Origin of the sequence: Noviherbaspirillum massiliense JC206, assembly GCF_000312045.1 — a bacterium.
Classification (GTDB): Bacteria; Pseudomonadota; Gammaproteobacteria; order Burkholderiales; family Burkholderiaceae_D; genus Noviherbaspirillum; species Noviherbaspirillum massiliense.
Genome location: NZ_HE978635.1, coordinates 34,756 through 126,341 on the forward strand (window position 1 = coordinate 34,756; position 91,586 = coordinate 126,341).

General features: G+C 60.6%; 81 protein-coding genes. 37 read left to right on the top strand and 44 right to left on the bottom strand.

Annotation, left to right across the window (positions count from 1 at the left end; genetic code table 11):
• The 3 genes from HGHM_RS23405 to HGHM_RS15645 form a co-directional block, all read right to left on the bottom strand.
• Positions 1 to 433, bottom strand: a 433-nt coding sequence (locus HGHM_RS23405; protein ID WP_161603788.1) for an RHS repeat protein, incomplete at its 3' end; no start/stop codon positions are given.
• A gap of 590 nt (positions 434 to 1,023) precedes the next feature.
• Positions 1,024 to 2,340 (bottom strand): RHS repeat domain-containing protein, encoded by a 1,317-nt coding sequence (locus tag HGHM_RS15640; RefSeq protein WP_148415691.1) that lies wholly within the window; start codon positions 2,338 to 2,340, stop codon positions 1,024 to 1,026.
• Positions 2,341 to 2,753: 413 nt separating this feature from the next.
• Positions 2,754 to 3,788: an XdhC family protein gene (locus tag HGHM_RS15645; RefSeq protein WP_019142492.1), complete on the bottom strand. Its 1,035-nt coding sequence runs from the start codon at positions 3,786 to 3,788 to the stop codon at positions 2,754 to 2,756.
• A gap of 274 nt (positions 3,789 to 4,062) precedes the next feature.
• On the opposite strand from HGHM_RS15645, the gene HGHM_RS15650 reads away from it, so the two are divergent.
• The 9 genes from HGHM_RS15650 to hmpA all read left to right on the top strand — a co-directional run bounded on the left by HGHM_RS15650 (position 4,063) and on the right by hmpA (position 14,171).
• A complete protein-coding gene (locus tag HGHM_RS15650; RefSeq protein WP_019142493.1) occupies positions 4,063 to 4,539 on the top strand; it encodes a (2Fe-2S)-binding protein in 477 nt (158 codons plus the stop codon).
• Position 4,540: 1 nt separating this feature from the next.
• Positions 4,541 to 6,940, top strand: coding sequence for a xanthine dehydrogenase family protein molybdopterin-binding subunit (locus HGHM_RS15655; RefSeq protein ID WP_019142494.1), 2,400 nt, complete (start codon positions 4,541 to 4,543; stop codon positions 6,938 to 6,940).
• A 13-nt stretch (positions 6,941 to 6,953) separates the two neighbouring features.
• Complete coding sequence (locus tag HGHM_RS15660) at positions 6,954 to 7,751, top strand: FAD binding domain-containing protein (protein ID WP_019142495.1); 798 nt, start codon at positions 6,954 to 6,956, stop codon at positions 7,749 to 7,751.
• Positions 7,752 to 7,857: 106 nt separating this feature from the next.
• Entirely contained in the window at positions 7,858 to 8,781 is a 924-nt protein-coding gene (locus HGHM_RS15665) for an AAA family ATPase (RefSeq protein WP_026076091.1), read from the top strand.
• Entirely contained in the window at positions 8,778 to 10,019 is a 1,242-nt protein-coding gene (locus HGHM_RS15670; protein WP_019142497.1) for a vWA domain-containing protein, read from the top strand. The genes HGHM_RS15665 and HGHM_RS15670 overlap by 4 nt, the downstream gene beginning before the upstream one ends.
• 1 nt (position 10,020) lies before the next feature.
• Positions 10,021 to 10,500 carry a CoxG family protein gene (locus HGHM_RS15675; protein WP_019142498.1) on the top strand — a complete coding sequence of 160 codons (480 nt, stop codon included), beginning with the start codon at positions 10,021 to 10,023 and terminating at the stop codon, positions 10,498 to 10,500.
• Between the two features lie 157 nt (positions 10,501 to 10,657).
• Entirely contained in the window at positions 10,658 to 10,996 is a 339-nt protein-coding gene (locus HGHM_RS21530; RefSeq protein WP_019142499.1) for a hypothetical protein, read from the top strand.
• 86 nt (positions 10,997 to 11,082) lie between these two features.
• Positions 11,083 to 12,840, top strand: a complete 1,758-nt coding sequence (locus HGHM_RS15685; RefSeq protein ID WP_019142500.1) for a histidine kinase famiy protein — start codon at positions 11,083 to 11,085, stop codon at positions 12,838 to 12,840.
• A 116-nt stretch (positions 12,841 to 12,956) separates the two neighbouring features.
• Complete coding sequence (gene hmpA / locus HGHM_RS15690) at positions 12,957 to 14,171, top strand: NO-inducible flavohemoprotein (protein ID WP_019142501.1); 1,215 nt, start codon at positions 12,957 to 12,959, stop codon at positions 14,169 to 14,171.
• A 96-nt stretch (positions 14,172 to 14,267) separates the two neighbouring features.
• Here the strand turns inward: hmpA and HGHM_RS15695 are convergent, their stop codons facing one another.
• The gene (locus HGHM_RS15695) at positions 14,268 to 14,741 is read right to left on the bottom strand and encodes a hypothetical protein (protein WP_148415695.1); all 474 of its coding nucleotides are present in this window, start codon (positions 14,739 to 14,741) and stop codon (positions 14,268 to 14,270) included.
• Between the two features lie 32 nt (positions 14,742 to 14,773).
• Entirely contained in the window at positions 14,774 to 15,970 is a 1,197-nt protein-coding gene (locus tag HGHM_RS15700) for a CaiB/BaiF CoA transferase family protein (RefSeq protein WP_019142503.1), read from the bottom strand.
• Between the two features lie 379 nt (positions 15,971 to 16,349).
• Between HGHM_RS15700 and HGHM_RS15705 the strand changes: the two genes are divergently transcribed.
• Positions 16,350 to 17,327: a tripartite tricarboxylate transporter substrate binding protein BugD gene (locus HGHM_RS15705; protein ID WP_019142504.1), complete on the top strand. Its 978-nt coding sequence runs from the start codon at positions 16,350 to 16,352 to the stop codon at positions 17,325 to 17,327.
• A 131-nt stretch (positions 17,328 to 17,458) separates the two neighbouring features.
• Here HGHM_RS15705 and HGHM_RS15710 read toward each other — a convergent pair whose 3' ends face one another.
• Both HGHM_RS15710 and HGHM_RS15715 read right to left on the bottom strand, forming a co-directional pair.
• Positions 17,459 to 17,665, bottom strand: coding sequence for a DUF6494 family protein (locus tag HGHM_RS15710; RefSeq protein WP_019142505.1), 207 nt, complete (start codon positions 17,663 to 17,665; stop codon positions 17,459 to 17,461).
• Positions 17,665 to 18,180: a hypothetical protein gene (locus HGHM_RS15715; RefSeq protein WP_019142506.1), complete on the bottom strand. Its 516-nt coding sequence runs from the start codon at positions 18,178 to 18,180 to the stop codon at positions 17,665 to 17,667. Before HGHM_RS15715 ends, HGHM_RS15710 begins: the two co-directional genes overlap by 1 nt.
• 93 nt (positions 18,181 to 18,273) lie before the next feature.
• On the opposite strand from HGHM_RS15715, the gene HGHM_RS15720 reads away from it, so the two are divergent.
• Together HGHM_RS15720 and HGHM_RS15725 are read left to right on the top strand one after the other, a co-directional pair.
• Positions 18,274 to 19,545, top strand: a complete 1,272-nt coding sequence (locus HGHM_RS15720) for an SDR family oxidoreductase (RefSeq protein WP_281004505.1) — start codon at positions 18,274 to 18,276, stop codon at positions 19,543 to 19,545.
• Positions 19,545 to 20,009 carry a DUF2269 family protein gene (locus tag HGHM_RS15725; RefSeq protein WP_019142508.1) on the top strand — a complete coding sequence of 155 codons (465 nt, stop codon included), beginning with the start codon at positions 19,545 to 19,547 and terminating at the stop codon, positions 20,007 to 20,009. The genes HGHM_RS15720 and HGHM_RS15725 overlap by 1 nt, the downstream gene beginning before the upstream one ends.
• Before the next feature lie 37 nt (positions 20,010 to 20,046).
• On the opposite strand, the gene HGHM_RS15730 is transcribed toward HGHM_RS15725, so the two are convergent.
• Positions 20,047 to 20,931, bottom strand: a complete 885-nt coding sequence (locus HGHM_RS15730) for an alpha/beta hydrolase (protein WP_019142509.1) — start codon at positions 20,929 to 20,931, stop codon at positions 20,047 to 20,049.
• Positions 20,932 to 21,205: 274 nt separating this feature from the next.
• On the opposite strand from HGHM_RS15730, the gene HGHM_RS21535 reads away from it, so the two are divergent.
• Together HGHM_RS21535 and HGHM_RS15745 are read left to right on the top strand one after the other, a co-directional pair.
• A complete protein-coding gene (locus HGHM_RS21535; protein ID WP_019142511.1) occupies positions 21,206 to 23,347 on the top strand; it encodes an HDOD domain-containing protein in 2,142 nt (713 codons plus the stop codon).
• A 40-nt stretch (positions 23,348 to 23,387) separates the two neighbouring features.
• On the top strand, positions 23,388 to 25,574 hold the full coding sequence (locus HGHM_RS15745; protein ID WP_051155351.1) for an EAL domain-containing response regulator: 2,187 nt from the start codon (positions 23,388 to 23,390) through the stop codon (positions 25,572 to 25,574).
• A gap of 53 nt (positions 25,575 to 25,627) precedes the next feature.
• On the opposite strand, the gene HGHM_RS21540 is transcribed toward HGHM_RS15745, so the two are convergent.
• A complete protein-coding gene (locus HGHM_RS21540) occupies positions 25,628 to 26,161 on the bottom strand; it encodes a regulatory protein RecX (protein ID WP_019142513.1) in 534 nt (177 codons plus the stop codon).
• Positions 26,162 to 26,306: 145 nt separating this feature from the next.
• Positions 26,307 to 26,738: a DNA-binding transcriptional response regulator gene (locus tag HGHM_RS15755; protein WP_019142514.1), complete on the bottom strand. Its 432-nt coding sequence runs from the start codon at positions 26,736 to 26,738 to the stop codon at positions 26,307 to 26,309.
• Between the two features lie 231 nt (positions 26,739 to 26,969).
• Between HGHM_RS15755 and HGHM_RS15760 the strand changes: the two genes are divergently transcribed.
• Complete coding sequence (locus tag HGHM_RS15760) at positions 26,970 to 27,575, top strand: outer membrane protein assembly factor BamE (RefSeq protein WP_218918054.1); 606 nt, start codon at positions 26,970 to 26,972, stop codon at positions 27,573 to 27,575.
• 572 nt (positions 27,576 to 28,147) lie between these two features.
• Here HGHM_RS15760 and HGHM_RS15770 read toward each other — a convergent pair.
• Positions 28,148 to 28,972 carry a hypothetical protein gene (locus HGHM_RS15770; protein WP_019142517.1) on the bottom strand — a complete coding sequence of 275 codons (825 nt, stop codon included), beginning with the start codon at positions 28,970 to 28,972 and terminating at the stop codon, positions 28,148 to 28,150.
• A gap of 533 nt (positions 28,973 to 29,505) precedes the next feature.
• Here HGHM_RS15770 and folE point away from each other — a divergent pair.
• From folE to HGHM_RS21545, 4 genes are all read left to right on the top strand, one after another.
• Positions 29,506 to 30,138, top strand: a complete 633-nt coding sequence (folE, locus tag HGHM_RS15775) for a GTP cyclohydrolase I FolE (RefSeq protein WP_019142518.1) — start codon at positions 29,506 to 29,508, stop codon at positions 30,136 to 30,138.
• A 167-nt stretch (positions 30,139 to 30,305) separates the two neighbouring features.
• Positions 30,306 to 31,520 (top strand): MFS transporter, encoded by a 1,215-nt coding sequence (locus tag HGHM_RS15780; protein ID WP_051155341.1) that lies wholly within the window; start codon positions 30,306 to 30,308, stop codon positions 31,518 to 31,520.
• A gap of 57 nt (positions 31,521 to 31,577) precedes the next feature.
• Positions 31,578 to 32,561: an acrylyl-CoA reductase (NADPH) gene (gene acuI / locus HGHM_RS15785; protein WP_019142520.1), complete on the top strand. Its 984-nt coding sequence runs from the start codon at positions 31,578 to 31,580 to the stop codon at positions 32,559 to 32,561.
• Positions 32,562 to 32,922: 361 nt separating this feature from the next.
• Positions 32,923 to 33,324, top strand: coding sequence for a response regulator (locus HGHM_RS21545; RefSeq protein WP_161603789.1), 402 nt, complete (start codon positions 32,923 to 32,925; stop codon positions 33,322 to 33,324).
• Positions 33,325 to 33,491: 167 nt separating this feature from the next.
• Here the strand turns inward: HGHM_RS21545 and HGHM_RS21550 are convergent, their stop codons facing one another.
• The 8 genes from HGHM_RS21550 to araD form a co-directional block, all read right to left on the bottom strand.
• Positions 33,492 to 34,538 carry a tyrosine-type recombinase/integrase gene (locus HGHM_RS21550; protein ID WP_019142522.1) on the bottom strand — a complete coding sequence of 349 codons (1,047 nt, stop codon included), beginning with the start codon at positions 34,536 to 34,538 and terminating at the stop codon, positions 33,492 to 33,494.
• Between the two features lie 370 nt (positions 34,539 to 34,908).
• Complete coding sequence (locus HGHM_RS15800) at positions 34,909 to 35,622, bottom strand: TerC family protein (RefSeq protein ID WP_019142523.1); 714 nt, start codon at positions 35,620 to 35,622, stop codon at positions 34,909 to 34,911.
• A 139-nt stretch (positions 35,623 to 35,761) separates the two neighbouring features.
• The gene (locus HGHM_RS15805) at positions 35,762 to 37,258 is read right to left on the bottom strand and encodes a tripartite tricarboxylate transporter permease (protein ID WP_019142524.1); all 1,497 of its coding nucleotides are present in this window, start codon (positions 37,256 to 37,258) and stop codon (positions 35,762 to 35,764) included.
• A 12-nt stretch (positions 37,259 to 37,270) separates the two neighbouring features.
• The gene (locus HGHM_RS15810) at positions 37,271 to 37,732 is read right to left on the bottom strand and encodes a tripartite tricarboxylate transporter TctB family protein (RefSeq protein ID WP_019142525.1); all 462 of its coding nucleotides are present in this window, start codon (positions 37,730 to 37,732) and stop codon (positions 37,271 to 37,273) included.
• Between the two features lie 351 nt (positions 37,733 to 38,083).
• The gene (locus HGHM_RS15815; RefSeq protein ID WP_019142526.1) at positions 38,084 to 39,064 is read right to left on the bottom strand and encodes a Bug family tripartite tricarboxylate transporter substrate binding protein; all 981 of its coding nucleotides are present in this window, start codon (positions 39,062 to 39,064) and stop codon (positions 38,084 to 38,086) included.
• A 67-nt stretch (positions 39,065 to 39,131) separates the two neighbouring features.
• Complete coding sequence (locus tag HGHM_RS15820) at positions 39,132 to 40,568, bottom strand: aldehyde dehydrogenase family protein (RefSeq protein WP_019142527.1); 1,437 nt, start codon at positions 40,566 to 40,568, stop codon at positions 39,132 to 39,134.
• A gap of 36 nt (positions 40,569 to 40,604) precedes the next feature.
• The gene (locus tag HGHM_RS15825) at positions 40,605 to 41,324 is read right to left on the bottom strand and encodes a ribonuclease activity regulator RraA (protein ID WP_019142528.1); all 720 of its coding nucleotides are present in this window, start codon (positions 41,322 to 41,324) and stop codon (positions 40,605 to 40,607) included.
• A 14-nt stretch (positions 41,325 to 41,338) separates the two neighbouring features.
• Positions 41,339 to 43,078 carry an L-arabinonate dehydratase gene (gene araD, locus HGHM_RS15830; protein WP_019142529.1) on the bottom strand — a complete coding sequence of 580 codons (1,740 nt, stop codon included), beginning with the start codon at positions 43,076 to 43,078 and terminating at the stop codon, positions 41,339 to 41,341.
• A 179-nt stretch (positions 43,079 to 43,257) separates the two neighbouring features.
• Between araD and HGHM_RS15835 the strand changes: the two genes are divergently transcribed.
• Entirely contained in the window at positions 43,258 to 43,956 is a 699-nt protein-coding gene (locus tag HGHM_RS15835) for a GntR family transcriptional regulator (RefSeq protein WP_019142530.1), read from the top strand.
• Positions 43,957 to 43,980: 24 nt separating this feature from the next.
• Here HGHM_RS15835 and HGHM_RS15840 read toward each other — a convergent pair whose 3' ends face one another.
• The 5 genes from HGHM_RS15840 to HGHM_RS15860 all read right to left on the bottom strand — a co-directional run bounded on the left by HGHM_RS15840 (position 43,981) and on the right by HGHM_RS15860 (position 49,219).
• A complete protein-coding gene (locus tag HGHM_RS15840; RefSeq protein ID WP_019142531.1) occupies positions 43,981 to 44,184 on the bottom strand; it encodes a hypothetical protein in 204 nt (67 codons plus the stop codon).
• A gap of 222 nt (positions 44,185 to 44,406) precedes the next feature.
• A complete protein-coding gene (locus HGHM_RS15845; RefSeq protein WP_019142532.1) occupies positions 44,407 to 45,495 on the bottom strand; it encodes a BMP family ABC transporter substrate-binding protein in 1,089 nt (362 codons plus the stop codon).
• Positions 45,496 to 45,709: 214 nt separating this feature from the next.
• Positions 45,710 to 46,624, bottom strand: a complete 915-nt coding sequence (locus HGHM_RS15850) for an ABC transporter permease (RefSeq protein WP_026076095.1) — start codon at positions 46,622 to 46,624, stop codon at positions 45,710 to 45,712.
• Between the two features lie 11 nt (positions 46,625 to 46,635).
• The gene (locus tag HGHM_RS15855) at positions 46,636 to 47,697 is read right to left on the bottom strand and encodes an ABC transporter permease (RefSeq protein ID WP_019142534.1); all 1,062 of its coding nucleotides are present in this window, start codon (positions 47,695 to 47,697) and stop codon (positions 46,636 to 46,638) included.
• A complete protein-coding gene (locus HGHM_RS15860; RefSeq protein ID WP_019142535.1) occupies positions 47,690 to 49,219 on the bottom strand; it encodes an ABC transporter ATP-binding protein in 1,530 nt (509 codons plus the stop codon). The genes HGHM_RS15855 and HGHM_RS15860 overlap by 8 nt, the downstream gene beginning before the upstream one ends.
• A gap of 456 nt (positions 49,220 to 49,675) precedes the next feature.
• On the opposite strand from HGHM_RS15860, the gene xdhA reads away from it, so the two are divergent.
• From xdhA to HGHM_RS15895, 6 genes are all read left to right on the top strand, one after another.
• On the top strand, positions 49,676 to 51,145 hold the full coding sequence (gene xdhA, locus HGHM_RS15870) for a xanthine dehydrogenase small subunit (RefSeq protein WP_019142537.1): 1,470 nt from the start codon (positions 49,676 to 49,678) through the stop codon (positions 51,143 to 51,145).
• 15 nt (positions 51,146 to 51,160) lie between these two features.
• The gene (gene xdhB, locus HGHM_RS15875) at positions 51,161 to 53,503 is read left to right on the top strand and encodes a xanthine dehydrogenase molybdopterin binding subunit (RefSeq protein ID WP_019142538.1); all 2,343 of its coding nucleotides are present in this window, start codon (positions 51,161 to 51,163) and stop codon (positions 53,501 to 53,503) included.
• Positions 53,504 to 53,524: 21 nt separating this feature from the next.
• A complete protein-coding gene (xdhC, locus tag HGHM_RS21555; RefSeq protein ID WP_019142539.1) occupies positions 53,525 to 54,574 on the top strand; it encodes a xanthine dehydrogenase accessory protein XdhC in 1,050 nt (349 codons plus the stop codon).
• Between the two features lie 60 nt (positions 54,575 to 54,634).
• Entirely contained in the window at positions 54,635 to 55,975 is a 1,341-nt protein-coding gene (gene guaD / locus HGHM_RS15885; protein WP_019142540.1) for a guanine deaminase, read from the top strand.
• Between the two features lie 136 nt (positions 55,976 to 56,111).
• Positions 56,112 to 57,227 carry a porin gene (locus tag HGHM_RS15890; protein WP_019142541.1) on the top strand — a complete coding sequence of 372 codons (1,116 nt, stop codon included), beginning with the start codon at positions 56,112 to 56,114 and terminating at the stop codon, positions 57,225 to 57,227.
• Between the two features lie 327 nt (positions 57,228 to 57,554).
• Complete coding sequence (locus tag HGHM_RS15895) at positions 57,555 to 58,703, top strand: mechanosensitive ion channel family protein (RefSeq protein WP_019142542.1); 1,149 nt, start codon at positions 57,555 to 57,557, stop codon at positions 58,701 to 58,703.
• 21 nt (positions 58,704 to 58,724) lie between these two features.
• On the opposite strand, the gene HGHM_RS15900 is transcribed toward HGHM_RS15895, so the two are convergent.
• The 3 genes from HGHM_RS15900 to HGHM_RS15910 all read right to left on the bottom strand — a co-directional run bounded on the left by HGHM_RS15900 (position 58,725) and on the right by HGHM_RS15910 (position 60,230).
• Positions 58,725 to 59,027 carry a 2Fe-2S iron-sulfur cluster-binding protein gene (locus tag HGHM_RS15900; protein WP_019142543.1) on the bottom strand — a complete coding sequence of 101 codons (303 nt, stop codon included), beginning with the start codon at positions 59,025 to 59,027 and terminating at the stop codon, positions 58,725 to 58,727.
• A gap of 8 nt (positions 59,028 to 59,035) precedes the next feature.
• On the bottom strand, positions 59,036 to 59,425 hold the full coding sequence (locus HGHM_RS22370; RefSeq protein ID WP_019142544.1) for a hypothetical protein: 390 nt from the start codon (positions 59,423 to 59,425) through the stop codon (positions 59,036 to 59,038).
• Positions 59,426 to 59,486: 61 nt separating this feature from the next.
• A complete protein-coding gene (locus tag HGHM_RS15910; protein ID WP_019142545.1) occupies positions 59,487 to 60,230 on the bottom strand; it encodes an NYN domain-containing protein in 744 nt (247 codons plus the stop codon).
• A gap of 234 nt (positions 60,231 to 60,464) precedes the next feature.
• On the opposite strand from HGHM_RS15910, the gene HGHM_RS15915 reads away from it, so the two are divergent.
• Positions 60,465 to 60,749, top strand: coding sequence for an HU family DNA-binding protein (locus HGHM_RS15915; protein ID WP_019142546.1), 285 nt, complete (start codon positions 60,465 to 60,467; stop codon positions 60,747 to 60,749).
• Positions 60,750 to 61,038: 289 nt separating this feature from the next.
• On the opposite strand, the gene HGHM_RS15925 is transcribed toward HGHM_RS15915, so the two are convergent.
• On the bottom strand, positions 61,039 to 61,542 hold the full coding sequence (locus HGHM_RS15925) for a hypothetical protein (protein WP_148415697.1): 504 nt from the start codon (positions 61,540 to 61,542) through the stop codon (positions 61,039 to 61,041).
• 459 nt (positions 61,543 to 62,001) lie between these two features.
• Between HGHM_RS15925 and HGHM_RS15930 the strand changes: the two genes are divergently transcribed.
• Positions 62,002 to 63,288, top strand: coding sequence for an O-acetylhomoserine aminocarboxypropyltransferase/cysteine synthase family protein (locus HGHM_RS15930; RefSeq protein ID WP_019142549.1), 1,287 nt, complete (start codon positions 62,002 to 62,004; stop codon positions 63,286 to 63,288).
• 141 nt (positions 63,289 to 63,429) lie between these two features.
• The gene (locus HGHM_RS15935) at positions 63,430 to 64,323 is read left to right on the top strand and encodes a DMT family transporter (RefSeq protein WP_019142550.1); all 894 of its coding nucleotides are present in this window, start codon (positions 63,430 to 63,432) and stop codon (positions 64,321 to 64,323) included.
• Positions 64,324 to 64,356: 33 nt separating this feature from the next.
• On the opposite strand, the gene HGHM_RS15940 is transcribed toward HGHM_RS15935, so the two are convergent.
• Entirely contained in the window at positions 64,357 to 64,704 is a 348-nt protein-coding gene (locus tag HGHM_RS15940) for a hypothetical protein (protein ID WP_019142551.1), read from the bottom strand.
• Between the two features lie 45 nt (positions 64,705 to 64,749).
• On the bottom strand, positions 64,750 to 65,250 hold the full coding sequence (gene msrB, locus HGHM_RS15945; RefSeq protein WP_019142552.1) for a peptide-methionine (R)-S-oxide reductase MsrB: 501 nt from the start codon (positions 65,248 to 65,250) through the stop codon (positions 64,750 to 64,752).
• Positions 65,251 to 65,428: 178 nt separating this feature from the next.
• On the opposite strand from msrB, the gene HGHM_RS15950 reads away from it, so the two are divergent.
• Positions 65,429 to 67,882: an AI-2E family transporter gene (locus tag HGHM_RS15950; RefSeq protein WP_019142553.1), complete on the top strand. Its 2,454-nt coding sequence runs from the start codon at positions 65,429 to 65,431 to the stop codon at positions 67,880 to 67,882.
• Between the two features lie 107 nt (positions 67,883 to 67,989).
• On the opposite strand, the gene HGHM_RS15955 is transcribed toward HGHM_RS15950, so the two are convergent.
• From HGHM_RS15955 to HGHM_RS15980, 6 genes are all read right to left on the bottom strand, one after another.
• Entirely contained in the window at positions 67,990 to 68,844 is an 855-nt protein-coding gene (locus tag HGHM_RS15955; RefSeq protein WP_019142554.1) for a carbohydrate ABC transporter permease, read from the bottom strand.
• A 1-nt stretch (position 68,845) separates the two neighbouring features.
• Positions 68,846 to 69,781 carry a carbohydrate ABC transporter permease gene (locus HGHM_RS15960; RefSeq protein ID WP_026076099.1) on the bottom strand — a complete coding sequence of 312 codons (936 nt, stop codon included), beginning with the start codon at positions 69,779 to 69,781 and terminating at the stop codon, positions 68,846 to 68,848.
• 2 nt (positions 69,782 to 69,783) lie between these two features.
• A complete protein-coding gene (locus HGHM_RS15965; protein WP_019142556.1) occupies positions 69,784 to 70,809 on the bottom strand; it encodes an ABC transporter ATP-binding protein in 1,026 nt (341 codons plus the stop codon).
• Between the two features lie 31 nt (positions 70,810 to 70,840).
• The gene (locus tag HGHM_RS15970) at positions 70,841 to 72,223 is read right to left on the bottom strand and encodes an ABC transporter substrate-binding protein (RefSeq protein WP_019142557.1); all 1,383 of its coding nucleotides are present in this window, start codon (positions 72,221 to 72,223) and stop codon (positions 70,841 to 70,843) included.
• A gap of 379 nt (positions 72,224 to 72,602) precedes the next feature.
• Positions 72,603 to 73,877, bottom strand: coding sequence for a toll/interleukin-1 receptor domain-containing protein (locus tag HGHM_RS22375; protein WP_019142558.1), 1,275 nt, complete (start codon positions 73,875 to 73,877; stop codon positions 72,603 to 72,605).
• Positions 73,878 to 74,250: 373 nt separating this feature from the next.
• Complete coding sequence (locus HGHM_RS15980) at positions 74,251 to 74,859, bottom strand: 3-keto-disaccharide hydrolase (RefSeq protein WP_019142559.1); 609 nt, start codon at positions 74,857 to 74,859, stop codon at positions 74,251 to 74,253.
• A gap of 369 nt (positions 74,860 to 75,228) precedes the next feature.
• Between HGHM_RS15980 and HGHM_RS15990 the strand changes: the two genes are divergently transcribed.
• Positions 75,229 to 76,167 (top strand): LysR substrate-binding domain-containing protein, encoded by a 939-nt coding sequence (locus HGHM_RS15990; protein WP_019142561.1) that lies wholly within the window; start codon positions 75,229 to 75,231, stop codon positions 76,165 to 76,167.
• Positions 76,168 to 76,306: 139 nt separating this feature from the next.
• On the opposite strand, the gene HGHM_RS15995 is transcribed toward HGHM_RS15990, so the two are convergent.
• Positions 76,307 to 76,630 (bottom strand): hypothetical protein, encoded by a 324-nt coding sequence (locus HGHM_RS15995; protein WP_019142562.1) that lies wholly within the window; start codon positions 76,628 to 76,630, stop codon positions 76,307 to 76,309.
• Between the two features lie 333 nt (positions 76,631 to 76,963).
• Between HGHM_RS15995 and HGHM_RS21570 the strand changes: the two genes are divergently transcribed.
• The gene (locus HGHM_RS21570; protein WP_019142563.1) at positions 76,964 to 78,223 is read left to right on the top strand and encodes a phage integrase family protein; all 1,260 of its coding nucleotides are present in this window, start codon (positions 76,964 to 76,966) and stop codon (positions 78,221 to 78,223) included.
• Between the two features lie 889 nt (positions 78,224 to 79,112).
• On the opposite strand, the gene HGHM_RS16005 is transcribed toward HGHM_RS21570, so the two are convergent.
• Positions 79,113 to 80,090, bottom strand: coding sequence for a ParB/RepB/Spo0J family partition protein (locus HGHM_RS16005; protein WP_019142564.1), 978 nt, complete (start codon positions 80,088 to 80,090; stop codon positions 79,113 to 79,115).
• Position 80,091: 1 nt separating this feature from the next.
• A complete protein-coding gene (locus HGHM_RS16010) occupies positions 80,092 to 81,279 on the bottom strand; it encodes an AAA family ATPase (RefSeq protein ID WP_019142565.1) in 1,188 nt (395 codons plus the stop codon).
• Between the two features lie 588 nt (positions 81,280 to 81,867).
• On the opposite strand from HGHM_RS16010, the gene HGHM_RS22380 reads away from it, so the two are divergent.
• Positions 81,868 to 83,286 carry a replication initiation protein gene (locus HGHM_RS22380; RefSeq protein WP_081583591.1) on the top strand — a complete coding sequence of 473 codons (1,419 nt, stop codon included), beginning with the start codon at positions 81,868 to 81,870 and terminating at the stop codon, positions 83,284 to 83,286.
• 87 nt (positions 83,287 to 83,373) lie between these two features.
• Here the strand turns inward: HGHM_RS22380 and HGHM_RS16020 are convergent, their stop codons facing one another.
• Positions 83,374 to 83,931 (bottom strand): HU family DNA-binding protein, encoded by a 558-nt coding sequence (locus tag HGHM_RS16020; protein ID WP_019142567.1) that lies wholly within the window; start codon positions 83,929 to 83,931, stop codon positions 83,374 to 83,376.
• 153 nt (positions 83,932 to 84,084) lie between these two features.
• Between HGHM_RS16020 and HGHM_RS16025 the strand changes: the two genes are divergently transcribed.
• Positions 84,085 to 85,128 (top strand): glycosyltransferase family 9 protein, encoded by a 1,044-nt coding sequence (locus tag HGHM_RS16025; RefSeq protein WP_019142568.1) that lies wholly within the window; start codon positions 84,085 to 84,087, stop codon positions 85,126 to 85,128.
• Here the strand turns inward: HGHM_RS16025 and HGHM_RS16030 are convergent.
• From HGHM_RS16030 to HGHM_RS23760, 3 genes are read right to left on the bottom strand one after another with little or no spacing between them, the layout of a single operon-like run.
• Positions 85,111 to 86,208 carry a glycosyltransferase family 9 protein gene (locus HGHM_RS16030; RefSeq protein WP_019142569.1) on the bottom strand — a complete coding sequence of 366 codons (1,098 nt, stop codon included), beginning with the start codon at positions 86,206 to 86,208 and terminating at the stop codon, positions 85,111 to 85,113. The two genes, HGHM_RS16025 and HGHM_RS16030, sit on opposite strands and share 18 nt — an antisense overlap.
• Before the next feature lie 24 nt (positions 86,209 to 86,232).
• Complete coding sequence (locus tag HGHM_RS23755; protein ID WP_051155342.1) at positions 86,233 to 87,096, bottom strand: glycosyltransferase family 2 protein; 864 nt, start codon at positions 87,094 to 87,096, stop codon at positions 86,233 to 86,235.
• A complete protein-coding gene (locus HGHM_RS23760; protein WP_026076103.1) occupies positions 87,093 to 87,731 on the bottom strand; it encodes a DUF4254 domain-containing protein in 639 nt (212 codons plus the stop codon). The genes HGHM_RS23755 and HGHM_RS23760 overlap by 4 nt, the downstream gene beginning before the upstream one ends.
• Positions 87,732 to 87,983: 252 nt before the next feature.
• Between HGHM_RS23760 and HGHM_RS16045 the strand changes: the two genes are divergently transcribed.
• Entirely contained in the window at positions 87,984 to 88,178 is a 195-nt protein-coding gene (locus HGHM_RS16045; RefSeq protein ID WP_051155352.1) for a DUF2795 domain-containing protein, read from the top strand.
• 105 nt (positions 88,179 to 88,283) lie between these two features.
• Here HGHM_RS16045 and HGHM_RS16050 read toward each other — a convergent pair whose 3' ends face one another.
• Positions 88,284 to 88,526 carry a hypothetical protein gene (locus HGHM_RS16050; RefSeq protein ID WP_019142571.1) on the bottom strand — a complete coding sequence of 81 codons (243 nt, stop codon included), beginning with the start codon at positions 88,524 to 88,526 and terminating at the stop codon, positions 88,284 to 88,286.
• Positions 88,527 to 88,688: 162 nt separating this feature from the next.
• Between HGHM_RS16050 and HGHM_RS16055 the strand changes: the two genes are divergently transcribed.
• The gene (locus HGHM_RS16055; RefSeq protein WP_034349272.1) at positions 88,689 to 90,515 is read left to right on the top strand and encodes a two-component system response regulator; all 1,827 of its coding nucleotides are present in this window, start codon (positions 88,689 to 88,691) and stop codon (positions 90,513 to 90,515) included.
• 65 nt (positions 90,516 to 90,580) lie between these two features.
• The coding region (locus tag HGHM_RS21585; protein ID WP_034349207.1) for a HAMP domain-containing protein at positions 90,581 to 91,586 on the top strand (1,006 nt) is incomplete at its 3' end.

A 91,586-nucleotide genomic window follows, 5' to 3' on the forward strand; every position in this document is an offset into this window, starting at 1 on the left:
GGTTGTTCAGCCCGAGGATATTGCCGACATTGTCGTAGCGGTAGGCCAGGTTTTGCAGCGTGCGGCCCTGCCCGCTGGCTTCCAGGCTGTTCAACCGGCGGTTTTGCGGGTGGTAGGTGTACTGGGTGCGGATGCCGTTGCCATACGCCATGTACGCGCGCTGCTCGAACTTGTCGTATTCCAGGCGCGTCAGGTACGTGAACAGCTGGCCCTGTTTCTGGCCCTGGGCAAACTGCACGTTGCCGCCGGCGTCATACGCAAAGCTCAAGACTTCCCCATCCGGGTAGACCAGGCGCTGCAAGCGGCCAAAGGTGTCGAACAGGTAATCGGTGGTCCAGACTTCCGGGCTGTTGGGGCTGTTGCCCTGGGTCTTGGAGGCGACGATGTAGTCGACCGCTTCATTGAAGACGCCAGCTTGGCCGAAGCCAATCAAATTGTTAAAGAACGGAGCGGATGGCAGGCGATGAAACTATGCCGCGTTTGATCCTATATGTTTGCCTTGGACGAAAGGTAAGACCTGGCCCTGATATTCCGAATAAATGTTAATCGTGGTTTGTCCCCTATTAGCCTTTGGACGGGACAGACAACTTTAAAAAAACCTGGGTGGCCATCCCTTACCAAAGATCAGGATTGGTACAACAGTAATCAGTACCAAGATAGAGGAAACGGAAGAAGTAATTATTTCTAACTTAAATGGAACACTAACCCCTTTCTTTATCATCACGAATGAAAAAATTAATATGGCGATCCAGAGCAGCAGAATTAATCTAGAAGACAGAACGATTAATCCTGACGCCTTTTTATAGGCGTCGTAATACTGCTTAACTTTATTAGGGTCGTTATACGTATTCTTTTTTTCAAATATTAGTTCTTTATCGTGTCCCTTCACGAAAAAGATGACTTTATCGATAGAAAAAGCTACCGGAATACTTATATAGAAAAACACGATAGCAACAATATAAAAGTTCCTTATATTCATATTCATTACTTCCATGTTCAGTCGTACTACATTAAAGGAACGGCTTAAGGAGCTGGCATATCTGATGGTTTAACGTCGTACCCCATGTTTCTCATTCCATAGTTCCACCTATCTGCTGGCTTACTAATGTCCCCCTTGAAAGGAGGGAGTCCCATTAAAGAACCTGGAACGCTGTAGATAGGGCTGGACTGTTTTGCTGAAGATTCAATAAAGCCGAAGAACCCTCCTTTTTTAGCTGCCTCATAAAGAGGTTGTACCAAATGCTGCTCTTGCGAAAGGGTTTTCGCGTCCCACTTAAATGCATCGTCACCTTTTAAGGTTGGTCCGTTATATAGAGCTCTGAGCTTTGGGAGAGCATCTTCAAAGATAGATCGGTTTCCGTCATTAGCAAAATTACGAATGTTAGAGCTAAAGTCACCTATTGTTTGTGCCATTACATCAACGCCGCGAGCAACATTAGACGCCGCACCAGGCCACTTCGTCTCAAATCCCTTTTGATCCGTAGCGCTTTGGAACCATGCGTAAAAATCTTGGCGTTGCCCAATAGTAGAGTATTCCTTTGCACCGTTTGCTTGTTGTAAGTTATAAGCGTTTGCGGATTTCCATGTATCCATGTTGAAAATCCGATGATATGGATGCCAGTCCCCGGGGCCTAAATCTTTACCAACTGATAGTTCAGCATTTCCATCTGGATCAATGAATTTCAACGGATTGTGACTCGTGTATGTGTACAGTGCTAATCGAGTGGACTTAAATGTTCCTCCATTTCTCTTTCCGTCTAAATATGCAGCCAATATCGGATCCGGGCTCTGCCACACGCTGGTCCTTGGGTCGTAATACCGCGCCCCGAAGTAATACAGCCCCGTCTCTTCATCCAGTTCCTTGCCGGTAAACAGGTACGGCGTGCGCTGGGTATTGCTGCTTTCCTGCACCCAGGTTTCGCCAAACGGGAAGTATTCCAGGTGTTCATACGGCCGCCCGCTCACATCGGTCACATAGCTCGATGAACCGAGATGGTCGGGATGGTAGAAGTACAGGAAGTTGTCCTGGTTGGTGGCCGTGCCGGCGCCCGGGGTCGCCGGTGCCGGGTTGGCATAGTGCGGGTTCTTTTCCAGGTTGCGCGCGCGCTGCGCCGCCACCGCACTGCGCTGCTGGATGCCCATGGCATTCAGGATGCCCGAGGCGCGCTGGGCCGGCGCCGGCAAGCGGCTGCTGGTGCCGTTGTTGCCCGTGCCACTGGGCTCCGTGCCGCCATTGAGCGCTTTCACCCCCGGCACCAGGGCCGTGGCTATTCTTGTCGTGCCAATGAACACGTGCTTGGATGCCACTTCGCGGTTCCTGACCGTGAACCACTGGTTCACGTACACGGTCTCGCCTTGCGGCCCGCGCTTGATCACCCGCTCACCCTGGTCGTCGTAGACATAGCTCTTTTCATGGCCATTGTCGAAGAGTGACTGGATGCGGTTTTCATCATCCCAGATGATGGTGCGGCGGGTGCCATTCCTGTCATGGTCCCAGCCGGTCTGGTTGCCATTGGCATCGTAGCGGCAGGCGAGCTTATCAAAGGTATGCCGAACCAGGCCCGCGGTTCATGAATTACAGGTGCTTGCCTGCCTCTACTGATTGACACTGGAATCCGAGAGTTGGGATGCCGAGCAAGTTAGCGCTCAGTGGATGGCCGAAAAGAGGACAAAAAGAGAACTGCGATCATTTTGTGTGATGGCTTAGGAAGAATGAAACGCGATGCTTAATCCCGGGAGAAAATGCGTCGAATCTACGCCGTGTTCTGATCCACTCCGCACACCGCCGCCGTTGGCGTCGCCTGCGCCGCATCCTTGGCCGCCTGCACCCGCACCGCCTCAGGCAAGACAACGCCGTTCTTCACGGCGGTCAGTTCGGCCAGGATGGAGATGGCGATTTCCGCCGGCGTCTTGCTGCCGATGTACAAGCCGATCGGGCCGTGCAGGCGCGCGATCTGTTCTTCGGTCAGGTCGAATTCCTTCAGGCGTTCGCGCCGCTTGGCATTGTTGGCGCGCGAGCCGATGGCGCCGACGTAGAAGGCCTCGGACTTCAGGGCTTCCATCAGCGCGAGGTCGTCCAGCTTGGGGTCGTGCGTGAGCGCCACCACCGCGCTGCGCCTGTCGAGACGCATTTCCAGCACGAGGTCGTCCGGCATGGCATGCACCAGGTCGGCGCCCTCCACCTGCCAGCCCTGGCGATATTCCTCGCGCGGATCACAGACGGTGACGTGGTAATCCATGCCCAGCGCGATCTGGGCGAGGAAACGCGACAATTGCCCGGCGCCGATGATCAGGAGCCGCCAGCGCGGCCCGTGTATCGTGGTCAATGCCGAGGCCGATACCTGCAGGCTCATGCCGCAGTTTGCGGGCCCCAGGCTCACTTCTCCCGAAAACAGGTCGAGCCGGCGCGCCACCAGTTCGCGCCGGGCCAGCCGCTGCAGCAGCTCCGCGATGCGGCTGCGTTCCGACAAAGGCTCAATCGCGAGCTGGATGGTTCCGCCGCAGGGCAGGCCGAAGCGGTGCGCTTCATCCGCGGTGATCCCGTAGGTCACGATTTCCGGGCTGGCGCGCGTGATGCCTTCGCTGCGCACGCGGGCGACCAGGTCATCCTCGATGCAGCCGCCGGACACCGAACCGACCACCTGCCCGTCTTCGCCGATCGCGAGCATCGCGCCTTCCGGCCGCGGGCTGGAACCCCAGGTCTTGATCACGGTGACCAGTTCGCATTTGCGTCCGTCATCCAGCCAGTTCGCGCATGTCTTCAGCACTTCGAGGTCGATCGTGTCCATGTTTGCCTCTTCCTGGTCAGGTACCCGGCAGGCGCGCCGCGATTGCGCGTGCAGCTCACAGATGTTTCTTCACGGCTTCAATCGTGTTGCCGCGCCACGAACCGGTGCAACTGACAGTAGCGTTCTTGCCGATAACGGCATTTGAGTTTGCACAAACAGTTTTCTACGTATGGCGGTACGGTTGCCCTTAGAACTCATTTAATTATCGCGATCACATCCCGCGCCGAAGCCCCATTCGGATTAATACGCAGCAAGCCCACAAGAGGAGACAGAAATGGCCGTCAACCTATCCCTGACCGTCAACGGCAGGCCAGTGCGCGCGGATGTGGATCCGCGTACCCTGCTCGTGCAGTTCATCCGCGACAACCTGCAACTGACCGGCACGCATGTCGGCTGCGACACCAGCCAGTGCGGCGCGTGCACCGTGATCGTCAACGGCAATGCCGTGAAATCCTGCTCCGCCCTGGCCGCGCAATTCCAGGGGGCGCAAATCACCACCATCGAAGGCATCAGCGGCCCGAATGGCGAACTGCATCCGATGCAGGCGGCGTTCAAGGAATGCCACGGCCTGCAATGCGGCTTTTGCACGCCGGGCATGGTGATGAATGCCATCGATGTGGCGCAGCACTATGCGGCACCGGACGAGGCGGTGATCCGCGATCAGCTCGACGGCAACATGTGCCGCTGCACCGGTTACCACAACATCGTGAAAGCGGTGCAGGCAGGCGCCGCCGGCATGAGAGGAGCCTGACATGAATGCACCCGTTGTTGACGCCGGCACCGGCATCGGTGCTTCCGTGCGCCGCAAGGAAGATTACCGCTTCACTACCGGCAGCGGCAAATATACCGACGATGTGCAGATGGTCGGCCAGACCTATGCCTGTTTCCTGCGCTCGCCGCATGCCCATGCGGCGATCAGAAGCATCGACAAGGAGCAGGCGTTGCAGGCGCCGGGCGTGGTGGCCGTGCTGACCGGCGAAGACCTGGCGGCCGACAAGGTCGGCGGCCTGCCCTGCGGCTGGCTGATCACCGACGTCAACGGCCAGCCGATGAAGGAGCCGCCGCATCCGGCGCTGGCGCAGGGCAAGGTGCGCTATGTGGGCGACCCGGTGGCAGTGGTGATTGCCGACAGCTACCTGCAGGCCCGGGACGCAGCCGAGCTGATCGACGTGGATTATGAAGTGCTGCCGGCGGTGGTCGATGGACGTGCAGCGCTGCAGCCGGGCGCGCCGGCACTGCATGAGCTCGCACCCGACAACAAGTGCTACACCTGGTCGATTGGCGACAAGGCGGCTGTGGATGAAGCATTCCGCCGAGCCCATCATGTGACAAAGCTCGACATCCACAACAACCGGCTGGTGCCGAATGCGATCGAGCCGCGCGCCGCGCTCGGCCATTACAACCGCGCCGACGACAGCTATACCCTGTACGTGGCGAACCAGAACCCGCATGTGGAGCGCCTGCTGCTGACCGCCTTCGTGCTCGGCCTGCCGGAACACAAGGTGCGCGTGATTGCGCCGGACGTCGGCGGCGGCTTCGGCTCGAAAATTTTCCTGTACGGAGAAGAAGTGGTCGTGACCTGGGCTTCGAAGAAAGTCAACCGCCCGGTCAAGTGGACGGCCGACCGCTCCGAAGCCTTCCTCGCCGATGCGCACGGGCGCGACCACGCAACGCAAGCCGAACTGGCGCTCGACCAGGACGGCAAGTTCCTGGCGATGCGGGTGCATACCGTGGCCAACCTCGGCGCCTATCTCTCGACCTTCGCGCCATCGATCCCGACCATCCTCTACGCCACGCTGCTGGCAGGCCAGTACACCACACCGGCGATTTACTGCGAAGTGGATGGGGTGTTCACCAATACCACGCCGGTCGATGCCTATCGCGGCGCGGGGCGCCCGGAGGCAGCCTATGTGGTCGAGCGGCTGGTATCGGCCGCGGCGCGCGAGATGAACATCGACCAGGCGGACATCCGCCGCCGCAACTTCATTACCGAATTCCCGTACCAGACCCCGGTGGCGCTCCAATACGATACCGGCGACTTCCATGCCTGCCTCGACGGCGCAATGGAACTGGCCGATGTGGCCGGCTTCCCGGCCCGGCGCGCGGAAGCGGAACGGCGCGGCAAGCTGCGCGGCCTCGGCTATTCCACCTATATCGAAGCCTGCGGGCTGGCGCCGTCCAACATCGCGGGCGCGCTCGGCGCGCGTGCCGGCCTGTACGAGGTGGGCGAGATCCGGGTGCATCCGACCGGCAGCGTGACGGTGTTCACCGGCTCGCACAGCCACGGCCAGGGGCATGAAACCACATTCGCGCAAATCGTCGCCACGCGCCTCGGCGTGCCCTTCGAGCAGGTCGACATCGTGCACGGCGATACCGGCCGCGTTCCCTTCGGCATGGGCACCTATGGTTCACGCTCGCTGGCGGTCGGCGGCTCGGCCATCATGAAGGCGCTGGACAAGATCGAGGCCAAGGGCAAGAAGATCGCGGCGCACCTGCTGGAAGCGGCGGACAGCGACATCGAGTTCAAGGATGGCCAGTTCACCGTCGCCGGCACCGACCGCAGCGTGCCGTTCGCGCAGGTGGCGTTCTCCGCCTATGTGCCGCACAACTATCCGCTCGACAAGCTGGAGCCCGGGCTGAACGAGACCGCCTTCTACGACCCGACCAATTTCACTTATCCGGGCGGCGCGCATATCTGCGAAGTGGAAGTCGACCCCGAGACCGGCGCAGTCCAGATCGTCGGCATGACGGCGGTGGACGACTTCGGCAAGATCGTCAATCCCATGATCGTCGAAGGCCAGGTGCATGGCGGGCTCGCGCAAGGCATCGGCCAGGCGCTGGTGGAAAACTGCGTGTACGACCCGGAAAGCGGGCAGCTGCTGTCCGGCAGCTACATGGATTACGCCATGCCGCGCGCCGGCGACCTGCCGAGCTTCAAGGTCGGCAATCGCGTCACGCCCTGCACCCACAATCCGCTCGGCGCCAAGGGTTGCGGGGAGGCCGGCGCGATCGGCTCGCCGCCCGCAGTCATCAATGCCGTCATCGATGCGCTCGCGCCGCTTGGCGTGACCGATATCGACATGCCGGCGACGCCGGAACGGGTCTGGCGCGCCATCCAGTCCGCGCGGCCAGCCGCACAACAAGCTGCATGAGGAGGAGATCAGCATGTATGCATTCCAACTGCACCAGCCGAAGAGTCTGAGCGAAGTCGCCGCCCTGCTCGCCGATCCGGATGCGCAACCGCTCGCCGGCGGCCAGAGCCTGGTGGCTGCAATGAAGCTGCGCCTCGCTTCGCCCGGCAGCCTAGTCGATCTCGGCGGCATTCCGGAGCTGCGCGGCATCCGCCGCGAAGGCGATGCGATCCTAATCGGTGCCATGACCCGGCATGCCGAAGTGGCCGCGTCCGAGGAAGTGCGGCAGGCGATTCCTGCCCTGGCTTACCTCGCGGGCGACATCGGCGACCGTCAGGTGCGCAACATGGGCACCATTGGCGGCTCGCTCGCCAACAATGATCCGGCGGCCTGCTACCCCGCCGCAGTGCTGGCACTGGGCGCCACGATCCGGACCAGCAGCCGGGAGATCGCGGCCGACGATTTCTTCCTGGGCATGTATGAAACCGCGCTGACGCATGATGAAATCATCTCCGCCGTCAGCTTCCCGATTCCGCGCAGGGCGGCTTACATGAAATTCATCAATCCGGCCTCCCGGTTTGCCCTGGTCGGCGTGTTCGTCAGTCAGGACACGGCCGGTGCGGTACGGGTGGCGGTAACGGGCTGCGCCGGCTGCGCTTTCCGCGCTACCGAACTGGAACAGGCGCTGTCCGCGGACTTTTCGCCGGAAGCGGCAAAGTCGGTCAGGATTGCTCCCGGTGGACTGAACTCCGACCTCCACGCCAGCGCGGAATATCGCGCCCATCTGATTCCCGTGCTGGCTGGTCGTGCGGTGGCGAGGGCGCTGGAGTAGAGCGTGGACCTCCTTCCCCTGCAAGGGGAAGGAGAGAATGACCTTCTTCAATTCCCACAGGCGATACCGAGAGCACCTCGTATCCATACCTATCCAGCCCAACCCCATGCCTGTCACTCCGCTCCCCTCTTCCGTCGATGAAGTCATGCAACTCCTGTCGGCGCAAGACTATGTCGGCGAGCGGCATCTGGCTACCACGCTTTACCTCGCGATGACCATGGGCCGGCCGCTGTTCCTCGAAGGCGAGGCTGGCGTGGGCAAGACCGAAATCGCCAAGGTGCTGGCGAGCGGCCTGAAGCGCAGATTGGTGCGCCTGCAATGCTATGAAGGACTGGATATCGCGAGCGCGGTGTACGAATGGAATTACCCGCGCCAGATGATCGAGATCCGGCTGGCGGAAGCGGCGGGGCAGGCATCGAAAGATGTGCTGGCAAACGACATCTTCAGCGAGCGCTTCCTGGTCCGGCGGCCCCTGCTGCAGGCACTGGAAGCTTCGGAGAACGGGCCGCCGGTCCTGCTGATCGACGAGCTCGATCGCACCGATGAACCCTTCGAAGCCTACCTGCTGGAAGTGCTCGCGGAATACCAGGTGAGCATTCCGGAAATCGGCACCATCAAGGCGGAAGAGCCGCCACTGGTCGTCATCACGTCCAATCGCACGCGGGAAATCCATGATGCGGTCAAGCGCCGCTGCTTCTACCACTGGGTCGATTACCCGGACAAGGCGCGCGAGTTCGAGATCATCCGGCGCAAGGCGCCCCAAGCCGCGGAGACCTTGAGCCGCGAAGTCGTCGCCTTCATTGCCAAGCTGCGGCAGATGGAACTGTACAAGGCGCCGGGGGTGGCCGAGTCGATCGACTGGGCGGCGGCGCTGGCCGCGCTCGACCGGGTCAGCCTCGACCCGGAAGCAGTCGGCGCCACGCTCGGCATCGTGCTGAAATATCAGGACGACATCGGCAAGTTCGACAGCGCGACGGTCGCGCAACTGGTGGAGCAGGCGCGCAGCGATGCTTCCGGCTTCCAATCATGAGCGCCGCCACAAGTCCCGACACCATGAAGCTGGCGGAAAATGTCATGCATTTCGCCCGCGTGCTGCGGCGTGCCGGCCTGCCGATCGGCCCGGCGAAAGTGGTGGATGCGCTGCAAGCCCTGCAGGCGGTGGGCGTGGAAAGGCGCGACGATTTCTATTTCGCACTCTCTGCCGTGCTGGTCAACCGGCATGAACACCAGGCCGTGTTCGACCAGGCCTTCCGGCTGTTCTGGCGCGAGCCGTATCACATCGACACCCAGCTGGAAGAGTTGCTGCGCCTGCTGCGCGGGGTGCGCCGGCCTGCCCGCAGCGAGGCTGCGCTCGCCCAGCGCGTCGCCCATGCCCTGCTGCCGAACGCGCCCGCGCCACGTCCGCGCGAGGATCTGCCGCCCGACCTCAGCATCGATGCGACGCTCACCGTGTCCTCGCGCGAATTGCTGCAGAAAAAGGACTTCGCCACAATGACGCCGCAGGAACTGGCGGACGCCCGGCGCATGATCGCCCGCATGCGCCTGCCGCTGCCCGAGCTGCCGAGCCGCCGCTCGCTGCCGCGCGCGCACGGCGGACAGGTCGACTTGCGCAACACCATGAAGCAGATGATGCGGGAAGCCGGCGGCATCGTCGAACTGCGCCGCAAGGCGCCGCGCCGGCGTCCTCCGGCCCTGGTGATCCTGTGCGACATCTCGGGCTCGATGGACAGCTACACCCGCATGCTGCTGCACTTTGCCCATGCGATCACCAATGACCGCGACCGCGTGCACACCTTCCTGTTCGGCACCCGGCTCTCCAACATCACCCGCGCCTTGCGCGACCGCGACGTGGACCTGGCGCTCGATGCAGTATCGCGCCAGGTGGCGGACTGGTCCGGCGGCACCCGCATCGGCGCCTGCCTGCATGCGTTCAACCAGCGCTGGGCGCGCCGGCTGATGGGCCAGGGCGCCGTGGTGCTGCTGATCAGCGACGGGCTCGACAGCGATGCCGCCGCAGGGCTGGGAAAGGAAATGGAGCAGCTGAAGCTCGCCAGCCGCCGGCTGATCTGGCTCAATCCGCTCTTGCGCTATGCCCGGTTCGAGGCGAAGCCGGCAGGAATCCGCGCCATGCTGCCGCATGTCGATCTGTTCCTACCGGTGCACAACCTTGCCAGCCTGAGCCAGCTGGGCGAGGCGCTGCGGGAATGGGACGCGCGGCGCGCGAATGACAGACGATTATTATCACCACCCCAATCATCAGGAGAATGACATGGACATGTCGGGTTCGCATTTCATCCCCGCGCCCCAGGAGCGGGTATGGGCTGCCCTCAACGATCCGGAATTGCTCAAAGCCTGCATCACGGGCTGCGAACAGTTTGAAGCGGACGGTGAACATTCCTACAAGCTTCTGATGGCGGTGAAGATCGGTCCGGTGCGCGCCCGGTTTACCGGCAAGATGGACCTGTGCGACCTGAACCCGCCGAATGCGTATGCGCTCGGTTTTGAAGGCCAGGGCGGCGTCGCCGGCTTTGCCAAGGGCAAGTCGGATGTAACCCTATCCCCCGAAGGTGAAGGCACCCGTCTGGCTTATACCGCACGCGCGCAGATTGGCGGCAAGCTCGCGCAAATCGGTTCCCGGCTGGTTGACGGCGCGGCAAGGAAAATGGCTGATGATTTCTTTGCCGCGTTTGTCCAAAAACTCGGCGGTACGACAGAACAGGCCGGCATGTCGGCAACTGCGCCACAATAGCCGATTCTCGCTCACATCCAGGCACCTGGACCTGCCTGACAGCACGATGCGGGCGTGCTTCCGGCGACGAACTTTCCCTGCCTGTGCGCGGACTGGAACATTTGTTCGGGAATGCAATCGAATTGTCGGTGTTTCCCAGTTTCCACAGGCGTGCACAATGAATACCAGCGGCCATGATCCGGCTTACAACTCAGATGCCTCCAGGCAGGCGGCTCCAGAAAATCGCGAATTCAATCTCGAGCGCATACATCGCCTCGTTCATGACCTGGAGCAAGAACTGGCGCACACGGATATTCCCCAGGCTGACGATCTGAGGAGGGAAATCAATACGCTCAAGCAGATGCTGGAGGGCCCCGATGAACAGGACCCGAGAGTGCGGCAAAGGCTGCACGGCGTACACAACACGCTGCAGGATGTGACCGCAACTGTGGAGGGAGAAGTATTGAGGGACAGTCCGTATATCGCCGAGCTGGGACGAATACTGGGGCTGGTGTAGAACTCGCCCACGGTCGAGAACTGGCTGGCGAGCCGCCTGTATTGCTTGCCGCCCACGCCGCCCCACACCAAGGCTGGACGAACCTCATGACAATTGGCAGCAACAAGCAGGAAAACGAACAAAAACCTCTGGATGAACAAGGCGGCGGACAAAGCGCTGGCGCACCGGCGGCCGGCGAGCTGGAAGGCAGCAGCTATTCGCCCCTTGGCAATCCCGGAGTCCGGCACTGGCAGTCCAGCTATATTTCCGAGCCCGGACTGGATGAACGGGACAATGTGTTTTTCGCGGCAGTGCAGATGACGCGCATGCCGATGGCAGTGACCGATCCGAATCAGCCGGACAATCCGATCGTGTTTGTCAATCGCGCTTTCCTCGATCTGACGGAGTATGCGGAAGAACAGGTTCTTGGTCGCAATTGCCGCTTTCTGCAAGGGAAAGACACCGATCGCCAAACCGTGGATGAAGTCCGCCATGCACTACAGGAACAGCGTGCCGTCGCAGTCGACATCCTGAACTACAAGGCGAGCGGCAAGCCCTTCTGGAATGCGCTGTTCATCGGCCCGGTGTTCGACAAGGACGGCCAGCTCCTGTACTACTTTTCGTCGCAACTGGACATCACCAGCCGGCGCGTGTCGGAACAGGCCTATCTGCAGGCGCAGAAAATGGAAGCGATCGGCCAGCTGACGGCAGGCGTGGCGCACGACTTCAACAACCTGCTGCAGGTGATCGCCGGCAACCATGAACTGGCCCTCGGCATGCTGGGGAAAAATGAACAGATCGCGAATGTCATCGCCCGGGCGCAGCAGGCGACCAGCAGGGCATCAAAGCTTACCCAGCAATTGCTGACCTTCGCCCGCAAACAGCGGCTGGAGCCGAAACGCGTCAACCTGAATACGCTGATCGTCGAATTCAGCGAGATGCTGGTACGCACGCTGGGCGACAAGGTGGATTTGCACCTGGACCTGAAGCCGGGCGTGCCCTCGTGCATTCTCGATCCTATCCATCTTGAGATGGCTCTGCTGAATGTGCTGATCAATGCGCGCGACGCCATGCCGCATGGCGGCAAGGTGACAGTTGGGACATCGATTCTCAGCGACAAGGACCGCGTCGAATCGCATCATCTGCCGCCCGGCATCTATGTCGTCATGTGCGTCATCGACGAAGGGGAAGGCATGACGCCCGAGGTATTGCGGCGGGCCACCGAACCCTTCTTTACCACCAAGGGACCGGGGACGGGCTTGGGGCTGGCGATGGTCCACGGCTTTGTCAGCCAATCGCACGGTCACCTTGAAATCGACAGCGCGCCGGGCAAGGGAACCACGATCCGGATGATTTTCCCGGTGGCCGAACCCTCGGTGCAGCAAGCACATCCCGCACCCTCTGCCGGTTTGCCCGAAGCCACCCCTGCCCTGAACTGGAGTGCGGAAGCCATCCTGGGCCGCAAGACCATTCTCGTCGTCGACGACAGCCAGGATGTGCGCGAACTGACGGAAGGCTTTCTGCAGTCGCAAGGCTATCGCGTCATCACCGCGCAGAGCGGCGAGGATGCCTTGCGCATGCTGGACCGTTACGGCGATATCGACCTGCTGTTTACCGATGTCATCATGCCTGGCGGGATGAATGGATTGCAGCTGGCCGAACATGTACGGACGCGACAACCGGCTATTCCGGTACTGCTTGCCACCGGATACATGGAAGAATTGCAGAGCCGGGGCCAGCAGGGTTCCCAGTTCAATATCCTGGCCAAGCCGTTCAGGCTGGCGGAACTCGCGGACAAGGTGCGAAAGGCACTGGAAAAGCCGCGCGAGCAGCATTCGGCCGAAGCTTTCAGGCATGAAGGCTGACAATGATCGTCACGGAGTCCGCCACGGGTCGAACCTGCGCCTGTCCTTAGCGTCAAAACCTGTTTCGCGTTCCTGATCCGGCAATCAATCCTGCCGGATTGAAAGAAGGAAATCCAATGCTCACCCAGAAAACCAAGGACACGGTCAAAGCGACCGCGCCCGTCCTTGCCCAGCACGGCTACGACATCATCAAGCATTTTTATCGCAACCTGCTGAGTACCCATCCGGAGTTGAAGAATGTCTTCAACATGCGCCACCAGGAGCGCGGCGAACAGCAGCAGGCACTGGCCCGCGCGGTATATGCCTATGCCGCCAACATCGAGGATCCGCAATCGCTCGAAGCCGTGCTGAAAAACATCGCGAACAAGCATGTCAGCCTCGATGTGCGGCCGGACCAGTATCCGATCGTCGGCGAACATCTGCTGGCGGCAATCAAGGCAGTGCTGGGAGATGCCGCGACCGACGACATCATTTCGGCCTGGGCACAGGCCTATGGCAACCTGGCCGACATCCTGATGGGAATGGAAAGCGAATTACGGGAGGACGCCAGCGACAGGCCGGGCGGATGGGTGAGCTGGCGTGATTTTGTGGTGCGCGCCAAGCAGCCCGAGAGCGATGTCATCACCTCTTTCGTGCTTGAACCGGCGGATGGCAAGCCGGTGATGGATTTCGAACCGGGCCAATACATCAGCGTCGCCGTGCAAGTGCCGCGTCTGGGCCTGCAGCAGATCCGCCAGTACAGCCTGTCGGATGCGCCGAACGGCCGCACCTACCGGATCTCGGTCAAGCGCGAGGGCGGGACCGATCCGGCACAGGCGGGCTATGTATCGACTCTTCTGCATGACCAGGTCCAGCCGGGCGATACCATCAAGGTCGCAGCGCCGCACGGCACGTTCTACGTCGACGTCAATGCACGCACGCCGGTGGTGCTCATCAGCGGCGGTGTCGGACTCACGCCGATGATCAGCATGCTGAAGCGCATACTGCAGTCGCCGGGGCGGGACGTGGTATTCGTCCATGGCGCGCGCAACAGCGCAGTCCATGCCATGAAAGACCGCCTGCGCCAGGCGGCGCAGCAGCATCCGCATTTCAAGACGATCATTTTCTACAGTGAGCCCTTGCCTGGTGATCAGGAAGGCAAGGACTACGACTACCCGGGCCTGGTGGATATCGACCGCATCGCAAACCAGATACTGATTCCCGATGCCGATTACTACATCTGCGGCCCGCTTCCCTTCATGCGCATGCAGCATGATGCCTTGCTCGGCAAGGGAATCAGGGAAGCGAAAATCCACTACGAAGTCTTCGGCCCCGACCTGTTCGCCGAGTGATCGGCCTCCGCGGCTTCATTACCGCCCCGGGCAGGGGAGCATCGGGGTCGAGCGATCAGCAGTCCGCAAGCCCTTGCGCGGGCTTGCTCCGACCCTTCAGTGCGCCTGTGGCGGTTCGGCCCGCCTGCATGCCTCGACCTTGCTGGCTGGCTGGTGGGCCGAGTGGATCGCAAGCGAATTGCGTGACATGGCGGTGACATGCTTCGCATCGGTGGCGGCGGCCAGATAGCCGACGTAGGCGACATTCGGCGAGCGCCCCGGCAGCAGCAGCCAGTAATCGAAGCCGCGCTCGAGCGCGACTTTCCGCAAGGCGCAATACAGGAATTGCGAATAGCCAGGATCGCTGGTTTTGCCGAGGTCGGTTATCTTGTAATCCTTCTCCGACAGCTTGACCAGCGACACCTGGCGGATGGTCTTGCCATCGTCCAGTCCGAGCTGCGTCGAGTCGATATGGATGGCGGGCGGTCCCACCTCCTGCACGATCTGTTCCTGCACGTCGCCCTCGGCGGCGAAAGCAGCTGCGATGCCAAGCACCCAGGCCGACAGGACAAGCGCGGTCTTCTTCAACATGTATCCTCCCTTGGTTGTTGTCATGCAGCGGTTCAGGCAATGATGCCCTTTGCTTTCAATGCAGCGATCTGGTCTGCCGTGAGGCCGGCATCCTTCAGCACCTGCTCGGTGTGTTCGCCGAGCACCGGGGCACGGAAGCGGATCGCGCCCGGATTTTCCGACAGCTTGGGCATGATGCCCGGGACGTCCACTTCCAGTCCGTCGGCGCTGCGCACTTTTTCGATCACGCCGCGCGCGCGGTAATGCTCGTCTTCGGCGATGTCCTTGGCGGAATAGATGCGGCCGGAAGGAACGGCCGCTTTCCTCAGCTGCTCCAGCGCCGTGCCGCTGTCGAGCGCGCCGCTCCAGGCGCCGATGGCGGCGTCGAGTTCCTCGGCCCGCCGTGCACGGCCGTCGTTCTGCGCCAGCGTCGGATCTTCCGCAAGGTCGGCGCGGCCGATGAGCTGCATCAGGCGCTTGAAGATGGAGTCGCCATTGCCGGCGATCAGGATGTATTCGCCATCGCCGCAGCGGTAGGCATTCGAAGGCGCGATGCCCGGCAGCGCGCCACCCGCCGGTTTGCGGATCGTGCCGAATGCGGAATATTCCGGCAGCAGGCTTTCTGTCAGGTTGAATACCGATTCATACAGCGCCACGTCGATCATCTGCCCGGTGCCGCCGCGCGCGTCGCGCTGGTAAAGCGCCAGCAGCACGCCCAGCGCCCCGTGCAGCCCCGCGATGGTGTCGCCGAGGGAGACGCCCGCGCGCACCGGCACCCGGCCCGGCTCGCCCGTGATGTAGCGCAGGCCGGCCATGGCTTCACCGATGGCGGCAAAGCCGGGCTCGTCGCGCCTCGGGCCATCCTGGCCGTACCCGGAGACGCGCAGCATGATCAGGCGCGGGTTCGCCGCATGCAGCTGCTCCCAGCCCAGGCCCCATTTTTCGAGCGTGCCGGGCCGGAAATTCTCGATTATCACATCGGCGGTTTCGGCCAGCCGCCGCACCAGCTGCTGCCCTTCTTGCTGGCGCAGGTCGATGCAGACGGATTGCTTGTTGCGCGACTGCGCCTGCCACCAGACCGAGGTGCCCTTGTGCAGCTGGCGCCATTTGCGCAGCGGGTCGCCGTCGCCCGGGGTTTCGACCTTGATGATTTCGGCCCCGAAGTCTGCCAATGTTTTCGAGGCGAAGGGGCCGGCGATGAGTTGACCGAGTTCGAGGACCCGGATACCGGAGAGAATCTGCTTGTTCATGACTGGTCTGGACTGGATGGGATGGCGAATCCGGCGGCTGTTCGATGGCGTCCCAGGGCAATGCGCCGCATACGTCCGCCACCCGCGGGTAGCCTGGGAGCCGCCATTTAATCACAACTGGCAATGGAAGAGGGCCGGGCAGCTCGCCGCCGCGGCCTGCGGGCGGGCTCACCAGCCTGGCCTTGCCTGCGGCAAAAACAGGCTGGCTGCGCGGGGAAAGTATCCCTCGCCCGGCGTATGGGGTATATTCGGTACGCTGCACGAGGGGAAGCCTTCTGTGCCTGCCATAAAAAGCGGTGAATCAGCCGCACCGCAGGCGGCTTTCCAAGGGGTTATTTGCTTCAAATCCTGCTTAAACCTGAACAAAGGAGCGAGACACATGAAACCGAAGTTTTTGTACTCCCTGGCCGCGATCGCACTGGCCGCAAGCACGACCGCCTATGCGCAGTCTGCCTATCCGACCAAGACCATCACCATGATCGTGCCGTTCTCGGCAGGCGGACCAACCGATACCGTCGCCCGCCTGATCGCGCAGTCGATGGGCAAGACCCTCAATCAGCAAGTGATCGTCGAAAACGCCGTGGGCGCAGGCGGCACCATCGGCGCCGGGCGCGCGGCAAGAGCGGAACCGGATGGCTATACCCTGCTGCTGCACCATATCGGCCAGTCCACCGCCCCTACCCTGTACCGCAAGCTGACCTTCAATCCGGTTACCGATTTCGAGCCGGTCGGACTGGTGACTGACGTGCCGATGACGCTGGTGGCGCGCAAGGATTTTCCGGCGAAGGACATGAAGGAGCTGATCACCTATCTCAAGACCCACAAGGACAAGGTCACCTATGCCAATGCCGGCGTCGGATCGGCCTCGCACCTGTGCGGCATGCTGTTCATGAGCGCGATCGAAACCGAACTCACCACGGTGCCCTACAAGGGGACCGGCCCGGCGATGAATGACTTGCTGGGCGGCCAGGTGGACACGATGTGCGACCAGACGACCAACACCACCAGCCAGATCAAGAGCGGCAAGATCAAGGTCTATGCCGTCACAACCCCGAATCGCGTTCCTTCCCTGTCGAATGTGCCGACCACGAGCGAAGCCGGCCTGCCGAACTTCCAGGTCGCGGTCTGGCACGGCCTGTACGCGCCCAAGGGCACGCCGAAACCGGTCATCGACAAGCTGGCCAATGCCTTGCAGGTTGCGTTGAAGGATCAGACCGTCAAGCAGCGCTTCGCGGAACTGGGTACCGAGCCGGTGCCGGCCGACCGCGCCACCCCGGAAGCCCTGCGGTCCCACCTCAAGGCCGAGGTCGACAAATGGGCGCCGATCATCAAGAAGGCAGGCGTATACGCCGACTGAGCGCCGGCTGAAGCTGTCCATCGCTTGCGCGGGAACATGGCGGGGAAATTCCCCGCCATGTTCATTTCCGGGCCCAGTTCGCCTTCCACGCGCGCCATGATGGGCATGATGGACAGCGGGCGGGCAAGCGACTATTCCAGCTGGATTTCCCCGTCGATACTGAACTTGAGCTTCAGTGCCGCGATTTCCACGGTCGCTGTCGCTGGAAAGCTTTCATTGCCGGTGATTTCGCCGCGCACAAGCGCCTGCGCGACGGCCTGTTCGATTTCCCTCTGAGAACGGACTCCGACCGTCTTCAGGAATTTGCGAATGCTGAGGTTGAAGGTTTCTTCATTCATTACGGCCTCCCGGCAGGAATGCAGTGTCTTCTCGGTGATTCCATGCGGCTTTCCTCCGATGCCACCATCCCGCGCAGCGCCAGCCCGAGCCCGAACGCGGCATAAACCACAAACAGCGACCGACGCGGCAGCCTTTGCTCGAACCCCGGCCGCAGCCGCCGCGGTGTCAGGGTGTAATCGACGAAGCAAGCGAGTCCGGCAATGGCAGTGCCGCCGGCGAACGCGGGGACAAGCGATTTTTGTTCCGCATGTTCGCCCAGCCATTTTTCATAGATTACTGCCCAAAAGGTGGACGAAGCATGATGGATCGCATATCCGAGCGCGGTATAGCGCATGCTCGGGCCGTCGCGCTGCGTCGCCCGCCTACCCCAGAACCAGTGGCTGATGGCATTCGTGGGCCCGTAAGGCGTTCCATCTTCCTGTTCCCCGTAAGCACTAAGCGCTGCCGTGGACAGGACGCTTGCCACGCTGCCACTCACTGCGCCATCACGCAAGGCTTGCCGCCAGCTTTTCATGCACGCTCCCTTGGGAATGAACTTGCCGCTTCTGCAATCATCATAGTTGTGACGAATCAAGGCCGGGCAGGTTCCCGCGAAGGAGGCAAATTGGTGGTGTTGCTGACAGGAGCGAGCGGATTCATCGGGCGCCGGCTCGCCGATGCCCTCGCCATGGCCCAGCACAAGGTGGTATGCGCCGTGCGCGATCCATCCAGGATGACGGACCAGCGTTTCCGTTGCGTGGCGGCGGATTACACCCGCGACTTCAGCGCGGAAGACTGGCTGCCGCGCCTGGCCGGAATCGATGTCGTCATCAATGCAGTCGGCATCATCCGCGAACACGGCTCCCAGACCTTCGATGCGATTCACAGCCGCGCGCCGCGCGCCCTGTTTGCCGCCTGTGCCGCCGCCCAGGTAAAGCAGGTGATCCAGATTTCCGCGCTGGGCGCGGACGCGCAGGCACAGAGCCGCTACCACCTCAGCAAGAAGGAAGCCGATGATTTCCTGGCCAGCCTGCCGCTCGCATCCGCCATCGTCCAGCCTTCCATCGTGTACGGACCGGGCGGCACCAGCGCGCAGCTGTTCACCACGCTTGCAAGCCTGCCGCTGATTGGCCTGCCCGGGCGCGGACTGCAGCAGATCCAGCCGGTGCATGTGGATGATGTGGTGGCAGCGATTCTCGCGCTGCTGGGCCGGCCGGTCGGCCGCGGCATCCGCATCCCGGTCGTCGGCCCGCAAGCCTTGGCGCTGCGCGCGCTTCTTGCAAGCTTGCGCCAGGCGATGGGCCTGGGCCAGGCGCATTTCCTGCCGTTGCCGATGCCTTTGATGCAGCTTGCCGCAGCAGTAGGCAAGGTACTGCCCGGCAGCCTGCTCGATGCAGACACGCTGCAAATGCTCGGGCGCGGCAACACTGCGGATGCGGCGCCAACGCGCACGCTGCTCGGGCGTGAACCTCGCGCGGCAACGGAATTCATTCCGAAGGCGCAAGCGCAGACGGTGCGGACGCAGGCCCTGCTCAATTGGCTGCTGCCGATGCTGCGTATCAGCATTGCCCTGGTCTGGATCGTGACGGGGATCGTATCGCTCGGCCTGTATCCGGTGGCCGACAGTTATGCGCTGCTGGCGCGCGTCGGCATTCACGGCGCACTGGCAACGGTCATGCTGTACGGCGCGGCCCTGCTCGACCTCGGCTTTGGCCTGGGCATCCTGCTGCTGCGCCGGCGGCGCTGGCTGTGGCTGGCGCAGATGGCGCTGATCCTGTTTTATACGGCAATCATCAGCTGGAAGCTGCCCGAGTTCTGGCTGCACCCCTACGGTCCCTTGCTCAAGAACCTGCCGATGCTTGCCGCAATCTGGCTCCTGCTCGAACTGGAGAAGCGCTGATGGATTACCTGACCGTGAAATGGCTGCACATCCTGTCCTCGACCTTCCTGTTCGGGACCGGCATCGGCTCCGCCTTCTATATGCTGTTTGCCAGCCTCAGCCGCGACGTGCGCGCGATTGCCGTCGTCGTGCGCTATGTGGTGCTGGCCGACTGGCTGTTTACGACCACCACCATCATCATCCAGCCGCTGACCGGGTTTTACCTGATCCATCTGGCCGGCTTTCCCCTGACGAGCAAGTGGATTGTCTGGTCGATCGCGCTGTATTTCCTTGCCGGCGCCTGCTGGCTGCCGGTGGTCTGGCTGCAGATCCGGATGCGCCGTCTCGCGCGCGAAGCGGCGGAGAAGGATGTCCCTCTCCCCGCTGTCTACTGGCGCTATCTGCGGATCTGGGTGATCCTGGGCATCCCCGCCTTCTTTTCCCTGGTAGTGGTGTTTTACCTGATGGTGGCCAAGCCGGCGTGAAGGCACGCCACCGACTTGGCCGCACGTGGCCGGCGGCTCAGGCTTGCGCCACGCAGGCCGAAGCCGCGAGCACCGGCGCTGCCGCCATCTGGAAGAAGCGGCTGCGCAGGAAAGCGGCGATCCGCTTCTGGGTTTCCGGAAGATACGGAATGTTGTAGTGATCCGAATCGGGGACGATTTCATCCTGCGCGAGCGTGGCAAGCTTCGATACCAGCTGGTCGGTATGCAGGTGCGGCACCACATCATCGGTCTGGGCGCGCAGCACCAGTACCGGCGCCGCCACCTTTTCCGCGTACTTGACCGACTCGAAGCGGTGTTTCAGCAAAAGCGATACCGGCAAGGGCTTGAAGTGGCGCTTGGCGATCGCGAGGATGGAATCGTAGGGAGTGATCAGCGCCAGCGCAGCCACCGGCCGGTGCGCCGCAAGCTGGACTGCCACGCCCGAACCCAGGCTGCGGCCGACCACTGCGATCCGGGCAGCGTCCACTTGCTGGTGCGCGGCCAGCCAGTCGAACAGCATCTGGCCGTCTTCGATCATCTGGCGCTCTCCCGGCACCCCGTGGGAATCCCCGTAGCCGCGGTAATTCATCACGAGCACTGTCATTCCGGGAAACATAGTGCCTGCATCGCGCGCTACCCAGGACACCTCTTCCGAGCGGCCGCCGAAATAAATGACGGCGGGGTGCCGGCCGAGCCCGACCGGCGACAGCAGCCACCCGGAAAGACGGGTGCCGTCGGTGCTGCGCAAGACCACCGGCCGGGTCCGATGGCCGCTGCTGCGCGGACGGTCGACTTCCTTGACGCGGATCGGATTGAACACAAGCTGCTGCTGCCTTGAAGCAATGGTGGCCATCAGGCCGATCCAGACTGTACCGGCCAAGCCGGCAAAGCCGGAAAGCATGAGTTTGGTTTTGGGTTCCATGGTGCCGAGTGCTGGTGAGAGAAGAGAGAAGGGCTGGAACAAGCATATCTCTGTGGTAATAAAGGCCATTGCGGTTCCGCAATCAACTTTCTTCTCCTTTCCCCGGGGATACAATGTTATGATGCTAAAATTGCAATTGTGAAAGTAGCATCTACAGGGAGGGGCTATTTCTGCAGTGGATCAGCAATAAGTGAAGGCAGTCAGTGCTGGCTGAGCCTTGCCGAAGGCGCCAGCCATTTCCTTTTCCAATCCATGTGCTGCAGCGGCTTGAGCCATGCACCAGTCCGACGCCGACATCTACCAACGCTTGTCTGCCGCGCACTTGCCGACGCTGCCGCAAGTGCTCGCCAGGCTGGTCAGCCATTGCGAGGCAGATGCCATCGATCGGACAGGCTTGGCTGAGCTGATCGCCATGGATCCCGCGATGACGGCAAAGGTCCTGGCAGCCGCCAGCGCCATCCCGGCATTTCACCGCCCCGGCCTCCCCGCCAGCCTTCGCCATGCCCTCACTGTCCTCGATCCCGGCCTGGTCAAAACCCTGATCGTTGCCGAGTCGGTGCGCCATGCCTTCGACCTGCATCCGCCGGCAGATGCCGCCAGCCTGCTACGCTTCTGGAAGGATTCCTTGCTTGCCGCGCATGCCGCGCGGATGCTGGCGGAGAGGATCGGCTATGGGCACGGGGAGGAATCCTATCTTGCGGGGCTGCTGCACGAGATCGGGCACCTCGCGCTCTCTTGCGTCACGCCTGCAGGAATGCCGAAGGTTTCCCCGGGAAGCAGCGAGGGCCCGGCGGACCTTCACGCGCGAATTTCGCAGGCCGGAGCGGCACTGATCCGGCGCTGGAACGGTGATCCATTCCTCGCCGACAGCGTGCTGTACCGGCTGGGACCCGCCGCCCGCCTGGAGCATGCCCACCCCCTGATCCGCATCGTGTTCGCGGCACGCCTGCTCGCCAATGGAGCGAGCCATGCTGCTTCGGGGCTGGATGGCGCCGCTGCTCTGCTTGGCATGGACGTGCAGGAACTGGCAGGCCTGCAGGAGCAAGCGAGCGAGGAGGTCGGCAGAGCAGCCGCCAGCCTCGGGATCGATCTCGCTACCACTGACGGCAAGGCCCCGGCTAAGGCTTCCCGACCGCCCGGCATGGGCCCGGATGCGGCCAGGGAAAAATTATCAGCGCATGTGCGCAGCCTCGCCCTGTTCTCCGAAACAGGCCGCTGTTTTGCGAAGCAGCGTGATCGCAAATCCTTGCTCGACATGGTTTCGCGCTCAGCGCGCATCCTGTTCGATTTCCGGGATGACGCGGTTCTCATGCTGGATCACGGCAAGCATGTTCTCTCCGTTCTCCCGGGAAGCGGCCGGCACCAGCGCCTGGCGGAGCTGTGCGTGCCGCTCATCAGTGCCGGCCCGCTTGCCGAGGCGGCAACGGAACGGCGCGTCACCTTCATGCTCCACGATGGAAGCACGCTCGGCATACACGAAGAGCAGTTGCTGCGCATTTTTGGCAGTGAATGCCTGGTGTGCCTGCCGCTCGTGGCACAGGATCGCTGCCTCGGCGTCTTCGTGGGCGTGGCGGAATCATGGCAGCTGGAGGCACTGCGGGCGTCGGACCGGCTGCTTCACGCCTTCGGCCTGCAAGCCGCAGCCGCCCTCGATGCGCTATTGAGCGAGCGCTCCGAAACCGAGCGCCAGGCTGCATTCGCCGCCGGGGAATTCAGGAACGTGGCGCAGCGCGTGGCTCATGAAGTCAACAATCCGCTCGCCATCATCCGGAATTATCTGAGCGTGCTCGACCGCAAGCTGATCAAGCAGGAACCGGTAAACACCGACATATCCATCCTGATCGAGGAAATCGACCGGGTCGGACAAATCATGAATGGATTGACCCGGCTGCAGACGCCGGCGCCGGGCAGTGCCGCGGAAATCAACCGTGTCATCCATGACGTGGTACGCCTGTTCCGGGATATGGAATATGCGCCGCCATCCGTGCAGATCGCAGTCCGCACGCCGGACGAGCCGTTCATGCTCGACTGCGATCCGAATCTCGTCAAGCAAATCCTGGTGAACCTGGTCAAGAACGCGGTCGAGGCCATGCCGAACGGCGGCGAGATCAAGATCCAGAACAACGGCTTCGTCAACCAGGATGGCGCGCTGTATGTCGGTCTGTGGATCAGGGATACGGGGCCCGGCATCCCGAAAGACATGATGGCAAATCTGTTTACGCAGGTGCGCAGCACCAAAGGCAACGGCCACAGGGGGCTGGGCTTGAGCATCGTGCATGGCCTCGTCCAGGACATGCAGGGCAGGATTACCTGCCACAGCAACAAGAAAGGGACGGCGTTCGAGATCCTGCTGCCCGTCTCCGGTCTCGCCGGGCCGGCAGCAAACCCCGGGCCAAACAACGGGCATTACGTCTGAGGTGATGATGAAGCTGATAACTTCCTACGATTCGACTGCCATGCACATGGCCTTGAACAGCCTGGGCCTGATGCCAGGCATGGACCAGGGAGCCGTGCCGCGTTTGCTGCTGGTTGATGACGAGCCGCGGCTGCTCTCCAGCCTGCATGACCTGCTCAAGGATTCGGGCTATCAGCTCGTGACCGCCACCTGCGGCAGCGAAGCAGTCGCGCAGCTCATGAAACAACGCTTTGACCTGATCCTGCTGGATCTGAGACTGCCCGACCTCAGCGGACACGAGATCATGGATTTCATCAATGCGAAAGGCATCGATGCGAGCGTCATCGTGCTGAGCGGCGACACCGACATCGATGCCGCGATCGGCGCCCTCCGGCGTGGGGCCTACGGCTATCTGCGCAAGCCTTATCCGCACGAAGAATTGCTCAAGACGGTCGACAATGCGCTTCAGAAACGCCAGCTGGAAGCCGAGAATCGCCAGATTTCCTGGCGTCTGGCCTGCTCGGAAAAGCTTTACCGCTATCTGGTGGACAGCTCGCCCGACATCATCTACACCCTGAACCCTGAAGGGCAGTTCACCTTCGTCAATGACCGTGTCCAGCAGCTGCTCGGCGTTCCGCGCGAAGAACTGATCGGCAAGCATTACTCTTCCCTGGTCCACGAGGAAGACCTGGAGCGTGCCCATTACGTTTTCATGGAGCGCCGCGTCGGCGACCGCGCGTCACGCAATGTGGAGCTGCGCCTGAAGTGCGTCCGCCATGGCCGCGTGGAACGCGCCTTCGAACATACTCTGATGACGGTGTCCTTCAATTCGATGGGCATGTATTCCGCCGAGAAGAGCAGCGGGAGCAAGCAGTTTTTCGGGACTTATGGCGTTGCGCGCGACATCACCGAGCGCAAGCGTGCCGAAGAACAAATCTCCTACCAGGCCTATCACGACATCCTCACCGGATTGCCGAATCGCGTGCTGTTCCGGGACCGCCTCGAGCAGGCACTGATCCAGGCCAAGCGGGATGCGACCGAGCTGGCGGTCATGTTTGTCGACCTCGACCGGTTCAAGCTGGTCAACGATACCCTGGGCCATGTCAAGGGCGATTCGCTGCTCCAGCAGGTGACGGCGCGCCTGAAGGCGAGCCTGCGGCGGGGCGATACCCTGGCACGGATCGGCGGCGACGAATTCACGGTGCTCCTGCCCGAACTGAGGGACAGGCGCGATGCCGGCGTGATCGCCGACAAATTCCTCAAGTGCCTGGACCAGCCCTTCTATCTTGATGGCCATGAATTGCATGTATCGGCGAGCATCGGCATTGCCGTGTATCCGGATGACGGCAACGCCATAGACGACCTGATCCGGCATGCCGACATTGCCATGTACCAGGTCAAGGCGATCGGCAAGAACGGCTACAGCTTTTACGACAATTCGATGCTGGATGCGTCGGGTCAGAAAATCATTCTGGAAAACAGCCTGCGCCGGGCGCTGGAGCAGCATGAGCTCGAAATGTATTACCAGCCGCTGGTGGATGTGAAGACCGGCAGGATCATCGGCGCCGAAGGGCTGATGCGCTGGAACCATCCGGATCGCGGCTTGCTGGCGGCGGGAGAGTTTCTTCCCTTTGCGGAGGAAAACGGATTGATGATTCCGATCACCGACTGGATGATAGGCGCATTGTGCCGCGACGGCAGGGAATGGAACGCGGTGAGCGACCGGGCGATCCGCCTTTCGCTGAACATTTCTCCACAATATCTGGATCGCGGCAATTTCAGCAAGAAGCTCCAGGAATCGCTGGCCACCTATGGCCTGTCACCGACGCAGATCGAAGTCGAAATCACCGAGAACATCTGCATCCGCAAGCCGCAATACGCCATCGAGCAGCTCAACAGATTGTGCGACCTGGGAGTCAGCGTGGCGATCGACGATTTCGGCACCGGCTATTCATCCCTGTCCTACCTGCATCGCTTTCCGATCCACACGATCAAGATCGACCAGTCCTTTGTCCGGGAAATCGTGAGCGATAACGGCCATTATCCCGTGGTGCTGGCCATCATCTCGATCGCACGAGGCCTTGGGCTCAACCTCGTGGCCGAGGGCGTGGAGACGCAAGTCCAGGCCCGCTACCTGGAACGGGCGGGCTGCACCACGATGCAGGGATATTATTTCCACAGCCCGCTGACCCGAAGCGAATTCATTCGGGCCCTGAAGGCGCAATCCCCCGTTCTGGCGGCACGCTGACTGACCAACCTGCTTGTCTTGGAGGAAGTCGGGTTCGCCATCCCGCCGCAAGGTCAATCCTCAAGGGACGACTGCAATTCTGCGAGCGCCGCCCGAATCGCGCTGCCGGAAAAACCCCGGCTGGAGAGATGACGGTAGATCTTCTGCCTGAGTTCGGGTGTCAGACCAGCGGCAGCCGCCATCTTTTTGAATTTTTCCACTGAGTGCCTGGCGCGGTCTTCTTCCGGGTCCAACGTCGCAATCTGTTCGCGCGCCACTTTTTCGCTGACGCCCTTGCTGCGCAGGACAAGTTCGATCTTCCGGTTGCCAGCGCGTGACTGACGCGCCCTTGCCTTGCTCTCGGCATACCTCTCATCCGACTGGTAGCCGCGCTCGGTAACAAATGCCATCGCGGCGTCGGCTTCTTCGGCACTGTAGCCGCGCTGGATCAGTTTGGCACGCAAATTGACAGCACTGTACTCGTAGCGGCTCAACAGGAACATGGCATATTGCGGGCTGCTCATCTTCGGCTTCTGCCTGGGCTCGCCGGGACGTTTGCGTTGCCTGGTCTTGTCGGAGGTTCGGGTGTATTCGATGGATTTCGTCATGGGAAAAGCGCATCCTCGGCAATGCTTTCGGACTCGCTTTCCGCATTATCCGGCATGAAGCTGATTGGCGCATCCCTCACCGCAGCGGTCGGGCTGGTTCTCCCCGGCGCGGCCAGCCAATCTCTAGCGGGATCCGGCCTTGGATTCAGATATCCAAGGGCTGGCCAGCCGCCATTTGTTCGATAAGCTGGCGCATTTTTTTGAGTCCCTCGGCTTCGCCGGTTTCCATGTTCAGGCGGTAAAGATCGACGAATCCCGCGGCGCCCAATGCCATGCTCGCGATCTTTACTCCTTCGTAGAGAGTCCGGTCCAGTGCGCCCCCCACCGCTCGCACACACAAGAAAGGAATATCCCGCGTCTGCAGCGTCGATTTCGCGTAGCGGAGCAGATCGAACATGCGGCAGCCGTCAAAATGCGCGCCGCACACGATGACGTCGAATCGGCTACTGTCGAGCAAGGACTGGGCCTCGTTCAACGACGTGGTGAACGTCATGTCAAAGCTGCCCGGCACTACTTGCGATATGGGCTGGATGTACTCCGGCATCAGTGCCACCAGCACTTTGGTCGTGGCTTGCATTTAACCCTGTCTCCCACGGGCACGGCCCCGCTGTGCTTTGTTGTTTAACGAATGTCAAACTTTAAAAGAGTTTGTTAATTTGCAACTTTGACTTAGATCAAAAATTCGTAATTGAACAAAACTGGCAGGACGCCAATTCGGTGCTTAGTAAGGCAGCCTTGCCCTTTTGCTTATTCAAAAAGAAAGTTTTCGTATTTCCCGTCTGTATAATTCCTGTCGGAAATGCTTTTATTGCATTATTCCCGCCACTCTAATCTGACAGGAGTCCCTATGCTCGTTCGTTTTGCAATGTGCGGCGCTTTGCTCGCTGCATCGATTTCTGCCTCATGGGCGCAATCCCTGCCGCAAGGCTATCTGTGCTGCAACATGCGTACGGATGGCAGCTGGATCAGCGATGCGAACTATGCCGAAAACGGGAAGCGTGTCATTGCAGTTGGTACGCCTGTCAAGGCAACGGGATACGGGCGGTACCGGGTTTATGTGGAAATTGGTGGCGGCAAGCAAGCCATTGGCAACGATTACAGCCGCGATCTGCAATTGGAAGCTTTCGCGAAACGCTATATCGTGGAGGCGGATCCCAAGGCCAAACTGGCAACTTACCCGGCGAGAATCCGCAACGCCATCACGAGTGCCCGTCTCGTCCCGGGCATGACCCGTGAGCAGGTCTTGATGGCGGTGGGTTATCCCATGAGCAGTGAAAATCCCAACCTTGATGCCAAAATCTGGCGCTACTGGCTGACCAGCTTTGCCGAGTTTCAGGTCGTTTTTGACGGTAACGGACGGGTGAAGGAAATCACTACCGATCCACAGACGCGCAATCTGGTAGTGATGGATTAAGCGGTTCCGGGCAGGCAAACGGCCGTGTTGCCGCATTCGGGCAACACGGCCGTTCTTATTTGTAGGTTTATCGTCAGGACCAGAAGTGTGCAGCAAACTTCAGGTCAAGATATCAGTCCACTGCGGGGTTGTGCCAAACATGCTCGCAGGCAAGGCACACCATGCTCGGCACGCTTACGTCATTGTGCACGGATGTCCATTCGTCCTGTTTCCTGCGATCCTGCAGCTGCCTCCTGTCCCGCAAATAGGGGGTGGCATTGGCTGCATTCTTGCGCCGATCGGTCTGTCCGGATCGTTCATCAAGCGGTTGAATGTGGACAGATTCCACTCCCTGGAATTTGCCGCACTCCGGACACTGCTGGTTCGTCTCGACTAATGGCATCAGCATTTTAGGTCTCTTCCACGCATCGCACGGGACTCGGGTTTAACACGCAAAGCGGCATTTTGTTGCCGCATTGACAAGAGAATATGCCGTCCGGATACAGATGTCTAGGTCTTAGGCTTCCAATGACAAGAATTCGTCCTGGACAGCCTGCAATTGGGGCAGCCTGCGAACTTCAGCCATTCCGCAGTCAGGTCCCCAGAACGCTTTTTGCAGTATCGATGATCTTCTGGGTATGGGGGGGCTTCAAGGCCGCGCCGAGCGCTTTTTCTACTGCGCCATATAAGGACTCGAGTTCCGGACGCGAGCTGCAGCCGACCAATTGCTGCTTGAGAATATAACTCTGGAAGCCGACATGTTCATCGAGCGCGCTCGCCAGATGAGCGCGTGCGCCCAAAAGCTTGAGATCCACTCCCGAGGCAGATGTTGCGCTCCTTTGCCCGCCTGCCTGATTCGGCATCGAAGCAGGTTTTACGGCTGAAGCGGGCTTGTTGTCCTCTTTCGGCTTCGCCGCTGCGGTTCCGCCGGAATCGGCACTGGGCATTTTCCCGTCTTGCGACAGCACCGGTAGCTCTGGCACGGGTGCCGGACTGGTTGGCTCAGGCGTGGCAACCTTCCTCGATGGCGTTGGGGTTTCTGCCGGCTGCCTGGACTGCGGTGCCCGGACCGGCGCTGCTTCCTGCACAGGCCAGGACGCATGCTCGAGCACAGGCTCGACCGATGGTTCCGATTCCAACGTTGGCAAGGCCTCCCGCGAGGCAACCGGGGCAGGCGCCGCGGCTGGAGCTTGAACAGGCTCCTCCGCGGGAATGGCGATCAAACCTTTTTCGAAGAGCGTTTCCAGCGCCCCGGCGTGCGCTCCGGCTGCATCCATCACACGCCTGAGTTCGCCAACGGTTTTTAACCCATCCACCAGAAGCAGGGCAGTTCGCATTCGTGGAGAGAGGCCCAAAGTGCGCGTCTTCATCTCCGCCAGGCCTTCGCTGGTTTTTACCGGAATGTCGTCATCTTTCATTCATCCTCCCTTTTGCCATACAGGCAACCGGATCATCCAATACATGCGTCAAGCCGCCAATTTGCCTTCACAGCCGAGTAACTGACAAATGCAGCGATGCAGCCGCCCCGGCCTGGTGCACCAAACAGACGCGGCACGGCCACGCCATGTCGTCCCTCGCGCCAACAACGCCGCTGATAAAAATCCTTCCGGATTGACGCCCCGGTTAAAGACTAATTCCCGGGCGTCGCACGAAGTCCGGAACGATTCTGGCTGTCCAAGCGAGTCGCGAATTCCCGAACCTGCCGGCGCAATATTAGCAAAGATCGCTTCCTTTCCGGCATCGGCAATCATCATCCTCCGACTATCGCAGGCCGAATCGGGCGCCGGGGTTCGGAGCTGGAAAGTTAAAGGCGCAAGCGCCATGCGTTGCCCGCCCCGACTCGGTTCACGAAGCGGAATGCGATCCGTCGGATATCCTTCGGCGTCTGCCCAGCGAGCAGAGCATTGCGGTGTTCGGTATCATTCGTGTTTCAACGATCCAAATAATCATCATGAGCGCAATCAACCCCAAATCGAGTTCCGCTGCCGAGGCGGACCGTCCCTCGCGCGAGGAAGCGGAAGAAGCTGTCCGGACATTGATACGATGGGCCGGCGACGATCCGGCCAGGGAAGGCTTGCTCGATACGCCTTCCAGAGTGGTCCGGTCGTACGAAGAATTCTTTTCCGGTTATCAAGAAGATCCGGCGCAAATTCTGGCCCGCACCTTTTCCGAGGTCGAGGGCTACGATGAAATGATCGTGCTCACCGATATCCGCTTCGAGAGCCATTGCGAACACCATATGGTGCCGATTATCGGCAAGGCACATATTGCTTACATGCCGGAGCGCCGTGTCGTCGGCATTTCCAAGCTGGCCCGGCTGGTCGAAGTCTATGCCAAGCGTCTGCAAATCCAGGAAAAGATGACCGCGCAAATTGCGGATACGCTCAATGACATCCTGCAACCGAACGGCGTTGCAGTGGTGATCGAAGCCTCGCACCAATGCATGACGACCCGCGGCGTGCACAAGCCCGGGGTGGCCATGGTCACGAGCCGCATGCTGGGAACATTCCGGGAAAATCTCTCGACCCGGCAAGAATTCCTGGCGATGATTGGCCGGCCGCACAACGGCAATGCCCTGACCTGAAGGCCTTGAATGCAAACTGCGGGCACCGCCGGTCCTGCAGTTTGTGACCTGATGCTGATGCAGGCCGATCACGCTTGCATCGGACCTGACCGCATCGACAGACAGCTGTGTTTGGCAATGGCCCTAGGCAGCACAGCTGATCTGCCGACACTTTCCGAAACCTGTCAATGCAAGCGAACGAATCCGCACCCGCGCTTTCACCCATCCCCGTCGTCGCAGTTCCATTACTTTCCCTGGCTGCATTTGGAAGCGGCGTGTCGCTACGGGTTACCGATCCACTGCTGCCGCACTTCGCGTCCGAATTCCATGTGTCGCTCGGGGATGCGTCCAATGTGATCACGTTCTTCGCGATTGCGTATGGACTGTCGCAACTGTTCTTTGGTCCGGTCGGCGACCGCTACGGTAAATACTTTGTCGTTGCCTGCGCCAGCATTGCCTGCGCCATCACTGCGGGATTATGTGCCGTGGCGCTGACTTTCCCCCTCCTGCTGCTTGCGCGCCTGCTGGCGGGTGCGACTGCTGCGGCAATCATTCCCCTCTCGATGGCATGGATCGGAGACGTCGTGCCCTATCATGAACGCCAACCGGTGCTGGCGCGATTTCTGATCGGGCAGATCCTTGGTCTTTCAACGGGTGTGTTGTGCGGGGGACTGGCAGCGGACCGGCTCAGCTGGCGCGTCCCGTTTTTCGGGGTCGCACTGGCTTTCCTGTTGATCGGCATCGCGCTGTTGACATTGAACCGCCGGCTTCCGGAGTACGCAAGAAAATTACACAAGGCAAAAGGCTCGGCTGTGCGCCGCATGACCGGGGAGTTTCGGCAGGTGCTCGCCCGCCCGTGGGCGCGGATTGTCTTGCTGACCGTATTCCTCGAAGGCGCATTTCTTTACGGTTCCTTCGCATTCATTGCCTCCCACGTACATCGCACGTTTGGCATGTCCTTGAGCGGCGCGGGCGCGTTGGTGATGCTGTTCGGATTCGGCGGACTGCTGTTCGCGATCGCGTCCGCGAAGCTGGTGCGTCGGCTGGGCGAGACCGGCCTTGCACTTTGGGGAGGATGTTTTGTTTCCGCTTCCCTGCTCGCGATCGGGCTCGCGCCTGCCTGGTGGTGGGCAGTACCCGGCTGCTTCATCGCGGGCCTCGGGTTTTACATGCTCCATAACACCTTGCAAATCAATGCCACCCAGATGGCGCCGGAACGGCGTGGCGCAGCGGTGTCCGGATTTGCATCCTGCTTCTTCCTCGGCCAATCTGTAGGCGTAGCATGCGCAGGCAGGATGGTCGAGCATGTCGGCACTTCGGGCGTATTGGCTATCGGTGCGGCGGGGGTGTTCCTGGTGGCGTTAAACTTCAGTTATCGGTTGAAGTCGAAGCTGCCGGACTAGGCATTTCCTCTGGTTCCCTTGTGTGCATATCCAGTCTTACCGTGAAAGGTGTCGGACATGTTCAAAGCAATCTTGATCGAGAATGAGCAGCGCAACTCGCCGCCGCAGGTCGTAGAACTTGACGAATCCCGGTTGCCGGAAGGGGACGTGAGCGTGGCCGTGGAATATTCCACGCTGAACTACAAGGATGCCTTGGCCATTACCGGCAAGGCGCCCATCGTCCGCCATTACCCGATGATCCCGGGCATTGATCTGGCTGGCGTAGTGCGCGAGAGTTCGGTGCCGGAGTTCAAGGCAGGCGATGCCGTGTTGGTCAACGGCTGGGGACTTGGGGAGCTGCATTGGGGCGGCTTGACGCAGGCGGCGCGTCTGAAGGCGCAGTGGCTGCAAAAGATACCGGCGCCGCTCACTGCCCGTCAGGCGATGGCAATCGGCACGGCGGGGTACACGGCGATGCTCTGCGTGCTCGCGCTCGAAGCCGACGGCGTCACGCCCGGCAACGGCCCAGTTCTCGTCACTGGCGCCTCGGGCGGCGTAGGCAGTTTTGCCGTCGCTTTGCTCGGCCGGCTTGGATATGAAGTGATCGCATCGACCGGGAGACCGGAAGAGGCTGACTATCTGAAAGCCTTGGGGGCGAGCGAGATCTGCGACCGGGCGCAGTTTTCCAGTCCGGGCAAGCCTCTTGCGAAAGAGCGCTTTGCCGCTGCCATCGATTGCATCGGAAGCCATACCCTGGCAAATGTCTGCGCCTCCTTGCGCTATGGCGGCACGGTGGCCGCGTGCGGCATGGCGCAAGGGCTCGATTTCCCCGCGTCAGTCGCGCCGTTCATTCTTCGCGGTATTACTCTGCGCGGCGTAGATAGCGTTTACTGTCCGATGGACATCAGGAAGCAGGCGTGGTCACGTCTGGCAGAGCTGGTTTTGCCGGCAACCATTGATGCGGTGCTGCACGAAATCGGACTGAATGAGGCGATTGGCCGAGCTCCGGAAGTGCTCGCCGGGAAAATTCGTGGCCGTCTGCTCGTCAATGTAAACCGATAGATTGCGCTTCGCGATTCCGAGTTTCGCCGGTTTCGCAGCAGCGCGGCTGCTTTTTGCCGGGCCGCGCTTCCGCATGGCATTGGTACCTTTCCGCGTTTCGCAGATAATGAGAAGATTTCCTGTGGGAATTGAGCGAAATCAACTTTGAGGCCCTTTCGCAGCTTAATTTGTTGCATACTAGCTAAAAACCCGGAAAATACCCATGTGCAATATTTCTGTTGCACCAAGCTTTCCTTCCCACCCCATTCAGCGGTAGCGCGACATATCCTCGTCGGAGCCACTGCTTCGGATGACTCTAGCATCGACGGCAATGAATTCTCTTTCCCCGCCGGAATGCTATTGCTTTTGATAGATGTTTTTGATGCAAAACCCTTCGCTCAAGATTCTCGTCGTAGAAGACAATGCTCGCTTTCGTGATCTCCTGTGCGAAATGCTCTCCATCCTCGGTCATGCCGCTATTGCTGCAGGGAGTGCCGAGGATTGCCTGGAGCTGATGCGATCGCAGCATATCGATGTGCTGCTTGCCGATATCAATCTGCCGGGCATGTCGGGCATCGAGCTCGCGGGCATTGCCGTCAAGGCGATTCCGGGAATCCGTATCATCTTTGCGTCCGGCTATGGCTATCTGGTCGCCGACAAAACCGATTTCGATTTCATTCTGCTGCCCAAGCCTTACGGCCTCAGCCAGTTGAAAGAGGCTCTCGAACAGATATCAACGAGGCAACCGGAAGCCTCCGGGTCACAGCAAGATAGTTCGAAATGAGGCACGAGCCTACGGCGCTTCTGTCCCAGCCGATCCTGGCGTATTCACACCCGCACTAATAGAGTGTATTTTTACCGGTCACTCGCAACCTTTGTTGGGCCGCCCGTTCGCTGCGCGAGGGATCATATTCGCAGGCGAGCCGCAATTTCCAGATTGCCGATGCAGCTTCAGTCGATCTCGATCGGCACACCGACAATCCGTCGGTAGCGTGCCATTCCGCTTACATCCAGAAGCCCCAGCCACTTGGCCACCTCGTCATCCGGTCGGCCTTCCGCAAGATGCCGCAGTGCGAAGGTGTGACGAAGCCTGAACAAGCCTCCCGCAGCACTTGGGATACCGGCGTTTTCGAGTACGGCTTTGCACGCTTCGAAACAGCGACTATGCGACCAGGCTCGTCCTGCCGCCGTGGACGGGAATACGAAATCCCCTTGGATATGCTGGCGTTGGCGTATCGTCAGCCATGCCGCCAACTGTCTCGCCGCCCATTCCGATAAGGGCGTTTCGCGTGCGGGACCATTGCCATTCGCGGGCAAGGAAAGCTTCCAGCCTTGATCCGATTCGGGATTCACCCTCAGCACGCCTGCCAGTGTCAGCGCCCGCACATCACCGGGAGCCAGGCCGCCTCCGAGCATCACCGCCACTGCCGCCCGGTCACGCACCTCCTTCCAATGCATGCCTGCGTTCGCACCGTCCACTGCACTCGATGCCGTTACATGCTCTATGATCTGGCGCACTTCGGCGTCAGACAGATAGTCGGGCAAGGGATCCTTGTGTGCCGCTTCGGCATACCGGTACTCGGGGCGCTGCAGCAAATCATATGCAGCTCGATTCGCCCTGATGCCCTGCTTGCCTGCTTCAAATCGCGTGATGCGATCAATCAGGGTCAAGAACCGTCTCACATAGCGGGCAGACAGTTCCTTCCCCCTGGCAGCGCCCCACGTTCGTCGTGGATTGTCGGCTTCACTGCGACTTGCCAGAAAGTCTTCGAGATCGCCCACCCGGATCTCGGCCAAGTGCAAACCTCGCTCCGCGCAATACATCGCGAATGCGTTCCACATTTCCTGGTAGACGGCAACGGTTTTCTGGGTCAAGCCACGCTCGCTCCGATTTTTCGACCGGGAAGACGCGCGGTGCTCCACCCAGCTGGTGAAGGTGAGAGAAAATTTTTCCTCCAGCACGCCGCGCTCCATGGGCTCAAGCGGTTCATAAGCCATTCTTCAAATCTCCTTCAATCAGCCCGTTTCGGCGAAACCCCGGACTTGCCTTAAGGACGTCCCACCTAAAATCGAACTATCGGCACACACTTAACTATTAAGAGCAAGAGCCAGCAAGATGCCACGCCGGCTGTGCCGATAGTTCGAATTATTGGGAAAGAAAATTTGAGCTTTCGCTCAGAGATATCGGTGCAGCGTGGTACTAAGAAACCGCACGAAAATCGCAGTCGATCCGGGCTGGCTTGGGCTTTATAGTCAGAACGGACCCGCATGCAGCAAATTTCTTACTGGCTTTCCTGCGCCACGACAGCCCATTGTGGAAGGTTTGCAGGCCCTTCCACAATGGGAGCAGATTTGCTCTGGCTTGTTCTCAGCGAGAGGCGCGGGCCCGTCGCTTCGTAATCCAAAAACCGACGACGACCAGCAAAGCCGCACTCACCAGCCCGGGAATGCTCATCTGGACAGATGCGCCCGGAACGACGAAATCATGGTGCGGCAACGCGGCATGCGCCCAAGGTTCAATCGCCGCATCGGTAATCATCATGTCTCCGGCAAGATAGCCGAGCAATGCAGCACCGAGCACGATGATGACCGGGAAGCGCTCGAGCAGCTTGAGGATGAGGGTGCTGCCGAAAATGATCAGCGGAATACTGATGGCCAGTCCCAGCACGAGCAGAACGATGCTGCCTTTGGCGGCCGCCGCCACGCCCAGCACATTGTCCAGGCTCATCACCAGGTCCGCGATCAAAATGGTTTTGACAGCAGCTCCCAGGGTAGCGTGGCTCTGCACATTGTCTTCCTCTTCTTCGTCGGTCATGAGCTGGACGCCGATATAGAACAGCAACACGGCACCGACGATTTTCAGATAAGGCAAGGCCAGCAATTTCAAGGCGAAGAGCGTGAGCACGATGCGCATGACAATTGCGGCTGTGCTGCCGTAAATGATTGCCTTCTTCTGTTGCGCCGGCGGCAGCGAGCGGGCAGCGAGTGCGATCACGACCGCGTTATCGCCAGACAGCAGGATGTTCACAACAATGATGTTGCCGAGAGCAGCCCAGAAAATGGGGGAGGAAAAAAAGTCCATGAATTTTCGCTGAGACAGTGTGTTGCTGGAGAATCGCGTGAACGGAAAAAGACAGCAGACGCGCGCCCGGAGGTCTAATCAGCTGCTGCCGCGCGCGGCATGTGGAAGATCCGCATGCCGCGCTTTTCCAACGCAGCCTTTATTCTACGAATGCTTCGTCCCGTTTTTTGCGCAGGGATGGCAACAGAACTACAGCCAATGCGATAACCGAGATGGCCAGCATGGTCGCGCTGATCGGGCGCTGCAGGAAAATCATCGGATCACTGCGCGACAGCAGGAGAGCACGACGCAGATACTCTTCCATCATCGGCCCGATAATGAAGCCCAGCAGCATCGGCGCGGGCTCGCATCCGAGCTTGGCGCAGATATAACCGAATACGCCGAAGGCAGCCATCAGGAACACGTCGAATTCTGTGTTGGACAGGCTGAACACACCGATGGCACAGAACACCAGGATTCCCGGGTACAGGAAGTGGTAAGGCACCATGATCATGCGCACCCACATGCCGATCAGCGGCAGGTTCAGCACGACCAGGAAGAAATTACCGATCCACATCGATGCGATGATGCCCCAGAACAGCGCTGGCTGTTCCGTCATCACCGCCGGTCCCGGCTGGATGCCCTGGATGATCATCGCACCAATCATCAGCGCCATGACAGGGTTGGACGGAATGCCCAGCGTCAGCATCGGGATGAAGGATGTCTGGGCGCCGGCATTATTGGCCGATTCGGGCGCAGCCACGCCTTCGATCGCGCCTTTCCCGAACTCCGCGGAATTCTTCGATACCTTCTTCTCGAGCGAATAGGCGGCGAATGAAGACAGCATGGCACCACCGCCCGGCAGAATGCCGAGCGCCGAACCCAGGACGGTGCCGCGCAAGACCGGCGCCACCATGCGCTTGAAGTCATCCTTGCTAGGCCATAGGCGTCCGACCTTCGCCAGCACCGAGCGGCTTTCTTCCTGCTCGAGGTTGGAAATGATCTCACCCAGGCCGAACATGCCCATGGCGACGACGACGAAATTGATGCCATCGGCCAGTTCCGGCAGGTCGAAGGTATAGCGTGGCGTGCCCGAGTTGACGTCGGTGCCGATCAATCCGAGCAGGAGGCCGACGATGATCATGCCGATGGCGCGCAGCAGCGAGCCATGTGCCAGCACCACCGAAGCGACCAGGCCGAGGACCATCAAGGAAAAGTATTCCGCCGGACCGAAGCGCAGCGCGATGTCCGCCAACGGCGGCGCAAACAGTGCAAGGATCACCGTTGCCACGCAACCTGCAAAGAAGGATCCGAGAGCGGCGGTCGCCAGTGCGACGCCCGCGCGGCCATTACGCGCCATCTTGTAGCCGTCGATGGCGGTGACCACAGATGATGATTCGCCCGGCAGGTTGACCAGGATGGCAGTGGTCGAGCCACCGTATTGCGCGCCATAGTAAATACCCGACAACATGATCAGCGAGGACACCGGCGGCAGCGTGAAGGTCGCCGGCAGGAGCATCGCGATGGTGGCCGTCGGTCCGAGACCGGGCAAAACCCCGATGGCGGTGCCGAGAAACACGCCAATCAGGCAGTACAACATATTGGTCAGGTTCAGTGCCGTATCGAACCCGACCGCGAGGTTACTTAAGATTTCCATTGACCTTCCCCTTTAGAAACCGAACCAGGAGCCGAACATCGGCATCGGCAAGCTCAGTCCCTTGACGAACACCAGCACGCTGAATACCGCCATGAATACCGCAACCGCCAGGAAGGGCAGCACCTTGAACCTGCTGCTTGCAAAGCCGCTCACCATGACGAGCACGATCACGGACAGGAACAGGCCGGCCCCACGCAAGAGAAAGCCGAACAGGACGACCGACAGCGTCACCAGGGCGATGTTCTTGAAGACCAGTTTTTCCACCGGCTCGCCCTGCAATACAAAGGAACGGATGACGGATACTGCGCCGATGATCCCGAGCAGGCCGCCGAGGATTGTCGGGAAATAGGCCGGGCCCATGCGAGCCGCCGAACCCATTGAATAGTCGCGACCGACGAAAATCGCGACCAGGGCGAAAGCAATGAAGATGACCCCCGACCAGAAGTCCTTCGGATTACGTATGAATGCAGGCACGTTAATCTCCTAAGTTGCTGCTTTGTTCAGATGATGTCTTCGCCGTGCCTTGCCGGCATCCGACTGCTGCTGCAGCCAAGGGCTGGAAAAGCAGCCGCGCGAATTTATTGTGGGGTGGAGATAGTACAACGTATTGTTGCAACTGAGCAATGCCAAGGCAAATGACTTTCATTTTCCCACTGAGCCGCCTCGTCAAGACAGACGGCGGCAACGGGACTGGAGGTGGCTCAAGGCAGGTGCCGGCTGCGGGCAGTGTTGCAGAGGCCTCGCCCGCGGCATGTTTTGCGGCTCTCCCCTGCATCGCTTCTGGATGCGGCGATTGCCGCATCCAGAGAGGCACCGGCCTGTCCGTCAGTCGAGCGTGATATTGCCCTTTTCGATGACGGACCTCCAGCGCGCCAATTCCTGTGCCTGGAATTTCGCGAACTGCTCCGGCGTATTGGCGACGATCTCGAACCCCTCGCCCTGGAGGCGGTTCTTGATTTGCGGATCCTGCAGTGCATGTACGGTCGCGTCAAACAGCTTCTTCTTGATATCCGCCGGCAAGCCCTTGGGCGCGGCCACGCCCTGCCAGGAATAGACATCCACGCCGCTTACGCCGGCTTCGGCCAGGGTGGGAACCTGGGGCAGCACTTCCGCGCGCTTGTCACCGGTAATCGCCAGCGCCTTCAGCTTGCCAGCCTTGATATGGCTGAGCACCGCATTGATGTTCTGGAATGAGACATCGGCGTGACCGCCAATCAGGTCCGTGATGGCGGGCGCGCCCCCTTTGTACGGGACATGCAATCCGCTGGTTCCGGATTTTTGCCAGAACAATGCCGCGGTCAGATGATCGGAACTGCCCGAGCCGGAAGATGCGAAGGAAACCTTGTCGGGATTTTTCTTGAGATAAGCGATCAGTTCAGCGACGTTATTGGCCGGGAACTGCGGATTGGCGACCAGCACGTTGGGGGCGCGTACGGCGACCGTCAGCAAGTCGAAATCCTTTGAAGGATCATAGGCCAGCTTCTTTTGCAGGACGGGATTGACGGAATAGACGCCGATGGATGCCACCATGAAGGTATAGCCATCCGGAGCCGCATTCTTGACAAAGCCGGCGCCGATCGCGCCGGTTGCGCCGGCACGGTTTTCGACCACGATCGGCTGACCGAGCTGCTCCTGCATCTTGGGAGCGAGCGCGCGCGTGAGGGCATCGGTCGATCCGCCCGGCGGGAAGGGGACAACGGCGGTAATCGGTTTCGACGGCCACTTGTCCTGGCCGACGGCGGGCAGGGCGATCGCTGCAAGGGAAAGGGCCGCAGCCAGGATGGCAGTTCTGCGATGCATGGTCATGATGTCTTCTCCATATCGTTTAAAGAAAGGGATGCGGTTCTCCGACCGCTTCTACAGATATTTTTTGTCAGGCAAAGGTATAGGCGGTCTTTACCTGCGTATAGAATTCCGCCGCATACCTGCCCTGCTCGCGCGGCCCGTAGCTTGAGCCTTTGCGGCCGCCAAAGGGCACGTGGTAATCGACGCCGGCCGTGGGCAGGTTGACCATCACCATGCCGGCTTCCGCATTGCGCTTGAAATGGCTCGCATATTTCAGGCTGGTGGTTGCGATGCCGGACGCCAGGCCGAACGGTGTGTCGTTGGCGGCAAGCAGGGCTTCTTCATAATTCCTGACCCGCATGACGGCGACCACCGGGCCAAAGATTTCTTCACGATAGATGCGCATGTCACGGCCGACGTCGGTAAACAAGGCCGGCGCGAGATAGAAACCGGGGTTGTCGCGTTTGAGGATTTCGCCGCCGGCTGCCAGAATCGCGCCTTCCGCCTTGCCGATTTCAATGTAGGAAAGGTCTTGCTCGAACTGGTTCTTGTCGACCACCGGGCCGATCTGCGTGCCCGGCTTGAGCGCGTCGTCGATCACCAGCGTCTTCATGCGCTCCGTCATCGCACGAACGAATTTGTCGTGGATGCCCTCGGTCACAATGACGCGCGATGAGGCTGTGCAGCGCTGACCGGTGGAAAAGAAGCCACTGTTGATTGCGCATTCGACTGCGACATTGATGTCCGCATCATCCAGCACGACGAAGGGATTCTTGCCGCCCATCTCGAGTTGAAACTTTTTCATGCTGCCGATGCAGGCTGCCGCCACCTTGCGTCCTGTCGCCACGGAGCCGGTGAAGGTGACCGCTGCAACATCCGGGTGCTCAAGGATGGTTTGTCCGACTTCCCCGCCCCGGCCGTTGACCAGGTTGAATACGCCGGCAGGCACACCGGCGCGGACAATGATTTCCGACAGAGCATGGGCCATGGCCGGCACCAGGTCGGCCGGCTTGAACACCACGCAATTGCCATAGGCGAGTGCCGGCGCAATTTTCCATGCCGGAATCGCGATCGGAAAATTCCAGGGCGTGATGATGCCGATCACGCCCATCGGTTCGCGCGTGATTTCGATATCGATGTTGGGGCGCACGGATGGCAGCTTTTCCCCGGCAAGCCGCACGCACTCCGCGGCGAAGAAGAGGAAGATTTGCGCCGCACGCACTGTTTCGCCTATTCCTTCGGCCAGCGTCTTGCCTTCTTCGCGCGACAGCAGGCGTCCGAGCTCGTCCTTGCGCGCGAGAATTTCGTCGCCGATGCGCTTCAGGATGTCATGCCGCTCCTGTACCGAGGAGCGCGACCATGCGGGAAATGCCGCCTTGGCCGCCTGGATGGCACGTTCGGTGTCGGCCTTGCTGGCACGAGGGAAGCGGCCAATGACGTCATTGGTGTTCGACGGATTGATATCGTCCGCCGCGTCGGTCGCGTCGACCCACTCGCCGGCAATATAGTTTTTCGGGTTGCTCATCGCACTACTCCATGTCCTTGGGATGATAGTCGGGCCTCAGCGGCCCTTCTCCTTGCGCCATGCCGCGAAGTCGACGCGAGTCTGCTCGTCGGTCGGCGGATACAGGCCGAGGATGGAACGGCCCTTCAGCACTTCTTCGGTGACGAAATCTTCGAACGCCGTCATCTCCACCGCTTCATCTGCGATTTCATCTGCAATATGCGCCGGGATCACGATCACGCCCTCGCCGTCGCCGACGACGACATCGCCCGGAAACACCGGCACGTCGCCGCAGCCGATTGGCACATTGATATCGAGTGCCTGGTGCAGCGTCAGGTTGGTCGGGGCAGAAGGGCGATTGTGGTAAGCGGGGATCGCCAGCCTGGCGATCTCCGGCGAATCGCGGAAGCCGCCATCGGTGACGACACCAGCGACGCCGCGCACCATCAGGCGCGATACCAGGATCGACCCTGCCGAGGCGGCACGCGCATCCTTGCGGCTGTCAATCACCAGCACGGCGCCGGGCGGGCATTCTTCGACCGCCTTGCGCTGCGGGTGGGCGCGATCCTGGAACACGGTGATCGGATTCAGATCTTCGCGTGCCGGGATGTAGCGCAAGGTGTACGCTTCGCCGACCATCGTGCCTGCTTGCGGATTGAGCGGGCGAACATCCTGGATGAACTGATTGCGCAGTCCGCGCTTGTACAGCGCGGTGCACAGGGTGGCAGTGCTGACTGTTTTGAGCTTGTCGCGGGTCGCCTGGGTAAGCCGGGTCATGCTGGTTCCAATCCTTAAAAGATGTCTGGTTCGCCGACGGGCGCGCCAAAATCGGTTTGCAAAAAGTCGAAGTCGCAGCCCTCATTGGCCTGCTTGATGTGCCGCGAAAACATCCAGCCGTAGCCGCGCTCGAAGCGTGGCGGCGGCGCTACCCACTCCGCCTTGCGCCGGGCAAGGTCCTCGTCCGAGACCTCGAGATTGATGCTGCGGGCATCGATGTCGATGGAGATGAGGTCGCCGGTGCGCACCAGGGCCAGCGGCCCGCCGATATAGGCTTCCGGAGACACATGCAGGATGCAGGCGCCATAGCTGGTTCCGCTCATGCGGGCATCCGACATGCGCAGCATGTCGCGTACGCCTGCCTTGACGAGCTTTTTCGGGATCGGCAGCATGCCCCATTCCGGCATGCCCGGACCGCCCTGCGGGCCGGCGTTGCGCAGAATCAGGATATGGTCGGCAGTGACGTCCAGATCGTCGCTCTCGACCGCCGTCTTCATCGAGGGGTAATCGTCGAACACGAGCGCCGGTCCGGTATGCTTGAAGAAGCGCTTGTCGCAGGCGCTTGGCTTGATGACGCAGCCGTCCGGCGCAATATTGCCTTTCAATACCGCGAGCGCGCCTTCGTTGTACAGCGCATTGTCCAGCGTGCGGATCACATCGTCGTTGTAGACTTCCGCCCCCGCGATGTTTTCGCCCAGCGTCTTGCCCGTGACAGTCAGTACATCGAGGCGGAGCTTGTTACGCAGGCGGCCCATCAGGGCTGGAAGACCGCCGGCGTAATAGAAGTCTTCCATCAGGTACTTGTCGCCGCTCGGACGAATGTTGGCGATCACCGGTACCTTGCGGCTGGCAATATCGAAATCTTCCAGTCCGATATCGCAGCCGGCACGACGCGCCATGGCGATCAGATGGATGATGGCATTCGTGGAGCAACCCATCGCCATGGCCACCGCGATGGCGTTTTCAAAGGAGGCGCGCGTCTGAATCCTGGCAGGAGTCAGGTCTTCCCACACCATCTCGACGATGCGCCGGCCCGCTTCCGCGGACATGCGGATATGATTCGAGTCTGCAGCAGGGATGGAGGAAGCGCCGGGCAGGGTCATGCCGATGGATTCGGCAATCGCTGTCATGGTGCTGGCTGTGCCCATCGTCATGCAAGTACCGTAACTGCGGGCAATGCCGCCCTCCACGCCTATCCATTCTTCCCTCGTGATCTTGCCCGCACGCCGCTCATCCCAGAATTTCCAGGCATCCGAACCGGAGCCGAGCACCTTCCCCTTCCAGTTCCCGCGCAGCATTGGCCCCGCAGGTACATAGATCGCGGGGAGGCCGGCGCTGGTTGCGCCCATCAGCAAGCCGGGCGTGGTCTTGTCGCAGCCACCCATCAGCACCGCGCCATCGACCGGATGCGAACGCAGCAGCTCTTCCGTTTCCATAGCGAGGAAATTCCGGTACATCATCGTCGTCGGCTTGACGAAGTTTTCCGAGAGCGAAATGGCAGGCAATTCGATGGGAAAGCCGCCGGCCTGAAAGATACCGCGCTTGACGTCTTCAACCCGTTGCTTGAAGTGTGCGTGACAGGGATTGATGTCGGACCACGTGTTGACGATGCCGATGATCGGGCGATCGACCCAGTCTTCGGGTGCATACCCCATCTGCATGATGCGCGAGCGATGTCCGAAGGACCGCAGGTCGTCGGGAGCAAACCATTTGGCGCTGCGCAGTTCGGCTGGCGTTTTTCTGCGGGAAGTCATAAAGCCTTTTTTACTGGCATTAAGTAATGGAGTTAATAGAGCAAAAATTTTGTTGCTCGGGAAAATTAAAACACTAATATATTAGTGTGTCAACCGAAGCTCAATTGCTTTATGATTCACGCTATGCTTGCTTGCGTCTTCACCAGGCAAGGCCGCATACACTTCCACTCTTCATCTGCATGAGCGCCATCCCCCAACCCGCTTCCTACCGCCTCGACCGTTCCCGACACGCAGCCCCCCAGGTATTCGAGCATTTGCGCGAACTGATCATTTCGATGACGCTGGCACCGGGCACGGTACTGTCCCGTGCCGAACTGGCGAATCAGTATGGAATCAGCCAGACCCCCGTGCGCGACGCGCTGATCCGGCTGGGCGAAGAGCATCTCGTGGATATTTTTCCCCAGCATGCAACCGTGGTAAGCCGCATCGACATCGCCCTGGCGCGGCAGGCGCATTTCCTGCGGCGCTCGGTGGAACTCGAAGTGGTGCTGACGCTGGCAAAGAATACCGATCCGGCGCTCGTCGAGCGCCTGCGCTTGAGCCTGGCGCGACAGCGCGCCATGCTGGAAGCGGAGGATTTCCCGGAATTCTCGGTAAACGACCAGGCGTTCCACAAGCTGATGTATGAAGCCGCGCAAGTGCCGGACCTGTGGCCGCTCGTGCGCCGCCAAAGCGGCCACCTCGACCGCCTGCGGCGCCTGCACCTGCCGATTCCGGGCAAGGCGAAGGCCATCCTGCAAGACCATACCGCGATCGTCGAGGCGATCGCAAAAGGGGACCCGGTCGAAGCGCAGGAATGCCTGCGCAGGCATTTGTCCGGAACGCTCTCGAATCTGGAAGAAATCCGCGCCCGCTTTCCGGATTATCTCAAGGCCTAGCAATCCGTCTTTAAGCAGCAAACCTTACGCCTTGCTGCCCCTGCTCCTGGCGTGCGTCTCGCAATAGAGGCCGTTCGGCCCATGGCCGCGCGGACGGTTGCATTGGAGCGTGACCAGGGTGGCCCGGCCAGTCTGGATAATTGGCTGAACGCAGCAGCGCTTGTTTTCGGGAATAGTGCCATTGTCGCCGCCGACGCCGTACCGGCGTTCCTTGCTCGTAGATTCCATCTTGCCCTCCCTGGCTGACGGTTATCGCATGCTTGTAATAACGAGATGGTAAACCGGCCCTCGCAGTGCGTGAATCTTTTTTCATGCAGGCCAGTGCACTGCTGGTACCAATGCAACGTGGATGTCGCGGCTATCGGCACGGCAGCCGCGACAATAAAAAAGGGCCTGCGCACCGCAAGCCCTTGCACGTATTTCGATTTCGCGCCCGACAGGCGCCTGGCATCATTTGCCCGGCAGCTTGCCCTGCACGCCTTCGACGTAATAATCCATCTTGTTCAGAGCATCATCGCTCAGCACGCCTTTCTCGAGCCGCACCTTGCCTTCATTGTCCCTGACCGGTCCAGCGAACGGCGCCAGGGTGCCAGCGATCATTTCCTTCTCCTTGGCCTGCACCAGCTGCTTCACATCCGCCGGAACGGCCGGACCGAAACCCTCGAGCTTGACCATGCCTTCCTTGATGCCGCCCCAGACGCTGGTCGGCTTCCATGTTCCGTTCAGGACTGACTCGGCTGCCTTGGTGTAGTAATCGCCCCAGTGGTGGGTAACTGCTGCCAGCTGCGCCTTCGGCCCGTATTTCTTCATGTCGGAATGGTACGCGATGGCATACTTGCCCTTCTCTTCCGCTGCCTGCACCACCGCGTGCGAATCGGTGTGATGGGTGATGACATCGGCGCCCTGGCCCATCAGCGTCAGAGCCGCATCGCGCTCCTTGCCCGGATCGAACCAGCTGTTGGCCCAGATGACTTTCACTTCCGCCTTCGGATTCACGCTGCGCATGCCGCGGGTGAAGGCATTGATCCCCTGCAGCACTTCCGGAATCGGGAATGCGCCGACATAGCCGGCGACATTGGTCTTGGTCATTTTCCCGGCCAGCACGCCCGCTAGGTAACGGCCTTCATAGAAGCGGGCATTCACGCTCGCCATGTTGGGAGCGGTCTTGTAGCCGGTCACATGCACGAATTTCACGTCCGGGAATTGCTTGGCCACCTTCAGCGTCGGGTTCATGTAGCCGAAGGAAGTCGTGACGATCAGCTTGTTGCCCTGTTGCGCAAGATCGCGAATCACGCGCTCGGCGTCCGCGCCTTCCGGCACATTCTCGACATACTTGGATGTCACTTTGCCGCCCAGGCTCTTTTCCATCTGCTTGCGGCTGATGTCATGCTGCCAGGTCCAGCCGGCATCGCCGATCGGGCTGACGTACACGAAACCGACAGAAAGGGGAGCGGGATCGGCGGCGGATGCTGCGGGAGCAAGCGCCACGGCAGGCAGCATGGCCAGTGCGGACAATGCGCGCATGAAGCTTTTCGTCATGGTTTTCCTCTAGGTGTGGCTCCCGCTTATCTACCGATGGACACGCCGAGCGGGAAAAACAGCGCAATGCTTGAACATCGCCGTGCGACATCCGATCCGGGCTCAAACCGATGCAAGCCCGACCGGAACCGGCAACATTCCGGCGGCATTATCGCACGCGCCTGTTTGCGAATAAACCAAGCCTGCTCGCCATTCCTCTGTTGAAAATCGGTGTTCAGCCCGGATTGAAGTTTTTCCCCAGGGAGGCCGGCATGTTCAGCCGAATCCAGCTGGCATTGCTCGATATCAGCACCAGCACGATGATCGTTGCGACATAAGGGAGCATCGACAGCCATTGGGAAGCGATTGCGACACCAAGGCCCTGGATATAGAAGGCGAGAATGGTGATGCCGCCGAACAGATAGGCGCCGATCAGTACCCGCGCCGGCCGCCAGGTAGCGAAGGTGGTCAGGGCCAGCGCGATCCAGCCGCGCCCGCCCACCATGCCTTCGACCCACATCGGCGTATATACCAGCGACATGAAGGCGCCCGCCAGCCCGCAGCAGGCGCCACCGAAGAGCAGGGCTGCCAGGCGGATCCTGCGCACGTTATAACCGAGCGCATGGGCGGAGGCCGGCGATTCGCCGACCGCGCGCAGCACCAGGCCGGCCCGGGTTCGATACAGGAACCAGGTGATGGCTGCGCACAGGAGCAGCGACAGGTACACCATTGGATGATGCCGGAACAAGGCCTGCCCGAGGAACGGAATGTCGGCCAGGAAGGGAAGCGCGAATTTCGCGCTTTCCAGGCTGTGGCTCACGTAGTCGATTCCGATATAGGCGGACGCGCCGCTGCCAAACAATGCCAGGGCCAGTCCGGTTGCATACTGGTTCGTGCCCAGCCAGACGGTCAGCAATGCGAAGAACGCAGCCAGCAGCATGCCCGAGCCGGCGCCGGCGAGGAAGCCAAACGTCGCGCTGCCGGTCTTGACGGCAGTCGCAAAGCCGACGATTGCCGCCACCAGCATCATGCCCTCGGCGCCAAGATTGACGACGCCGGACTTTTCATTGACCAGCAGGCCGAGCGCCGCCAGCATCAGCGGCGTGCCGGCCACGATAGCCGCGGCGATCAGCGGCGCCATGGAAGACAGGAAGCTCTCCATCATTTCCCCCAGCGTAATTTGTAGTGGATCAGCACATCGCAGGCCAGGAGCGAAAACAGCAGGATGCCCTGGAAGACGCCGGTGATCGCATTCGGCATGCCAAGTCGTGATTGCGACAGTTCGCCGCCGATGTAGAACAGCGCCATGATGAAACTGGAAAACACCACGCCGACCGGATGCAGCCGGCCGACAAAAGCCACGATGATGGCCGCGAATCCATAGCCGGGCGAAACCGAGGGCGTCAGCTGGCCGATCGGCCCCATCACTTCCGCCACGCCAGCGAGCCCGGCCAGCGCGCCGCACACCAGCATCGACATCCACAGCGACTTGCGCGCGGAAAAGCCGGCATAGCGCGCCGCTGCCGGCGCCATGCCGCCGACCTGCAGGCGGAAGCCGGCAAAGCTCCTGGACAGGAACAGCCAACCGAGCACGGAAGTGATCAAGGCGAACACGATGCCCAGGTGCAGGCGCGTGCCGGGCAGGACAATAGGCAGCAGGAAGCCTTCGGACAGCATGCGCGATTGCGGAAAATTGAAGCCTTCCGGATCGCGCAGCGGACCGTGCACCAGCAGGCTGAGCAGAAGCTGCGCGACATACACCAGCATCAGCGACACCAGGATTTCATTCGCATTGAAACGGTCGCGCAGCCAGGCGGTGATCGCCGCCCACGCCATGCCGCCCAGCATGCCGGCCACCAGGACCGTGATGATCATCAGCGCACCGCCGCGCTCGCCCTGGTCGAAGAACAGCGCAGCCGCGCCGCCGGTGATTGCACCCAGTACCAGCTGCCCTTCGGCGCCGATGTTGAACACATTCGCGCGAAAACAGATTGCCAGGCCGACGGCTATCAGCAACAGCGGCGCCACCTTGATGCCGACTTCCGACCAGCCGCGCACATCCTTGATCGGTTCGATGAAAAATACCGACAGGCCGGCCAGCGGATCTTTTCCCAATGCCGCAAACAGGATCGCGCCGCATGCCACCGTCAACAGCACCGCCAGCACGGGTGACATCCAGGACATCAGGACCGATGGGTTCGGCCTGCGCTCGAGCTTAAGCATTTGCCGCCTCCTGCGATGCGCCCTCGTCCTTCCACAATCCGCTCATCCATTGGCCGATGAGCCCGATCGTCGCTTCCGAGCGCTTGATGGCGGGCGACACCCGTCCTTTCGCAATCACCATCAACCGATCCGAGATTTCAAACAATTCATCCAGCTCCTCCGAGATGACCAGCAAGGCACAGCCGGCATCGCGCAAAGCCACCAGTTCGGCGCGGATCTGGGCCGAAGCGCCGACATCCACGCCCCAGGTCGGTTGCGCCACGATCAATACCTTCGGGTTGCGCATGACTTCGCGTCCGACGATGTATTTCTGCAGATTGCCCCCGGAAAGACTGCCTGCGGTGGCCGCGGGGCCGGCTGCCTTGACCTTGAAGCGCTTGATGATGTCTCCCGCGATCCGGGTGAGCGCGGCGGTTTTCACCATGCCGTATTCGACTGTCGCGGAGGTCTGGTGCGACAGCAGGATATTCTTGGCCAGCGACAGGTCCGGCACCGCGCCGCGCCCCAGCCGCTCCTCCGGCACGAATCCGAGCCCGTGCGCGCGCCGCTGCGCGGCATTGAGCCGGCCGACCGGCACGCCCTCGAGAGAAATCGCGTCAGCCACTGCGCGCGTGTCTTCGCCGGACAGCGCTGCCAGCAATTCCTGCTGGCCGTTGCCGGATACGCCGGCCAGGCCCAGGATTTCCCCGGCATGCAAATCGAAACTGATATCGTCAAGCGCGGTCGCGAACGGATGGCTTTTTGGCAGCGACAGGCTGCGCACCACAAGTTTCTTTTCGCCCGGCACCCGCTCGCTGGCATGGATGGCCGGCGGCTCCGCACCCGTCATCATGCGCGACAGGCTGGCAGCGGTTTCCTGGCGCGGATCGCAAACGCCGGTGACCTTGCCGGCGCGCAGCACGGTGCAGCTGTGGCACAGGGCGCGGATTTCATCGAGCTTGTGGCTGATGTAAAGAATGCTGCAGCCTTCGGCTGCCAGCTTGCGCAGGGTCTCGAACAGCTTCTCGACCGCCTGCGGCGTCAGGACCGAAGTCGGTTCATCCAGAATCAAGAGCTGCGGCCTGGCGAGCAGTGCACGCACGATTTCCACCCGCTGGCATTCCCCGACCGACAGAGTATGCACATGCCGCTGCGGTTCCAGGTCCAGGCCATACTGGCGCGCCATGGAAGTGATGCGCTGGCCGAGTTCGTCGAGCCGGGTGTTGCGCGGCAGGCCGAGGGCGATGTTTTCCGCCACGGTCAGGGTATCGAACAGGGAAAAATGCTGGAACACCATCGCGATGCCCAGTTGCCGGGCGGCGGCAGGATTGGCGATATGTACTTCCTGGCCATTCCAGAACACCTTGCCTGCGTCCGGCTTGACCGCGCCGTAAATGATCTTCATCAGGGTCGACTTGCCGGCACCGTTTTCGCCGAGCACGGCATGGATTTCACCCGGACGCACGTCCAGGTCAATGCCGTCGTTGGCCACCACCGATGGATAAGTCTTTGTGATCTTGCTCAGTCTTAGGCGGATATCCATTCTTCGTTCAGGTCAAGTTTACTGAGCAGAAACATGCAGCAGCGGCACAGGCAAGAATACCGGGCCCGGGAGCATGTTCTCCTTGTCTTCTCGCCGTTCTCGAGAAGGCGTTCTGTACCGCGGAGGAAAGTTGCAGATTGTAGGCGAATTATCATTGCCGCAAAACAAATCTTGCATTGACAATTTTTCAAATGCCGAAGCCGCCATCATTCCGGTTTTCATGGGTCTCGATGTATACGAAATTTGATATACCAAGTATGCCTGTGGCGAACTGACGCCCGAGAATGCTTCTTGCATGATTCACCAATAAAGCCGAAATGCACCGGCCGTGCACGCACGTGCATTCCGACCCGGTATGCGCATGACCGGCGATCGTAGGCCAGCCCGGCCCTCCGGTGATATAGGCAACCGCCAGACCCGCCACCCAGGCACCATCACGCAACGCAAAGGACAAGCATGTCTGAACCGATTCGTTTCTATTACCGCGGCGCGGTCCAGTCCGTGGCCGACGCTTCGCCCACGCAAACCATACTCCAGTTTGTCCGGGAAAACATGCATTGCACCGGCACCAAGGAAGGCTGCGCCGAGGGCGATTGCGGCGCCTGCACCGTGGTCATCGGCGAAGCCAAGGATGGCAATACCGAACTAAAGGCGGTGAATTCCTGCATCCAGTTCCTGCCGACGCTGGACGGGAAAGCCCTGTTCACCGTGGAAGATCTGAAGCAGCCCGATGGTGAACTGCATCCGGTGCAGCAGGCCATGGTCGAATGCCACGGATCGCAGTGCGGGTTCTGCACGCCGGGCTTTGTAATGTCGCTGTGGGCGCTGTACCTGAAGCAGGAAGGCCGGCAGGAACCTCTTTCGCGCAAGGAAATCGACGATGCCCTGTCCGGCAACCTGTGCCGCTGCACCGGCTACCGTCCAATCATCGATGCCGCTCAGCGCATGTGCGAGCTGCCAAAAGCAGGCTTCGACCGGGAAGCCGTCAGCCAAGCCTTGCAGGCCTTGCAGCGCAAGGAAATGTTTGTCTACCGCCAGGGCGGCCAAACTTTTTATGCCCCGCTCACCCTGGAGCAACTGACCAAGGTGCGTGCCGAACATCCGGACGCCGTGATCCTGTCCGGCTCCACCGATGTCGGCCTCTGGGTCACCAAGCAGATGCGCAATCTGGGCGACATCATCTATATCGGACAGGTCGCGGAACTGAAAACCGTCACCGAGAAAGATGGCAAGCTGGAAATCGGCGCCGGCGTACCGCTGGAAGAAGCGTACAACCTTCTGTGCCGCCATCATGAAAAGGAGCTGGCGGAACTGCGTCAGCGCTTCGCTTCGCTGCCGATCCGCAATGCCGGCACGCTCGGCGGCAATGTCGCCAACGGTTCCCCGATCGGCGATTCCGCGCCCTGGCTGATCGCGCTCGGCGCGGAAGTGGTCTTGCGCAGCAGCGCGGGACGGCGAGTCCTGCCGCTGGAAGATTTCTACCTGGGGTACCAGAAGAAGGATTTGCAGCCGGGCGAATTCGTCGAAGCGGTAAGCGTGCCCCTGCCCCGTCCGGGACTTCGCTTCCGCACCTACAAGCTGGCCAAGCGCTTCGACCAGGATATTTCCGCGGTATGCGCCGCCTTCGCCATCACGCTGGAAGGCAATGTCATCCAGAGCGCCCGAATTGCCTACGGCGGTATGGCGGCGACATCGAAGCGCGCAAGCAAGGCGGAAGCGGCACTGACCGGCCGCGAATGGAATGAAGCCACCCTGAATGCGGCGGCCCAGATGCTGGAACAGGATTACGCGCCGCTCACCGACATGCGGGCCAGCAGCGCCTACCGGATGAAAACGGCGCAAAACCTGCTGCGCCGCTTTTGGCTGGAAACCCGCAACGATGCGCCGCTGTCTACCGAAGCGGTCAACGTGTTTGCCTGCGCCTAGCCACCGGAGTCCCTCATGAATACACAGACCGAATCCTTCCTGAAGCAAGCGGCCGGCTCCTGGGCAGAAGTCGGGCAGTCGCATCCGCATGAATCCGCCGTGCTGCATGTGCTCGGCGAAGCGATCTACACCGATGACATCCCGGAACTGCAGGGCACCCTGCATGCCGCACTCGGCCTGTCGGCGAAAGCGCACGCGAACATCCGCGCCATCGATCTCGAAGCCGTCCGCGAGGCGCCGGGCGTGGTCGCGGTCTACATCGCAAAGGACATTCCGGGCGTCAACGATTGCGGCCCCATCATCCACGACGACCCGATCCTGGCGGACGGCGTGGTGCAGTATGTCGGGCAGCCAATTTTCATCGTGGTGGCCGACAGCCACGACAATGCACGGCGTGCGGCACGCCTAGCCAAGGTCGATTACGAGGAATTGCCAGCCATCCTGACCCCGCAGGAAGCCAAGCGCGCCCAGTCCTTCGTGCTGCCGCCGATGCATCTGGCGCGCGGCAACTTCGAGCGCGCCATCAGCCAGGCGCCGCACAAAGTCAAGGGCGAACTCTACGTCGGCGGGCAGGAACAGTTTTACCTGGAAGGCCAGATTTCCTATGCAGTGCCGAAGGAAGCGCAGGGCATGCTGGTCTATTGCTCAACCCAGCATCCGTCCGAGATGCAGCACGTGGTCGCCCATGCACTAGGCGTACATTCGCATCATGTGGTGGTGGAGTGCCGGCGCATGGGCGGTGGCTTCGGCGGCAAGGAATCGCAATCCGCGCTATGGGCTGCGGCCGCCGCCGTATGCGCCGCGCGCCTGAAGCGTCCGGTGAAGCTGCGCGCCGACCGCGATGACGACATGCTGGTCACCGGCAAGCGCCACTGCTTCCACTATGAATACGAATACGGCTACGACAGCGAAGGCCGCATCACCGCAGCCAAGGTCGAGATGGTGTCGCGCGCCGGCTTTTCCGCCGACCTGTCCGGCCCGGTGGCCACGCGCGCAGTCTGCCATGTCGACAATGCCTATTACTTGTCGGATGTCGACATCCGCGCGATGTGCGGCAAGACCAATACCCAGTCGAACACCGCCTTTCGCGGCTTCGGCGGTCCGCAGGGCGCGATCGTCACCGAATACGTGATCGATGAAATCGCGCGCAAGCTCGACAAGGATCCGCTCGACGTACGCCGGATCAATTTCTACGGCAGGAATGACGAAGAAGGCCGCAACGTCACGCAGTACGGCCAGAAGGTGAAAGACAATGTCATCCATGAGCTGGTGGATGAGATCGAAGCCAGCAGCGAATACCGGCAGCGCCGCACCGCAGTGCGGGCCTTCAACGAGAGCAGCCCGGTGCTGAAGAAAGGCATTGCGATCACGCCGGTCAAGTTCGGCATCGCCTTCAATGTCAGCCACCTGAACCAGGCCGGCGCTCTGGTGCATGTGTATGTCGACGGTTCGGTCCTGGTCAACCACGGCGGCACCGAAATGGGACAGGGCGTCAACACCAAGGTGGCGCAAGTGGTCGCGCATGAACTCGGCATCGAGCTCGCCCAAGTACGTGTGACTGCCACCGACACCAGCAAGGTCGCCAACACCTCGGCCACTGCGGCGTCCACCGGCGCCGACCTGAACGGCAAGGCGGCGCAGGATGCGGCGCGCCAGATTCGCGAGCGGCTGGCGGCATTTGCGGCAAAGATGTACAACGTGCCTGCCGAGTCGGTACGCTTCGCCGCCGGCATGGTGGAAGTGGCCGGCCGCGCCATTCCTTTTACCGACCTGGTGTCCGAAGCCTATACCGCGCGCGTGCAGCTGTGGTCAGACGGCTTTTATGCGACGCCCGGTCTGCACTGGGATTCCAAGACCATGACCGGCAGTCCGTTCTTCTACTTTGCCTATGGAGCGGCGGTGTCCGAGGTGGTGGTCGACACGCTCACCGGCGAATGGAAGCTGCTGCGGGCCGACGCGCTGTACGACGCCGGCAATTCGCTCAATCCGGCAATCGATATCGGCCAGGTCGAAGGCGGCTTCATCCAGGGCATGGGCTGGCTGACCACGGAAGAACTGTGGTGGAACGACCAGGGCAAGCTGATGACGCATGCGCCGTCGACCTACAAGATTCCGGCGGTGTCCGATTGTCCGCGCGACTTCCGCGTGCGGCTGTTCAACAACAGCAACGCCTCGGACAGCATCCACCGTTCCAAGGCGGTGGGCGAGCCGCCCCTGCTGCTGCCATTCTCGGTATTCTTCGCGATTCGCGATGCGATCGCGAGCGTCGGCAACTATCGCGTCAACCCGCCACTGAATGCGCCTGCGACCGCGGAAGAAATTCTGAATGCGGTGGATGCGGTGCGCGCCGCGGCCTGAACGATCAAACTGGATGCCGCCATGTCCGACTGGCTCTCTGCGCTCACCTTCCTCTGCGATGATGCCGTCCCGGCAGTGCTGGTGACGGTCATCGGCGTCGAAGGATCGAGTCCGCGCGAAGCCGGGGCGAAAATGGTGTTCACCCGCGACCGGCAATTCGACACCATCGGCGGCGGCCATCTCGAGTTGCGCGCCACGGAAGTTGCGCGCGAGATGCTGGCAAGCGCCGCGCCGGAGTACGAGCGGCGCATTCAGCGCTTTGCCCTCGGCCCCAGCCTCGGCCAGTGCTGCGGCGGCGTGGTGCACCTTTTGTTCGAGCCCATCGCTCCTGCCTCGCGCGAGTGGATCCGGCGCCTGCATGAGCGCCGCGCCGGCGGCCAGGATAGCTGGCGGCTGGTGGCCCTTGATGCCGCTGACGCGCCTGCCCTGCCCGCAGTGCTTGATGACGGCGGCAAAAGCCTGACCAACCAGGCAGCCGCGGTCGGCTTCGACCCGGAACAGCCCTGCCATATCGTGCAGGACAGCGCGGGGCGGCGCTGGCTGGTCGATCCCTGCCTTGCGCATCGTTCGCGCTTGTATCTGTTCGGCGCCGGCCATGTCGGCGCGGCGATCGTCCGCGCGCTAGCTGATCTGCCTTGCCAGGTGACCTGGGTCGACGAGCGCGAAGATATCTTTCCGGCGCAGGTGCCGCCCAACGTGAAGATCGAAGCAACCGATACGCCGGAAGCCGTGGTCGATGCGGCGCCCGCCGGCGCCAGCTACCTCGTGATGACGCACAGCCACGCGCTCGACCAGCGCCTGGCGGAAACCATCCTGTGCCGGCAGGATGTGGGCTGGTTCGGGCTGATCGGTTCGCAAACCAAGCGCACGCAATTCGAGCGCCGCCTGCGCGAGCGCGGGATTGCGCCGCAACGCCTGGCGGACATGACTTGCCCGATCGGCATCCCGGGCATCACCGGCAAGGCGCCGGCGGTCATCGCCGCCTCGGTATGCGCCCAGTTGCTGCTCCTGTGGGAAGCACAGGAGCGGGAGCGCCAAACCGCCAGCGACCGTATCCGGGCCATCGGCTGACTGCCGCCGGTTCGGAATCGACGAAAATCTCATTTTGAAAACTCAGGAAAGTCTTTGACGATGTCCGCTCCTTCGCCCTCCCGCGTCCAGGCCTATCGCGCCAGCATCCTGCACTTCCGCGCAGACCCCGCCTTCGACACCGATTCCCATGCCTGGCATGAAGACGGCCTGCTTATCGTCGAGGACGGACGGGTGCAGGCGGCCGGCGACTACGCGCAGCTGCGCCATACGCTGGCCGCGGATGTGCCGGTGCATGATTGCCGCGGCAAGCTGATCGTGCCCGGCTTCATCGACACGCATGTTCATTACCCGCAGACCGACATCATCGCCTCGCCCGCGCCCGGCCTTTTGCCTTGGCTCGAGACGTATACCTTCCCGGCGGAGCGCAAGTTTGCCGATCCGGGACATGCGCGCGAAGTGGCACGCTTTTTCCTGGACGAGCTGCTCCGCTGCGGTACCACCACCGCGATGGTCTATTGCACCGTGCATCCGGAATCGGTGGATGCGTTTTTTGCGGAAAGCGAAGCGCGCAAGCTGCGCATGGTGGCGGGCAAGATCATGATGGACAGGAATTGCCCGGAATTCCTGCGCGATACCGCGGAGGGCGGCGCGCGCGACAGTGAAGAACTGATCCGCAAATGGCACAAGCGCGGCCGTCAGCTGTATGCCCTCACGCCGCGCTTTGCGCCGACGTCCACCGAAGCCCAGCTGCAACTCACGGGCGAACTGGCGCGCCGCTATCCCGATACCTTCCTGCAGACCCATGTTGCGGAAAACACCGACGAAGTCGCCTGGGTCAAATCCCTGTTCCCGGCCTCGCGCAGCTACCTCGATGTCTACGACCATTACGGCATGCTGCGTCCGCGCGCCATGTTTGCGCACTGCATCTGGCTGGACGACCACGACCGGGCGCGCCTGCACGAAACCCGGGCCGCCGCTTCCATCTGCCCGACTTCCAACTTGTTCCTCGGCAGCGGCCTGTTCGACTTCGCCAGGGCGGATGCTGCGCGGGTGCCGCTGGCGCTGGCGACCGACGTCGGCGGCGGCACCTCGTTTTCCATGCTGCAGACGATGAACGAGGTGTACAAGGTGGCACGCATGGGCGGCACCTACCTGCCCGCCCTGCGCATGTTTTACCTGGCCACCCTGGGCAACGCGCGCAGCATGCAGCTCGAAGGCACGATCGGCAATTTCGCTCCCGGCACGGAAGCGGATTTTGTTGTTCTGGACCCACAGGCCACACCCCTGCTGAAGCGCCGGACGAGCCGCGCCAACGAGCTCGAGGAACTGCTGTTTGCACTGGCGCTGCTGGGGGACGACCGCACGGTAGCGGCCACTTACAGCGCCGGCCGCCGGGTGCATTTGCGGGCAGGTTCGGAGCACGCGGAGTTTGCCTCTTAGCAATAGATTTCGGTATCATCCGGTTCGCCTCGCATTAACAAGCCTCTAACAAAATGCCGCCGCTGGCCGCACCTACTCGGCCGCTCGCCCGTTTGCTGGACGCGCTGAAACCGGATTACAACCACAGGGAGAAGTCATGCAAGAAAAAAACCTCAGCGTCAAAAAACTGCTGCTGTCGGCGGCCTTCGCTGCCGTCGCCGCCCCAAGCTTCGCGCAAACCAATGTCACGGTCAGCGGCCTGATCGACAACTATGTCGGCACGATGCACATGGCGGGCGAATCCGACCGGAGGGCTGTGCTCAACAGCGGCGGGATGACCACTTCCTGGATCGGTTTCAAGGGCACCGAAGACCTGGGCGGCGGCCTCAAGGCCAACTTCGCGCTGACCAGCTTCATTCAGGCCGATAACGGCGTGTATGGCCGCTTCACCGGCGACACCCTGTTCTCGCGCGATGCCCACGTCGGCCTGGCCGGCAGCTTCGGTTCCGTGTCGCTCGGCCGCGATCTCGCGCCGAACTTCCTGCCCACCATCCTGTTCAACCCCTTCGGCGATTCCTTCCAGTTCTCGCCGCTGATCCTGCAAGCGGACGTTCCCGTGGCTTTCAACTCGACCGCTCGCACCGGCTGGACCAATTCCCTCGCCGGCGACACCGGCTGGAGCAACGAGATCCTGTACACCACGCCGAACTTCGGCGGCCTGACCGCGAACGTGCATTACCAGTTCGGCGAAGTCGCGGGCGATACCGGCAAGCGCAACTTCGGCGCCAACGTGCTGTATTTCGGCGGCCCGCTCGCCTTGACCGCGTTCTATCACAATGTGAAGGTCAACAATCCGCTCGCCGCTCCGCCGGGCAATGTCCAGCCAGGCCCGAACTCGTTCACCTTCGACTTGCCCTCCGGACTGGAAGCAGCGCGCCAGACCGCCTGGATGGTCGGCGGCAGCTACGACCTGACGGCAGTCAAACTGTTCGCCACTTATGGCCGCACCACGCATGACATCGATCTGAGCGACAAGACCCTGTCCCTCGGCGCCAGCGTGCCGGTTGGCGGCGGCAAGGTGCTGGCTGCATGGGCCCAGACCAGGCGTGACGGCGCTGCCTTCGGCGACGAAGCCAAGCGCAATACTGCATCCGTCGGCTACGACTACGACCTGTCCAAGCGCACCGACGTATATGCGATCTACATGAACGATCGCATCACCGATCAGGACAGCGGCAACAGCTTCGGCGTCGGCATCCGTCACCGTTTCTGAACCGTACCGCATAGAAAAATGGCGCCGCAAGGCGCCATTTTTTTGCGTGCAGCGATCCTTCAAGATGCCGCGCACCATTTCTTCCCTTTCGGCATTCCTGTCGCGGCATGGCTTTGTACATGTGCCGGTCTTGCCGTAGCCCAAATCGCGGAACTCCTTTCAAGAAACAAAATCAAGATTCCATGGTCCCTGGCACACAGGGAACACTGCCATCCCGCCATGGATGCAAGCAGAAAAAGCAAGGCTCACCTTTCGACACATCCTGCTGTTCATGACTAAATCATTCGCATACGGGCCCGGTCTTTTCCCTCCCGTGAAAGCATTGCCATGACAGGCGCGGTGCCTGACTGGACCCAGACCACCTTTTACGCGGTCATGCCGTGGATCGTGATCCTTAACCGGGCACCGTGGGTCTGGATCGTCCTCGAGATACTTGTCACCCTGCTGCTGCTGCTCTTCCTGCACCGCAGGGTGACGATTATCTTGCTGCGGATCACCGCCAGCCTGCCATACTCGCACCGGGTAGTCGCCTATGGCCACCGGGCCGGCGGTATCGCCGCCTTTCTGATCATGGTGCAAATCATCCTGCGCCACAATGAGTCACTCGTCGGTCCGGACTCGGCCTGGCTGCATCTGAACGTGCTGGTGCTGATCGGCGCGCTGACTTGGCTGGGCGTGCGCTGCGTGCGAGCGATTGCCGACACCATCGTGGATCTGAATCCGGTGCATCTGGCCGATAACCTGCAGGCGCGGCGCATCCAGACCCAGACCAAGGTGCTGGCACGCTCGGTCATGGTCGTCATTGTCGTGATCGGCACCGGCTCGGCACTCATGACCTTGCCGATGCTGCGCCAGATCGGCACCAGCCTGCTGGCATCGGCCGGTGCCGCCGGCCTGGTCGTCGGCTTTGCCGCCAAGCCGGTGCTGAGCAACCTGCTGGCCGGCTTGCAGATCGCGCTCACTCAGCCGATCCGCCTGGATGATGTGGTGATCGTGCAAAACGAATGGGGCGTGATCGAGGAGATCACCGGGACGTATGTGGTGATCCGCATCTGGGACCAGCGCCGCCTGATCGTGCCCCTGCAATGGTTTATCGAAAATCCGTTCCAGAACTGGACCCGGACCAGTGCCGACATACTCGGCACTGTCTTGATCTGGGTCGACTACCGGCTGCCGATCGAACCAATCCGCCAGGAAGCGGAACGCATCTGCCGCAATGCACCCGAGTGGGATGGGCGCCTGGTCGAGACCCAGGTGGTGGAAACCAGCGAGCGCGCGATGCAGGTGCGGGTGCTGGTGAGCGCGCGCGACTCCGGCATGGCCTGGCATCTGCGCTGCCGCGTGCGCGAAGAGCTGATCGATTTCATTCAGCGCAACTATCCGGATAGTCTGCCGCGCACGCGCGCCGAAGTCTGGGACAAGGATGCCGGCGGCGCCGAGCAGCCGGCAGGAAGTTCCCTGCCGCCGCAGCGGTGAAACAGTGAAGGCGCAAAACGATCAGCCCAGCTTTGCCGCCAGAGGAACATCGATGACCACATCGGCTTCCGGATGGGCGACGCAGGGAAGAATCCAGCCTTCCGCCTTTTCTTCCCGGGTCAGCCCCGGCCACTCGATGCGGTAACTGACCTGCCCGCTGTCGAGCCGGCACATGCATGCACGGCACGTTCCGTTCCTGCATGAACTCGGTAATTTGATGCCGGAGAGGCTGGCGGCTTCCAGCAGCGGCATTGCATCGGAAACCTCGCACTCCCAGCCGTGCGGCGCGATCACTGCGCGCAACATCCTGCCCGTGATACTCATGGCCCCGCTCAGCGCTCGATGCGCAGTTTCATCGTCACCGGAAATCCTTCCCGACCGGGGTAGGCCGGCGGCTTCGGATAGGTGCCTGCCGCAAAGCCTTCGGCAAAGCACTCGGCCACGTTCGTCGCCGGTTCCACCGCAACTGCACTCGCCTTCCCTTCGGGCGTGATGTCGGCTACCAGCACGAAAGCCTTGTGCTCGGGCGCCGGCTTGAGCCGGGCGCAGGAACGCATGGTCCGCGCGAAGCGGCGCCCGCCCTTGCGGAACAGCGCCGCCGGATATTGCTTCAGCTCGGGTGCGGCTTCGGCTTCCCTCGCGAGTTTCACCCGCTCTTCCACCGTTTCCGCATGGGCCAGGGAGATCAGGAGAAAGAGCAGTAATGGTGCAGTTCTTTTCATGTATTTCTTGTAGAGTGGATTGCCGTTGGCGTGAAGGATCGGGTTAAGAGAATTCAGAGTCTTATTTCTTGCGGCCATCGCGGATCAGCATGCCCTTGTCGCGCCGGTCGATCTCGAACAGGCCGATGGCTGCAGCCAGTTCGCTCAGCTTCGAGTAGCCGTAATTTCTCGGGTCGAAATCCGGCGCCTGCTTGACGATGTTGCTGCCGACGCCTCCCAGATGGGCCCAGCCGTTTTCATCTGATGCGGCTTCGATAGCCAGGCGAAACAGGCTCAGGAGCTTGCTGTCGCCGCGCAATTCCTTGGCGCTGCGCTGCTTTAATTCCGGCTCCGCGCCGGCGGATGCGGAAAGGACTTCGGTGTATACGAAGCGATCGCAGGCCGACACGAATGCCCTCGGCGTTTTCTGTTCGCCGAATCCATAGACCCGCTTGCCGGATTCGCGTATGCGCGAAGCGAGCCGGGTGAAATCGCTGTCGCTGGAGACGAGGCAAAAGCCGGCAAAAGGACCGGTGTACAAGAGATCCATCGCATCGATGATCATCGCGCTGTCCGTCGCATTCTTGCCGGTGGTATAGCGGAATTGCTGGATCGGCTGGATCGAATGCTCGAGCAGGACGGTTTTCCACTGACCGAGATTCGGCGTTGTCCAGTCGCCATAGATGCGCTTGACGCTGGCGATGCCCAGCTTGGCGACTTCCGCCAGTAAGCCTTCGATGATGGCCGGGCTGGCATTGTCGGCGTCGATCAGCACTGCCAATGCTGCATTGTTTTCTCCGGAAACTGCCATGTCCTTGAACCTCATGCTTGTTGCGAGCCTGTGCTGCTGAGCTTCAGAGTCTAAGCACACACCGTTCATATGTCCATCGGGTAAGGCCATTGCGATTGATCGAAGCAGCATTCACCGCAGCAGAACCATATTGGGCTTGCATCTGCGTGAAAAACACCACAGTTGCTGTTGCATAATCCCTAATCGCTGGCTTACACTTGCTCCGCAGAAATTGATCCGCCCGGCAGGGCATTTTTAAAAGGGAAGACAGTGAAAAAATCCGAAATGATCGATGCAATCGCCGAGAAGACCGGTGTCTCCAAGGTCCAAGCCAAGGCATCCATGGACCTGCTGGTTGACTTCATCAAGACCGGCCTGCGCAAGGATGGCCGCTTTGCTGTTTCCGGCCTGGGCACCTTCTCGGTCGGCAAGCGCGCCGCACGCGTTGGCCGCAATCCGGCTACCGGCGAAAAGCTGAAGATCAAGGCGACCAAGACTGCAAAGTTCAAGGCTGCGCCGGACCTGAAAGAAGCTGCAAACAAGTTCAAGGGCTGATACCAGCGCCGGAACCAAAAACAAGGGGCGGGAATTTCCCGCCCTTTGTTTTTTTGTGCCTCACTTCGCGTCGCACCTGAATTCGCAACGCGGTCCGCTTCGCCCCACCCATTTCCCGTCCGGGCATTGCATCGCATCCTGGATGCACACCGTATGCCGCTCCTGCTGCATCGCCTCTTCTTCTTCGCGCTGCCCGCCTGTGGCGCATGCGGCGAGAAGGCAGGAAAGCATGAGCGTCATTGCCGGTCCCTTTGCCCTCAAGGCAACGCGCAAAGGCAAGGCTCGCATATCAAGTGAGGAGCCCGGCACTGCGCAGTATGTTGAGCGTGTTCTCGATATGCGTGGAAAAATACACAGGCCCATACTTCTGCGCCAGCAAGCGTGCCTTGCCTTCGGCCGACGGGCTCAGGAAACTGCCAAACCGCGATGCGAGCGGAGTCAGGTCGGCCGGCGCCATGTCGCGCGCCACTTCCTGGTAAGCCTCCAGCCGCGAGCAGAATACGCGAAACAGTGCCGCCGTCGTGGCATTTTCCGACGCCTGGCTCTTGAATGCTTCCAGGTAGCCGTCGCGCACTTCCTGGCTTGCGGCGGAATCGCCGAGTGCAGCGGCAACCGCATGGAACACCGCAAAGCCGCACAGGAAATACAGCTCACTGAAATAGAGATGGCTGTTCACACTGGCATTCTGGGCTTCCTGCAATTCCGTGGCACCCGGATTGACGGAGTCAGCCAGCCGCGAGGCGAGGGCCCGTCCCAGTTCCTTGTGCGTAAGTGTTGCGTAGTCTGGTTCCATATTGGCCAACTGTTTGCTGACATGCCGCTTCTGTCTGATTAACGCGGGCCCCGTTCCGGAAAACAGGGCGGTCGGGATTTTCAACTTCCACTTCGACATACATTGATAAGGCCATCGGGCTGATCCGGTCCTCCTTCCCGCGAGGTGCACCATGCGGCCGGAAAGTGCGGCAAGGACAGCACAGCCAGGACGGCCATTCGGTCAAAGCCTGAGAGGATATATGACTACGGGACAAAATGGTATATCGGAGCCGGCTGCAGGCGGCTATGAAGTTGACCAGCGTCAAGGCCATGCGTTTCCAAGCGGCTCCGCTCATGGCAGAATGGCAACCGGTATTTTTGCGCCTCCCTGTCGTGCTCTGCGTACTCTCCGTCGCCGCACCGGTGCACATGCCAGCGACTGCAAGCCCGCGGGTTTGCTCAATGTTTTGGATGCTCTCTCACATTTCACAGGACACCCATGAAAATCGAAACGCTCGCCGTCCATGCCGGTTATTCCCCGGATCCCACCACCAAAGCGGTTGCCGTACCGATTTACCAGACCGTCGCCTATGCCTTCGACAATGCGCAGCATGGCGCCGACCTGTTCGACCTGAAGGTGCCGGGCAATATCTACACCCGCATCATGAACCCGACGCAGGACATCCTGGAAAAGCGCATTGCAGCGCTGGAAGGCGGTATCGGGGCGCTCGCGCTGGCGTCCGGCATGGCTGCGATCACCTATGCGATCCAGACCATTGCCGAAGCGGGCGACAACATCATTTCCGCCAGCCAGCTGTATGGCGGCACCTACAACCTGTTTGCACACACGCTGCCGCAGCTCGGCATCGAGGTGCGCTTCGCCGATGCGCGCCGGCCGGAAAGCTTCGCCGCGCTCATCGATGGCCGCACCAAGGCCATCTTCTGCGAATCGATCGGCAACCCGCTCGGCAATGTCACGGACTTCGCCAAGCTCGCCGACGTCGCGCACGCGCACGGCATTCCGCTGATCGTCGACAATACCGTTCCCAGCCCTTACCTGTGCCGCCCGATCGAACATGGCGCCGACATCGTCGTGCATGCACTGACCAAATATCTCGGCGGCCATGGCAATAGCATGGGCGGGGCCATCGTCGACAGCGGCAAATTCCCCTGGGCCAAGCACAAGGAACGCTTCAAGCGCCTGAACGAGCCCGACGTGTCTTATCACGGCGTGGTCTATACCGAAGCGCTCGGTGAAGCTGCCTACATCGGCCGCGCCCGCGTGGTCCCGCTGCGCAACATGGGCGCGGCGATTGCGCCGATGAATGCCTTCCTGATCCTGCAAGGCGTCGAAACCCTGCCGCTGCGCATGGACCGCATCTGCGAGAACACGCTCGCCATCGCGCGTCACCTGAAGCAGCATCCGAAAGTGGCATGGGTCAATTACGCCGGCGTGGAAGATCACCCGGACCATGGGCTGGTGCGCAAGTACATGGGCGGGCGCGCGTCCGGCATCCTGTCCTTCGGCCTCAAGGCCAGCAGCCAGGGTGATGTCCGCGCCGCCGGGGCACGCGTGCTCGATGCATTGAAGCTGTTTACCCGCCTGGTGAATATCGGCGACGCCAAATCGCTGGCCACGCATCCGGCCTCGACCACCCATCGCCAGCTCAACGAAGCCGAGCTGGCACAGGCGGGCGTGTCGGAAGACATGCTGCGGCTGTCGATCGGTATCGAGCATATCGACGACCTGCTCGCCGATCTCGATCAGGCGCTGGCCGCGGCATAACGCGGCTGCCGGCAGTGGCGGGCCTGTGCTGGCCCGTCACTGCCCTCCAGCACCTGTCTTCACGCCGCATCGCATGCGGCACCTTCCCCGCAACAAGGATTCCCGCTTGGCCAGGGTGCACCGGCCAGCTGCAACAACACCATGTCTTTTTCCGCCAGCCTGCAATCCCGTTCTCCCCGCTCCCTGGGCCTGTTCTGCCTGATGATCACGTCGCTTGGCTGGGGCATCAACTGGCCGGCCATGAAATTCCTGCTGCGCGAGTGGCCGCCCCTGTTTGCGCGCGGCGTGGCCGGCGTGGCAGCCGCCTGTCTGCTGGCTGCGATTGCAGCAGCGGCCGGGCAAAGGCTTCGGGTGCCACGTGAATTGCTGGGCCGGCTGACCCTCGGCGCTTTCACCAATGTCTTTGCCTGGATGGGATTTTCCACGCTGTCGCTGCGCTGGCTGAATGTCGGACAGGCAGCCCTGCTGGTCTATACCATGCCGCTCTGGGCGACCTTGCTGGCCTGGCCGCTGCTCGGCAAGCGGCCGAGCCTGCGCGACAGCATGGGGCTGGCGCTGTGCATTGCGGGCGTGGCCCTGCTGTTTGGCGGCCCGGATGCGTCGCTAGGCACGGACCAGCTGGCCGGCGCGCTGTTTGCGCTTGGCGCGGCTTTTTTCTTTGCCCTTGGAACAGTCGCCCTGAAACCAACGCCCCTACCACCGTTTACCGCGCTTGCCTGGCAAGTCGGCATTGGCTGCGCGCCCATGCTGGTGCTGGGCCTGCTGTTTGAGCAGCCGGATTTCCACGCACTGAGTGCCGGCGGGTGGGGAGTGATGGCTTACATGACTGTCATGCCCATGGGCATCTGCTATCTGACGTGGTTTGCGGCGCTGCGCCGGCTGCCGCCGGCAACGGCGTCGATCGCGACACTGCTCACGCCCATCATCGGCGTGACCGCGGCGGCACTCTCCCTGGGCGAACCCCTCGGCCTCCGGCAGTTGCTGGCCATGGCCCTGACGATAGGCGGCGTGGCATTTGTGCTGCGCAAGGCCTGAGACGGCAGCTTGCTTCGATGCCGGGCGCTGCAGTTACCCCTGCCCGGTATCGATCATTCCGTGCAGTTCGGCGGCCGCGATCTGGATCGAATAATACTGGGCTTCGCTCGCCCGGCTTTCGACCGCCAGAACTCCGCAGCGGTGCACGTTCTTGAAATCCCCGTACGGGAACTTGTACTTGCCTATTTCTTCTTCACTGTCGTCGATGCCCAGGAACCACTTGGCGTATTCCTCGACGCCGTGCCGGTGCAGAAAGGCTTCCTCCTGCTCGGGCGAAGGCTTGTGGTCGTGCCAGGCAGTATGCTCGTCGGTGATGACATGTCTTTCCCTGAGCAATTGCCGCGCGTGGTCGAATGCTTCCAGATTCAGCTTGACTGCCATGGCCCGGGCGTCCCTCGTTACGTTGGCATTCGCGCAGACCGCGCCTCAAGCGCGCAGTTCCGGCAGTTTTTCATTTTCCGGCACGAAGCGCAGCGCCAGGCCGTTGTTGCAATAGCGTAGCCCGGTCGGTTTCGGGCCGTCTTCAAACACGTGGCCCTGGTGGCCGCCGCAGCGCGCACAATGGTATTCGGTGCGCGGCAAGACCAGCTTGTAATCCGTCTTCATCGCGACGCTGTCCGGGAGATGGTCATAAAAGCTGGGCCAGCCGGTGCCGCTTTCGAATTTGGTCGAGCTGGCGAACAAGGGCAGGCTGCAGGCGGCACAGACGAAAGTGCCTGCGCGCTTTTCTTCATTCAATGGACTGGAGCCAGGCGGCTCGGTGTCTTCTTCGAACAGCACGCGATAGCTATTTGCCGGCAACAGTGCTTTCCATTCAGACTTTGGCTTTGCGAGCGGAGTCACAACATTTCCCTCCTTGGCAATGGCCGGCAGCCAGCTGTATGCAAGCATTCCCGACAGACTGGTCAAGAATCGGCGGCGGTTCATGATAGGCCTCCTGCGCCAGTACGCCCGGATGATTCCGAGGCGACTCACTTTTGACATCGTCGTCCTGCCAACATTCCCGAAGATTGTGCATGCTCAATCCCGTTTATGGCTGTGAAGGAACCCAGTATCCGGCTTGCTGCCAAATCTCTATTGCATTGCAGCTCTTTGCCTGACACCCATGTTAAAGCCTGGCACTACTTCGGAATCGCAAGCGGCGACGGAGGCTGTTCCTCTCCCCTCCCCTCCTCAGCCGGAGGCACGCCGGCAGATTGCTCCCGGCGTCACGACGGCCAGCATCGTGCTGCTGACGATCGCGGCGCTGTACTTTGGCCGGGACATCTTCCTGCCCTTCACGCTGGCCGTGCTGCTGAGCTTCCTGCTCGCGCCCCTGGTGGCGGGGCTGCGCCACCTGCATGTGCCGCGCGTGGCCGCGGTGGTCATGGTCGTCGCCTTCGCTGTGGCGCTGATCGGCGGCCTGTCGGTTCTGGTCGGCAGCCAGATGGTCAATATCGCGAACAACCTGCCATCCTATCAGAAGACGATGCAGGAAAAGGTGCGGGCGATCCGGTCTGCTGCGCCCGGCGGCGGTGCAATCGACCGCACCACGCAGGTGATCCAGGCGCTCGGCCGCGAACTGTCGGAATCTTCCGGCACCAGCGCGGAGGGCAGGAGCGCGGACAGCGCGCGCGCGAAAAAGGAACCGATCCCGGTTCGGATCGAGCACGGCGTCGACGAACCGATGACCCTGTTCCAGAATGTCATCAGCCCGGTGCTGGGGCCGATCGGCACGGCCGGCCTGGTCATCGTTTTCATTTTCTTTGTCCTGCTGGAGCCGAGCGACCTGCGCGACCGCTTCATCCGGCTGGCGGGCAGCGACCTGCATCGCACCACAGAAGCGCTGAGCGAAGCCGCCGAGCGCGTCAGCCGCTACCTGCTGATGCAACTGGTGGTGAACGTCACCTATGGCTTGCCGATCGGGCTCGGCCTCTACCTGATCGGCGTGCCCGGCGCCTTCCTGTGGGGCTTGCTGGCCACGGTGCTGCGCTTCATTCCCTATCTCGGCCCGGTGATTGCAGCCGTGCCGCCGATCGTGCTGTCCTTCGCCGTCGATCCGGGCTGGAGCATGCTGCTCTGGACCGCGGCGCTGTTCCTGGTGGTGGAACTGATCAGCAATAACGTCGTCGAGCCGTGGCTGTACGGATCGAGCACCGGCATGAGCCCGGTCGCCGTAATCCTCTCGGCGATCTTCTGGACCATGCTGTGGGGGCCGGTCGGCCTGATGCTGGCCACGCCGCTCACGGTGTGCCTGGTCGTGATGGGACGTTACGTGCCGCAACTGCAGTTTCTCGACGTGCTGCTCGGCAGCGAACCGGTGCTGGCGCCGGAAGAGCGGCTGTACCAGCGCCTGCTTGCTGGCAATGTGGAAGAAGCCATCGAAATCGCAGAGACGCAAATGGCGGAAACCGGCATGCTGGCCTTCTATTCAGAGACTGGCCTGCCGGCCTTGCGCCTGGCAGAAAATGCGCGCGAGCGCGGCGCTTCGGACGAAGACCGGACAAAGGTGGCCGAGGGCATGCTCGCGGTGCTGTTCGACGTGAAGGACCAGGTCGACAGGAAAGACGACTCAGAGAATGCGCCGAGCCGCTGGCTGGGCACACCGGTGCTGTCGATTGCCGGCCGCGGGCAGCTCGACGCGGCCGGCGCCGAAATGCTGGTACAAGCCCTCGCCGGCCAGGGCATAGGCGCGAATCTTCTGCCGGCCATCGCCGTCACGCTCGACCATATCGGCAATATCGACCTGGCCGGCATCGAAGTGGTCTGCCTGTCCTACTTCAGCCCGCGTCCCAAGGCTTATGCCCGGTTCGTCTGCCGCCGTCTCAAGCGCCGCCTGCCACGCCTGAAGATCGTGCTCGGCGCCTGGAACCTGGCCTCCGAGGCGGGTCCGCCGGAACAGCTCGCCGCCGACTCCGGTGCCGATGCCGTCGCCACCACCCTGGAAGAAGCGGTGCGCCGTATCGAAGAGATGGTGGACCAGGCGGTGGCGCAGCCTTCCGTGCCGCCGCCCTTGCCGGCCGAGGAACAGGCCCGCATCGAAGCGCTGCATTCGAGCGGGGCACTGGCCGCAAGCAACAGCGCCCATCTCGACCGCGTCGCGCGCGAAGTGGCGGAAGCCTTCGATGCCCCGATCGCGCTGGTGTCGCTGATCGATGACAGTTGCCAGTTGTGGAAGGGTGCGCACGGCTTGCCGGAGCGGCTCAACCAGGCCCGCCAGGGTACGCGCGAAACCGCGATATGCACGCATGTGGTGGCATCAAAAGCGCCGCTGGTGGTGGAAGATACCGCGCGCGACGCACGCTTTGCGCACAACCCCTTCCTGCGCGAGCACGGCTTTCGCTTCTATGCCGGCGTGCCGCTGCGCACATCCTCCGGCCATGTCATCGGCTCGCTGTGCGTGATCGACCTGAAACCGCGCACGCTTACACCGCGCGAACTCAAGCTGCTGCAGGTGGTTGCCGATGAATTGATGGCCGAACTTGCCCAGCGTGCTTCTGCGCCCCATGTTTCCGAAGAAAAGCCGGAGTGCACGGATGTGCAGCTCGGCATGCAGCGGGCGTCGGCGGCCGGAAGTTAGCAAGTCTCACACATTGCTTTTGCAGATGGAGCATCGTCTCGGTCGCTTCGGGAATCTGTGCAAACCGTCGTCGGCCGCCATCAGCGTGTCCCGCAAGCCGCGATTCGTCACTTTATCGCACCAACAGTAAAGCCCGCGACGAAACGATCCACGAAGAAGTTGTACAGCACTGCGATCGGGATGCTGACGATCAGGCAGGCGCCCATGAGCGAGCCCCAGAAATACACGTCGCCGCGCACGAGGAAGGTCGGCACGCCCACGCTCACCGTGTAATGCGACGAACTGGTGATGAAGGTCAGGGCGTAGATGAATTCCTGCATTACCAGGGTGAGGCTGAAGATGATGACCGTCAGGATTCCCGCCGAGGAGAGCGGCACGACCACTTTCAGAAAGGCGCCGAAGCGGCTCAGTCCGTCCATCATGGCCGCTTCCTCGATGTCGCGCGGCACGGCTTTGAAGAAACCCATCATCAGCCAAGTGCAGAACGGGACCGTGAAGCTCGGGTATACCAGCACCAGCGACCATAGCGAATCCTGGATACCCAGTGAGCCAACGATGCGGGAGAACGGAATGAACAGGATGGTGGGCGGTATCAGGTAGGTCAGGAAAATGCCGACCGCAAGCTGGGTCCCGAGGCGGCCGGGCAGGCGCGCAAGGCTGTAACCCGCCGGCACGGCGAGCAGCAGCGTGATGGCGACGACCGCGACGCCGACCAATAGCGTGTTCAGCAGCCACTGCGGATATTGGGTGTCGAAGAACAGCACCCGCAAATTCTCCAGCGTCGGCGGGCTGTTGAAGAGGAAAGGATTGTTGGCAGTGTTGACCAGGTCGAGGATGTCCTTGAACGTGGTGATCAGCATCCAGTAGAAGGGAAAGGCGCTGAACGCCGCGAATGCGGCAATGATGCCGAACCGGGTGGCGTTTGTGCCACGGCGCCGCCAGCGTATCGATGCCGCATGCATCTCAGGTCACCTCCGTGCGGCGGGCGACCGTCAGAAGCGCGATCACCACCGCCACCAACAGCGGGAACAGGAACAGCGAAATCGCCGCTCCCTCGGCCAGGTCGCCGCCCTGTATGCCGGTAAAGAACGCCAGGCTGGCCAGCACCTGGGTCGTGTCATACGGCCCGCCGCGCGTCAGCACGTAGATGATGATCATGTCGGTGAAGGTGAACACGATGCCGAACAGCAGCGCCACCAGCATGACGGGCATCACCAGCGGGATATTGATGCGGAACAGGCGGCGCCAGAAGCCGGCACCGTCCATGGCGGCGGCGTCGTGGATGTCCTGTGGAATGCCGGCAAGGCCCGCCAGGATGATCACCGTAGCCAGCGGCAGCAAGCGCCACACGTCCACGATGATGATCGATGCCATCGCCAGGTCCGGCTGGCCGAGCCAGATCGGCCAGCTTCCCGGGGACAGCAGGCCGAGCGCTTTCAGTGTCCAGTTGATGATGCTGTACACCGGATCGAAGATCCACAGCCAGCCTATGGTGCCAAGCGAGATCGGCGCCACCCACGGCAGCAGGATCAGAAAACGGACCAGCCACTTGCCGCGGAAATCGCCATACAGCGCCACTGCCAGGATCTTTGCCAGCACCACCACCAGGAACTGCGACACGAGCGTGAACACCAGGCTGTTGCGCAATGAGCGCCAGAAAGTGCCGCTGTCGAACACGCGCCGGAAATTGTCCAGGCCGGTGAAATGCAGCACCTGGCTGCCGACGGTGGCATCGGACAGGCTGTAATAGATCGACAGCAGGAAGGGAAAGGCGACCAGCAGCGTGATATAGATCACTGCCGGGGCCAGCATGAAGAGGCCGAGCCGGGTATCGTCGTCCTGCACCCGGCGGCGCGCCGGGTGCCGTTCGATCATCGCGGTCGGGGCAGTGGCACTCATGATCAATGCGTTTCGTGCCTGCGCCCCGACTGCGGATCGAAATGACGCAGGTCGCGGCTGCGCACCACGAAGCCGTAGCGTGCGCCGGCCTCGATGGGCACCGTCACCGTACAGGGGATGCGCGATATTGCCTTCACTGGCGGCAGCGGCGGTTCCAGCACGCCATACACCAGCCGGTCCGAGCCGAGGTTTTCGATGCGCGTCACCTGCAGCGGGAAGCTTGTCACGGCCTCGTCCGCGGGATAGGCTTCGCGCGGCAGGAAGTGCTCGGGACGAAAGCCGGTGACCAGTCCATGCTGCTCCATCATGTTCATCGGTGGCGAACCGATAAAGGTGGCGACGAACATGTCTGCCGGATGTTCGTACACTTCCTTCGGCGTGCCGATCTGGTGGATATGGCCGTGGTTGAGGATCACGATGCGGTCGCCCAGGCCCAGCGCTTCGATCTGATCGTGCGTGACATAGATGGTCGTGGTCGCCAGCCGCCGCTGGAATTGCTGCAGTTCGTCGCGCGCCGAGGTCCGGAGCTTGGCGTCGAGGTTGGACAAGGGTTCATCCAGCAGGAACACGACGGGCTGACGCACGACCGCCCGCGCCAGGGCGACCCGCTGGCGCTCGCCGCCGGAGAGCTGGCGCGGCTTGCGCATCAGCAGATGATCGATGCCGAACAGCTTCGCCGCCCAGCCCACCTTCTCGGCGACCTGGTCGTGCGGCATGCGCTGGCCTTCGAGCGGAAAAGCAATATTGCCGAATACGGTGAGGTGCGGATACAGCGCATAGCTCTGGAACACCATGGCCATGTTGCGCTCGCGCGGCGGCAACTCGGTCACGTCGCGGCCATCCACCAGGATGGCGCCGGAACTCGGCGTCTCCAGTCCCGCAATCATCCGCAACAGCGTGGTCTTCCCGGAACCGGACGGTCCGAGCAGCACCAGGAATTCCGCTTCGCGCACGGCAAGGTCGATCCCATCCACCGCGTTTCCGCCGTCGAAACGCTTGGTAATGGCGCGTGTCTCTACCGTAGCCATGGCGCTTGCCTGCAACTCCGCATCCCGCGCATCACACCATGCCTCGTTCGCGCCATTTCGCGAAGATGCGCTTGCATGCGGCATCCGCCTGCGCGACCGCGTTCTCCGGTGTCTCTGTACCGGTGGCCGCCTTGCCGAACATGGTGTTGAGCACCCAGGTGTTGAAGATTTCGTCGATGGCGGCGTTGGCATATCCGGGATAGCCGACATTCGTCGCCTGCGTCATCAGCGTGCCGAGCACCTTGTACTTGTCGTGCGGCGTGGCCTTGGGATCGTCGGCGATCATCTTCTGCAGGTCGGGCACGGTGCTGTTGAAGCAGGGGAAGTTGTAGTACTCGCTTCCCACGAAGCCCTGCCGGAAATTGTCGATGTAGTCCACCAGGAATTTCTTCGCGCCGTCGATGTTCTCCGCGAATTTCCAGATCACGTAGCAATCCATCACGTGCTCCATGCCGATGCGGCGCACCGGGCCCTGCAGTGCCTGAGTCAGCCAGATATTGGGCGTGACCGGAATCCGCTTGTTCTCCCCTTCGCGGGTGACGGAAATTGCATTCAGGCAGAGCGAGATCTTGCCGGCGAGCATAGCGCGATTGTTCGAAGACGCATCCCATGCCATCACTTCCGGCGTCATGGTTTCCTGATACAGAGTCTTGACGAACTTCACCGCTTCCACCGTGCTCTTCGAGTTCAGCACCACTTCGCCGTCTTCGTTCTGGACCGATCCACCGAAGGCAAATAGTATGGTGCGCATGGCCATCGCAGTGTCGAGCTCGGAAGACAGGCCGATGCCCACGGGAATATTGCGTTTCTGCTTGATCTGGCGCCCCGCGTTAAGCACGTCTTCCCAGGTATCCGGCGCCTTGGCGCCGATCTCGTCCCAGAGATCCTTGCGATAGTTGATCGGATCGGGAACGAAGCTGTCGGAAAACGCGAAATACTTCTTCGTCTTCGGGTTATAGGTGCTCTTGATGGCAAGGTCGACCGGCTTGCCGTGCTTGCGCTGGCATTCCTCGTAGATTTCGCGGTGGTTGATGACCTGATCCTCATACACTGGCGGCGGCGACAGGAACATGAACAAGTCATGCCCCTTCTGCGCCGACACTTCCGCGGCGGCACGCGTAGCGAGCGCCGGAATGCCGACATGGTCGACAATCACATCGGTGTCGTTCTTCTGCCCCCACTCCTTCACGTAAGTGCCGTCGAACCACTTGTCATAACCGGGCACGAAATGATTCCACTGCAAAATCTTCAGTGTCCGCTTCGCTGCATGGGCATTGATAAAAGGCGCAGCTCCGGCCACAAGACCTGCCGCACCGGCCGCCTGGATGATCCGGCGTCGCCGGATATTGGTGCCGGAAGCAAACGTGGTGGGCGCATTTTGCCGGCAGCCATCATTGCTGGTCTGATTTGTCATCGCTGTCTCCTCGGTGAGAAAAATCTTGTTTTCCCTCCCTGAGCGGACTGACCAAATCTGTACTTTTAAATATAAACTGCCAGGCAAATAACGCAACATATTCCCTGCCTCAACAGGGAATGCTTCCATGCCGATTCCGGGATGTCCGCTTGAATGACTGCCACGCAAAACGCTCGGCATCTTTGCATAAGCGCATCGCCGTGGCGCTCAGTGCGATGTTCCGGGTAGTAAGAATCGCGGCCAGGTCTTGCCTCGTTCATCGTGAGCAGTTGATTACTGCTCAGCACCTGCAAGCAAGCAGCGGGCTCTACACATCCTTTGCCTTCGGTGCGTGGTTTGAACTGGCACCGGAGATATCCGGATTTCGCGATCAAGGCTCTCAGGTGACTTCGCCCCGTTCAAACCGGCGCACGATATCGGCATAGACCTCGGGCGGAAACTGGGCGAAGTCGAACAGCATGAATAATGGCTCGGCAATGCGCTGCACATGTTCGGCCAGCGCTTCCCGGATGGAACCGAGAACCACGACGATGTCCACCTGCGATTCATCGTCATGTGCAGTGCGGGGAAAGATGTGGCGGCTGGAGCTCGAACTGCCGAGCTTTCGTCCGGCGAGTCCGCGATGCGTGACGCGCACGCTCAGCCGGGTCGCGGGATCCACGCCGAGATGCCTGTACAGATTCGCTGCAAACAGCAAGGCTTCTGCCATCCGCATGATGCGGATATTGAAGAAGAAGGCATTCTCTGCACGCTGGTCTTCAAACAGGCACTGGCGCAGGAAGAAGTCGGCGTTGGAACGCAAGGCCCAGTAGTCATAGGATGTGCGTCCGGACAGCGAATCGGTTTCGGTGAAGATCTCGGCCCGGATGCCATCGCCATACGGGTGAGGGCGGAATTTGTCGTGATGGTCGAGGGTGATGCCGATCGGCCAGCCGAAGGTATGGATTTCCGACTTGCGCACGCTGGTTACAAGTTCGAGCTGCGATTTGCTGATGTCGGCGTGCAGGCCGAAGCGCAGCTCCATGTAAGCGTGGATGCCCAGCGCCTTCAAGCGTTTCGCCGTCGCCTTCGCTTCGGTATTGAACCAGGCATCGTCCAGCAGCTTGATGCCGCTGGCCATCACGCCGGAATTGCTGGCATGGCGGGCCGGCGCTGTGGACCGGACGGGGTCGGATGAAAAGGGATTTTCTCCGAGCGGCGGCTTGACCACTGCCGGCGCGCCAAGCAATTCCCGGAGCAGCTCTTCCCTTTTTTCCCGATAGTGACCGGCTTCGGAAAAGTCGATGTACAGGCGCGGACCGAGAAAGCGTGGCACCTTGCGGGTCGACGCATTGTTGCGGATCAGCGGGATGAATTTTTTGGTGTCGATGCTGTGCACCATGTCGGCGGTAATGATCAGGCGTTCATAGCCGACGCCGCTTGAGCCAGCTTCCGACCTGGCGACATAGTTTTCGGAACACACCAGCAACACCCGGTCCGATTCGGTGATCCCTTTCTGCATGAAGGCGGCGACATCCTGGCCCGGAACGAGATCCCACTGATCGAGCGATGCATCGACACCATGAACGCGCAAGTCCGTGGCCAGCTGGAGCACCCAAGCCTTGTGTGCAACCGAGTCGTGGGAATAAGAGATGAAGACTTTCGGCACGCTCATAAGCACCTCCCGGCGGCTTCCGATGCCAAGCCCTGTTGCTCCAACCCGCCGCATGCCAGCCCGTGAAGCACGATCGGGATGTCGATGGCAGGTGTCCCGAACAACCGTCGATCACGTCGCATCCGGTTCATGCGTGGTACGTCGACAGGAGGCGAGGCGAGACGATTTCAGTATAGGAATGCGTGAATTGCATGTCCACCCGATAATTCTTTTGTTACATGCAAAGCAGTGCGGATTGGATGGGCAAGGGTATTGTGGATGGTTTTTGATCCGTCCGCTTCCCATGGACATGGGAAGCGATGGAAAGCCGACGCGGCGCGGTCGAAGAGGGAGTGCCCACTTGCCGGCACTCCCATGCGACAGCCGACGTGGTTTAGAGCGGCTTGATTTGCACTTTGCGGAACTTGATGGCGCCGCCGGCATACTGCAGCGCGATCGGCCCACTCTTGTGCCTGCTGTCATCGACGTCAACCGTGCGTACGCCATTCAAGGCCACGGTCAGGTGCGTACCCTTGACCGTGATGTCATAAGTATTCCATTTTCCGCCAGCTTTCGGCATCGGCACCACCTTGGCGACGTGGACGATTGCCCCCGTGCCGTAGGTGGGATCGGGACGCTGATCGAAAATGTTCGCTTCATAGCAGGTCTTGTCCGCGATATTGGACAGATCTTCGCAACGCATGAAGATGCCGCTGTTGGCATCGTCGCTGGCCCAGAATTCCGCCCGGATCTGGAAGTCGGTATAAGAATTCCTCGTCAGCAGAAAACTATGGTCCTTGCTGGTTTTCTTGTCCGCCTGGATGACGCCGTCAGCTGCATTCCAGTTGGCGTCGCCGACAATTTTCCAGTTATCCAGCCCCTTGGCGCCATCGATCAGCGTGACCCATCCGGAATCCGCTTGAGTAGAAGCTTTGCTGGCACAGCCGGCGACGAGCATGGCAACGCCGAGCAGACTGAGAATGGTGGACAACAATCGGTTCATGGTGGACTCCCCTCTTTCATTAAAATTTGTTTTTCAGGTTGCGCCGCTTTCGGAGCAGAACTGCATGACCGGCATGGACCTTCGATGCCGGAACCTGATGAAAGCGAAGCGCAGTACAGCGCGGTGCGGATTCAGGCAGTGAGCGAATACGCATCCGGCAATATCTTCTGTGCCAAGCGGGCTGTCAATGCGATTCTCCCGCGCTCACTCGTTCTTTGCGCGGTTTGCCACAACGGGGAATTCGGGCAAGGGGGAGCAGCTGAGCTCGGTACAAGATTTGCGCGGCTTATCCTGAAAGCGAGCATACGCTCCCCTGCAACAATGCGTATCAAGTATATTTGACGTACTTATAACGATATAGAGCCAAGCATGTCGGGATTGCCAGACCATCTGGATCTTCATCTGATCCGCATTCTGTATCTGCTCCTTACCGAAAAAAACGTGTCGCGCGTCGCTCTCAAGCTGAACCAGCCGCAGCCTTCCATTTCGGCGGCACTGCGCAAGCTCCGGCAGCTGACTGGCGACCCGCTGCTGGTGCGCGGCGCTCGCGGGATGGTGGCGACTCAGCATGGCGAAAGCCTGTTGAAGCCGGCGAAGCGAATCCTGGATGAGACGGCAAAGCTGTTCGTGCAAAAGGCGCCATTCGCCGCCCAGCATGAAGCGCGCACTTTCCATATCGCTGCACCCGACTACCTGGACAGCCAGTTTCTGCCGAATGTCGTGGCGGGCGTGCGGCGCGAGTCGCCGAAGAGCCGACTGGTGATTCACAACCTGGGCACGGAAATGGATTACGTGAAGCTGCTGTCGGATGGCGAGCTCGATCTCGTGATCGCCAACTGGGAAGAGCCGCCCGCGCACCTGCATTTGTCCAAGCTGTTCGAAGATGAAATCGCCTGCATGATGCGTGCCGACTCTGCCTACGCGCTGCGCACCGGTTCGGATGAAATGACGGTCGAGGATTATTTGTCGCTCCCGCATGTGGCGCCGTCGCCGATGATGCCCGGCTATTCCGGGGTGATCGAGTCCTATCTGGCGCGGCAACACCTGCAGCGCAATGTGGTGGTGGAGTCCGCGTATTTCGGGCTGATCCCCTACATGCTTACCCGGTCCGACCTGGTGCTGACGACCGGGCGGCAATTCATGCGCTTTTATGAAAAGAGCCTGCCGCTGAAGATCTTTACGGTGCCGATCAAATTTCCCAAGATGCGTTTTTATCAGTTGTGGCATGACCGTGTGCATCACGCTTCCGAACACAAGTGGCTGCGCGAGTTGATTGCAACGACGGCGCGGTCGCTATCGCCGCTTTGAGTCTTGTCGTTTGACGGAGTAGTCGAAGCTGCGGATGGGGGCACGTGGTGTGGCGGAGCTGGGACCGGCTTTTTCGCATACGCAGCCGCCCAGGGGCGCTTGTCGGAGCAGGCGCGATAGCTGCCAGCAAGGGGCGCGGTCAATGGAGTTTATGTCTTAACTCGTAGATCGCGTCGTGGGCTTGCTGGAGATAATTCTTGAGGTGCCGGTCGATCCCGCTGTCCATGCTGGCGAACAGCACCCGGTCCCCTGCCCTTTGCAGGTTTTCCAGATACTGCTCCACGTCTTCATACTGCTGGTCCTGCTCGATGGTGAGCCTGGCGAGTGCGGCTTCGCGCTCCAGTTCAGTCAATACCTTGCGCATTTCGTCCGGCACATCCGAGGCGGTTTCGCAGGCATAGAGCGCGCTATCGATGCATTGTTGAATGCGTAGAAAGCATTCATTGATCCGACCTTGCTGCATATGGCCTCCTTTGCATTTTGTCCGTCTCCCGCTTCTTGGTCCCTGCTGACGCCGGGTTAGTTCCAACCTCGGGTGGCGGGCCAATGTGCCGCGGCGGATCTCGAAACTGCATGCGGTCATCGGGATGAGATCAATCCCGCGTTGATGCAGCTTGCTCACCGCCGCTATCGGTCTGATGACACTCAATCCTGTTTCTGCCGGTGCGCCGAAATATAATCAATTGTGTTATTTTTCGGCCGTTTTTTGATACCATTAAGAAAGACTCTTTTCTTTTTGCTTTGATTTCAATTACTTAGAGCCATCTTGTCAGCAAGCCGCATTCATAAGGGTACGGTGCTAACCCGTATCGGCACGCATCACTTCGCTTTCCTGCGCGGTTATCTGGAAGGTTTGGATCTGGCATTGCTCGCAAAGCGCTATCTGGAAACGGCTGACGATACGGATGCTGAACAAAAGGCAGCGAAGGCAGCCCTGAAATGGATCCGGCAGCAACTCATGGTGGCGGCGCGACGCCGGGGCCATTTTCCCGAGGCGCGCTTGATCCTGATTGATCCGGGCAAGCTGGACAGTCCGCAACATGCCGCGATTCCGACTCTGGCGGAATTCAGAGAGGAACGCGATCCGCACGAGATGTATTCGGAAGCGGAATTGCTGGCGCTGTTCCATGAAGAGTTCGGCGAGCTGAAGTCCGCGGATCGGCGCGCTTTGCGCAATGAACGTTTGCGCCGGCGCCAATTGGCGGCCCTTGCCGAACTCGAAGGCTTGCTGGACACGACACCGCAGGACACGGATGAAGTAGGCGGCTGGCTGGATACGCCGGTGGCCGGGCGGCTGCAGGCAGCCGGCATCCGCACGCTCGCCGATTTGGTCGGCACCATCAATGCACGTGGTTACCGCTGGTGGACGCAGGTGCCGCGCCTGGGCGAAAAGACGGCTGCGCAAATTGTGGCATGGTTGCGGACTGAGCCGGTTGCGCAGGCGCTCGGGATGCCATTGCGAATTCAAGCCGGCGTGAAAGAACGGCAGATCCCTCCTCCCCTGTTGCTGGCAAGCCGACCGAAGGAGTTTGGCATTGTCCCGCTTGAATATTTGCTGTTGCCGCCCGAGCTCGACGGCAGAAACGGGACCAATCGGGGAAGTACTTGCCTGATCACGGCGTCATCGGATCCGGAAGCGATCGCGGCATGGCTGGCGACGAAGAAGGAGAACCCCAGCACTTGGCGCTCCTATCGGAAGGAAGCGGAGCGATTCCTGCTATGGGCGGTCATGGAGCGCCGACGGGCGCTGTCGTCGCTTACCCAGGAAGACGTGATTGCATACCGGGAATTTCTTGCTCGACTGGATGAAAGCGCGAGTTCGGCTTGGCCGTTCTCCTTGCCGCGCTCTGCCTGGATCGGCGTGCGAGGAACCGATCGGTGGAGTGCGCTATGGCGCCCATTTGATGGCCCGCTTTCTCCAGGGAGTCAGGCTTTGGCCATCACGATTGTGGCTGGCATGTTTCGCTGGCTGACCACGCAGGGATATCTGGCATTCAACCCTTGGAAGGGATTGACTGGAAAATCCTTGAAGCGCTCAGGCACTACTGTCTCGTAAATTCACGGCACATTGTTTCCACACTTTGCCGTCACCTAATTCGCCGCACCCGCTCGGGAAGACCTAATTGGCCGCCCCCGGTCAGAATGCAAGCTAGGCCGGATATTGATTCGCCGATCCGGTCTTCCGCCCTATCCTTTCAAAGATTGCCCTCGGCATCCAATCAAAACTGAGGGTGAGAACTTTTGGGAAGTTGACGAAGGAAGAGAATAGGGGATTTTTAGGCCATCTCTCGAACTAGTCACCCTGGTCGAAGATTAGTTGTGGTTCGGCCTGGGCTGGACCACCTCCTGAAGTGACTTCAAGCAAGTCCTTGTTTTGTCTGGGGTCTTGGAATCCAAAAAAACTTGTACGGTACAACCTCCCTTCTCCCTTTGATCGGATCCAGGTGAGAGCTTTTGGGACGGAGCTGGCGAAGGGGTCTGAAGAAGCGCTGGCCAAAGGCCCGTAGTGCGAGAGGTGAGAACTTTTGGGAGGGCTGGCTGATGACAGAGATGCTTTAAGACCTATCGTTGCAAAGTTGTACCGTACAACCAGTTCAGGATAGAACCATGGAGGTTCCGTTGCCTGTACTTTGCCCTGCTGCCGCTCTCAACCCACAGGTAAATCACAAACCATTCCAACAAGAGATCCGGTGTTGCTAAAAATCTCTGCTCAATATCCACAGAATGAAACTGGGGAACAGTGCCGCTGAAGCCGCCCAGTAGCGCTAATGCTATGAAGGCCGCCTTGTGAACGGCACAGGAAAGGTAATTTGGGGTCCCGTCACCTCAAGCCGAACTGCTGCCAAAGCAGTTCGCTTTGCGGAAGAACGTTCTGCCAAATTCATTCAGAAAAACAAAAAGGGGAGTTGTACCGTACAACTCCCCTTTTCCCTATGCGCCGCTTTTCAGCGTTTCATCCATTCTTCAATCCAACTTCGCAGTTCAGCCAAGCGTGCGTCATTCAAAAAGCCTTTATCGAATTGCAGCGTCACCCGGTCTCCATCCTGCACCAGCGATACACTGCCAGTCGCCGTTACTGAAGAAACGCTTTTTCCCGTTTCCTTACTGCCAGTGCCGAGCAAGAATTCGACGACTTGTTTCGGCGTCGATGCAATCGAGCGATCGTTCTTCAACTGTGCTGCGCGCTCAAGGACACCTTCTGCGTCATTTCGCATCGCATCGCTCAAGGGCTTTGCCCAGCGATACTGCAGATCGAGAGGCGAGGAAAATGCCTCGATCAATCGCTGATCCAAGTCCGCCAAGCGCAAGGCTTTGCTCAGGTTGCCGGCGTCAACACCCAATTCACGCGCCATTTGTTCCTGGGAAGTGAACAGTTTTTCCTGCAAGGCGCGCCGGTACATCATGCCCTGCTCCCAGGGTGAAAGGTCGAGCCGGGTGCGGTTTTCGCGATCCATTTCCTTGAACAGGCTGACATCGCTTACCTCTTCCACCATTGCCAGCACTGGCAATCCGAGTTCCTGACACGCGCGATGGCGCCGGTGGCCAAACACGATTTCATATGCATCCTGCTGTCCATCGACCGGACGCACCTTTATCGGCTGCACATTGCCGCCGGCTTCCCGGATTTCCTCGACCAACTGCTTGAATTCCGCCGACTCGAAATTTTGCTGCGTGCGATTGGCCCACTTCGATTGAACGATCAGCGCCGGGTCGATCAGCTTTACCGGCAACACGCCTTCAAACTGCTTCAACCTCTCTTCCAGCTGCGCGACCTTTTCATTGTTTTCCTTCATCAGACTATTGACCATCAACATCTGCCCTGGCCCGGTACGCAAAGGTGGCGCGCCGGCCGCCCCTTCCACTTTCTTGGTCGGAACAAGCAAGCCTTCCGTTTTTTTGCTCAGGCGGTCTTTCATCGACATGTCATTCTCCTTCGCTCAATTGGGCCATCCAGGAATTGCGAATCGATACTTCCACCAAATCAATCACCCGATCGTAGGCGTCTCTTGCCCTACTATAAGTCTTGGCACTGCCCTCATAACGATTCACGTCATACACGGTGCCAAATTCCGCCGAGCTGGAAGAGGTCACCGTGGTTTTCGGAATTTCGATCGGCAAGACCTTTTCCGCATAAGTCGCTGAAATCCAGGAGCGCACCACGTCGCTTGCCACATCCGCCGAATCGACGCGAGCCAGCAGGACATGAATGAAATCGAACGTCTTGGTAATGCCGGCGTTTTCCACCAGATTTGAAGCGAGGTCGCTGAACAAGCTCCAGAACTGGGCCGAGCTTGCGAAGTCCAGGGCGTTCGGCGGCAGGGGAACGATCATCGCATCGGATGCCATGAAGGCATTGATGGTGACGTACGACAGGGAAGGCGGGGTATCAATAATGATGACATCGTATTCATCCCGCACATCTTCCAAACCCAGGTTGATGACATCCCAGAACTGAAATTCCGGATCCTTGATTTGGCGGGAAGGCAGGACGAACTCTGCCGAAAACAAAGTGGAAGACGCTGCCACCAGATCCACCCCATTCCAGTAAGTAGACTGGATCGAAGGCCGGATCGATGTGGTGTCACCATATACGAGGGGCGCGATGGTTTGCTGTTCCGAGACTTCCGTATCCGGCATGATCCCGAACAGTGTCGTCAGCGAGCCTTGAGGATCTGCATCGATCACCAGCACCTTGTGACCGCGCAAGCTGAGACCCTGGGCCAAGACCATTGCCGTCGTGGTTTTGCTCACGCCTCCCTTGAAGTTACCAATGGAAATCGTGATTGCTCGTGCGCCTTCCGGGCGCAGATGTTCTGCGCGATAATGCTGAACCCAGATACGGGCTTCTTCCAGCGTAAATTCCCGGCGCGATCCTTTTTCATTCAATTGCCCTGCCGGAAGATCTCCCTTGCTGATCCGATAGGACACTTGACCTTTGTCAATCCCGCACAGGGATGCGAGCTGGGTCAAAGTAAACAGCGGCGTACTCTTCGCTGCATTCGGCGCCAGCATGCGCGAGCGAATCTGGTTCACCATCTGAGTAGCGCGTTCGGCCTGCTCGACAATGTCGCTGATCTGGATTTTTTGTGACGCCTTTACTGCGTTTTTCATTTCTTCTCCTTGGTTCTACAGATGGGATGCATTTTACGCCATTAACTGTATTGGCAAAAAACGAAATTTTTATGGAAATCTAAAATTTCACACAATTCCGTAAAACTTTGAGCGCAGTTTTTTGCTGTGAGGTACCTTTCCACCTGTTCCGACGCTAAAAATAATAAAAAATCTATAACTTCTATAATAACTAAAGCGCCGCATTTACCCTTTATTTTCAAAGGCTTAAGTCATGTCAGGTGAGAGCTTATAGGGACTTGGGTGAGAGGTTTTGGGGCTTTGCGCGAGAGGTTTTGGGAAGCTGGGTGAGTCGCCTTAGGAACTTGCGTGAGTTGATATGGGATAACAATAGCGTTTGCAATTCCACAATTTCCTGTCCGATTAAACCCCGAAAATTGGCAGCCCGCGAGCAAATCGTCCCGATGCAGGCCAAATTCGGTAGCGGCGAAAGGTGAGTAAATTTGGGAGGTGAGGGTAAACAGCAGCAGCGCGGTGGAGAATTTCACCCTAAAAAAGAAAGGTGAGTTTGATTTTAAAATACACTCACTGTAGACTGCCGTTAACCGACTAACAAGAACATGCCGGCACATGAAACAATCCACCCGCACTGCGAAAGCTGGAAAGCAAGCCGTCACGAGCGAGGTGGACTTTCCGCTTCGCAAGCCGGTCAATACCTTGGCCATCGTGCCCAAGTCGGAAAAGATCACTGTCACCGCCCGCAAGATCTACAACGTGATGTTGCACTATGCGCAGCGCCAAGGCGTGGGCAAGGATCGCTACCAGGTGCGGCTGGCTGACATCGCCACCGGTATCGATTTCAATTCGAACAACACGGAATTGATCAAGCAGTATTTCCGCCAGATGGCCACGACCGGGGTGGAGTGGCAGTCGCCCACCATCGGCGAGGGTGCGCGCTGGAGCGTGTCAGCCCTGATCGCCCATGCCGACTTGATCCAGCGCGATGGCGAATTGATCCTCGAATGGAGCTACGCGCCGAACATCAAGCAGGAATTGCTGGATCCGCAGCGCTTCGCCAAGATGTCGCTGCAAGTGCAGGCTTCGCTGAATACCATGGCTTCGCTGGTGCTGTATGAAATCTGTTGCCGGTATGCCGACAACCCGGGCGGCTTGACCGCGCGTCAGCCCTGGGCCTGGTGGCGACCGGTATTGACCGGCGCTCCCGACAGCCCGACCAGCGCCTACCAGGAATACAAGATCTTCAACCGCGACGTCTTGAAAAAGGCGATCAAGAAAGTCAATGAAGTCTCCGACCTGGAAATCGAATTGGTCGAGCACCGGCAGGGGCGCTCGATCCAGGATCTGCAATTCCGCGTGCGGCGCAAGGCCCCCCTGTTGCCGCCTGCCGAAAAATCGATCGAACCGGTCGATTTGAAAACGATCGGCGAAGCGATCAAGGCCGGGATACCGCAGGAGAGGGCGGAAAAGCATTTGCTGAAATACGGCGCCAAGGCGATGGATGAAGCGCTGCGCCTGATGAACGAGCGCAAGAACCGTCCCAACATGGAACCGGTGCGCAGCCCGGAAAAATATCTCGCGACCCTGCTGCAATCCGGGCAGTTCGGCGAACGCAAGGAAACCGACGCTACGCCGCGCAAGGTATTCGATACCAAGGCCGAACGCCTGAAGCTGATCGAGCGCTACATGACGATGAAACGCGCCGAATTGAACGAGATGTTCCAGGAAATGCCGGAACAGGACCAGCAAAACTGGATCCGCAAGTTTGAAGCGGAGGCGTTGCCCGCCAGCGAAGTGGTACGCAAGGCATTTCAGACCAAGGGGATCGCCAGCCCGATCGTGCGCCCGGTCTTCCTCAAGTTCCTCGGCAACTCGGTATGGGAAGAGGGCTGGGAAAAGCCGTCCGACTCCGACCTGGTCGATATCGCCATCCTGACGAAAGAAGAAAGCCAGCAGGGGAGGGAACAGGCCGCAGTGAAAAAGCGCGGCCTGGTCACCGGCTTGAGAAAGGGGCAGACCGAAAGCGCATGACATGCATGCGGCTGCTACTTGACGCACCAAAGAAAAAGGCCCGGAATATCCGGGCCTTTTTCTTTAGATTGGTTGGCAGGGATGCGATTACTTCGAAGTCTTGTTGAGGGCATCCTTGAACGCTTTGCCCGCGGTGAATTTCACGGTCTTGACCGCAGCAATCTTGATCTCTTCTCCGGTGCGCGGATTGCGACCGGTACGCGCTGCGCGCTCGCCGGCGCCAAAGGAGCCAAAGCCTACCAGTTGCACCGAATCGCCCTTCATGACGGCATTGACGATATTGTCGATCATGGATTCCAGCGCGCGCTGCGCCGATGCTTTCGAAATGTCGCAGTCAGCGGCGATGGCATCCACCAAATCAGTTTTGTTCATTGAACCTCCTGTAAAAAGTGCGAAGCATTTTAGCACCAGATTTCTCGCGGGCACTAACGGAAAAGCAATGAAGCCGGCCTCACCATGCGGGTTGACAGCCGCGCCGATCATGCCAACCAAGGAAAAAAGTGCAGAAAAAAGGTGGTATCGGTGAAGGAATGCGCGCAATTCGCAGCGGCTGCCGCGGCCGAAAAAAAGAAAATTGCAGGAGCCGCTGTCGCATTCCTGCACACATGTGCGCAGGAATGGTGAGCGCGCTTTCGCGCGCGCCATGAAAAATTGCCGGGTGCCGGAACTGATTGCCTTTCATCCTGACCAATCGACAAAAGGCCGGCGCAGTATCCCGCGCACTCTCACGCGCGTCCGGCTTGCCCATCGAGCCGCCCTTTCAAATGCGGACGGTGCAACCATTTGCAGGAACAGGATATGGCCTTGTCTGAACCTCTTGTACAGGAAGAGTTGAGCGGTCCCTTGCTGCAGCGCGCTCCAGTCAGGACCCTCGTCGTATTTCGCGCCCTCCAGCTGGGCGACATGCTGTGCGCGGTGCCGGCGCTGCGCGCCTTGCGAGCGGCGCTCCCGCACACGCACATCTGCCTGGTCGGCTTGCCGTGGGCAGCGCAATTTGCCGACCGCTTTACGCATTACATTGATGAATTCATTGCCTTTCCGGGGCATCCTGCCTTTCCCGAGCAGGCGGTCCAGGAACACTTCATTCCCGGATTTTACGAAGCGCTGCGGGCGCGCCAGTTCGACCTCGCCATTCAAATGCATGGCAGCGGCCAGATCAGCAATCGCGTCGTGAACGACTTCGGTGCGCGCCTGATGGCCGGCTATGTGAGCACGGATGCTGCACAAGCCGATCCACTATGCTTTCTCGCCTATCCGGAAACCGGTGCGGAACCGCTGCGCCTGCTCGCGCTGGCGGAATTTCTTGGCGCGCCTTCCTGCGGCAGCGAACTGGAATTTCCCCTGACGGATCAGGATGAAGAAGAATTGCGCGCCAGCCGGATTGCGGCCGAACTGACACCCGGTGCCTATATCTGCATTCACCCGGGTGCGCGCATGCGCGACAAGTGCTGGCCGCCGCAACGCTTTGCCGAAGTCGCGGACCGGCTGGCCCGCGAGTTCGGCTTTCCTGTCGTGCTGACGGGGTCTGCCAAGGAAGCCGATCTGACGGCAGCCGTGGCGCAACACATGCAGACCCGGGCGATCGATGCGGCAGCCCCGATCTCGATCGGCGCGATGGCAGCGCTCATGAGCCGCGCCCGGCTACTGGTGTGCAACGATACCGGTGTGTCGCACATCGCTGCCGGATTGAAGCTGCCCAGTGTGGTCATCTTCAGCAAGGCCGACATCGAACGCTGGGCGCCGCTGGACCGGGATCTGCACCGCTGCATCTGGGATCCGCAAGGACAGGAGCTCGCCTCGGTTCTGGAACAGGCGCGCCTGCTGCTACAGCGCACAGCATGACCTGTCCTCGCGGGCGCGGAACAGATCCAGCGCCAGCGCGATGACTTCTTCGAGCGTCACGTCGTCCACGAAACTCGCGTCATGCGCGCAACGGGTCCGCAAGTTTTCCGCTCCGCATACCGGGCAGTGGATGCGGGTCGACAGCGCAGCGCGATGCCTGTCCTGGCACAGCGGTCCGGACTCGATCAAATTGCTCAGCCAGTAAATGCCGACGCCGGGCGTGCCGATGGCCAGCGCGAGATGCAGCGGGCCGGTGTCGTTCGACACCAGCAATGCAGTCCTTTCCAGCACGCCGCACAAGCCCGCCAACGACAGCTTGCCACTCAAGTCCAGCGCGGGATGACGCATGTGCCCGATCACTTCGCGTACCACCGGCGCTTCCTGCGCCGTGCCATTGACCGCGATTGCTGCACCTTGCTCTGCCAGCGCATCCCCGACGGCAGCAAAGCGCCGTGCCGGCCAGTGACGCCGACTGTCGCTGGCGCCGGGTTGCAGTACGACCAGCGGTCGTGCACCCAGATCGGGCAGGATGCACGCGGCTTCCCTGCGATCACGCTCCGTCACCTGCAGTTCGGGTTGCCGGGTGAGGCGCAGCAAGTCCGCTCCCGCCAGTGCTGCCGCTTCCAGCAACAGGAGGCGCCGGTTCTGCCGTTCCCGATAAGCGATATGCCGGTCGAGCGGCGGCGCGCCGTCTGCACGCAGGCCCAAAGTCAGGTCCGCGCCGAATTGCATGATGAAGGGATTGGAATAGTGACCGCCGCCATACAGCTGCAGCGCCAGGTCGAAGCGCTCTTCCCGCATGGCAGCGATGAATGCTTGAAGCGGTCCTTGCTCGACGTGCGCATCCGGCGGCAGGCCCACGCCAGGGCAGGGCGGCAGTACCGCTACGTCGTCGACCGGACCCGGCCGGTCTCGCAGAAAATCGGCATGCCATGCCTTGCCGATATAGACGATGCGCGCCCCTGGATAGGCGGCACGCAGCGCATGCAAGGCAGGCAGCGCAAACACGAAATCGCCGACTGCGTTGGGCCGCAGTACCGCGATTTTTCTTACGTCGGAAATCGTCGCCGGTTCAGGCATGGATATCTCGCGCGCACACGCCCTTCATGACATGTTCAGTCTCGTCGCCTGCGCCGTGCCTGCAGCGACAGTTGCGCTCACAGGCAGGACCCTTGGCGCATCGATCTCGCGCGCCGGAATGGTGGTCGGCAATTCCATGTGGTAAGCGCCGGAAGGAATGATGGCGCAGCCGCCGTAACGCTCCATGACCCGCAATTGCGCGAGCACGTCTTCGCCGCAATGTGCGGCAGGCAGCTCCTGCCAGAAATCGAAACCGCCGGCAGCGCGCAGTTTGGCGGTATCGAAGAGTACGCAGCCCCCGACCCATGCGACCCGGTACAGGCGCGTGGTGCTGCGGTCCAATCCCAGTCTGGCCTGCACATGGAGCAGGTTGGCCGCGCTGTGCACATGATGGCGCGCCCATTCCGCGCTGCCCGGCGTCACCCGCTCGGGCTCGACCTTGCCGTCCCAGAATTCGATGTGCTGCTGGTGCGGCCGCACATCGCCGATGAAGCTCAGGCCATGCAGGGCGCTGCCGACAAAGCCGCATCCCTGCTCACTGATCGCATGGTGCAGACGCTCGACCAGATCGCGCTCCAGCATCACGTCGTCATCGAGGAACAGGCAATAGGGTGCTCTGGCATGGGCGAGCAGGAAGGCACGCTGCTGGGCCATGCCGCGGCGCGGCAGGTTGCGCAGGGTGTGCAGCTCGCGCCCTTGCCCGCGCAGGAAGCGCAGTACTGCTGCCACTTCCGGCTGGACGAAGGCGCCTTCGCCATCCGACTGGTCGGAGATGATGATGCGCAGTCCCGCATGCGTCTGGCTTGCCAGCGACATCAGCGTGACCGCAAGCGCACCCGGGCGGTTGCAAGTCGGGATCAGCACATCGATGGCGGGACCGGCACTCATGCTGCTGGCGCGGATGGTCGGCCCGCGCGGCCATAGAGATAGGGATTCAGCGTGGGGTCGTTGTACATCTTGAATTGCCGGTAAACCTTGAAATAGGCGCGCCCTTGCCGCGTTTCTTCCAGCAGGCTATCGAAGCAGGACGCCAGATCCTCGCGCTGGATGCGCAGACGCTGCAGTTTTTCCCGGCACCTGGCGATGTGCTCCGCGCTCGCGTCCCCTCGCTGCGTTTGCAATCCCATGTGGTAAATCTTCAGCGCAAGAATGGACAGGCGATCGACCATCGCACCGGCCGTTTCACTGTTCAGGCGCGCATCGCTTGCGGGCGGCAGCTGGCCGAGTTCCGTCAGCAGCGTTTCGTCGATCGCCTCCACTGCATCATTGCGCTGCTGGTTGTACTGGTCGATCAGGCGCTTGCAAGCGGCGATCTCGCGGGCATCCACATCGGTGCGCCGGGCCTTGTCTTCTTCCTTCCACAGCAGGCTGTTGTAGCGGTGGTTCGCTTCGATCCAGCGCCAGATGTCCGCTGGCGCTTCCATGCCGTCAGGTGTGCGCCATTCCGGCCCGGACAAAAACTGATCGTGAAATTGCGTGATGGAGCGTGCGTCGATTTGCAGCGGCATAGCTTTCCTTTTCATGCGCCGGCTTCATGCCGGCGGCGTGCATCAAACAAGGTGAACTTGCATCGGGAAAATTGTGAAAGCCGAGCGAGCAAAAATCATGCGCGCATGCGCCACCAGCCGTGGTACAGGACTTGCGATCACCGCCCGACCATTTGGCGTCCCTGCAGAAGCGGGAGCGCTGTCACCCTGCACGGCGCGCGTGCCGGCAGTTCTGCAATCGATGGCCTATGGCCTACTGTCATCCAAATGTCGTCACCGGAGAACATCATGCAACATGTCAACCCCATCCAGATTCAGAAATTCCTGAAAGGCGTCGATTACCCTGCCAGCAAGGCAGCCTTGATTGAAAACGCGAAAAAAATGGGCGCTGATGAAAACGTCTGCGCATCGCTCGAGCAATTGCCGGACCAGGATTTTGAAGCCCCCGTCGATGTCAGCCAGGCGCTGGCGAAGCATCATTGAACATGATGAAGGAAAGTTTCCTTCCTTCATTGCTTGTCGGCAGCATCGGCAAGCACGCGTTCGGCGGCCGGTTCCGATGCCATACCGGCCTGCAACGCAGCTTAATTACAAGCCCTTGTAAAAAACATAGACGGAGCACATCTTTCTAATGGGCCTCTTCGTCTCAAGCGCTTCTCTTTCTTTCTTCTCCGAAAGAATTTGCTTCGCAGCATGATCTTTAGCAATAAAAAAGATGCCACTCAGATAGATAATCGGGAACGCCGATTCATTTCCATGTTCTAACGAAGCGTCTTGAATTCCTTGAAGAAAAATCGGGCGCGCAGCGTTCCAGCGGAATTTGCTCTGCATTAACGCTTTCATCTAAGCAATCACCCGCGCCCGATCCAGCGCAACATCCCGGAATTCCATGAATCGCTTTCCTTCGTGAGGAAGCCCCATTCCATATCTCATTCATTAATGCATACAGAACTCGCTCCGTCACTCGTCCAGTCAGATAACAAACTCAAGCTGATGAAACCAAAAATCCTCATCGTGAACGACCATCTCCCGACGCTGACGGCCTTGAAAACCCTGCTGACCCGCACGCCTTCCGATGTCGGCTACGAAGTCATTACCGCAAGCTCCGGCGAAGAAGCCTTGCGCAAAATCCTCGATCACCAGTTCGCCGTCATCCTGCTCGATGTCAGTATGCCGGGCATGGATGGTTTCGAAACTGCGGAAATCATCCACTCCCATCCGCGCTCCGCATCGATCCCGATCATTTTCGTCACTGCGCATTACGCCGACGAGATGAACCGGCTCAAGGGTTATCAGCGCGGTGCGGTCGATTACCTGATCACGCCAGTGATCCCGCAGATCCTGCAAACCAAGATTGCCGTCTTCATCGAGCTAGCCAAGAAGAACATGCTGCTCGAAGACAAGACCCGGGAATTGGCAGAACTGAACAAGAACCTGCAGGTCAAGCAGATGCAAGCCTTGAAGCGGATGAACGCGACGCTGGAAGCCGAGGTCATCGTGCGCCGCCAGGCCGAACAAAGGGCGCATGAACTCGCCACGCGCGATCCGCTCACCGGCCTGCTGAACCGACGCGAGCTGGTCGAGCGCCTGGAAAACGCCATCGCGCGCGCCACGCGCCGCAACGAGCGCCTCGCCTTGCTGTTTCTCGACATGGACCGCTTCAAGTCCATCAACGATATGCTCGGGCATGACACCGGCGATGAATTGCTGCGCCAGGTGGCGGCACGCATCAGTGCATCGGTGCGTGAATCGGATGTGGTCGCCAGGCTGGGCGGCGACGAATTCGTGGTCCTGATGGAAGGCTTGCCGGACTATGCCGACGCTGCCCAGGTGGCCAAGAAGATCGTGCATGCGACCGGCGAAGTGTTCCAGGTCGGGCCGCACAAGCTCAAGAGCACAGTCAGCGTCGGCATCGGTCTCTATCCGCAGGATGGCAAATCGGCGCAGGCCTTGATGAAAAATGCCGACCTCGCGATGTACCATGCCAAGCAGGAGCGGCGCGGCACGATCCAGTTCTTCCATGAGGAATTCAATGCGCGCCTGCTCGAACGCATCCGGCTCGAACATGAATTGCAGGAAGCGCTGGAGCGCAACGAATTCGAACTGTATTACCAGCCCAAAGTCGACGTCCACAGCGGCCAGGTGGCAGGCGTGGAAGCGCTGCTGCGCTGGAATCATCCGCGCCTCGGTTTGCTGAGCGGCGCACAATTCATCCCGGCCGCATCGGAGTGCGGCCTGATCGTTCCCATCGGCGAATGGGTGATCTCGCAAGCCTGCGCCCAGGCCAGGCGCTGGCAGGAAGCGTCGAACGGCTTGCCGACGCTGCCGATTGCCGTCAACATCGCTATTCCCCAAATCCACGCCGAACTGCCCGGCGCGATCCAGCGCGCCTTGCAGGCACACGAGATCGATCCCTCCTGGCTGCAGCTGGAAATCACCGAATCCCTGCTCATTCGGGACCTGGAAAAAGCCACCTCGGTCCTGCGGGAAATCAGCCAGAGCGGCATCACGATTGCGATCGATGATTTCGGCACCGGCTATTCTTCCCTGTCCGTCCTGAAGGCGCTGCCGATCGACGTGCTCAAGATCGACAAGTCCTTCGTGCGCGACCTGGGCAAGGATGTGGAAGACCGCGCGATCGTCGCCGCAGTGGTCAACATGGCGCGCGCCCTGACGCTCAAGGTCGTTGCCGAAGGCGTGGAAACGCCGGAACAGCTGGCGATCCTGAAAGAGCTGGGATGCGACGAACATCAGGGCTATCTCTACAGCCGCCCGCTCCCGGCGGAAAAGCTGGTGTCGCGCGTCCTGCAGACAGCGTAAGGCTGGCCTCTACTTTTCTGCCGGCAGCCGGCCAGTCCGCCTGCCGGCGCCTTTTTGAATATCCCATGGACATGATGAGCGATAACACGATCGAAGAGATGGATGCCAAGCTGGTGCTTCGGGTACTGGCGGCATTGAAGAAAGGCGACTTTTCGGCGCGCATGCCGTCCGACTGGACAGGACTGGCGGGCAAGATCGCCGATACCGTCAATGACATCCTCGAAACCAATGAACAGATGGCCCGGGAAATTACCGAGGTCAGCCGGGTCGTCGGGCGCGAAGGCCACCTGACCCAGCGTGCCTCCCTGGCAAATACCTCCGGCGGCTGGGCCACGATCGTCAAGTCGGTGAATACACTGATCGACGACCTGGTGCGCCCGACGACCGAGATGGCGCGCGTCATCGGCGCGGTTGCGAAAGGCGACTTGTCGCAGCGCATGGCGCTGGATGTGGACGGGCGGCCGCTGAAGGGACAATTCCTGCGCTCGGCTTTCACGGCAAACACGATGGTGGACCAGCTTTCGTCGTTTGCGTCGGAAGTGACGCGGGTGGCGCGCGAGGTCGGTACCGAAGGCCGCCTCGGAGGTCAGGCGAACGTGCCGGGGGTGGCGGGCACCTGGAAAGACTTGACCGACTCGGTGAATTCGATGGCGGGCAACCTGACCGGACAAGTGCGCAACATTGCAGAAGTGACGACGGCGGTGGCCAATGGCGACTTGTCGAAAAAGATCACGGTGGACGTGCGCGGGGAAATCCTGCAGCTGAAAGACACGATCAACACCATGGTGGACCAGTTGCGCTCGTTTGCATCGGAAGTGACGCGGGTGGCACGGGAAGTGGGTACCGAAGGTAAATTGGGCGGCCAGGCCCACGTGCCGGGCGTGGGCGGTACCTGGAAGGACTTGACGGATAACGTCAATTTCATGGCTTCGAACCTGACCGGCCAGGTGCGCAACATCGCGGAAGTGACGACGGCGGTGGCCCGCGGCGACTTGTCGAAGAAAATCACGGTGGACGTGAAAGGCGAAATCCTGGAACTGAAGAACACCATCAATGTGATGGTGGACCAGC

Bases quoted from the DNA above. Each gene is read 5' to 3' on its own strand.
- HGHM_RS15900 (WP_019142543.1), bottom strand. From the start codon at position 59,027: ATGAGTATCACGGGCAGGATGTTGCGCGCAGTGATCGCGCCGCACGGC.
- HGHM_RS15695 (WP_148415695.1), bottom strand. From the start codon at position 14,741: ATGTTGAAGAAGACCGCGCTTGTCCTGTCGGCCTGGGTGCTTGGCATC.
- araD (WP_019142529.1), bottom strand. From the start codon at position 43,078: ATGACTTCCCGCAGAAAAACGCCAGCCGAACTGCGCAGCGCCAAATGG.
- hmpA (WP_019142501.1), top strand. From the start codon at position 12,957: ATGCTCACCCAGAAAACCAAGGACACGGTCAAAGCGACCGCGCCCGTC.
- HGHM_RS15670 (WP_019142497.1), top strand. From the start codon at position 8,778: ATGAGCGCCGCCACAAGTCCCGACACCATGAAGCTGGCGGAAAATGTC.
- HGHM_RS15805 (WP_019142524.1), bottom strand. From the start codon at position 37,258: ATGGAAATCTTAAGTAACCTCGCGGTCGGGTTCGATACGGCACTGAAC.
- HGHM_RS15840 (WP_019142531.1), bottom strand. From the start codon at position 44,184: ATGGAATCTACGAGCAAGGAACGCCGGTACGGCGTCGGCGGCGACAAT.
- HGHM_RS21530 (WP_019142499.1), top strand. From the start codon at position 10,658: ATGAATACCAGCGGCCATGATCCGGCTTACAACTCAGATGCCTCCAGG.
- HGHM_RS15685 (WP_019142500.1), top strand. From the start codon at position 11,083: ATGACAATTGGCAGCAACAAGCAGGAAAACGAACAAAAACCTCTGGAT.
- HGHM_RS16045 (WP_051155352.1), top strand. From the start codon at position 87,984: ATGCAACATGTCAACCCCATCCAGATTCAGAAATTCCTGAAAGGCGTC.
- HGHM_RS15835 (WP_019142530.1), top strand. From the start codon at position 43,258: ATGAGCGCCATCCCCCAACCCGCTTCCTACCGCCTCGACCGTTCCCGA.
- HGHM_RS15950 (WP_019142553.1), top strand. From the start codon at position 65,429: ATGTTAAAGCCTGGCACTACTTCGGAATCGCAAGCGGCGACGGAGGCT.
- HGHM_RS15910 (WP_019142545.1), bottom strand. From the start codon at position 60,230: ATGAGGTTCAAGGACATGGCAGTTTCCGGAGAAAACAATGCAGCATTG.
- HGHM_RS15675 (WP_019142498.1), top strand. From the start codon at position 10,021: ATGGACATGTCGGGTTCGCATTTCATCCCCGCGCCCCAGGAGCGGGTA.
- HGHM_RS15930 (WP_019142549.1), top strand. From the start codon at position 62,002: ATGAAAATCGAAACGCTCGCCGTCCATGCCGGTTATTCCCCGGATCCC.
- HGHM_RS15745 (WP_051155351.1), top strand. From the start codon at position 23,388: ATGCACATGGCCTTGAACAGCCTGGGCCTGATGCCAGGCATGGACCAG.
- HGHM_RS15770 (WP_019142517.1), bottom strand. From the start codon at position 28,972: ATGAAAGATGACGACATTCCGGTAAAAACCAGCGAAGGCCTGGCGGAG.
- HGHM_RS15650 (WP_019142493.1), top strand. From the start codon at position 4,063: ATGGCCGTCAACCTATCCCTGACCGTCAACGGCAGGCCAGTGCGCGCG.
- HGHM_RS23755 (WP_051155342.1), bottom strand. From the start codon at position 87,096: ATGAGTGCCGGTCCCGCCATCGATGTGCTGATCCCGACTTGCAACCGC.
- xdhC (WP_019142539.1), top strand. From the start codon at position 53,525: ATGTCCGACTGGCTCTCTGCGCTCACCTTCCTCTGCGATGATGCCGTC.
- HGHM_RS15820 (WP_019142527.1), bottom strand. From the start codon at position 40,568: ATGAGCAACCCGAAAAACTATATTGCCGGCGAGTGGGTCGACGCGACC.
- HGHM_RS15990 (WP_019142561.1), top strand. From the start codon at position 75,229: ATGTCGGGATTGCCAGACCATCTGGATCTTCATCTGATCCGCATTCTG.
- HGHM_RS15645 (WP_019142492.1), bottom strand. From the start codon at position 3,788: ATGGACACGATCGACCTCGAAGTGCTGAAGACATGCGCGAACTGGCTG.
- folE (WP_019142518.1), top strand. From the start codon at position 29,506: ATGAGCGCAATCAACCCCAAATCGAGTTCCGCTGCCGAGGCGGACCGT.
- HGHM_RS16025 (WP_019142568.1), top strand. From the start codon at position 84,085: ATGGCCTTGTCTGAACCTCTTGTACAGGAAGAGTTGAGCGGTCCCTTG.
- HGHM_RS15800 (WP_019142523.1), bottom strand. From the start codon at position 35,622: ATGGACTTTTTTTCCTCCCCCATTTTCTGGGCTGCTCTCGGCAACATC.
- HGHM_RS21540 (WP_019142513.1), bottom strand. From the start codon at position 26,161: ATGACGAAATCCATCGAATACACCCGAACCTCCGACAAGACCAGGCAA.
- HGHM_RS15940 (WP_019142551.1), bottom strand. From the start codon at position 64,704: ATGGCAGTCAAGCTGAATCTGGAAGCATTCGACCACGCGCGGCAATTG.
- HGHM_RS15890 (WP_019142541.1), top strand. From the start codon at position 56,112: ATGCAAGAAAAAAACCTCAGCGTCAAAAAACTGCTGCTGTCGGCGGCC.
- HGHM_RS15860 (WP_019142535.1), bottom strand. From the start codon at position 49,219: ATGGATATCCGCCTAAGACTGAGCAAGATCACAAAGACTTATCCATCG.
- HGHM_RS15925 (WP_148415697.1), bottom strand. From the start codon at position 61,542: ATGGAACCAGACTACGCAACACTTACGCACAAGGAACTGGGACGGGCC.
- HGHM_RS15715 (WP_019142506.1), bottom strand. From the start codon at position 18,180: ATGAAAAGCTGGCGGCAAGCCTTGCGTGATGGCGCAGTGAGTGGCAGC.
- HGHM_RS15815 (WP_019142526.1), bottom strand. From the start codon at position 39,064: ATGACCATGCATCGCAGAACTGCCATCCTGGCTGCGGCCCTTTCCCTT.
- HGHM_RS21535 (WP_019142511.1), top strand. From the start codon at position 21,206: ATGCACCAGTCCGACGCCGACATCTACCAACGCTTGTCTGCCGCGCAC.
- HGHM_RS16005 (WP_019142564.1), bottom strand. From the start codon at position 80,090: ATGTCGATGAAAGACCGCCTGAGCAAAAAAACGGAAGGCTTGCTTGTT.
- HGHM_RS15960 (WP_026076099.1), bottom strand. From the start codon at position 69,781: ATGAGTGCCACTGCCCCGACCGCGATGATCGAACGGCACCCGGCGCGC.
- HGHM_RS23760 (WP_026076103.1), bottom strand. From the start codon at position 87,731: ATGAAAAGGAAAGCTATGCCGCTGCAAATCGACGCACGCTCCATCACG.
- HGHM_RS22375 (WP_019142558.1), bottom strand. From the start codon at position 73,877: ATGAGCGTGCCGAAAGTCTTCATCTCTTATTCCCACGACTCGGTTGCA.
- HGHM_RS15725 (WP_019142508.1), top strand. From the start codon at position 19,545: ATGGATTACCTGACCGTGAAATGGCTGCACATCCTGTCCTCGACCTTC.
- guaD (WP_019142540.1), top strand. From the start codon at position 54,635: ATGTCCGCTCCTTCGCCCTCCCGCGTCCAGGCCTATCGCGCCAGCATC.
- HGHM_RS15855 (WP_019142534.1), bottom strand. From the start codon at position 47,697: ATGCTTAAGCTCGAGCGCAGGCCGAACCCATCGGTCCTGATGTCCTGG.
- HGHM_RS15825 (WP_019142528.1), bottom strand. From the start codon at position 41,324: ATGACCCGGCTTACCCAGGCGACCCGCGACAAGCTCAAAACAGTCAGC.
- HGHM_RS15965 (WP_019142556.1), bottom strand. From the start codon at position 70,809: ATGGCTACGGTAGAGACACGCGCCATTACCAAGCGTTTCGACGGCGGA.
- HGHM_RS15665 (WP_026076091.1), top strand. From the start codon at position 7,858: ATGCCTGTCACTCCGCTCCCCTCTTCCGTCGATGAAGTCATGCAACTC.
- HGHM_RS16055 (WP_034349272.1), top strand. From the start codon at position 88,689: ATGAAACCAAAAATCCTCATCGTGAACGACCATCTCCCGACGCTGACG.
- acuI (WP_019142520.1), top strand. From the start codon at position 31,578: ATGTTCAAAGCAATCTTGATCGAGAATGAGCAGCGCAACTCGCCGCCG.
- HGHM_RS15780 (WP_051155341.1), top strand. From the start codon at position 30,306: ATGCAAGCGAACGAATCCGCACCCGCGCTTTCACCCATCCCCGTCGTC.
- HGHM_RS15970 (WP_019142557.1), bottom strand. From the start codon at position 72,223: ATGACAAATCAGACCAGCAATGATGGCTGCCGGCAAAATGCGCCCACC.
- HGHM_RS16020 (WP_019142567.1), bottom strand. From the start codon at position 83,931: ATGGCGCGCGCGAAAGCGCGCTCACCATTCCTGCGCACATGTGTGCAG.
- HGHM_RS15755 (WP_019142514.1), bottom strand. From the start codon at position 26,738: ATGCAAGCCACGACCAAAGTGCTGGTGGCACTGATGCCGGAGTACATC.
- HGHM_RS22370 (WP_019142544.1), bottom strand. From the start codon at position 59,425: ATGAAAAGAACTGCACCATTACTGCTCTTTCTCCTGATCTCCCTGGCC.
- HGHM_RS22380 (WP_081583591.1), top strand. From the start codon at position 81,868: ATGAAACAATCCACCCGCACTGCGAAAGCTGGAAAGCAAGCCGTCACG.
- HGHM_RS15895 (WP_019142542.1), top strand. From the start codon at position 57,555: ATGACAGGCGCGGTGCCTGACTGGACCCAGACCACCTTTTACGCGGTC.
- HGHM_RS15730 (WP_019142509.1), bottom strand. From the start codon at position 20,931: ATGGAACCCAAAACCAAACTCATGCTTTCCGGCTTTGCCGGCTTGGCC.
- HGHM_RS15655 (WP_019142494.1), top strand. From the start codon at position 4,541: ATGAATGCACCCGTTGTTGACGCCGGCACCGGCATCGGTGCTTCCGTG.
- HGHM_RS16010 (WP_019142565.1), bottom strand. From the start codon at position 81,279: ATGAAAAACGCAGTAAAGGCGTCACAAAAAATCCAGATCAGCGACATT.
- msrB (WP_019142552.1), bottom strand. From the start codon at position 65,250: ATGAACCGCCGCCGATTCTTGACCAGTCTGTCGGGAATGCTTGCATAC.
- HGHM_RS15710 (WP_019142505.1), bottom strand. From the start codon at position 17,665: ATGAATGAAGAAACCTTCAACCTCAGCATTCGCAAATTCCTGAAGACG.
- HGHM_RS21550 (WP_019142522.1), bottom strand. From the start codon at position 34,538: ATGGCTTATGAACCGCTTGAGCCCATGGAGCGCGGCGTGCTGGAGGAA.
- xdhB (WP_019142538.1), top strand. From the start codon at position 51,161: ATGAATACACAGACCGAATCCTTCCTGAAGCAAGCGGCCGGCTCCTGG.
- HGHM_RS15705 (WP_019142504.1), top strand. From the start codon at position 16,350: ATGAAACCGAAGTTTTTGTACTCCCTGGCCGCGATCGCACTGGCCGCA.
- HGHM_RS15660 (WP_019142495.1), top strand. From the start codon at position 6,954: ATGTATGCATTCCAACTGCACCAGCCGAAGAGTCTGAGCGAAGTCGCC.
- xdhA (WP_019142537.1), top strand. From the start codon at position 49,676: ATGTCTGAACCGATTCGTTTCTATTACCGCGGCGCGGTCCAGTCCGTG.
- HGHM_RS15980 (WP_019142559.1), bottom strand. From the start codon at position 74,859: ATGAACCGATTGTTGTCCACCATTCTCAGTCTGCTCGGCGTTGCCATG.
- HGHM_RS16030 (WP_019142569.1), bottom strand. From the start codon at position 86,208: ATGCCTGAACCGGCGACGATTTCCGACGTAAGAAAAATCGCGGTACTG.
- HGHM_RS21545 (WP_161603789.1), top strand. From the start codon at position 32,923: ATGCAAAACCCTTCGCTCAAGATTCTCGTCGTAGAAGACAATGCTCGC.
- HGHM_RS15995 (WP_019142562.1), bottom strand. From the start codon at position 76,630: ATGCAGCAAGGTCGGATCAATGAATGCTTTCTACGCATTCAACAATGC.
- HGHM_RS15845 (WP_019142532.1), bottom strand. From the start codon at position 45,495: ATGACGAAAAGCTTCATGCGCGCATTGTCCGCACTGGCCATGCTGCCT.
- HGHM_RS15935 (WP_019142550.1), top strand. From the start codon at position 63,430: ATGTCTTTTTCCGCCAGCCTGCAATCCCGTTCTCCCCGCTCCCTGGGC.
- HGHM_RS15700 (WP_019142503.1), bottom strand. From the start codon at position 15,970: ATGAACAAGCAGATTCTCTCCGGTATCCGGGTCCTCGAACTCGGTCAA.
- HGHM_RS15955 (WP_019142554.1), bottom strand. From the start codon at position 68,844: ATGCATGCGGCATCGATACGCTGGCGGCGCCGTGGCACAAACGCCACC.
- HGHM_RS16050 (WP_019142571.1), bottom strand. From the start codon at position 88,526: ATGCAGAGCAAATTCCGCTGGAACGCTGCGCGCCCGATTTTTCTTCAA.